Annotated in this window: 107 protein-coding genes, 8 pseudogenes and 1 other annotated feature (1 of these 116 cut by a window edge); of the genes and pseudogenes, 71 read left to right on the plus strand and 44 right to left on the minus strand. The window is 64.6% G+C overall.

All coding sequences use genetic code 11. The features are described from left to right. Together ACSQ4M_RS36765 and ACSQ4M_RS36770 are read left to right on the plus strand one after the other, a co-directional pair. On the plus strand, positions 1–1,053 hold the final stretch of the coding sequence (locus ACSQ4M_RS36765) for a protein-disulfide reductase DsbD family protein (RefSeq protein ID WP_436194438.1). It extends 1,086 nt beyond the left edge of the window; the window shows 1,053 of its 2,139 coding nt (coding positions 1,087–2,139); its start codon lies beyond the left edge, outside the window; its stop codon occupies positions 1,051–1,053. Between the two features lie 111 nt (positions 1,054–1,164). After that, positions 1,165–2,877, plus strand: coding sequence for a phage integrase family protein (locus tag ACSQ4M_RS36770; RefSeq protein WP_436194439.1), 1,713 nt, complete (start codon positions 1,165–1,167; stop codon positions 2,875–2,877). Between the two features lie 84 nt (positions 2,878–2,961). On the opposite strand, the gene ACSQ4M_RS36775 is transcribed toward ACSQ4M_RS36770, so the two are convergent. Then, positions 2,962–3,177, minus strand: a complete 216-nt coding sequence (locus tag ACSQ4M_RS36775; protein ID WP_436194440.1) for a hypothetical protein — start codon at positions 3,175–3,177, stop codon at positions 2,962–2,964. A 54-nt stretch (positions 3,178–3,231) separates the two neighbouring features. Further along, on the minus strand, positions 3,232–3,486 hold the full coding sequence (locus ACSQ4M_RS36780) for an AbrB/MazE/SpoVT family DNA-binding domain-containing protein (protein ID WP_436194441.1): 255 nt from the start codon (positions 3,484–3,486) through the stop codon (positions 3,232–3,234). A gap of 48 nt (positions 3,487–3,534) precedes the next feature. Between ACSQ4M_RS36780 and ACSQ4M_RS36785 the strand changes: the two genes are divergently transcribed. Next, complete coding sequence (locus ACSQ4M_RS36785; protein ID WP_436194442.1) at positions 3,535–3,873, plus strand: helix-turn-helix domain-containing protein; 339 nt, start codon at positions 3,535–3,537, stop codon at positions 3,871–3,873. 424 nt (positions 3,874–4,297) lie between these two features. On the opposite strand, the gene ACSQ4M_RS36790 is transcribed toward ACSQ4M_RS36785, so the two are convergent. The 3 genes from ACSQ4M_RS36790 to ACSQ4M_RS36800 are packed head-to-tail and all read right to left on the minus strand — an operon-like array spanning position 4,298 to position 7,399. Beyond that, complete coding sequence (locus ACSQ4M_RS36790; protein ID WP_436194443.1) at positions 4,298–5,428, minus strand: acyl-CoA dehydrogenase family protein; 1,131 nt, start codon at positions 5,426–5,428, stop codon at positions 4,298–4,300. Then, a complete protein-coding gene (locus tag ACSQ4M_RS36795) occupies positions 5,418–6,617 on the minus strand; it encodes an acetyl-CoA C-acyltransferase (RefSeq protein ID WP_436194444.1) in 1,200 nt (399 codons plus the stop codon). Before ACSQ4M_RS36795 ends, ACSQ4M_RS36790 begins: the two co-directional genes overlap by 11 nt. A gap of 23 nt (positions 6,618–6,640) precedes the next feature. After that, positions 6,641–7,399 carry a 3-hydroxyacyl-CoA dehydrogenase gene (locus ACSQ4M_RS36800; protein WP_436194445.1) on the minus strand — a complete coding sequence of 253 codons (759 nt, stop codon included), beginning with the start codon at positions 7,397–7,399 and terminating at the stop codon, positions 6,641–6,643. Positions 7,400–7,558: 159 nt separating this feature from the next. Here ACSQ4M_RS36800 and ACSQ4M_RS36805 point away from each other — a divergent pair, with 159 nt between their 5' ends. The 9 genes from ACSQ4M_RS36805 to ACSQ4M_RS36845 all read left to right on the plus strand — a co-directional run bounded on the left by ACSQ4M_RS36805 (position 7,559) and on the right by ACSQ4M_RS36845 (position 17,501). Beyond that, on the plus strand, positions 7,559–8,611 hold the full coding sequence (locus ACSQ4M_RS36805; RefSeq protein ID WP_436194446.1) for an AraC family transcriptional regulator ligand-binding domain-containing protein: 1,053 nt from the start codon (positions 7,559–7,561) through the stop codon (positions 8,609–8,611). Between the two features lie 94 nt (positions 8,612–8,705). Beyond that, on the plus strand, positions 8,706–10,853 hold the full coding sequence (gene fadB, locus ACSQ4M_RS36810; RefSeq protein ID WP_436194447.1) for a fatty acid oxidation complex subunit alpha FadB: 2,148 nt from the start codon (positions 8,706–8,708) through the stop codon (positions 10,851–10,853). Between the two features lie 18 nt (positions 10,854–10,871). Next, a complete protein-coding gene (locus ACSQ4M_RS36815) occupies positions 10,872–12,119 on the plus strand; it encodes an acyl-CoA dehydrogenase family protein (protein ID WP_436194448.1) in 1,248 nt (415 codons plus the stop codon). A 9-nt stretch (positions 12,120–12,128) separates the two neighbouring features. Beyond that, entirely contained in the window at positions 12,129–12,929 is an 801-nt protein-coding gene (locus tag ACSQ4M_RS36820; protein WP_436194449.1) for an enoyl-CoA hydratase/isomerase family protein, read from the plus strand. Positions 12,930–12,931: 2 nt separating this feature from the next. Next, positions 12,932–13,903: an NAD(P)H-dependent flavin oxidoreductase gene (locus tag ACSQ4M_RS36825; RefSeq protein ID WP_436194450.1), complete on the plus strand. Its 972-nt coding sequence runs from the start codon at positions 12,932–12,934 to the stop codon at positions 13,901–13,903. A 191-nt stretch (positions 13,904–14,094) separates the two neighbouring features. Continuing rightward, positions 14,095–14,970: a tyrosine-type recombinase/integrase gene (locus ACSQ4M_RS36830; RefSeq protein ID WP_436194451.1), complete on the plus strand. Its 876-nt coding sequence runs from the start codon at positions 14,095–14,097 to the stop codon at positions 14,968–14,970. Between the two features lie 9 nt (positions 14,971–14,979). Beyond that, complete coding sequence (locus tag ACSQ4M_RS36835) at positions 14,980–16,158, plus strand: IS91 family transposase (protein WP_436194452.1); 1,179 nt, start codon at positions 14,980–14,982, stop codon at positions 16,156–16,158. A 498-nt stretch (positions 16,159–16,656) separates the two neighbouring features. Continuing rightward, positions 16,657–16,827, plus strand: coding sequence for a hypothetical protein (locus tag ACSQ4M_RS36840; protein ID WP_436194453.1), 171 nt, complete (start codon positions 16,657–16,659; stop codon positions 16,825–16,827). Between the two features lie 35 nt (positions 16,828–16,862). Next, positions 16,863–17,501, plus strand: a complete 639-nt coding sequence (locus ACSQ4M_RS36845; protein ID WP_436194454.1) for a hypothetical protein — start codon at positions 16,863–16,865, stop codon at positions 17,499–17,501. Positions 17,502–17,748: 247 nt separating this feature from the next. On the opposite strand, the gene ACSQ4M_RS36850 is transcribed toward ACSQ4M_RS36845, so the two are convergent. The 5 genes from ACSQ4M_RS36850 to ACSQ4M_RS36870 form a co-directional block, all read right to left on the minus strand. Then, positions 17,749–18,627 carry a TIR domain-containing protein gene (locus ACSQ4M_RS36850; RefSeq protein WP_436194455.1) on the minus strand — a complete coding sequence of 293 codons (879 nt, stop codon included), beginning with the start codon at positions 18,625–18,627 and terminating at the stop codon, positions 17,749–17,751. Beyond that, the gene (locus ACSQ4M_RS36855) at positions 18,611–18,859 is read right to left on the minus strand and encodes a hypothetical protein (protein WP_436194456.1); all 249 of its coding nucleotides are present in this window, start codon (positions 18,857–18,859) and stop codon (positions 18,611–18,613) included. Before ACSQ4M_RS36855 ends, ACSQ4M_RS36850 begins: the two co-directional genes overlap by 17 nt. Before the next feature lie 399 nt (positions 18,860–19,258). After that, entirely contained in the window at positions 19,259–20,032 is a 774-nt protein-coding gene (locus tag ACSQ4M_RS36860; protein WP_436194457.1) for an ImmA/IrrE family metallo-endopeptidase, read from the minus strand. After that, entirely contained in the window at positions 20,022–20,438 is a 417-nt protein-coding gene (locus ACSQ4M_RS36865; RefSeq protein WP_436194458.1) for a hypothetical protein, read from the minus strand. The genes ACSQ4M_RS36860 and ACSQ4M_RS36865 overlap by 11 nt, the downstream gene beginning before the upstream one ends. Beyond that, on the minus strand, positions 20,435–21,067 hold the full coding sequence (locus ACSQ4M_RS36870) for a hypothetical protein (RefSeq protein ID WP_436194459.1): 633 nt from the start codon (positions 21,065–21,067) through the stop codon (positions 20,435–20,437). The genes ACSQ4M_RS36865 and ACSQ4M_RS36870 overlap by 4 nt, the downstream gene beginning before the upstream one ends. A 136-nt stretch (positions 21,068–21,203) precedes the next feature. On the opposite strand from ACSQ4M_RS36870, the gene ACSQ4M_RS36875 reads away from it, so the two are divergent. From ACSQ4M_RS36875 to ACSQ4M_RS36885, 3 genes are all read left to right on the plus strand, one after another. Beyond that, a complete protein-coding gene (locus ACSQ4M_RS36875) occupies positions 21,204–21,428 on the plus strand; it encodes a DUF2188 domain-containing protein (protein WP_436194460.1) in 225 nt (74 codons plus the stop codon). Positions 21,429–21,677: 249 nt separating this feature from the next. Continuing rightward, the gene (locus ACSQ4M_RS36880; RefSeq protein WP_436194461.1) at positions 21,678–22,121 is read left to right on the plus strand and encodes a toll/interleukin-1 receptor domain-containing protein; all 444 of its coding nucleotides are present in this window, start codon (positions 21,678–21,680) and stop codon (positions 22,119–22,121) included. Between the two features lie 9 nt (positions 22,122–22,130). After that, the gene (locus tag ACSQ4M_RS36885; RefSeq protein ID WP_436194462.1) at positions 22,131–22,526 is read left to right on the plus strand and encodes a hypothetical protein; all 396 of its coding nucleotides are present in this window, start codon (positions 22,131–22,133) and stop codon (positions 22,524–22,526) included. 466 nt (positions 22,527–22,992) lie between these two features. On the opposite strand, the gene ACSQ4M_RS36890 is transcribed toward ACSQ4M_RS36885, so the two are convergent. The 9 genes from ACSQ4M_RS36890 to ACSQ4M_RS36930 form a co-directional block, all read right to left on the minus strand. Beyond that, entirely contained in the window at positions 22,993–24,624 is a 1,632-nt protein-coding gene (locus ACSQ4M_RS36890; protein WP_436194463.1) for a tannase/feruloyl esterase family alpha/beta hydrolase, read from the minus strand. A 148-nt stretch (positions 24,625–24,772) separates the two neighbouring features. Beyond that, the gene (locus tag ACSQ4M_RS36895) at positions 24,773–25,867 is read right to left on the minus strand and encodes a CaiB/BaiF CoA transferase family protein (protein WP_436194464.1); all 1,095 of its coding nucleotides are present in this window, start codon (positions 25,865–25,867) and stop codon (positions 24,773–24,775) included. 12 nt (positions 25,868–25,879) lie between these two features. After that, a complete protein-coding gene (locus ACSQ4M_RS36900) occupies positions 25,880–26,902 on the minus strand; it encodes a phosphotransferase family protein (RefSeq protein WP_436194465.1) in 1,023 nt (340 codons plus the stop codon). Next, positions 26,899–27,897, minus strand: coding sequence for a branched-chain amino acid ABC transporter permease (locus tag ACSQ4M_RS36905; protein ID WP_436194466.1), 999 nt, complete (start codon positions 27,895–27,897; stop codon positions 26,899–26,901). The genes ACSQ4M_RS36900 and ACSQ4M_RS36905 overlap by 4 nt, the downstream gene beginning before the upstream one ends. A 16-nt stretch (positions 27,898–27,913) precedes the next feature. Continuing rightward, positions 27,914–28,786, minus strand: coding sequence for a branched-chain amino acid ABC transporter permease (locus ACSQ4M_RS36910; protein WP_436194467.1), 873 nt, complete (start codon positions 28,784–28,786; stop codon positions 27,914–27,916). Between the two features lie 2 nt (positions 28,787–28,788). Continuing rightward, on the minus strand, positions 28,789–29,505 hold the full coding sequence (locus ACSQ4M_RS36915; protein ID WP_436194468.1) for an ABC transporter ATP-binding protein: 717 nt from the start codon (positions 29,503–29,505) through the stop codon (positions 28,789–28,791). Beyond that, positions 29,502–30,299, minus strand: a complete 798-nt coding sequence (locus ACSQ4M_RS36920) for an ABC transporter ATP-binding protein (RefSeq protein ID WP_436194469.1) — start codon at positions 30,297–30,299, stop codon at positions 29,502–29,504. The genes ACSQ4M_RS36915 and ACSQ4M_RS36920 overlap by 4 nt, the downstream gene beginning before the upstream one ends. Positions 30,300–30,339: 40 nt before the next feature. Then, on the minus strand, positions 30,340–31,518 hold the full coding sequence (locus ACSQ4M_RS36925) for an acetyl-CoA C-acetyltransferase (protein ID WP_436194470.1): 1,179 nt from the start codon (positions 31,516–31,518) through the stop codon (positions 30,340–30,342). A gap of 26 nt (positions 31,519–31,544) precedes the next feature. Then, positions 31,545–32,327, minus strand: coding sequence for an SDR family NAD(P)-dependent oxidoreductase (locus ACSQ4M_RS36930; RefSeq protein WP_436194603.1), 783 nt, complete (start codon positions 32,325–32,327; stop codon positions 31,545–31,547). A gap of 323 nt (positions 32,328–32,650) precedes the next feature. Between ACSQ4M_RS36930 and ACSQ4M_RS36935 the strand changes: the two genes are divergently transcribed. Together ACSQ4M_RS36935 and ACSQ4M_RS36940 are read left to right on the plus strand one after the other, a co-directional pair. Further along, on the plus strand, positions 32,651–35,149 hold the full coding sequence (locus ACSQ4M_RS36935) for a LuxR C-terminal-related transcriptional regulator (RefSeq protein ID WP_436194471.1): 2,499 nt from the start codon (positions 32,651–32,653) through the stop codon (positions 35,147–35,149). Positions 35,150–35,278: 129 nt separating this feature from the next. Further along, entirely contained in the window at positions 35,279–36,817 is a 1,539-nt protein-coding gene (locus ACSQ4M_RS36940) for an acyl-CoA synthetase (RefSeq protein ID WP_436194472.1), read from the plus strand. A 52-nt stretch (positions 36,818–36,869) separates the two neighbouring features. On the opposite strand, the gene ACSQ4M_RS36945 is transcribed toward ACSQ4M_RS36940, so the two are convergent. Both ACSQ4M_RS36945 and ACSQ4M_RS36950 read right to left on the minus strand, forming a co-directional pair. After that, positions 36,870–37,850, minus strand: a complete 981-nt coding sequence (locus tag ACSQ4M_RS36945) for an NADPH:quinone oxidoreductase family protein (RefSeq protein ID WP_436194473.1) — start codon at positions 37,848–37,850, stop codon at positions 36,870–36,872. A gap of 73 nt (positions 37,851–37,923) precedes the next feature. Further along, positions 37,924–39,072, minus strand: a complete 1,149-nt coding sequence (locus tag ACSQ4M_RS36950; protein WP_436194474.1) for an acyl-CoA dehydrogenase family protein — start codon at positions 39,070–39,072, stop codon at positions 37,924–37,926. A gap of 222 nt (positions 39,073–39,294) precedes the next feature. On the opposite strand from ACSQ4M_RS36950, the gene ACSQ4M_RS36955 reads away from it, so the two are divergent. The 4 genes from ACSQ4M_RS36955 (at position 39,295) to ACSQ4M_RS36970 (ending at position 43,531) form a co-directional block, all read left to right on the plus strand. Then, positions 39,295–40,338, plus strand: a complete 1,044-nt coding sequence (locus ACSQ4M_RS36955) for an ABC transporter substrate-binding protein (RefSeq protein ID WP_436194475.1) — start codon at positions 39,295–39,297, stop codon at positions 40,336–40,338. Positions 40,339–40,491: 153 nt separating this feature from the next. Beyond that, complete coding sequence (locus ACSQ4M_RS36960; RefSeq protein ID WP_436194476.1) at positions 40,492–42,126, plus strand: Mu transposase C-terminal domain-containing protein; 1,635 nt, start codon at positions 40,492–40,494, stop codon at positions 42,124–42,126. Beyond that, the gene (locus ACSQ4M_RS36965; RefSeq protein ID WP_436194477.1) at positions 42,110–42,988 is read left to right on the plus strand and encodes a TniB family NTP-binding protein; all 879 of its coding nucleotides are present in this window, start codon (positions 42,110–42,112) and stop codon (positions 42,986–42,988) included. Before ACSQ4M_RS36960 ends, ACSQ4M_RS36965 begins: the two co-directional genes overlap by 17 nt. A 21-nt stretch (positions 42,989–43,009) precedes the next feature. Next, positions 43,010–43,531: a TniQ family protein gene (locus ACSQ4M_RS36970; protein ID WP_436194478.1), complete on the plus strand. Its 522-nt coding sequence runs from the start codon at positions 43,010–43,012 to the stop codon at positions 43,529–43,531. Here the strand turns inward: ACSQ4M_RS36970 and ACSQ4M_RS36975 are convergent. From ACSQ4M_RS36975 to ACSQ4M_RS36985, 3 genes and pseudogenes are all read right to left on the minus strand, one after another. Beyond that, positions 43,470–44,276 carry a type IV secretory system conjugative DNA transfer family protein gene (locus ACSQ4M_RS36975; protein ID WP_436194604.1) on the minus strand — a complete coding sequence of 269 codons (807 nt, stop codon included), beginning with the start codon at positions 44,274–44,276 and terminating at the stop codon, positions 43,470–43,472. The two genes, ACSQ4M_RS36970 and ACSQ4M_RS36975, sit on opposite strands and share 62 nt — an antisense overlap. Positions 44,277–44,379: 103 nt before the next feature. After that, positions 44,380–44,535: pseudogene (locus tag ACSQ4M_RS36980) on the minus strand (IS256 family transposase); the annotation flags it as partial. 178 nt (positions 44,536–44,713) lie between these two features. Next, positions 44,714–44,839, minus strand: a complete 126-nt coding sequence (locus tag ACSQ4M_RS36985; RefSeq protein ID WP_436194605.1) for a transposase — start codon at positions 44,837–44,839, stop codon at positions 44,714–44,716. Positions 44,840–45,004: 165 nt separating this feature from the next. Between ACSQ4M_RS36985 and ACSQ4M_RS36990 the strand changes: the two are divergent. Continuing rightward, positions 45,005–45,124, plus strand: a pseudogene (locus ACSQ4M_RS36990) (IS110 family transposase); the annotation flags it as partial. A gap of 59 nt (positions 45,125–45,183) precedes the next feature. On the opposite strand, the gene ACSQ4M_RS36995 reads toward ACSQ4M_RS36990, so the two are convergent. Both ACSQ4M_RS36995 and ACSQ4M_RS37000 read right to left on the minus strand, forming a co-directional pair. After that, positions 45,184–45,354 (minus strand): diguanylate cyclase domain-containing protein, encoded by a 171-nt coding sequence (locus ACSQ4M_RS36995; protein ID WP_436194479.1) that lies wholly within the window; start codon positions 45,352–45,354, stop codon positions 45,184–45,186. 561 nt (positions 45,355–45,915) lie between these two features. Further along, positions 45,916–47,364, minus strand: a complete 1,449-nt coding sequence (locus ACSQ4M_RS37000) for a methyl-accepting chemotaxis protein (RefSeq protein WP_436194480.1) — start codon at positions 47,362–47,364, stop codon at positions 45,916–45,918. A gap of 775 nt (positions 47,365–48,139) precedes the next feature. Between ACSQ4M_RS37000 and ACSQ4M_RS37005 the strand changes: the two genes are divergently transcribed. The 16 genes from ACSQ4M_RS37005 to ACSQ4M_RS37080 all read left to right on the plus strand — a co-directional run bounded on the left by ACSQ4M_RS37005 (position 48,140) and on the right by ACSQ4M_RS37080 (position 62,504). After that, entirely contained in the window at positions 48,140–48,346 is a 207-nt protein-coding gene (locus ACSQ4M_RS37005) for a hypothetical protein (RefSeq protein ID WP_436194481.1), read from the plus strand. Further along, the gene (locus tag ACSQ4M_RS37010; RefSeq protein WP_436194482.1) at positions 48,343–49,080 is read left to right on the plus strand and encodes a TniQ family protein; all 738 of its coding nucleotides are present in this window, start codon (positions 48,343–48,345) and stop codon (positions 49,078–49,080) included. The genes ACSQ4M_RS37005 and ACSQ4M_RS37010 overlap by 4 nt, the downstream gene beginning before the upstream one ends. Before the next feature lie 621 nt (positions 49,081–49,701). Further along, positions 49,702–50,349, plus strand: a complete 648-nt coding sequence (locus ACSQ4M_RS37015; protein ID WP_436194483.1) for a GntR family transcriptional regulator — start codon at positions 49,702–49,704, stop codon at positions 50,347–50,349. Positions 50,350–50,367: 18 nt separating this feature from the next. After that, positions 50,368–51,417, plus strand: coding sequence for a TauD/TfdA family dioxygenase (locus ACSQ4M_RS37020; protein WP_436194484.1), 1,050 nt, complete (start codon positions 50,368–50,370; stop codon positions 51,415–51,417). Next, positions 51,383–52,444 carry a Bug family tripartite tricarboxylate transporter substrate binding protein gene (locus tag ACSQ4M_RS37025; RefSeq protein ID WP_436194485.1) on the plus strand — a complete coding sequence of 354 codons (1,062 nt, stop codon included), beginning with the start codon at positions 51,383–51,385 and terminating at the stop codon, positions 52,442–52,444. The genes ACSQ4M_RS37020 and ACSQ4M_RS37025 overlap by 35 nt, the downstream gene beginning before the upstream one ends. Before the next feature lie 76 nt (positions 52,445–52,520). Next, positions 52,521–53,600, plus strand: coding sequence for a TauD/TfdA family dioxygenase (locus tag ACSQ4M_RS37030; protein ID WP_436194486.1), 1,080 nt, complete (start codon positions 52,521–52,523; stop codon positions 53,598–53,600). 10 nt (positions 53,601–53,610) lie between these two features. Further along, positions 53,611–54,567 (plus strand): tripartite tricarboxylate transporter substrate binding protein, encoded by a 957-nt coding sequence (locus tag ACSQ4M_RS37035; protein WP_436194487.1) that lies wholly within the window; start codon positions 53,611–53,613, stop codon positions 54,565–54,567. A 496-nt stretch (positions 54,568–55,063) separates the two neighbouring features. After that, entirely contained in the window at positions 55,064–56,839 is a 1,776-nt protein-coding gene (locus ACSQ4M_RS37040; protein ID WP_436194488.1) for an IS1634 family transposase, read from the plus strand. An 85-nt stretch (positions 56,840–56,924) separates the two neighbouring features. Then, on the plus strand, positions 56,925–57,197 hold the full coding sequence (locus ACSQ4M_RS37045) for a hypothetical protein (protein ID WP_436194489.1): 273 nt from the start codon (positions 56,925–56,927) through the stop codon (positions 57,195–57,197). An 8-nt stretch (positions 57,198–57,205) separates the two neighbouring features. Next, positions 57,206–57,493: a hypothetical protein gene (locus ACSQ4M_RS37050; RefSeq protein ID WP_436194490.1), complete on the plus strand. Its 288-nt coding sequence runs from the start codon at positions 57,206–57,208 to the stop codon at positions 57,491–57,493. A gap of 458 nt (positions 57,494–57,951) precedes the next feature. Beyond that, positions 57,952–59,352 (plus strand): YncE family protein, encoded by a 1,401-nt coding sequence (locus tag ACSQ4M_RS37055; RefSeq protein WP_436194491.1) that lies wholly within the window; start codon positions 57,952–57,954, stop codon positions 59,350–59,352. Beyond that, positions 59,349–59,681 carry a DUF305 domain-containing protein gene (locus ACSQ4M_RS37060; protein WP_436194492.1) on the plus strand — a complete coding sequence of 111 codons (333 nt, stop codon included), beginning with the start codon at positions 59,349–59,351 and terminating at the stop codon, positions 59,679–59,681. The genes ACSQ4M_RS37055 and ACSQ4M_RS37060 overlap by 4 nt, the downstream gene beginning before the upstream one ends. A gap of 27 nt (positions 59,682–59,708) precedes the next feature. Then, positions 59,709–60,284, plus strand: a complete 576-nt coding sequence (locus ACSQ4M_RS37065) for an RNA polymerase sigma factor (RefSeq protein ID WP_436194493.1) — start codon at positions 59,709–59,711, stop codon at positions 60,282–60,284. Then, a complete protein-coding gene (locus ACSQ4M_RS37070) occupies positions 60,281–60,901 on the plus strand; it encodes a hypothetical protein (RefSeq protein WP_436194494.1) in 621 nt (206 codons plus the stop codon). Before ACSQ4M_RS37065 ends, ACSQ4M_RS37070 begins: the two co-directional genes overlap by 4 nt. Beyond that, positions 60,898–62,133, plus strand: coding sequence for a sulfite oxidase (locus ACSQ4M_RS37075; RefSeq protein WP_436194495.1), 1,236 nt, complete (start codon positions 60,898–60,900; stop codon positions 62,131–62,133). The genes ACSQ4M_RS37070 and ACSQ4M_RS37075 overlap by 4 nt, the downstream gene beginning before the upstream one ends. 2 nt (positions 62,134–62,135) lie before the next feature. Continuing rightward, positions 62,136–62,504, plus strand: coding sequence for a c-type cytochrome (locus ACSQ4M_RS37080; protein ID WP_436194496.1), 369 nt, complete (start codon positions 62,136–62,138; stop codon positions 62,502–62,504). 124 nt (positions 62,505–62,628) lie between these two features. Here ACSQ4M_RS37080 and ACSQ4M_RS37085 read toward each other — a convergent pair whose 3' ends face one another. Continuing rightward, the gene (locus tag ACSQ4M_RS37085) at positions 62,629–64,158 is read right to left on the minus strand and encodes an IS3 family transposase (protein ID WP_436194497.1); all 1,530 of its coding nucleotides are present in this window, start codon (positions 64,156–64,158) and stop codon (positions 62,629–62,631) included. Between the two features lie 69 nt (positions 64,159–64,227). Here ACSQ4M_RS37085 and ACSQ4M_RS37090 point away from each other — a divergent pair. Continuing rightward, positions 64,228–64,416, plus strand: a pseudogene (locus tag ACSQ4M_RS37090) (hypothetical protein); the annotation flags it as partial. Positions 64,417–64,509: 93 nt separating this feature from the next. On the opposite strand, the gene ACSQ4M_RS37095 reads toward ACSQ4M_RS37090, so the two are convergent. From ACSQ4M_RS37095 to ACSQ4M_RS37105, 3 genes are all read right to left on the minus strand, one after another. Then, a complete protein-coding gene (locus tag ACSQ4M_RS37095; protein WP_436194498.1) occupies positions 64,510–64,692 on the minus strand; it encodes a hypothetical protein in 183 nt (60 codons plus the stop codon). A gap of 159 nt (positions 64,693–64,851) precedes the next feature. Beyond that, entirely contained in the window at positions 64,852–65,817 is a 966-nt protein-coding gene (locus ACSQ4M_RS37100; RefSeq protein WP_436194499.1) for a tripartite tricarboxylate transporter substrate binding protein, read from the minus strand. 10 nt (positions 65,818–65,827) lie between these two features. Beyond that, complete coding sequence (locus ACSQ4M_RS37105) at positions 65,828–66,916, minus strand: TauD/TfdA family dioxygenase (protein WP_436194500.1); 1,089 nt, start codon at positions 66,914–66,916, stop codon at positions 65,828–65,830. Positions 66,917–67,008: 92 nt separating this feature from the next. Between ACSQ4M_RS37105 and ACSQ4M_RS37110 the strand changes: the two genes are divergently transcribed. After that, on the plus strand, positions 67,009–67,938 hold the full coding sequence (locus ACSQ4M_RS37110; RefSeq protein ID WP_436194501.1) for a LysR family transcriptional regulator: 930 nt from the start codon (positions 67,009–67,011) through the stop codon (positions 67,936–67,938). Between the two features lie 80 nt (positions 67,939–68,018). Here the strand turns inward: ACSQ4M_RS37110 and ACSQ4M_RS37115 are convergent, their stop codons facing one another. Beyond that, positions 68,019–68,429: a hypothetical protein gene (locus ACSQ4M_RS37115; protein WP_436194502.1), complete on the minus strand. Its 411-nt coding sequence runs from the start codon at positions 68,427–68,429 to the stop codon at positions 68,019–68,021. A 283-nt stretch (positions 68,430–68,712) separates the two neighbouring features. On the opposite strand from ACSQ4M_RS37115, the pseudogene ACSQ4M_RS37120 reads away from it, so the two are divergent. From ACSQ4M_RS37120 to ACSQ4M_RS37130, 3 genes and pseudogenes are all read left to right on the plus strand, one after another. After that, positions 68,713–68,891 (plus strand): annotated as a pseudogene (locus tag ACSQ4M_RS37120) (IS630 family transposase); the annotation flags it as partial. 99 nt (positions 68,892–68,990) lie between these two features. Next, positions 68,991–69,275: a hypothetical protein gene (locus tag ACSQ4M_RS37125; protein WP_436194503.1), complete on the plus strand. Its 285-nt coding sequence runs from the start codon at positions 68,991–68,993 to the stop codon at positions 69,273–69,275. Positions 69,276–69,530: 255 nt separating this feature from the next. Continuing rightward, a complete protein-coding gene (locus ACSQ4M_RS37130; RefSeq protein ID WP_436194504.1) occupies positions 69,531–69,665 on the plus strand; it encodes a hypothetical protein in 135 nt (44 codons plus the stop codon). Between the two features lie 165 nt (positions 69,666–69,830). On the opposite strand, the gene ACSQ4M_RS37135 is transcribed toward ACSQ4M_RS37130, so the two are convergent. Then, positions 69,831–70,715 (minus strand): LysR substrate-binding domain-containing protein, encoded by an 885-nt coding sequence (locus ACSQ4M_RS37135; protein WP_436194505.1) that lies wholly within the window; start codon positions 70,713–70,715, stop codon positions 69,831–69,833. Between the two features lie 143 nt (positions 70,716–70,858). On the opposite strand from ACSQ4M_RS37135, the gene ACSQ4M_RS37140 reads away from it, so the two are divergent. The 11 genes from ACSQ4M_RS37140 to ACSQ4M_RS37190 all read left to right on the plus strand — a co-directional run bounded on the left by ACSQ4M_RS37140 (position 70,859) and on the right by ACSQ4M_RS37190 (position 84,010). Continuing rightward, positions 70,859–71,731 carry a TauD/TfdA dioxygenase family protein gene (locus tag ACSQ4M_RS37140; protein WP_436194506.1) on the plus strand — a complete coding sequence of 291 codons (873 nt, stop codon included), beginning with the start codon at positions 70,859–70,861 and terminating at the stop codon, positions 71,729–71,731. 132 nt (positions 71,732–71,863) lie between these two features. Next, positions 71,864–73,435 carry an ABC transporter substrate-binding protein gene (locus ACSQ4M_RS37145; RefSeq protein ID WP_436194507.1) on the plus strand — a complete coding sequence of 524 codons (1,572 nt, stop codon included), beginning with the start codon at positions 71,864–71,866 and terminating at the stop codon, positions 73,433–73,435. Positions 73,436–73,444: 9 nt separating this feature from the next. Then, a complete protein-coding gene (locus tag ACSQ4M_RS37150) occupies positions 73,445–74,392 on the plus strand; it encodes an ABC transporter permease (RefSeq protein WP_436194508.1) in 948 nt (315 codons plus the stop codon). After that, positions 74,385–75,275: an ABC transporter permease gene (locus ACSQ4M_RS37155; RefSeq protein ID WP_436194509.1), complete on the plus strand. Its 891-nt coding sequence runs from the start codon at positions 74,385–74,387 to the stop codon at positions 75,273–75,275. Before ACSQ4M_RS37150 ends, ACSQ4M_RS37155 begins: the two co-directional genes overlap by 8 nt. 20 nt (positions 75,276–75,295) lie before the next feature. Then, positions 75,296–76,330, plus strand: coding sequence for an ABC transporter ATP-binding protein (locus tag ACSQ4M_RS37160; protein ID WP_436194606.1), 1,035 nt, complete (start codon positions 75,296–75,298; stop codon positions 76,328–76,330). After that, positions 76,327–77,334: an ABC transporter ATP-binding protein gene (locus tag ACSQ4M_RS37165; RefSeq protein ID WP_436194510.1), complete on the plus strand. Its 1,008-nt coding sequence runs from the start codon at positions 76,327–76,329 to the stop codon at positions 77,332–77,334. Before ACSQ4M_RS37160 ends, ACSQ4M_RS37165 begins: the two co-directional genes overlap by 4 nt. 62 nt (positions 77,335–77,396) lie before the next feature. Then, a complete protein-coding gene (locus tag ACSQ4M_RS37170; RefSeq protein ID WP_436194511.1) occupies positions 77,397–78,488 on the plus strand; it encodes a TauD/TfdA family dioxygenase in 1,092 nt (363 codons plus the stop codon). 277 nt (positions 78,489–78,765) lie between these two features. Next, positions 78,766–79,608, plus strand: coding sequence for a nitroreductase family protein (locus ACSQ4M_RS37175; RefSeq protein ID WP_436194512.1), 843 nt, complete (start codon positions 78,766–78,768; stop codon positions 79,606–79,608). 520 nt (positions 79,609–80,128) lie between these two features. Continuing rightward, positions 80,129–80,803, plus strand: coding sequence for a hypothetical protein (locus ACSQ4M_RS37180; protein ID WP_436194513.1), 675 nt, complete (start codon positions 80,129–80,131; stop codon positions 80,801–80,803). Between the two features lie 299 nt (positions 80,804–81,102). Then, positions 81,103–82,803, plus strand: a complete 1,701-nt coding sequence (locus ACSQ4M_RS37185; RefSeq protein ID WP_436194514.1) for a hypothetical protein — start codon at positions 81,103–81,105, stop codon at positions 82,801–82,803. A 136-nt stretch (positions 82,804–82,939) separates the two neighbouring features. After that, positions 82,940–84,010: an AAA family ATPase gene (locus tag ACSQ4M_RS37190; protein ID WP_436194515.1), complete on the plus strand. Its 1,071-nt coding sequence runs from the start codon at positions 82,940–82,942 to the stop codon at positions 84,008–84,010. 874 nt (positions 84,011–84,884) lie between these two features. Here ACSQ4M_RS37190 and ACSQ4M_RS37195 read toward each other — a convergent pair. The 3 pseudogenes from ACSQ4M_RS37195 to ACSQ4M_RS37205 form a co-directional block, all read right to left on the minus strand. Further along, positions 84,885–85,268, minus strand: a pseudogene (locus ACSQ4M_RS37195) (helix-turn-helix domain-containing protein); the annotation flags it as partial. A 68-nt stretch (positions 85,269–85,336) separates the two neighbouring features. Next, a pseudogene (locus ACSQ4M_RS37200) lies at positions 85,337–86,265 on the minus strand (IS3 family transposase); the annotation flags it as partial. Next, positions 85,871–85,987 (minus strand) — a sequence feature (AL1L pseudoknot). It overlaps the preceding pseudogene by 117 nt. Positions 86,266–86,914: 649 nt before the next feature. Further along, a pseudogene (locus tag ACSQ4M_RS37205) lies at positions 86,915–87,200 on the minus strand (MBL fold metallo-hydrolase); the annotation flags it as partial. A 200-nt stretch (positions 87,201–87,400) separates the two neighbouring features. Between ACSQ4M_RS37205 and ACSQ4M_RS37210 the strand changes: the two are divergent. The 4 genes from ACSQ4M_RS37210 to ACSQ4M_RS37225 all read left to right on the plus strand — a co-directional run bounded on the left by ACSQ4M_RS37210 (position 87,401) and on the right by ACSQ4M_RS37225 (position 90,077). Beyond that, a complete protein-coding gene (locus tag ACSQ4M_RS37210) occupies positions 87,401–87,580 on the plus strand; it encodes an MgtC/SapB family protein (protein ID WP_436194607.1) in 180 nt (59 codons plus the stop codon). Then, a complete protein-coding gene (locus tag ACSQ4M_RS37215) occupies positions 87,544–87,867 on the plus strand; it encodes an MgtC/SapB family protein (RefSeq protein ID WP_436194516.1) in 324 nt (107 codons plus the stop codon). Before ACSQ4M_RS37210 ends, ACSQ4M_RS37215 begins: the two co-directional genes overlap by 37 nt. A gap of 33 nt (positions 87,868–87,900) precedes the next feature. Next, positions 87,901–88,626 carry a DUF4010 domain-containing protein gene (locus ACSQ4M_RS37220; RefSeq protein WP_436194517.1) on the plus strand — a complete coding sequence of 242 codons (726 nt, stop codon included), beginning with the start codon at positions 87,901–87,903 and terminating at the stop codon, positions 88,624–88,626. Positions 88,627–88,718: 92 nt separating this feature from the next. Then, positions 88,719–90,077 (plus strand): MBL fold metallo-hydrolase RNA specificity domain-containing protein, encoded by a 1,359-nt coding sequence (locus tag ACSQ4M_RS37225; RefSeq protein ID WP_153585045.1) that lies wholly within the window; start codon positions 88,719–88,721, stop codon positions 90,075–90,077. 36 nt (positions 90,078–90,113) lie between these two features. Here the strand turns inward: ACSQ4M_RS37225 and norR are convergent, their stop codons facing one another. Continuing rightward, on the minus strand, positions 90,114–91,673 hold the full coding sequence (gene norR, locus ACSQ4M_RS37230) for a nitric oxide reductase transcriptional regulator NorR (RefSeq protein WP_153585046.1): 1,560 nt from the start codon (positions 91,671–91,673) through the stop codon (positions 90,114–90,116). Between the two features lie 148 nt (positions 91,674–91,821). Between norR and nirK the strand changes: the two genes are divergently transcribed. The 4 genes from nirK to azu all read left to right on the plus strand — a co-directional run bounded on the left by nirK (position 91,822) and on the right by azu (position 96,834). Next, positions 91,822–93,303 carry a copper-containing nitrite reductase gene (gene nirK, locus ACSQ4M_RS37235; RefSeq protein ID WP_436194518.1) on the plus strand — a complete coding sequence of 494 codons (1,482 nt, stop codon included), beginning with the start codon at positions 91,822–91,824 and terminating at the stop codon, positions 93,301–93,303. Between the two features lie 24 nt (positions 93,304–93,327). Further along, a complete protein-coding gene (gene ytfE, locus ACSQ4M_RS37240; protein ID WP_153585048.1) occupies positions 93,328–94,005 on the plus strand; it encodes an iron-sulfur cluster repair protein YtfE in 678 nt (225 codons plus the stop codon). A 14-nt stretch (positions 94,006–94,019) separates the two neighbouring features. After that, positions 94,020–96,302, plus strand: a complete 2,283-nt coding sequence (locus ACSQ4M_RS37245; protein ID WP_153585049.1) for a nitric-oxide reductase large subunit — start codon at positions 94,020–94,022, stop codon at positions 96,300–96,302. Between the two features lie 97 nt (positions 96,303–96,399). Beyond that, the gene (gene azu, locus ACSQ4M_RS37250; protein ID WP_228488281.1) at positions 96,400–96,834 is read left to right on the plus strand and encodes an azurin; all 435 of its coding nucleotides are present in this window, start codon (positions 96,400–96,402) and stop codon (positions 96,832–96,834) included. Between the two features lie 9 nt (positions 96,835–96,843). Here the strand turns inward: azu and ACSQ4M_RS37255 are convergent, their stop codons facing one another. The 5 genes from ACSQ4M_RS37255 to ACSQ4M_RS37275 are packed head-to-tail and all read right to left on the minus strand — an operon-like array spanning position 96,844 to position 99,849. Continuing rightward, positions 96,844–97,251, minus strand: coding sequence for a SirB2 family protein (locus tag ACSQ4M_RS37255; protein ID WP_436194519.1), 408 nt, complete (start codon positions 97,249–97,251; stop codon positions 96,844–96,846). A gap of 14 nt (positions 97,252–97,265) precedes the next feature. Then, complete coding sequence (locus tag ACSQ4M_RS37260; protein WP_153585052.1) at positions 97,266–97,706, minus strand: CopD family copper resistance protein; 441 nt, start codon at positions 97,704–97,706, stop codon at positions 97,266–97,268. A gap of 10 nt (positions 97,707–97,716) precedes the next feature. Continuing rightward, positions 97,717–98,184, minus strand: a complete 468-nt coding sequence (locus tag ACSQ4M_RS37265) for an RrF2 family transcriptional regulator (protein ID WP_436194520.1) — start codon at positions 98,182–98,184, stop codon at positions 97,717–97,719. A 13-nt stretch (positions 98,185–98,197) separates the two neighbouring features. Then, positions 98,198–99,439 carry an NnrS family protein gene (locus ACSQ4M_RS37270; RefSeq protein WP_436194521.1) on the minus strand — a complete coding sequence of 414 codons (1,242 nt, stop codon included), beginning with the start codon at positions 99,437–99,439 and terminating at the stop codon, positions 98,198–98,200. A gap of 11 nt (positions 99,440–99,450) precedes the next feature. Then, on the minus strand, positions 99,451–99,849 hold the full coding sequence (locus ACSQ4M_RS37275) for a group III truncated hemoglobin (RefSeq protein ID WP_436194522.1): 399 nt from the start codon (positions 99,847–99,849) through the stop codon (positions 99,451–99,453). Positions 99,850–99,971: 122 nt separating this feature from the next. Here ACSQ4M_RS37275 and ACSQ4M_RS37280 point away from each other — a divergent pair, with 122 nt between their 5' ends. The 3 genes from ACSQ4M_RS37280 (at position 99,972) to ACSQ4M_RS37290 (ending at position 102,188) form a co-directional block, all read left to right on the plus strand. Then, complete coding sequence (locus ACSQ4M_RS37280) at positions 99,972–100,298, plus strand: cupin domain-containing protein (protein ID WP_153585054.1); 327 nt, start codon at positions 99,972–99,974, stop codon at positions 100,296–100,298. A gap of 48 nt (positions 100,299–100,346) precedes the next feature. Then, positions 100,347–101,834 (plus strand): CopM family metallochaperone, encoded by a 1,488-nt coding sequence (gene copM, locus ACSQ4M_RS37285; protein ID WP_153585055.1) that lies wholly within the window; start codon positions 100,347–100,349, stop codon positions 101,832–101,834. Between the two features lie 138 nt (positions 101,835–101,972). Beyond that, complete coding sequence (locus ACSQ4M_RS37290) at positions 101,973–102,188, plus strand: helix-turn-helix transcriptional regulator (protein ID WP_436194523.1); 216 nt, start codon at positions 101,973–101,975, stop codon at positions 102,186–102,188. A gap of 262 nt (positions 102,189–102,450) precedes the next feature. Here the strand turns inward: ACSQ4M_RS37290 and ACSQ4M_RS37295 are convergent, their stop codons facing one another. Both ACSQ4M_RS37295 and ACSQ4M_RS37300 read right to left on the minus strand, forming a co-directional pair. Further along, entirely contained in the window at positions 102,451–102,774 is a 324-nt protein-coding gene (locus ACSQ4M_RS37295; RefSeq protein ID WP_323740886.1) for a helix-turn-helix domain-containing protein, read from the minus strand. A gap of 1 nt (position 102,775) precedes the next feature. Next, the gene (locus tag ACSQ4M_RS37300; RefSeq protein WP_395687108.1) at positions 102,776–103,108 is read right to left on the minus strand and encodes a DNA-binding protein; all 333 of its coding nucleotides are present in this window, start codon (positions 103,106–103,108) and stop codon (positions 102,776–102,778) included. Between the two features lie 282 nt (positions 103,109–103,390). On the opposite strand from ACSQ4M_RS37300, the gene istA reads away from it, so the two are divergent. Continuing rightward, complete coding sequence (gene istA, locus ACSQ4M_RS37305; protein ID WP_436194524.1) at positions 103,391–104,929, plus strand: IS21 family transposase; 1,539 nt, start codon at positions 103,391–103,393, stop codon at positions 104,927–104,929. Continuing rightward, positions 104,919–105,710 (plus strand): IS21-like element helper ATPase IstB, encoded by a 792-nt coding sequence (gene istB, locus ACSQ4M_RS37310; RefSeq protein WP_436194525.1) that lies wholly within the window; start codon positions 104,919–104,921, stop codon positions 105,708–105,710. The genes istA and istB overlap by 11 nt, the downstream gene beginning before the upstream one ends. 75 nt (positions 105,711–105,785) lie before the next feature. Here the strand turns inward: istB and ACSQ4M_RS37315 are convergent. Next, positions 105,786–106,067: pseudogene (locus ACSQ4M_RS37315) on the minus strand (IS3 family transposase); the annotation flags it as partial. Positions 106,068–106,135: 68 nt separating this feature from the next. Between ACSQ4M_RS37315 and ACSQ4M_RS37320 the strand changes: the two are divergent. Genes ACSQ4M_RS37320 through ACSQ4M_RS37335 form a run of 4 tightly spaced genes read left to right on the plus strand, consistent with a single transcriptional unit; the run spans position 106,136 to position 109,801 of the window. Next, on the plus strand, positions 106,136–107,488 hold the full coding sequence (locus ACSQ4M_RS37320) for an IS30 family transposase (RefSeq protein ID WP_436194608.1): 1,353 nt from the start codon (positions 106,136–106,138) through the stop codon (positions 107,486–107,488). Between the two features lie 46 nt (positions 107,489–107,534). Beyond that, on the plus strand, positions 107,535–107,882 hold the full coding sequence (locus ACSQ4M_RS37325; RefSeq protein WP_436194526.1) for a hypothetical protein: 348 nt from the start codon (positions 107,535–107,537) through the stop codon (positions 107,880–107,882). Positions 107,883–107,903: 21 nt separating this feature from the next. Continuing rightward, positions 107,904–108,779, plus strand: coding sequence for a TniB family NTP-binding protein (locus ACSQ4M_RS37330; protein WP_436194527.1), 876 nt, complete (start codon positions 107,904–107,906; stop codon positions 108,777–108,779). After that, entirely contained in the window at positions 108,776–109,801 is a 1,026-nt protein-coding gene (locus ACSQ4M_RS37335) for a TniQ family protein (protein WP_436194528.1), read from the plus strand. The genes ACSQ4M_RS37330 and ACSQ4M_RS37335 overlap by 4 nt, the downstream gene beginning before the upstream one ends. Positions 109,802–109,855 lie beyond the last annotated feature (54 nt).

The following is a 109,855-nucleotide window of genomic DNA, read 5'->3' on the forward strand; positions in this document are numbered from 1 at the left end:
GCTTACACAGCCGGCGTGGTGGTCTCATTCATCGCCTTGGGCGCAGGGGTCTTATCGTTGCGCGCAGCCGGGGCACAGCTTGGCTGGGGGTTCCAGCTGCAGTCGCCTGCGTTCGTCGCGGCCCTGGCGGCATTGTTCACGGTGATCGGATTGAACCTGGCCGGCCTCTTCGAGTTCGGTGCCATCCTTCCCTCCAGCGTCGCCTCGCTCGAGGCAAAGCATCCAGTGGGCAATTCATTCCTCTCGGGCGTCTTGGCTGTGGCGATCGCGTCGCCGTGCACTGCGCCCTTCATGGGCGCATCGCTGGGGCTTGCCATCGGACTTCCAGCGGCGCAGGCGCTGCTGATTTTCGCCGTGCTGGGCATCGGCATGGCCTTGCCTTATCTGGCGGCGAGTTGGATTCCCGCCGTGGCCCGCTTGCTGCCACGGCCAGGACCGTGGATGGCGATCTTTCGCAAAGCAATGGCCTTCCCGATGTTCGCCACGGTCGCTTGGCTCGTGTGGGTGTTGGGGCAGCAGGCGGGCATCGATGGCGCCGGCGCACTGCTGCTCGTTTTGGTGGTGATGACCATGGTGATCTGGGCGTTCACGCTGCGAGGCCGTGCACGGACTGTCGTCGTCGCGATGTCGGCAGCTTCATTCGCGTTGATCGCATGGGTTGGCGGTCAGAACATCGCAAGAACTGCCGGCCAGGATGTGGTGTCGGCCGCAAGCGGTCCGTGGCAGGACTGGGAGCCAGGTCGCGTGGAGCAACTGCTTGCAACGGGTCAGCCAGTCTTCGTGGACTTCACGGCTTCGTGGTGCGTAACCTGCCAGTACAACAAGAAGACGGTGTTGTCCCATCCTGAGGTGTTGGCCGACCTGTCTGCGAGGAACGTGGTGCTGCTGCGTGCCGACTGGACGCGCCGGAATCCGGCGGTGACTGCAGCGCTCGCTCAGCTCGGCCGCAATGGGGTGCCCGTGTATGTGCTTTACAAGGCCGGAGCGACACCGATCGTGCTTTCAGAGATACTCGGTGTGGGTGAAGTGCGCTCGGCCATAGCGCGCCTATAGCTTTGACCGCCGGCGACGTGCACTCGTGCCGCACACACCCGTCTTTGCGTTCATGCTATCGAGATAATCTTTCTTATCACAATAGCATTTTCTTCTGGCTAAACTGCAGTGATGAAAAGTGCGCGAGGCGAGCAACTGCAGGAGGTTTTGGCGCCAAATGGCTTTCCGAGCCCATCGCAACTCGCTGCATTGCGCGCCTGGTACTCGGGCTTGAACGCTCGCGCCGCGGTCATGCAGTACCTGGGCCACGCCAAAGCAGACGGGGAGTCCTCAAGGGCCATGCTCGGTGCGATACGCCGCCAACTGATGGCCTTCGCACGAGCGCGGCAGCGCACAGATCTCTCGGAGCTAATAGGGCACGTGCCGTCAGAGCGCCTGCAGCGTGCTGGCCAGGTGCTGGCCGCCATCGACACCTTGCGCCATCTCCCTATACCGGCACCGCTCGTGACCGATGGCGTGCACTGCTGGCTACCGGCCCGCACGGCCCGTGCGCTGGCCTCACAAGGAATTCGCACTTTGGCCGATCTGACGGTGCGGGTACCGCGCCGGCGGCGCTGGTGGGTGAGCGTTCAGGGACTGGGCGCCACCGGCGCACGGCAGGTAGAAGCCTTCTTCGCGGCGCATCCCGATCTGACCGAGCGCGCCCGAGCGTTGCTGCCGGTGGGAGCGCACCGCGAGGTGGCGCCCTGGGAGCGCCTTTATGTGCCGCAGGATGTAGATGGCTCCCGCGGCACGTTTCGTGCGCCGGCTGAAACCTGCACGCTCAGCGCCGGCAACGACTACGAAGCTGTGCAATCCTGGTTGTCGCTGCACGAGGCGGCCGCGACGCAAAGGGCCTACCGCAAAGAGGCCGAGCGGCTGATCCTGTGGGCGGTCCTGGAGCGTGGCAGGGCGCTTTCATCGCTCACCACGGATGACGCGATCGCCTACCGCACCTTCGTGCGAAGCCCAACGCCGCTCGCCAAGTGGGTGGGCCCGGCACGGCCGCGCTCGGCCAGCGATTGGAAGCCGTTCACGGGCGCTTTGGCTCCGCGCTCGGCCGCCTACGCGCTGTCGGTGATCGGCGCGCTGTTTCGCTGGCTGATCCAGCAGCGATACGTGTTGGCCAACCCATTCGCCGGTGTCAAGGTACGAGGTGCTGCGCGATCGGAAGCCACGGCACCGACCCGCGTGTTCAGCGAAGGGGAATGGGCTCTGATCCAGGCTGTGGCGCAAGGCCTGGAGTGGGGACACGGATGGCAGGCGGCCGCGGCCCAGCGTCTGCGCTTCGTGCTGGATTTTGCGTATTCCACGGGCTTGCGCATCAGTGAATTGGTCGGTGCCACGCTCGGCCAAATCGAAGTGGATGGCCATGGCGACCACTGGCTGCATCTGGTTGGCAAGGGCAGCAAGGCCGCCAAGGTTGCGTTGCCGTCAATGGCGCGCGCGGCGCTCGACCACTATCTGCTGCAGCGCGGCCTGCCCGTGACCCGTGCCAAGTGGAATCCGCACACAGCACTGATCGGCACTGTTGCGCTCGACAGCTCAACGAGCATCTCTGCCGCCCGGCTGTGGAGCGTCCTACGCCGGTTCTTTATGCAGGTGGCCAATACCATCGAAGCCGACAGCCCGTCGACCGCCGAGAAGCTGCGCCGGGCCAGTCCGCACTGGATGCGCCATACGCACGCGACCCATGCCTTGGCAAAGGGGGCCGAGCTGACCACGGTGCGGGACAACCTGCGGCACGCGTCCTTGCAGACCACTTCGATCTACCTGCACACTGATGAAGTAAAGAGGGCTCGTCAGATGGACGCGGCGTTTTCGGCGACGGTCCGGGACGCGTAAGCGTATGGCACCTGGTCGGGCAAAGGCTGGCGTTGTCAGAGCAGGGCAGGGCTTCGTTGCGTCGATCCTAGCTCCGCATGGGGGTCAACATCCCGTTGCGGCATTGCGCAGTGCGCGAAGTTCGATGCGTGCCGATTCTCGGATCTCTGCGCGATCCAACTCGGCGACCGACGGGTCAAACATGTTGGCGAAGAGGCTGTCCAGCCACGGATCTCGCGTATCGAACCGCTCGACAGCGTAGTCGAGCCAGCTGGAGTACCCGGTGGGAGGCGGCAATGGTTTGTCGATCGTGAAGAGCAATCTCCTGGTGAAGCCAACGACTAGGTTGCGTAGCACACCGGCCGTTGAGCAAAATCAAAACTGTATCTCTTGTCCGACCGGACGTAGCGCATCCCAGGCCGCGAGATCTGCTGGCGGCGCTGCATTCGGGTCGCACTGGGCGATCATTTCGGTCAGCACGAATTTGCGCGTTGGGGTCAGTACGATCTTGCCGTCCGCCGTCGCCTCAAGCGTCAGCCTCTGGCCAGCGCCGATCCGCAAGGTTTTGAGGATCGATGGCGGGATCACCAACACTGTCTCGCTGCCTATCATTCTCAGCACGGCGTCCATGGAACCCCCAGTGATGCAGAAGTGTACGAACACATGAAAGGTCGATAGATGCGAAACCAGAGCTTTTCCAGTGTGTGGGATGCCATTGAAGGCTCGCCCGAGGAAGCTGGCCGCATGAAGCTGCGCTCAGCAGGCATGAGGGAACTGAACGATCTTCTGTCCAGCGCGAACCTGACAAGGCAGAAGGTTGCCCAGCTTCTTGGGACGACGCAGGACAGAGTCGATGAACTGCGACGCGGCCGGATCAACTTGTTCGACATTCACGAGCTGGCCACAATGACGGATCTGGCAAGACGCCACCTGAACTCAGCCAACGGAGCTACGGTGGGGCCGAGCGGTGCGAAGAACAAATTCGTGAAAAAACCGCGAACAAATTTTAGAAGTTGATCGAAAGTTGTCATCTAGACAAGGCTGCGCAGCAATTTTATTTACATAACCTTTATCGCTTCAATTGGAGAGTGCAGCACCGCGCGATCAGCGACTCGAACACCATCAATTGAACGACGGCAGCGAACTTGCCCCGCAAAGCGGAAGCAACCCCATTCCACTCTGAGGAGGCCCCTCGTTTCCACCGACATTGGGTCAACTTTCCTCCCAAATCGCCGCCGGCGGCACAACTTTGCTTCCAGGCGGCCGTATCGGCCAAGACACAGCGCCTCCGGCCCCAGCCGCGCTTGCGAGCGCATGTAGTGGCAGCAGGGCATCGGGGGCCTATGCATTCGGCCGCCCAACCCCGCCTCATCGTGGAACGCTACCAGGAAGAAGTTCGGTGCCCCTCTGTGGCGGCCTACGCTGCGCTGCTGAATAGCTCTTAGGTCAGCGTCCTGGTGATCAAGAGCCGCTGGATGTCGGAGGTTCCTTCGTAAATCTGGCACACGCGCACGTCGCGGTAGATGCGCTCCACCGGGAAGTCGTTGACCACGCCGTAGCCGCCCAGGGTCTGGATCGCCGCGCTGCAGACGCGCTCGGCCATCTCGCTGGCGAACAGCTTTGCCATGGCGGCTTCCTTGAGGCAGGGCCGGCCGGCGTCGCGCAGGCTCGCGGCATGCCAGATCAGCTGGCGCGCGGCCTCGATCTGCGTCGCGCAATCGGCCAGCCTAAAGCCCACGGCCTGGTGCTGGAAGATCGGCACGCCGAAGCTCTCGCGTTCCTTGGCATAGGCCAGCGCAGCCTCGAAGGCGCTGCGTGCCATGCCCACGCTCTGCGCGGCGATGCCGATGCGCCCGCCCTCGAGCGCGCCCAGCGCGATCTTGTAGCCCTCGCCCTCGGCGCCGATCAGATGGTCCGCCGGAATGCGGCAGCCCTCGAAGTTGATCTGCGCCGTGTCGCTGCTGTGCTGGCCCAGCTTGTCCTCCAGCCGCGCGACCTGGTAGCCGGGCGTGTCGGTGGGCACGAGGAAAGCGCTCATGCCCTTCTTGCCTGCGCCCTTGTCGGTCACGGCGATGACGATGGCCACGTGGCCGTTCTTGCCGCTCGTGATGAACTGCTTGACGCCATCGATCACGTAGCCGTCGCCATCACGGCGCGCCGTGGTGCGCAGGGCCGAGGCATCGCTGCCCACATGCGGCTCGGTCAGGCAGAAGGCGCCCAGCATCTGGCCTTGTGCCAGGGGTTGGAGCCAGCGCTTCTTCTGCGCAGCGTTGCCGTAGCGCATCAGGATCGCGTTGACCGGGCAGTTGGTCACGCTGATGGCGGTGCTGGTGCCGCCGTCGCCAGCGGCGATCTCTTCCAGCACGAGGGCCAGCGTGAGGTAGTCCAGGCCCGCGCCACCATGCTCCTCGGGTACGCAGATGCCGTAGGCACCGAGCGCGGCCAAGCCCTGGTGGGCGGCCTTGGGAAACAGGTGTTCGCGGTCCCATTGCGCGGCGTGGGGCCAGAGCTCGGCCTGCGCGAATGCCCGCACCGCGTCGCGCACGGCGAGCTGGTCGGCATCAAGCAGCATCGCCGCCCTCCGCCAGCTCGATGGCCAGGGCGGTCGCCTCGCCGCCGCCAATGCACAGCGTGGCGATGCCGCGCTTCTTGCCGCGCGCCTGCAGCGCATGGATCAGCGTGACCATAATGCGCGCGCCGCTGGCGCCGATCGGGTGGCCCAGCGCACAGGCGCCGCCATTGACGTTGACGATGTCGTGCGACAGGCCGAGTTCGGTCATCAGCGCCATGGGCACGACGGCGAAGGCCTCGTTGATCTCCCACAGGTCCACATCGGCCACGCTCCAGCCGGCCTTGGCCAGCAGCTTCTGCGTGGCGCCCACGGGCGCGGTGGCGAACCAGTTGGGCTCCTGCGCGTGCGTGGTGTGGGCCACGATGCGCGCGATGGGCTTGGCGCCCAGGCGCTGTGCGGTGGAGGCGCGCGCCAGCACGAGCGCGGCGGCGCCGTCGTTGATCGACGAACTGGAGGCGGCGGTGATGGTGCCGTCCTTCTTGAACGCGGGCTTGAGCGTGGGGATCTTGTCGAGCTTGATCTTGCCCGGGCCTTCGTCCACGGCGACCAGTACATCACCGGCGCGGGTCTTGACCGTCACCGGCGCGATCTCTGCCTGGAAAGCGCCGGAAGTCGTGGCTTCCTGGGCGCGCCGCACGCTGGCCACGGCGAACTTGTCCTGCTCCTCACGCGTGAAGCCGTACTTGGCCGCGCAGTCCTCGCCGAAGGTTCCCATGGAGCGGCCGGCCTCGTAGGCGTCTTCCAGGCCGTCCAGCATCATGTGGTCCATCACGCGGTCGTGGCCGATGCGGATGCCGCTGCGGCCCTTGGGCAGCAGGTGCGGCGCGTTGGTCATGCTCTCCATGCCGCCGGCCACCATGACCTCGTGCGTGCCGGCCAGCAGCATGTCGTGCGCCAGCATGGCCGCCTTCATGCCCGAGCCGCACATCTTGGACAGCGTGACAGCACCGGCGCCCTTGGGCAGGCCGCCCTTGAACGCGGCCTGGCGCGCGGGCGCCTGGCCCTGGCCGGCCATCAGGCAGTTGCCGAACAGCACCTCGCCGACCGCGTCGGGCGAGATGCCGGCACGCTCGACGGCGGCCTTGATGGCCACGCCGCCGAGGTCATGTGCCGCCAGGCCGGCGAAGTCGCCCTGGAAGCCCCCCATGGGCGTGCGCGCGGCGCCGAGGATGACGATGGATTCAGACATGTTGGCTCCTTGATGAAATGCGCTCACTTCGGCGCCAGGCGAATGGCGCCGTCCAGGCGGATGACTTCGCCGTTGAGCATGTCGTTCTCGATGATGTGTCGGGCCAGCTTGGCGTAGTCCTGCGGCGTTCCAAGGCGCGACGGGAACGGCACGTTGGCGGCCAGCGCGTCCTGCACCTCCTTGGGCATGCCGAACAGCATCGGCGTGCCGAAGATGCCCGGGGCGATGGTCATGTTGCGGATGCCGCTGCGCGCGAGGTCGCGTGCGATCGGCAGCGTCATGCCGACCACGCCGCCCTTGGAGGCGCTGTAAGCGGCCTGGCCGATCTGGCCGTCGTAAGCGGCCACCGAGGCCGTGGAGATCAGCACGCCGCGCTCGCCCGTGGACTCGGGCTCGTTCTTCGCCATCGCATCGGCCACCAGCCGGATCATGTTGAAGCTGCCGATGAGGTTCACAGTCACCGTCTTCGCGAACGCAGCCAGCCCGTGCGGTCCGCTCTTGCCCACGGTCTTCTCGGCCGGCGCGATGCCGGCGCAGTTGACCAGGCCGGCCAGGCGGCCGAGCTGCAGAGCCGCCGCCACTGCGGCAGCACCGTCGGCCTCCTGGCTCACATCGCAGCGCACGAACACGCCACCGATGTCTTTGGCGACAGCCTCGCCGCGCTCGGCCTGCATGTCGGCGATCACGACCTTGCCGCCCTGGGCGGCCAGCATGCGCGCCGTGCCCTCACCCAGCCCGGACGCGCCGCCCGTGACGATGAATACATTGCCTTCGATCTTCATTGGATGCTCCTCATTCGGTGGTGTCAGCCAGCGGCCGGCACAATGTGCGGACGTGCACACCTCTGCAGCAGGCCGAGTCTAGGAAGCAGCCTCCTCCGAGGCGATGCCCAGGGACCCCGGAATGCCTGGTGCGAATGGACACTCCGACGCCAGCGCCGTATGCCACCCACACCCGCTCCCTCCGACCGCACCGCCCTCGCCGCTTCCAGCCCACGCGGCACGATCTCCATCGGGCTCGTGCGCGAGGCCTTGCAGGTTGCACAGGAACAGGCGATCGATGTCGCTGGCGTGCTGGCCCATGCCGGCATCGCCGCCGAACTGCTGGACGCGCCGAAGGCCCGCGTCTCGGCGGCCGCGTACGCGCAGCTGTGGGCGGCCCTGGCAGACGCCATGGACGACGAGTTCTTCGGCATGGACCGCCACCCCATGCGCCGCGGCAGCTTCCAGCTCATGTGCCAGGCCGCGCTGCAGGCCCGCACGCTCGAACGCGCCCTGCACCGCATGTGCGCCTGGCTGCATTGCGTGCTGGACGAGATCGGACTGGAGCTGCGCACCGAAGGTGACCGGGCCATCCTGCGCGTGCGTGAGAGCGGCCCGCCCCGGCGCATGTTCACCTACGCCACCTTGCTGCTGCTTGTGCACGGCCTGTCGTGCTGGCTAGTGCGCCGCCGCATCCCGCTGACGGACGTGCGCTTTCGCTGCCCGATGCCGCCGGAGGCCGAGGACTACCGCACGCGCTTCAGCCCAACCGCAGCCTTCAACGCACCCGTCACCGAGATCAGCTTCGACGCCGCCTTCCTGTCCCACAAGCCGACAGCGAGCGAACTGGGCCTGCAATCCTTCCTGCGCGGGGCGCCCGCCAATCTGCTCGTGAAGTACCGCGACGATGCCAGTCTGGCCGCCCAGATTCGGCGCCGGCTGCGGCGCCAGCTGCCCGCCGAATGGCTGGAGCTCAACGCGCTGGCGCAGGACCTGCACCTCGCACCGACCACGCTGCAGCGCCGCCTGCAAGCCGAAGGCACAAGCTTTCAGGAGGTCAAGGATGCGCTGCGGCGCGACATTGCCATCGACCTGCTGAGCAGCTCGTCCCGCTCGGTCGGCGACGTGGCGGCCGAGGTCGGCTTCCTGGAGACCAGCGCGTTCCACCGTGCTTTCAAGAAGTGGACCGGCGTGAGTCCGGGTGCCTACCGCAACACGGCACGCCCTTCCTGACACCCGCCCCCGATTCGTCCCTTTTGACGATAGCCGCGGGACCGTGGCATTCCTAGACTTCCCCGCTTTGCGGTGGAAGACGAAGGGAGTGCCAGTGTTCCAGGGACAGAGCGTGCGCGTGAGCCGCATGGAGTGTGTTGGGGTGTTCGAGGTCTGCTTCGATCGCCAGGGCGAGTCCATCAACAAGTTCGACGCGCGCACGGTCGATGAACTGCGCCAGGTCGCGCAGCTGCTGCGCGCGCAGTCGCCGCTGCGCGGCATCCTGGTGACCAGCGCCAAGGACGTCTTCATCGTCGGTGCCGACATCACCGAGTTCGGCGCCATGTTCGCCCAGCCGGCCGAGGCCATCGCCGCCGATGTGTGGCAGAGCAACCTGGCCTTCCTCGCGTTCGAGGACCTGCCCGCGCCCTCCGTCGTGGCCATCAATGGCTTCGCGCTCGGCGGTGGCCTGGAGTTCGCGCTGGCGACCTCCATCCGCGTGATGTCCGAGCAGGCCCAGATCGGCGTACCCGAGGTCAAGCTTGGCCTGTTCCCGGGCTTCGGCGGCACCGTGCGCATGATGCGCGTGGCGGGCCCCGCAGTGGCCTGCGGCTGGGTCGCCAGCGGCAAGCCCGCGGGCGCAGCGCAGGCCCTGGAGGCCGGTGTCGTCGACGCGGTCGTGCCAGCCGATCGCCTGCGCGCCGAAGCCCTCGCCTGGCTGGAGCGGGCCATGGCTGGCGAGACCGACTGGGTCGCACGACAGGAACGTAAACGCCGCCCGCAAAGCCAGGGCGGCGCAACACTGGAACAGGCCTTTGAGCAGGCCCGCAGCGCCGCCGCCAAGGCAACGCCACCGCACCAGCCGGCCGCGCTGGCCGCGCTCGACATGATGCGCGAAGGCGCGGCGCTCGATCGCGATGCGGCGATCCGGCTGGAAGGCCAGGCCTTCGGCAGGATCGCGCGCACGCAGGCCGCGGCCTCGATGGTGCAGACCTTCCTCAACGAGCAGGCCGTCAAGAAGGCGGCCCGCGTGGCCGGCAAGCCGGGCGCGCACACGCGCCGCGCCGTGGTGCTGGGCGCCGGCATCATGGGCGGCGGCATCGCCTTCGCCACCGCGCTGCGCGGCATCCCGGTGCGCATGAAGGATGTACAGCAGAAGGCGCTGGATGCCGGCATGGCCGAAGTCGCCAAGCAACTCGAACGGCAGGTACAGTCCGGCCGGCTCACGGTCGCGCGTGCCGCCGAGGTACTGACCTCCATCACCCCGCAGCTCGGCGACGAGGGATTGGGCGAGGCGGATCTGGTCATCGAGGCCATCGTCGAGAAGCTGGAGGTCAAGCGCCAGGTGCTGGCCGCGCTGGAGCCGCTGCTGGCACCCACGGCCATCCTGGCATCGAACACCTCCAGCCTGCGCATCGACGACATTGCCAGCGCGCTGGCCCGGCCCGAGCGCCTGGTCGGCCTGCACTTCTTCAATCCGGTGCCGGTGATGCCGCTGGTCGAGGTGGTGCGCGGCGCGCAGTCCAGCGATGCGGCCGTCGCCGGCGCGGTCGCCTACGTGAACACCATCGGCAAGACCGCCGTGGTGGTGCGCGACTGCCCTGGCTTCCTCGTCAACCGCGTGCTGACGGCCTACATGCGGGCCTTCCTGCAGTTGGTGGCCGACGGCGCCGCCTACACGCGCGTGGACCAGGCCATGGAAGCCTTCGGCTGGCCCATGGGACCGGCCTATCTCGAGGACGTGGTGGGCATGGACACCGGCAGCCACGTCAACGACGTGATCTCGGCCGGCTACCCCGAGCGCATGCCGCGCATCGAACACGACGCGCTGCGCTTGATGGCGCAGGAGCACCGCTATGGCCAGAAGAGCGGCCTGGGCTTCTACCGCTACGAACCCAACAGCCGCGGCAAGCCGGTGCGCAGCGCATCGGGCGACACCCACGCCCTGCTCGAACGCGTGCAACCCCAGGGGCCGCGCGATTTCACGGCCGAGCAGATCGTCGACCGCATGATGCTGCCCATGGTGCTGGAGGCCGCGCGTGCCCTGCACGAGGGCGTGGTCGCCAGCGCGGCCGAGGTCGACCTTGCCATGCATTTGGGCCTGGGCTTCCCGGCCTACGCGGGCGGCCCGCTCAAGTACGCCGACTGGCTCGGCCTGCCCGAACTGCTGGCCCGCTGCGAGCGGCTGCGTGCCCTGGGACCGGCCTACGCACCGACCGACGCCCTGCGCGCCATGGCCGCCGAAGGCCGGCGCTTTTACTGACCGACACGGAAATCCCCCATGCACTTCCAACTTCCCGACGATGTCCAGCAGATGCAGCGCACGCTGCGCCGCTTCATGGACGAGCGCATCCTTCCGCGCAACAACGACTTCGAGCGCATCGCGGCCACCGGCCGGTTCCCGCTGGAAATCGTCGAGCCGCTGAAGGCCGAGGCCCGCGCGGCCGGCCTGTGGAACATGTTCCTGCCGGGCCTGCGCGAGGATGAACCCGGCACCCGCATGAGCAACATGCAGTACGCCCCACTGGCCGAGATCATCGGACGGCTGCATTGGGCGTCCGAGGTGTTCAACAGCAACGCGCCCGACACCGGCAACATGGAGCTGCTGCACCTATGGGCCTCGCCCGAGCAGAAGCAGCGCTGGCTGGTGCCGCTGCTGGACGGCACGATCCGCTCGTGCTTCGCGATGACCGAACCGGACGTGGCCTCGTCCGACGCCACGAACATCGCCACCACCATCCGGCGCGACGGCGGCGACTACGTCATCAACGGGCGCAAGTGGTTCACCACCGGCGCTCTGCATCCCAACTGCAAGCTCTGCATCGTGATGGGCGTGACCGACGACGATCCTTCGGCCGCCAAGCACCGCCGCCATTCAATGGTGCTGGTGCCCATGGACGCGCCGGGCCTGAAGATCGTGCGCAACGTGCCCATCATGCACCACCATGCACCAGAGGGCCATTGCGAGGTCACGTTCACCGATGTGCGCGTGCCGGTCGAGAACCTGCTGGGCGAGGAGAACGCCGGCTTCGCCCTGGCCCAGGCCCGCCTGGGCCCGGGCCGGGTGCACCACTGCATGCGCACCATCGGCCAGTGCGAGCTGGCCATGGAGCTGATGTGCGACCGCGCGCTGACGCGCCGCGCCTTCGGCAAGAACCTGTCGGACTTCGCCAACGTGCAGGACTGGATCGCCTACTCGCGCGTGGAGATCGACCAGGCCCGCCTCTACGTGCTGCAGGCGGCCTGGAAGATGGACACCTACGGCAACAAGTCCTCGCACATCGATGTGTCGGCCATCAAGCTGGTCGCCGCGCAGCTGCAGACGCGCGTGCTCGACCGCGCCATGCAGGTCTTCGGCGCCATGGGCGTGACGCCGGACACGCCGCTGTCCTTCCTGTGGTCCTGGGGCCGTGCCATGCGCTTCTTCGACGGCCCGGACGAGGTGCACCTGCGCACCATCGCGCGCACCGAGCTCGCCGCCGCCAAGGAGAAGCTCGGCTCGACCGCGGCCTACTACCGCACCGCTTAAGGAGGCACCATGCCCTACCCCGACAAGCCCGCCGAGGGCCCGCTGCTGCACTGGCGCGAAGGCGCCATCGCACACCTGCGCTTCAACCGACCGCAGGCGCTCAACGCCATCGACGCACCGCTTGCCAGCGCCTTCCTGCGCGCCTGCCAGGACATCGCCGCCGATCCCGCGGTGCGCGTGGTCTGGATGTCGGCCGAAGGCCGCGCCTTCATGGCCGGCGGCGACATCGCGTCCATGGCCCAGAACCCTGCGGCCGTGGCCGACGAGCTGATCCCCGGCATGCACGGCGGCCTGCGCGTGCTGGCCGGCCTGGATGCGCCCGTCGTGGCCAGCGTGCAGGGGGCGGTGGCCGGCGGCGGGCTGGGCCTGCTGCTGGGCGGTGCCGACCTGGTTGTGGCGGCCGAGGGCACGCGCTTCGGCGTGGCCTACCCGCTGATCGGCGCCAGTTGCGACTGCTCCACTTCCTGGTCTCTGGCGCGCGTCGTGGGACTGCACCGCGCACTCGAGCTTGCGCTGCTCGCCGACAACGTGGACGCCATCGAGGCCCTGCATTTGGGCCTGTGCAACAAGGTGGTCCCGGCCGCTGAACTGGAAGCCGAATCGCGCAGGATCGTGGAGCGTCTGGCGGTCGGACCGACCAAAGCCTACGGCCGCCTGCGCCGGTTGATCCGCCAGTCGGTGGATACCGACTTCGCCACGCAGCTGGACGCCGAGGCCGAAGGCTTCCGGCATACCTCTGGCACCCAGGACTTCAGCGAAGGCGTGGCCGCCTTCCTGGCCAAACGCAAACCCCAATTCCAGGGAAAGTGATCATGAAAACGCGCATCACCGAGATGTTCGGCATCCGCTACCCCATCGTGCAGGGTGGCATGCAATGGGTCGGCACGGCCGAGATGGCCTCGGCCGTCTCCAATGCCGGCGGACTGGGCATCCTCACGGCGCTGACGCAGCCGACCCCGGACGCGCTGGCGGCCGAGATCGACCGCTGCCGCAGCATGACCGACAAGCCCTTCGGCGTGAACCTCACGATCCTGCCCACCGTCAAGCCGCCGCCGTACGCCGAATACATCGACGCGCTGATCGGCCGCGGCGTGCGCATCGTGGAGACCGCCGGCAACAGCCCCAAGGAGCTGATCGGCCGCATGAAGGATGCCGGCGTGCGCATCGTCCACAAGTGCACCAGCGTGCGGCATGCCCTGTCCGCCGAGCGCAATGGCGTGGACGTGATCAGCATCGACGGCTTCGAGTGCGCCGGCCACCCGGGCGAGGACGATGTCGGTGGCCTGGTGTTGATCCCGCTGGCGGCCAAGGCCCTGCGCATTCCGGTGATCGCCTCCGGCGGCGTGGCCGACGGCCGTGGCATGGCCGCTGCCATGGTGCTGGGCGCCGAGGGCGTGAACATGGGCACGCGCTTCTGCGCCACGGTGGAAGCCCCGATCCACCACGAAATCAAGCAGGCCCTGGTGCGTGCCGGCGAGCGCGACACCAACCTGATCTTCCGCACGCTGCACAACACCGGCCGGGTGCTCAAGAATGCCATCTCCGACGAGGTGATGGCCACCGAACGGCGCCCCGGCGGCTGCGAGTTCAAGGACATCCAGCCGCTCGTGGCAGGCCAGCGCGGCCGCGCCACGCTGCACAGCGGCGAGGTCGATGGCGGCCTGGTCTGGGCTGGCCAGGCGGTCGGGCTGGTGGACGACATCCCTACTTGCGCAGAACTGCTGGATCGCATGGTGGCTGATTGCAGAGCCGCATTGGGACGCGCAGGCGGACTGGCCGCCTGACGGTGCAGGTGGCGCCAAAACGGTCACTGTGCAGTACGTCGCTTGGCTGCCCTGGATGGCGGCTGTGCAGCGCAGGACTAAACCGCTCGCGCGGTAGGCGCTCCGCGCGACGCGTGGCCGCGTGATTCCCGTGTTGCTGCCACCGTTGACGGCGAGGCAATCCCGCCTCGTTCATCGACGGAGCAGCAACCATGGACACGATCAACCCGGCGGTCACGCCACTGCGTCAACGCATGCTCGAAGACATGCGCTTACGCAAACTGGATCCACGCACGCAGGTGGCCTACATCCGGGCCGTGCGCAAGCTGGCCGCCTACCTGCACCGCTCGCCCGACACAGCCAGCGTGGAGGACCTGCGGAACTTCCAGCTCCACCTGGTGGATACGGGCACCTCGCCCATGACGCTGAACGCCACGCAGACCGGCCTGCGCTTCTTCTTCGACGTCACGCTGCAGCGGGTGGACCTGATGGCCCGCATGCATCCGGTCAAGCTGCCGCACAAGGTGCCCGTGGTGCTCAGCGTGCAGGAGACCACGCGCCTGATCGCCGCTGCCACCAACGTCAAACACCAGGCCGCGCTGTCAGTGGCCTACGGCGCCGGCTTGCGCGCCAGCGAGGTCATCGGCCTGAAGGTGACCGACGTGGACAGCCAGCGCATGACGCTGCGGGTGGAGCAAGGCAAGGGCCGCAAGGACCGCTACGCCATGCTCAGCCCGGTGTTGCTGCAGCGCCTGCGCACCTGGTGGCGCATTGCCAACGCCCAGGGCCGCATGCGGCCCGGTGGCTGGTTGTTCCCGGGCTTGGACCCTGCTGACCCGCTGACGCCGCGCCAGCTCAACCGCGCCATACACGCGGCTGCCGATGCTGCCGGTATCGACAAGCGCGTTTCCACGCACACGCTGCGCCACGGATTCGCAACCCACTTGCTGGAGCGCAAGGTGGACATCCGCGTGATCCAGGTGCTGCTGGGCCACAAGCGCTTGGAGACGACGGCGATCTACACCCACGTGGCCACCGATCTGCTGCGCGAGGTGATCGGCCCGCTGGAGCCGCTGCCGCCGTCCTGAGGTGCCGCCGTGGGACGGCCCACCCTGGAAGTGGCCGACGTCTTCCTCCAGCACGGTCCGGCCTGGCGTGCCGCCCAGCGCGGCCACCTGAGCCTGGGCCAGCTCAAGGTCATGTCGGCCATCGCGCAGTGCCGCAGCGCGGCGCTGGGAGGACACGTGCTGCGCTGCGAAGGCTGCGGTACCGACCAGGTCTCCTACAACTCCTGCAGGAACAGGCACTGCCCCAAGTGCCAGAGCGCGGCGGCTCAGCGCTGGCTGGACGCGCGCCAGGCCGATCTGCTGCCGGTGGAGTATTACCACGTGGTGTTCACGCTGCCGGCACCCGTGGCGGACATCGCGTACCAGAACAAGGCGGTCCTCTATGGCCTGCTGTTCGACCTGGCCGCCGAGGCACTGCTGACCATCGCGGCCGACCCGAAGCACCTGGGCGCCAGGATCGGCGCGACGCTGGTGCTGCACACCTGGGGTTCGGCGCTGACCCACCATCCGCACGTGCACGGCATCGTGCCCGGCGGCGGGCTGGCTTCGGACGGCAAGACCTGGGTGGCATGTCGCCCGGGCTTCTTCCTGCCGGTGCGGGTGCTGTCGCGCCTGTTCCGAAGGCGCTTCCTTGAAGAGCTGTGGCGGCTGCACGCGGGCGGCAAGCTGCAGTTCTTCGGCGAGCAGGCCGCCTTGGCCGACGCACGGGCATTCAAGCGTTGGCTGGCACCGCTGCGCCGAGTCGAATGGGTGGTCTATGCCAAGCGTCCCTTCGCCGGGCCGCAGGCTGTGCTGGCCTATCTGTCGCGCTACACCCACCGGGTGGCGATCTCCAACAGCCGGTTGCTCACGATGGACGAGCGCGGCGTGACGTTCCGCTGGAAGGACTACCGCGCCAAGGGCCGCACGCGTCACAAGGCCATGACGCTGGAGCCAGCGGAGTTCATGCGCCGCTTCTTGCTGCACGTGCTGCCCACCGGCTTGCATCGCATCCGGCACTACGGCCTGCTGGCCAACGGCTGCCGCAAAGCCAGCCTGGCGTTGGCGCGCGCGCTGCTGCAGGTCGTGCCAGAGCTGGTCGCGCCGAACAGCGACGCTACCGCATCGGCCCAGCCAGCGGCTACCTTCATCTGCCGGCACTGCGGCCAACCGATGGGCATCGTGCAGGTCTTCATGCGCGGCATTGCCATCCGCGCACCGCCGCCATGATCAGCAGCAGTATGCGCGGATCCCGCAACGCGCTGATCGGCCTGTGGCCTGCATCGGCTGGGCACTTGCGCGCGTGGTGGATGTATCGCCATCGTAGGCCGCCGTTCACGTGCTGCCGCTCTGGCATCCGACCAGGCGGGGGAGTCGTGACCAGCTCTACCGGACTCGCGCCCAGCCGCTGGGTGGCCACCACAACCCACGCTGCCTCCCTCAAATCCCCATAGCCTGTTGCGGCAAACCGCCGCAGCGTCGCAATCCGCGGTTTCCTCCCTCGAGGCTTGTGCGACACCTGCCCTCAAGTTGTGGCCGATCAACGCTCGGCTGCGTGCCGGGCAGGTATCTCACAACCCTAAACAATTGCCGCCGTTACAAGGTGCAAAGCGAGTGATTGGTCTCAGCCAGTAGGCGGTCGCTGAGAACTTTGTCGAGTGCGTAGCTCGAACGACCGGACTGGGGGCAGAGGCGTTGGCATCGCGCCATGCTGGTATACATCGCTCCATGACCCTGGATCTTTTATGGCAGATCGTCGGTGGCGGCGTTGGCGGTGCGGCTGTGAGTGCGTTGCTGCGGAACTGGCTTTCGCTTCGACTGAAAGGCTCCATCGAGCATGAGTACGCCGTCAAGTTGGATGAGCTCAGGAATGACTTCAAGACTCAGATCCTCGCATAGAGCACCAAAACGAAGTCGAGAGGCTTCGGACATCGATGTTCTTCGAGCACCAGCGTGCGGCCTTCACTGACATCCTTACGCAGATCGACCGAATTCAGGTGAGCTGGATGCGAGAGGGGTGGGATGTCGATAGCAGAAGCTTGGTCATGCCCGTTCCTCCGCTGTTGTATGAGGAGCTGAAGCGGCTATGTGCTGTTCACCAACTTTTCTTGAGCGTCGATTCGACGATGGCACTCGATTTGCTGCAGTCGATTTACGAGGATTCGCGGGGAGAGCCAGACGAAGATGGGACTTGGATTGGGGAGCGTTGTGATGAGGCTTACGCCAACGCGAGGTACGTAGAACATCGCGTTGTCGGCCTCCTGCAGGGGCAGCTCGGGGTGCGCGACGCCGCTACTTGCGCGCGTGAAATCGCCTTGCTTGGAGGCATGCGCATCGTCAACATGTTCGGATACTCGGGCACCGGTATCGCTGACCGGGGAGCCCTACAGGTCCAGGCGATAGCGGCTCCCGCGGCAGTGGTTGACGTGGCCAATCGGCACCGTGCTCTCCTTGTTGAGAAGCTCACAGCTTTCCGGAAGAGCGAGGAGATGGGTTGGCGATATGGGGCGCTCGCTGTCGAAGTTGGCGTGTACCTGGATGTTCTGAAGCGCGAAGGTCCGCAAGGGCGGTAACTGTTCTTCGGGAGTACGTCCAGGGGTTCATCGGTAGCCCTGTGCCCTTTTGCCGCTCTTGCGAGGGGCTGGACTGAAATGGTTGCCCACGCCGGCCGCTTCTAAATATCCGTCCGGCCAAATCACCTAGACGGATTTGCAATCCGTTGATTTCGAGCGCTGCTATTCGGATGCTTCAGACTTCCAGCGATGCGGCACCAACTTTCTGGCGCCTACAGAGGTAGGGAATTCGGAAAACTGAGAATAGCTACTGGTACATATGTCGCAGTTCTCGGTCTAGCACACCAAAAGTTGCATGAATCATTCCTTTCGGATAAGGGATGTAGACAATTCCAGCCAGATTGGTGGGCACGGACACGCCCTCCTCGTGAAGCAGGACGATGCGGTCTCTTCCATAGCGACCGTGGAAGAATCCGATTTCGTGCATAACATTCTCTCTGACTCTCGGGTTGCCTAAGGAATCTAAGTCATCGCCACTCATGATGATGACTGCGCTATCGCATGAATTTGCTCCGGCCTCGAGTTTTTCAATCACCGTGCGCCCTTGATTGGCTTCTTGAGCCAGCTCCATACTGTGGAGGTTCATGTCCTTTTCGATGTGAGCCTGAACCTCCAACCAGTCTTTAGAACGGCCATGTGAAACAAAAACACGTCGCAACATCGGCCGCTCCTCCGCACCTAGAGATTGATCTGCATCCATTATTTTCACGTGCTCTTGGAAATCCCGAACAAACGGAATAATAAGGTTGCTTGTCATGCTCCTCAGTCCTGTTATAACTTTAGGTCCATTGCCGAAATATTCGTGACTAAAATTCAAGGCAAATCGAGGGTCCTTGCCAAGTTTCTCGACTATGGCCAGTGACAAGCCCAGGGCCTGATTCGGGTCGGTCGGCCACTGCAAGATTGGACCGCCCATGCCGGTTTTATTCTTGCTACTCTCTAGAAATTCTTCTAGGTTGACATTACTTTTGAGAGCGTCGGATATTTCTCTTAGGCTTTCATCCTGAAGTAAGTGGGAGATCGTTCCGAGAGGGCGCTCGTAGTTTTTGACGTCGGCAGATTGCAAGTCAAATACAGCATTGGTGAGCCTCTTGAACAAGTCTTTTCGACTAATCATTGCTGCCATTCTCCAGTCGCGTTTCGGCAGCCTTTTCCAGTATGGCGAATCTGTATTTTTCTTTCATTTTTTCAACAAGCGGGCCAATCACCGGATTATGCGAATGGCGGGAAAGCTTTGTTTCAATCATGTCGTTCATGCTCTGAATGGCTGCTTCAACGCTGCCAGGGTCATGGGCATCAAAAGTGACCGTCCCTAGTTGTCCATCCAGCTCTTTGAGGGCTTCAGAAGCCTCGGACATCTGGCGGCTCAGTCGGTCGAGGCCTTTTATTTTCAACATAGTTTCTCCAAAATTCTGAAGTTTTCTACAGGCGCAGCAGAAATGTCTTTCAAGAAATTTTACGACCGCGAGAGCATTTAGAGAATTCTTTGTGAAGTCGACGCCACGCTGCCAGCGAACTGAAACTGGAGCTAGCCGAACTCGACTGGGGATGCGTGGACAGGCTGTGATTCGCGACCCAAGTGGCTACGTGCCGTGCTGTAGAGAAGCGCATTGCTCAAAGGCTTTCTGCTGAAAGATTGCTAGCGACAGTCCATTGACTCCTTGCGGGAGTTCCAGAATGCGGCTCGGCGGGCAAAGGTGGCCGATATCCACGCTGCGGATCAGGCCAAGGAGCGGGGGCACCCTTCGTCGACGCGATCATGATTTCGCTGGCAGCAAAGTGATCATGGTCAAAACAGTGTCGTCCTGCACTTTGAGCGACTGCGTTTCCACTGTGCGGCGGTAGGCCTCGGGGCCCTGCAACCATCGATCGGCCGCTTCTTTCACAGGCCTGGAGAGCCCACTTGTCTTCCCGAACGCAATGGAGAACGCGGCGGTGTCGTGGTGCAGCTCCTGCTTGACGTAGAAGTCATGGGGGAACGCGAGATTCTTTTGTTGCCAGATCCGTTTGGTCTGGCTGTGGCAAACGACGCAGGTTTGGGATTGGGCGCGCTTGGCGACTTTGATGGCCGACGCGGTCAAGCTGGCGTCGAAGTCGTTGCCAAGCGCTTTCGCAGTGTCTAGGTTGATGCGCTTGCCTTCGAGCCACGGGTCGACCAAGTAGCTCGGCAAGATCAGCTGGCTCGCGTAGGCATTCGCGTATGCCTCGATGTTCTTTGCTTCGGCGTTCTGCGGACCAATGTCCTCGTTCGCGCACCGAAACGAACCCTGGCCCTTGTCGCAGATCCAGTGGGCCAGCTCGTGGGCCAGCGAAAAGCGTTGGCGACCAGGATATGAGCCGAGGCCGACGCTGATCACCGCCTTGTCGCCAGCTGCGACGAGGCGTGCCGCGCATCCGCACAAGCGGCGGTAGACGACCTCTGCCCCTCGGTAGTTCGCAATGGCTTCTAGATCGACGTGGGAGGGGTCGCGGACGCCGTATTGCCAGAGCAGCTTCTCGGCGGGGCTCAGACGCGCGTACTCAACGCCCATGGTGTTCCGGCTTGACCACTCCCATCCTCACCAGGTCGTCGTAGACCGTGGCAAGGTCTTCATCGGTCTGCTTCTTGCCGTCTCGAAACGCCATGGCGATCTTGGGCTCGCGTTGGAACGCTTCGGCCACCAGCTGCTTGAGCCGCTCCATGGCCGGCCGAACCGGGTTGACAGGCTGGCTTGCGGCCGACGCCTTGCTGGCTGCCTTGGCCGAGGCAAGCTTCGCTCGCATGCTGGCTGCAACCACTTCGCGCAGCTTGTTTTGCGTTTGCTTCGCGACCGCTGCCAAATCCTGACCCGCTTCCCGGTATTCGTTCCTGATCTCGTCGTCGCTGGTGTTTGCGAGGTCTTCCAGCGCCCTGGCGCGGATCAAACCGATTTCCAGGCTTTCCTTGGACTGCTTCATGATTTCCTCCGGCCTGGCATCAAGGTGTTGAGGCCTCGTCGAAACCTTCGTCGGGCTGTGTCGTATTCGGTTTGGGTCATGCCAGAGATGGCGCGGATGTCCGCTGCTTTCATGCCGTCCTTGTCGCCCATGATGAGGAACTGGATCTCATCGTCGTTGGCGAAATGCGCTTCGATCAGGGCGGCGTCGGCAGCAGCGCGGCTCTGCCGCTCCGCCGTTTCCTCCACCTCCAACGCCTGTTCGACAACATCCGGGGAGGAAAAGCCTTCTTGCGCGAGGGCCAGCTCGGCATTTCCGTCGCCGCCCGCCATCGCCTCAAGGGACGCGGTGGTCGTCTGAACAACGGAATTGCTCGATCCATCGGCGATCGATTTCATGGTCATGATGATGTAGGCCACGAAGGGCACATCCTTGGGCCAGTGCCTGCCGCCGTTGACGCCGACACCTTCCAGGGTGCGCTGCACTGCCTCTCCCAGAAGTTCGCCGGGATCCGTGTACTCGGTACCGAACAAGGCGTACTGGGCGGCACGGTGGATACGCCCGAAATCCGCCTCCGTCAGGCTTTCGATCGCCTCGCTGATTTCCTCGTCCGTTGCGTAGACGCGATCTGGTGGTCTTCCCGCTGTCACGTAGCCCCCTTGTTCCCGTTATCGGTATGTGCGGCGGTTCGCGCCGCCGCGGACATCGCCGGCATTTTGTCCGCGTTTGCGGATGCCGCCGCACATACAGGTGAGCAGCAATTCCGCTGTGACAAGGGTGATCTAAATGACCAAACGCAATCAACATGTCGTGCCGCGCGAGGACGGCTGGGCTGTCCAGGGCGCAGGCGCCACGCGCGCTACCGAACTCTTCGACCGCAAGGCGGACGCTGTCGATCGTGCGCGTGAAATCTCGCGCAACCAGGGCACTGAACTGCTGATCCACGGCCGCAACGGCCAGATCCAGTCCAAGGACAGCCACGGCAACGACAGCTTCCCGCCGAAGGGCTGAACCATGTCCAGATGCACCGCCCCCGTCGAAGGCCATCGTTCCGCAAGCGCTGCGGCCGCATGTCCGTCATGCCGTGGCCGCTACGGCCGCTACAGCGGCTACAGCAGCAGCTATGGGTCCTACTCGCCGTCCTACTCATCGACGGCGGGTAGCGGCGGCGGTGGATACCGGAGCAGCGCAAGGCCAAGCTGGTCGCGCGCCGGCTCGTCCGTGTCGTACACGGTCGCAGATGTTCGAGCGCTCACACCCGTGCGGCGCACCGTCGAGAGTCGGGCAGCGCTGCCCGACCTTCGGGACGTCTTTCTGTGCCATGCATGGGACGACCGCCAGGGTGCCGCCAAGGAGCTGCACGACCAGCTGGAGTCACGCGGCGTGTCGGTCTGGTTCAGCGAGAAGGATGTCGCGCTCGGTACCTCGCTGCTCCGCGAGATCGACAAGGGGCTGGCCAAGTCACGCGTCGGCATCGTGTTGGTGACGCCGGCACTGCTGCGCCGCGTGCGGGGGGAGGGCATCGCCGAGAAAGAGCTCTCTGCACTTCTCGCGCGCGACCTGCTCGTGCCCATCGTGCACGACACGACGTATGAAGCCCTGCGCGACGTAAGTCCATTGCTTGGCTCGCGTAGCGGCCTGAGCACCACGGAGGAATCGATGGCAGCCGTGGCCGCCAAGTTGGCCGAACTGGTCGCCGTCTAGGAAATAGCGATGGATTGGAACCAGCTCATGGGTGCAGCAGCCTTGGCAGTATCGGCGGTTGCTATGACGATCAACTACGCGGCGCTCGATGACGCGAAGCGGGCACGGGTTGGCGCATTCTGGGCGAGAGCGGTCAACGTCGGCGCGGTCGTTCTCGCGCTTGGCATCTCGCTGATCACGATCTTGGTGTTCTGGCTTTCAGATGGGCCGATCAGCAGATCGGCCGTTGTGAACTTGGGGATCCATTTCTTCAACTTGGGCATCTGGGCGACGCTTTGGTTCTTGTCCATTGCGGCTAAAAGCATGGCCAACGCGAAGACGGAGCGCAAAGCGTTGCAGGAGCGCGTCGTGGCGTTGGAAGTCCAGCTGTTGGCGAACAGGCTTGTTGTCACCGACCCCGTTTGAGCCAGATGCCGATCGACACCTGAGGCGCCACTGACCGCGTCTTCATTGCCCGCGGCAATGCCTTCGGATCACCTGAAATTCAGGGCTGCGGGGCGAGAGGCTGCAACGGACGCACAGCGCCAATCTATCCCTGCTATGAACGATCGCTCGTCAGGGTTTGGGCGATAGGCGGCTCTGACCGACCGGTGTCGGCAGTACAGCGGACCAACGCACATGTCGATCGTGAATGGCGGGTTTCGCGCGCGGCGGTCGCTCACCGATGAAAGTTCAACGTCAGCAGACAGTCTGGAGCAGCTGTTCGATCCTTCTCGGTGGACGGCTGCTCATGGCCGGGACCAAACGCGACACCCGTGTGCGCTCCACGCAACCCGGCTGATCGGCACAGACGATCTGCCTAGCCGATGCACGCATATCAAGCCGCTCCGCCGTCCCGGAGCGGCCCATTTCGCAGTGACCTATTTACGCCTCAGTTCACCGCGCATGTGAAGCTTGACGCGCTGTTGACATCGCCAGTCCCGCTGTACTTGGGATACGCCGGGTACTCGCACAGTGGGCGCGTCCTGCCGCGGGTGGCGGCAGCATTGTCGAAGGTGACCTGATTGCTGGGCGCGTATCCCCGCTCCGCCCAGTCTTCCAGCGCCGACAGTGCATCCCAGTTCGACGTGAAGTCGCCGAAGCCGTGGCCAAAGCCAGGCACGACGTAATAGCGCGTGAAGCCAGCCAGCTGGCTGCCGTAGCGCTTGTCCAGCTGGCCATAGTAGGCGTTGGTCAACGTCGGCGAGATCAGCATGTCGGTCGTGCCCTGCACCATCAGCAGCTTGCCACCGCGGGCCTTGAACGTGTCGAGGTTCGGGTCGTTGGCGTCGAGCAGGTTGGACAGGTACAGCACGCGCGACTGGTACTTCGTGTAGTCGAAGTTGTCGATCGTGGCGCTCGTGTCTTGCAAGTCCCACTGCGTGATCACAGGCTTGATCTGCGAGTAAAACAGGTTGGCCTGGCCTGCCGCACCGACCGTGTCGATCAGGATGCCGTTCACGTCGCCGCCCTGGAACACCGGGTAGCCGCCGATCGAGGTCACGTTGTTGGCGAACGGGAACGCGAGTTCAGTCGCCGAACCAGCCACCCGCAGGGCTGCGATCTGCGGATCGGACAGGCAGGTGTCGCCGGTGTCGGCACCACCCGGGCAACGCAGAACGGCGACGTCGTAGGTCGTCTGGCAGGCCGCCGTGTTGGAGACGATCCCGTCAGCTACTCCGTCCAGCGCATCGCAGGCCTGCAGGACGCTGGCCTTGACAGCTGCCGCCTTGGCCAGGTTCACGTAGGCCCCCGTGGTGCGGTACATCGCGGCCCATGCCCGGTACCACGAGAAAACGATGCCTTGGTTCTGGTTGGCGGGGTAATAGGCTATGGCGCCATCGAAGTCGGCACCGTAGCGCTGCACGGCGGCCAGAGCCTCGTGGCCACCTTTGGAGCCGCCCTGGAAGTAGCTCTTGTACGGCGCGCGGCCGTAATACTGCTTCTGCAGTGCGACGGCCACATCGTGCATGCGCTTGACGGACTGACCACCGTAGTTGGCAAGCGCCTGGTCGTTGTCCCCGAAGCTGCCGTTGGGCTTCTGGTTGCCGCTGTCGCTGCCATAGGTGGCGTAGCCCAGCGCCAGGGGAACAGGCGTCGCGGCCGGCGCATTGCTCACGCCGCCCAGGCCCGTCACCACGGTGCCGTTGAAGCCGCCGCCGCCGAACTGCAGCGTTTTCACGTTCCACTGCGTGGGAAGGTTGATCTGGAAGTTGATGGGTGGGTCGCTGGGGCTGGTTGCCGTGACCTTGCCGAGCAGCTTGCAATGCTCAGGCAAGGTGGCTGTGGCTGCCTGCAAGGTGGCGCTGGACACGGTGGCGCCAGAGGTCGGCAGGCCAATGTCACCGGCCGACACGGTCGCCGTTGCAAGTCGCGCGCAGGCGGCGGACGCAGAAGCCACCGTCAGCGGCGCAGGCGGTGCCTCCAGCGTCTGGTTGTCGTCGTCGCCGCCGCCGCAGCCGATCAGGAGCACGGTCGTCGCGCCGATCGTTGCCGCCGCCACGGCCATGGATCGCATCTGCATGGGTGGTCTGCACCAGTTCTTCATAGGTCTCCTCACTTTGGTTTCCCTGCAAAAAGGCAGGAGCACCGATGCTAGGAAAACGAACGCGGAATGCAGATCGGCAGAACTGACGATTCAACGCTTTGCAGTGCCGGTGGGCGGACGCAACTCAGGCTTGCGCAGCAGCCGGACAGCCCCAGGCCTCCAGCGCTTGATCGAGAGACAGCGCGCTCGCCGGCTTGGGCACTGCGTTACCGGTGCGTGAGAACCGGGGCGCAGGTGCAGGCTGCATCACACCATCGACCTGCACGTACGAGCCGCGCTCGGCATTGTGCGGGTGCGCCGGCGCCTCATCCCAGTCCAGCACCGGCGCAAAGCAGGCGTCCGTGCCTTCCAGCACCTTGCACCACTCGTCCCGGGTGCGGGTCCGGAACACGTCAGCCAAACGCAGCTTCAGCAGAGGCCAACGCGTCGCATCCATTTGGCCGTCGAACAACGGATCACCAATGCCGCAGCGCTCACGCAGTTCAGCATAAAACTGCGGTTCGATCGCGCCAATGGCAATGAACTTGCCGTCGGCGCAAGCATAGGTGTCGTAGAAGTGGGCCCCTCCGTCCAGCAGGTTCTCGCCGCGCTGGTTGCTCCACGATCCCATCGCCTTCATGCCGTACATGAACGCGGACAGCAGCGCCGTGCCATCGGTCATTGCTGCGTCGACCACCTGGCCGCGACCGGAGCGGGCAGCTTCGTGCAGGCCCGCCAGCAGGCCAACCGTCAGCAGCATGCCGCCACCACCGAAGTCACCGACGTAGTTCAGCGGCGGCGGTGGCGTCTCATCTGCACGGCCGATCGCATGCAAGGCGCCTGTGATCGCGATGTAGTTGATGTCGTGCCCCGCTGCATGAGCGAGAGGCCCATGCTGGCCCCAGCCAGTCATGCGCCCGTACACCAGGCGCGGATTCACGGCATGGCAGGGTTGCGGGCCCAGTCCGAGCTTTTCCATCACGCCTGGGCGGAAGCCCTCGATCAGGCAGTCCGACGCCGCGACCAATTGCATGACCTGCTCGGCCGCACCCTCCGCACGAAGATCCATCGCAAGGGTGCGGCGGTTGCGGGTGGTCACATCGCGTGCATCGGGCTTGGTACCCGGGCGCGCGATGCGCAGCACGTCGGCACCGAGATCCCCCAGGACCATGGCGCAGAACGGGCCGGGGCCGATGCCGGCAAACTCGATGACCTTCAATCCTTCTAGCGGTCCAGCCATGGCATGGCACTCCTATGCGTCGGAAGCGATGAGTTCGGCGGCGTAGCGCGCAAACCGTGCGGACAGGCCGCCCACGGCCTCGGCGTCCTGGCCGACAGCGTTGCCTGCCCGCGCACGCGCCGTGATGCCTTCCAGGATCACGGCGAAGCGGAACAGCGAGAAGGCATGGTGAAACGGGCGCACTTCTTCGGCACGGCCGCTTGCCGCGCGGTAGGCGGCCAGGAACTCGGACTGCGTGGGCAGGCCGAGTTGCGCCAAGTCGAGCCCGCGCAGACCTTCGAACACATCGGGATCGGTGTGCCACGGCAGGCTGCTGTAGGCGGCATCGGCCAGCGGATGGCCCAGCGTGGACAGCTCCCAATCGAGTACCGCCACGATGCGCGGCTCGGTCGGGTGGAACATCACGTTGCCGAGCCTGTAGTCACCGTGCGCGATGCAGCATTCCTCGCTTGGCGGAATGTGCTCAGGCAACCACGTGATCAGGCGATCGATGTCGGCATTCTCGGCCGTCTTGGATGCGTCCCACTGCCGCGTCCAACGTGCGATCTGCCGCGCGAAGAAGTTGCCGGGCTTGCCGAAGTCGCTCAGGCCGACAGAGGCCCAGTCCACCGCATGCAGGCGAGCCAGCGTCTCTGCCAACGCGAACAGGTAGCGGCGGCGCTCGGCCGGCGCGACGCCGGCCAACGCATAGTTGCTCATGACGCGCCCCTGCAGGCGCTCCATCACGTAGAACGGCGTGCCGATCACCTCCCGCTCATCGCAGAACAGCACGACCTCGGGCACCGGCACGTCCGTGCCTTTCAGCGCACGCATGATCCTGGCCTCGCGGTCGATCGCGTGGGCCGACTTGAGCAGCTCGCCCGGCGGCTGCTTGCGCAGCACCAAGGCAGGGCCGCGGTCGAAGCTGACGAAGAAGGTGGGGTTGGACTGGCCACCGCCGATGCGCTCCAGCCGCATCTCGCCATGCAGGCCCGAAATCTGCTGCCGCAGGTAGGAACCCAGGGCTTCGGGATCGAATTCCGGTACGGCGGTCACGGCTGGACCTTTCCGCCCATGCGTGCGCGCAACCGTTCGATCCAGCCCATGACGCCGCCCGGCATGACGAACATGAACAGGATCAACACGACACCGTAGACACCCCAAGCAGCGTCCTTGGAGATCTTCTCCGCGACGCTGGGCACAAACATGATGAAGAGCGCACCGAAGAGCGCGCCCCACAGGGTGCCGACGCCACCGACCACCACGCCGACCAGCAGCGAGATGGACAGGAACATGGTGAACGAATCGGGTGAGACGAACTGCACGGCCACCGCCGACAGTGCGCCGCCGATGCCGGTGAACGCGGCGGAGACGCCGAAGGTCATCGACTTGTAGTGGCTGTTGTCCACGCCCATCGACTCCGCCGCCAAGTGGTGGTCGCGGATGGCCCGGATCGCCCGGCCGGTCCCGCTGTCGATCAGGTGGCGCGCCAGCACGAACAGCACTGCGGCCATCGCCAGCGTGTACAGATAGAACCACTGATCGGAGTCGAGCGGCAGGCCGAACGGCGCATCCGGCTTGAGCAGCACGATGCCGCCCACCCCACCGGTCCAGGCCTCCAGGTGCTTGTACTTGAGCAGCTGCGGGGTGACCACGCCAAGCGAGAACGTGGCGAGGGCCAGGTACAGCCCCTGCAGCTTCAGCGCCGGACGCCCGAACAGGTAGCCGATCACGAACGAGGTCACGCCGCCCACCGGAATGCTGATCCAGTAAGGCACGCCGAGGCGGTCCATCAGGATCGCCGAGGTGTAGGCGCCGATCGCGAAGAACGCGCCGTGGCCCAGCGAGATCTGGCCGTTGTAGCCGGTCAGCAGGTTCAAGCCGATCAGTGCGATCGCGTACGACAGCACCATCGTGGCCTGGAACAGCATGTAGCCCTTGGCGACGAAGGCCAGCGCTGCTGCCAGGACCAGGACGATGAGTGCCCAGGGAATGCCGCCGCTGCGCGGCACGCTCGTGGCTAGGGGGTAGCGGTTGGAAATGGAAGTCATGGCCAGCATGGCGTGCTCACACGCGTTGGACGATGGTGCGGCCCATCAGGCCTGCAGGACGGACCACCAGCACGCCCACAATGAGCACCAGTGCCACGGACAACTTGAGCTCGGTGCCGACCACATAGGTGCCGATCACGTTCTCGAGCACACCCACCAGGAAGCCACCGATGACGGCACCGACCGGGTTGTCGATGCCTCCGATCAAGGCACCGGCGAACGCGTAGATGAGCACGCCGGTCATCATGCTGGGATCGAGGAACACCACTGGTGCCACCATCAGGCCGGCGACCGCACCGATCGCGGCCGCCAGGCCCCAGCCCAGCATCAGCATGCGGCCGACGTGGATGCCCAGCATGCGCGAGGAGCCGGGGTTCTGCGCAGCTGCCCGCATGGTGAGGCCCAGGGTGCTGAAGCGGAAGAACGAGAACAGCAGCGCGACGATGCACAGCGCCACGAAGATGGTGCCCACCTGATGGGCGGACATCATCGAGCCGCTGTACCAGGCGCCCTTCTCGAACGGCGTCGGGAACTCCTTGATCTGCGTCCCGAAGATCCAGCCCGTGATGCTGTGGAACACCACCAGCAGGCCGATGAACACGACCACCACGCTCAGTTCAGGTGCCTTGTGCAGAGGACGGATCACCGCGAACTCCACGACTGCGCCGATCACGAACGACAGCACGATCGTCGACAGAAAGGCGGCCCAGTAGGGAAACCCGGCCTGGATCAGCGCCCACGCCAGGAAGGTCGAGAACGTCGCCATCTCTCCCTGCGCGAAGTTCACGTGGTGCGTGGCCTGGTAGATCATCACCAGCGCGAGTGCCACGATGGCGTAGATGCCACCAGTGGACAGTCCCGCCACGACCTGTTGGAAGAAGCTCTCCATCATCACTCCCCGAGGTAGGCGCGGCGCACCGCATCGTCGTTGCGCATCTCCGCGCTGGTGCCGCTCTTGACCACGCGCCCGGTCTCCAGCAGGTAGGCGTGGTCAGCCAGATCCAGTGCGATCCGCGCGTTCTGCTCCACCAGCAGGATCGAGACCTTCTGCTCGTCCCGGATGCGCCGCATGATTCCGAAAATGTCCTTGACGACCAGTGGCGCCAGTCCAAAGGAAGGCTCATCGAGCAGAAGCAAAGTGGGCCGGGCCATCAGTGCCCGCGCGATGGCCAGCATCTGCTGCTCGCCGCCCGACAGCGTGCCGGCCTGCTGTGCACGGCGCTCCTTGAGCCGGGGGAAGTAGCTGAACATCCGCTCCAGGTCCTCAGCCACGGCCTTGCGGTCACGGCGCGCGTGGCAACCCAGCATCAGGTTCTCTTCGGTGCTCAGCCCCAGGAAGGTGCCGCGCCCATCCGGCACATGCCCCACGCCCAGCGCAGCGATCTGCTCGGTTGTCTTGCCGTCGATGCGCCCGTCGCGAAAGCTCACGCTGCCGCTGGTGCGAACCATGTACTGGCAGATGGCGCGCAGCGTGGTGGTCTTGCCTGCGCCGTTCGCACCGAGAAGCGCGGTGACCTGGCCCTCGGCAACGTCCAGGTCGACGCCGCGCAGCACCTCGGTGGCGCCATAGGCTGCACGCAAGCCTTTGATCTGCAGCAGGTGCTTCATGCGGTTGCTCCCTCTTCATCGCCAAGGTATGCGCGGATCACCTCCGGGTGATTGCGCACGTGCTCGGGACTGCCGTCTGCGATCTTGCGACCGAAGTTCAGTGCCACGATGCGATCGCAGACCCCCATCACGAGCGCCATGTGGTGCTCGACGAGCAGAATCGTCAGGTTCAGCCGCTTGCGAATGTCCAGGATGAGAGCGCCGAGTCCGTGCAACTCCTCGTGGTTCAAGCCGCAGGCCGGTTCGTCCAGCAGCAGCAGCGAAGGCTCGCTCGCCAGCGCGCGCGCCAGTTCGACCCGCTTCTGCGTGCCGAAGGGCAGATCGGCCACGATGCGGTCCGTGAAGCTCTGGAGCTCCAGCAGCTCGATGGCCTGATCGGCACGCTCCCGGGCCTCACGCTCGGCCTTCACCGCTCTGGGCAGGCGCAGCGCATCGGCGACGAAACCGACGTGGTGGTGCGCGTGGGCGCCGACCAGCACGTTCTCACCCACCGTCATCGTGCGGTACAGGGCCAGGTTCTGGAAGGTGCGTCCCACGCCGAGCCCGGCGATGCGGTGCCGCGGCTCGGACGACAGCACATGGCCATTGAAATGGATCGTGCCCGCATTGCAGCGGTACAGCCGCGACAGGCAGTTGAACAGCGTGCTCTTGCCTGCACCGTTGGGTCCGATCAGCCCGCGGATCTCGCCGCGGCGTACGTCAAAGCTGACGCCGTCCAGGGCGACGATGCCGCCGAAGCGCACCGTCACGTTGTCCACTTGCAGGAGTGGAGTGTCTCCGTTGTTCTGGTTCATCGCGTTCTAGGCAGTCTTCTGGCGCGCGCGGGCCAGCGAACTACAGTCGCTCCACGATGGTCACGTTGGCCATGCCGCCGCCTTCGCACATCGTCTGCAGGCCGTACCGGCCGCCGCGCTGGTGCAGCACGTTGATGAGCGTCGTCATGAGCTTGGTACCCGAGGCCCCCAGCGGATGGCCGAGCGCGATCGCCCCGCCGTTGACGTTGAGGCGGGAAGGATCGGCGCCCAAGGCCTGGAGCCAGGCCAGCGGCACCGGCGCGAAGGCCTCGTTGACTTCGTAGGCATCGATGTCCCGGATGTCGAGGCCAGCCTTCTGCAAGGCACGCTGCGTTGCCGGAATCGGCGCGTCCAGCATCACGACCGGGTCGTGGCCCAGCACCGAGATGTGGTGGATCCGGGCCAACGGCTTCAAGCCGAAGGTCTTCAGCGCGCGCTCGTTCACGACCATGACCGCGCTCGCGCCGTCGCAGATCTGGCTTGCGCTGGCCGCCGAGACCATGCCGCCTTCCTGGATCAGCTTGACCGATGAGATGCCTTCCAGCGTCGCATCGAAGCGGATGCCTTCGTCCTGGGCATGGACCTCGTCGGACACGCTGCCGTCGTTGCGGCGCGTGGCCAGCGGCAGGATTTCCTTGGCGAAGCGCCCTTCCCGCGTCGCAGCCGCCGCGCGGCGGTGGCTCTCCAGCGCAAAGGCGTCCAGCTGCGGTTTGGTCATGCCGAACTTGCGCGCGATCATTTCAGCACCGGCGAACTGGCTGAATTGCACGTGCGGATAGCGCGCGCGCATGCCATCGTTCAGGTAGTCGCCTAAGCCGGCCTTGCGGAACACGTCGGTCGGCGAGAACATGGGTACGCGGCTCATGCTCTCTACGCCCGCGGCGATCACGCAGTCCATCGTCCCCGACATCACCGCCTGCGCGGCGAAGTGCAAGGCCTGCTGCGACGAGCCGCACTGGCGGTCCACCGCCGTGGCAGGCACCGACTCCGGCAGCTTGGACGCCAGCACCGCATTGCGCGCGATGTTCATGGCCTGCTCGCCGGCCTGGCTCACACAGCCGAGGATGACGTCGTCGACGGCCTTCGGATCGATGCCGGTGTCGGCCACCACAGCGTTGAGCACGCTGGCGGCGAGGTCACCGGGTTGCCAGCCCGACAGGCGCCCATTACGGCGGCCACCGGCCGTGCGTCGCGCCGCGACGATGAATGCTTCAGCCATTGAATACTCCAGATGCAAAGGAAGGGTCAGCGCGGTGCCATGCGGATGGCGCCGTCCAGGCGAATGCTCTCGCCGTTGAGGTAGCCGTTCACCGCCATGAACTCGACCAGTTGGGCAAACTCTTCGGGCTCTCCGAGGCGCTTGGGAAACGGCACCGAGGCGGCCAGCGCGGCCTTGACGTTGTCTGGTGCGGCTTGCAGCAGCGGCGTGTTGAAGATGCCGGGCAGGATGGTGTTGACGCGGATGCCCTCGTCCATGAGGTCGCGCGCGATCGGCAGCGTCATGCCGACGATCCCGGCCTTCGAGGCCGTGTACGCAGCCTGGCCCATCTGGCCGTCCTGCGCCGCCACGGATGCCGTGTTGACGATCACGCCCCGCTCGCCGGCTGTCGTCCGTTCCAGTTCGAGCATGCCGGCGGCCGACTTGGCAATGCAGCGGAAGGTGCCGATCAGGTTGATCTGCACGATCTTCTCGAACTGGAGCAGCGGAAAGTGCCGCACGGCACCCGTCGCCTTGTCGCGGCCGGCCGTCTTGGCGACATGCCCGGTGCCCGCGCAGTTGACGAGGATGCGCTCCTGCCCGTGGGCGGCGCGGGCGCGTGCGAAAGCCTGCTCGACGTCCTGCTCGGACGTCACGTCGACGCGGCAGAACACCCCACCGATCTCGGAGGCCAGCGACTCTCCAAGCTCGGCATTCAGGTCGAAGAGCGCAACCTTCACGCCATGGGCGGCGAGGCGGCGCGCGGACGCGGCGCCGAGGCCTGAAGCGCCTCCGGTCACGACCGCGGAAATGGTGGAATCAAGCAGCATGGTCAACACGTCAAAGGGGCTCTTGCCCGGTGTGACGAGTCTAGGGAGAGCACTCTCAACGCACCATCGTCGGATTTGACGAACGTGGACGACGGAGTGCTGTGCGATCATCCGCGGGCCCGCTTCCACAACCGTTGCACATGGCCTCCTCCACCCCTGGTTCGGGCGCAAACACGCCCCCCATTTCTCCGGCCAAGCTGGCTCCACACGTCCAACACGCAGCCGAAGTTCCACGCCTGCGTTTTGCCGAGAGCCTGGCGCGCGCAGGTGCATCCAAACTCGTTTTGGTGCGGGCCCCAGCGGGCTTTGGCAAGACGACTGCGATGGCACAGATGCGCGAGTCGCTGCAGCAGCGCGGCGTGTCGACCGCGTGGCTGACGCTGGACAGCGCAGACAACGACGTGACCCGCTTTCTGTCGGGACTGGAAGCCGCTGCAGCCCAGCTCGGCCTGGAGCGTTCGCGCGAGCAACCACGCGACGTGCTGGCCTTGCTTGCCGCCGAGCAGGCGCCGTTCGCCTTGTTCCTGGACGACTTCGAAGTGCTGCGCGAAGGTGTCGTGATGGGCGTGGTGCGCGACCTCATCGAGCACCTGCCCCGCAACGGGCAACTGGTCATCGGTTCGCGCAGCCTGCCCGAGCTCGGCCTGGGCCGCCTGCGCGCGCGTGGCCAGTTGCTGGAACTCAGCACCGAGCTGTTGCGCTTCACGCCAGAGGAAACGGCCGAGTTCTTCAAGCTGCGCGGAGCCGAGCTGTCACTGGACGCGCTCGACCGCGCGCACGGCAAGACAGAAGGCTGGGTGGCCGCACTGTGGCTGCTCGCTCTGGCCTTGCAACGACATGGCACACCGAGCGAGGTCGTCGCACGCCTCTCTGCGTCCGATCGCGACGTTGCAGACTACCTGACCGAGGAGGTGCTCGGACAACAGGATCTGGACGTGCGCGACTTCTTGATGCGCACCAGCGTGCTGCGGCATCTGAGCCCGCCCATCTGCCAGGCGCTGCTGCCCCACACGGACTGCGAGGCGATGCTGCGCCGCCTGGAGCGCGGCAACGTGTTCCTGATCCCGGTGGAGGCCGCACCCGATCTCTACCGGTACCACAGCCTGTTCGCCGACTTCCTGCGCAAATGGCTTGCACGCGAGCGGCCCGACGAGGTCGCCCGGCTGCACCTCGCCGCGTCCGGCTGGTATGAGGAGCAAGGGCGCCACGTCCCGGCCATCGACCATGCACTGGAGGGTGGCGATCACCCGCATGCACTGCACCTGTTGGAGCTTCATGCGCACGCTCTGCTGGAGCAGGGACGCATGCGCTTGCTGGACAAGTGGTTCACTTCGATTCCGGCCGAACTCCTGGGCGCCCGCCCTCTCATGCAGGTGATCGCCCTGTGGGCGAGTTGCCTGAGTCAAGGCCCCTGGACTGCCATGCAGGCACTCGAGTCCTCCGCGTGTGCAAGCTCGCAGAACCCTTTGGTGCAGGCGCACGTGCGCGCGCTGCGGCCCGTGCTGCTTGCGATGATGGACCACTACGAGGAGGCCCACGAGGCAGGCAGGCAAAGCCTCGCCCAGCTTCCTTCGGGCAACGCCTTCATCGACAGCGTGTCCCTGAACGCGATGGCGCACATCGTCTCGGTCTCCGGCGAGCGGCAAGAGGCATTGCGTTTCCTCGAGGACGCCCGCAATTCCCAAGGCGGCAGCGCGTTCAACCGGATGTACACCGAGACCGTCGAAGGCATGCTGGACATCCGCGAGGGTCGACTGCAGCAGGCGGCTGCCCGCTTCCGGATGGCGATCGCCTCTTCGTCGACAGCGGCCACCTACAACTACGCGCACGGAAACGCATGGGCCGGTGTGCCCTATGCCGCCGTGCTCTACGAGACCAACGACCTCGCCGCTGCAGAGCGCTTGCTGAACGTCTACCTGCCGCTGGCGCGCGATGTCGGCCTGCCGGACCACATGATCTCCAGCCACCGGATGCGTTCGCGGATCGCTTTCGAGCGTGGCGATGTCGATGCGGCCATCCAGACGCTGATCGAGCTCGACTACCTGGGCCGGCAGCGCAAGCTCCCGCGCGTGACCGCCAGTGCCAAGCTCGAGCGCGCGCGACTGCTCGCACTGCAAGGCCATGCCGCCGCCGCGCGTGAGGAACTGCAGCGCGCGAACGACCCCACTGCTTGGGGCACCAGCCCGCTGCAGCCGCGCCCGGCCCACGATGTGGACGACCTCTTCATCGCCAGGGTGCGCGTGGAGCTGCACGTCGGCAACGCAGCCGATTTGGTCGCTCCGCTGGAGGAGCAGATTGGCTTGGCTCAAAAGGCCGAGCACCGCCACAGAGCGCTGAAACTCCGCCTGCTCCTGGCGTTGACGCTGTTCCAGAGTGGCGCCACGGGGGCCGCCCTGGATCTGGCTGTTCCCGTGCTCCAGGAGGCCAGCCGAGAAGGCTACGTGCGTTTGCTGCTCGACGAGGGCAACATCGCCAGCCTGATGCTGCGTCGTCTGCAAGGCTCGACCACGATCGAGGCAACCCAGGATCCGATCTTCCGCGACTACCTGCAACGCCTGATCGATCTTCTGGGGCCGGGCCCCACAGAGGACGTGCCGCCGGCCGGCGCAAGCAGCGACGCGACGGCGGAGTTGCTCACGCGCAAGGAGATCCGCGTGCTCCAGCTCATCGCCGAGGGCTACTCGAACACCGCCATGGCAGAGAAGCTGTTCGTGTCGGACAGCACGGTCCGCACCCATCTGCGCAACATCAACACCAAGCTCAATTGCCACAGCCGGACGCAAGCCATGGCGATCGCCCGGCGGCTCGGCATCATCCATTGAGCTGGTCGGTGTGCGGGGCATGCATCGGGTCCCGCGCACCGAGGGATGACCCTCCGCAAAAACGTCGGATATGACGATGCATGCCGCGCCGGACCCGGGAAGAATTTCCTCTTTTTCAAGAGCCGCAGCATGTACCCCGGAACGCACGCCCAGCACCAGCCCGACAAGCCCGCTCTGATCATGGCGGCGACGGGCCAAACGATCACCTATGCCGACCTGGAGCGCCGCTCGCTGCGCCTGGCCAACTGGCTGCGCGCCGTGGGCTTGCAGCACGGCGACACCGTGGCGCTGGTCTCCGACAACGATCCCCGGATCTTCGACGTGTACTGGGCGGCCCAGCGCTGCGGCCTCTACCTGACCAGCATCAACTACCGCTTGAAGGGCGAGGAGCTGGGCTACATCATCGAGAACTCCGGTGCCAAGGCGATCTTCGTCGGCGGCGCCGCGGCAGCGCAAGCGCAGGCCTGGGAGGCCCTGCCCGGCCTGGTGCACCGCGTCGCGTTCGATGGTGGTCTGCCGGGCTATGCGGCGCTTGAGGAAATCATCGAAAGCGCCTCACCGCTCAAGCCCGCGCGCGAGCCGCGTGGTGGCGACATGCTGTACTCCTCCGGCACGACCGGCCGCCCGAAAGGGGTGCGCCCGCCCCTGCCCGAGCGCGACATCGCCGATCCCGGCGATGCCATGGTCGCGATGTTCGGTGGCTCGTTTGGCTTCTCGTCCGAGACCGTGTACCTGTCACCGGCGCCGCTCTACCACGCGGCACCTCTGCGAACCTGCGCCTCGGTCCAGGCGCTCGGCGGCACCGCGGTCATCATGGACAAGTTCGAGGCCGAAGACGCACTGGCTTTGATCGAGAAGTACCGCGTGACGGCCAGCCAATGGGTGCCGACCATGTTCGTGCGCATGCTCAAGCTCGACCCGGCCGTGCGCGCGCGCTACGACATCGGCTCCATGGAAGTCGCGATCCATGCGGCCGCCCCCTGCCCCCCGGAAGTCAAGCGCCAGATGATGGACTGGTGGGGGCCGATCCTGCACGAGTACTACGCCAGCACCGAGGTGAACGGCATCACGGTGATCGGCCCGCAGGACTGGTTGCGCAAGCCCGGCTCGGTCGGACGGCCCATCCTCGGCACCCTGCGCATCTGCGATGACGGCGGCGCCGAGCTGCCCAGCGGCCAGGACGGGCTGATCTACTTCGAGCGCGATGTGCTGCCCTTCCAGTACCACCTGGACGCCGAGAAGACGCGCTCCGCGCAGCACCCCGACCACCCGACATGGACCGCCGTGGGCGACATCGGCCATGTGGACGCGGATGGATTTCTGTACCTGACCGACCGCAAGTCGTTCATGATCATTTCGGGCGGCGTCAACATCTATCCGCAGGAAACCGAGAACGCGTTGACGCTGCACCCGGCGGTATCGGACGTCGCCGTGATCGGCGTGCCCGACGAGGAGATGGGGGAGCAGGTCAAGGCCGTCATCGTCACGGCCCCCGGCTACGCCGCCGGTCCGGTGCTGGAGGCAGAGCTGATCGCCTTCGTGAAGTCGCAAGTGGCCTCCTTCAAAGCGCCGCGCAGCGTGGACTTCGTGGATGCTCTGCCGCGCACACCCACCGGCAAGATGGTCAAGGGCGAGCTGCGCGCGCGCTACTGGCCCAAGCGCGCCTGATCGACGGCTTGCGCCGATCCGATGCCCGCCTTGCGCGGGCATTTGTTTGGAATCAGCGTTGTGGCCAGGACAGCACAACCCGGCCCACCGTTTCGGGATTGCTGGCGTGCTCGATGGCCTTGGCCCAGTCCTGGATGGCGTAGGTGCTGGCCAGGCGCGGCCGCAGGGCGCCGGACGCATACATCGCCACCGTCTCGGCCAGGTTCGAACGCGAGGCCTCGGGCTCGAACTCACGGAACTGGCGAATGTCCACGCCGACCAGCGACGAGCCTTTGAGCAGGGTGAGGTTGGAGCGGATGGCGGGAATGTCCCCGCCGGCAAAGCCGATCACCAGATGACGCCCACCCCAGCGCAATGTGCGGAACGCGGTCTCGGTGTAGACGTCGCCCAGCGTGTCGACAATGACGTCCACGCCCGCCGGCGCTGCCGCCTTCACGGCCGCACGCCAGTCTTGCTGGCTGAGGTCGATTGCCACATCCGCGCCCTCCTCGATCGCAATCTGCCGCTTCGCTTCGCTGGCCGCACCGGCCAGCACTCTGGCACCCAGGGCCTTGGCCACCTGCACGCTGGCCAGCCCAACGCCACCGGCGGCGCCAAGCACCAGCACGGTCTCGCCGGCGCGCACGGCGCCGCGATCCTTCACGGCGTAGAGCGCGGTCGAATAGGTCACGGCCAGGGGCGAAGCGCCGATCGGGTCGACGCCGTCGGGCAAGGCCTGCACCGAGGCGGCAGGTGCGCAGGCCAGTTCGGCCCACGCACCGCCGACGGTCATGCCCGTCACCATCTGCCCGACACGCAGTTGGTCCACACCCTTGCCCAACGCGGTGACGACACCGCTGAACTCGGTGCCGGGTGTCGTGGGCACGGGCGGCTTGATCTGGTAGCCACCGCGCGCGAACAGCAGGTCCACGAACGAAATGGCGTTCGCAACGATGCGAACCTGCACCTGCCCCTCTCCTGGTTCCGGCACCGGGGCATCTTCCAACGCCCATTGGTGCAGACCATCGAATCCATGAACACGCAATGCCAACATCATCTACTCCTGGTTATCTCGGTCAGTCTTCTTCGATCAAGGCGGCGCAGCACACCGGCCGTCCGCGCAGCCATCACAACGCACGCGAAATCACTTCCTTCATGATCTCGCTGGTGCCGCCGTAGATGCGCTGTACACGCGCATCCGCGTACAGGCGGGCGATCAGGTACTCGTTCATATAGCCGTAGCCGCCGAACAGCTGCAGGCAGGCATCGACAACGCGGCCCTGGGTCTCCGAACCCCACAGCTTGGCCATGGACGCCGTGGTTGTGTCCAGGCGGCCTGCCACGAGGTCTTCGACGCACCGGTCGATGAAGGCCCGGCCGACCTGGATCTCGGTGGCGATCTCGGCCAGCTTGAAGCGGGTGTTCTGGAAGCGTTCGATCGGCTCACCGAAGGCATGCCGCTCACGCACGTACTCGCGCGTGGCTTCGTAGGCACCCTCCATGGCGGCCACCGCCATGACCCCGATGACCAGGCGTTCGTACGGCAGATCGGACATCAGCTGCCGCAGACCCTGGCCGGGGACGCCACCGAGCAGATCCTCCTCGCCGACGTTCACGTCGTCGAAGAATAGCTCGGCGGTGTCCTGGGCCTTGAGCCCGACCTTGTCCAGCAGCCGGCCCACCCGGTAGCCGCTCCGCCCTGCGGTCTCCACGAGGAAGATCGACTTCAAGGGCTTGCCGCCTTCGTCCGGCGTCGTCGCGACGACCAGCACCAGGCCCGCAAGAAAACCATTGGAGATGAAAGTCTTGGCACCGTTCAGACGCCAGCCGCCCTCACTTCGAACGGCTTTCGTGCCAATCCCGCGCAGGTCCGAGCCGGCGCCCGGCTCGGTCATGGCGATGGCACCGACCAGCTCGCCACGCACAAGCCGCGGCAGGAACCGGCTCTTCTGGTCTTCCGTGCCGTGGTTGAGCAGATAGTGCGCGACGATGTTGTGCACGGAGTTGTTCATCCCCGTGAGGCTGCGACGGGACATCTCCTCGTAGAACACCGCCTCGTGGCGGAAGTCGCCGCCCGCGCCATCGTAGGCATCCGGGATGTCCGAGCACAGCAAGCCGAGCTGGCCGGCCTGGCGCCAGAGCTCGTGGCCCACGTGGCCGCGCTTGCGGGCCTCTTCGTCGGCGGGCGCTACATGCTGGTCGATGAAGCGGACAACGGTGTCGCGGTATTGTTCAAGGTCGGGATCGCTCCAAGAGCGTCGGAACTGGATAGGCATGGCCGAAGCTTGGGCCCTGCCCGTTCCGGGGTCCATCGGCAGAAGTGACGAATGTCCATGCGGCACGCCAAATCGTCATTTCTGCCGATTGGTGCGCTGGCCCCGATGCAGGACAGTGACGCCGTGAGGAGCCTGCGCCCAGGATGACCGAAGCGCAGTCCAGCGATCCTCATTCACCAGACCTTGAACGGACTTGCCGGTCGTCCCGGCCTAGGAGACAACATGATGGTTCCATCGACACGCCGAGCGGCCGCCCTGCGGCTGATGAGCATTGCGCTCGCCGCATCCCTTGGATGCTCCGCCTATGCACAGAAGCGCTACGACACTGGCGCCTCGGACACGCAGATCAAGATCGGCAACATCCTGCCCTACTCGGGCCCGGTCTCGGCCTACAGCACCATCGGCAAGGCCGCCGGCGCCTACATCGCCAAGGTCAACGCAGAGGGCGGCGTCAACGGCCGCAAGATCGACTTCATCTCGGTGGACGACGCCTACACGCCTTCCAAGACCGTCGAGCAGACGCGCAAGCTCGTTGAGCAGGACGAAGTCTTCGCGATCTTCCTGCCGATCGGCACGGCACACAACCAGGCGATCCAGAAGTACCTGAACGCGAAAAAGGTACCGCAGCTGTTCGTGGGCTCGGGCGCGACCCGCTTCGGCAACATCAAGCAGAACCCCTGGACCATGGGCTGGCAGCCCACCAACCATGCAGAGGCCGTGGCCTACGCGCAGCACATCCTGAAGACCAAGCCGGACGCCAAGATCGCGATCCTGATGCAGAACGACGACTTCGGGAAGGACTATCTCGAAGGCGTGATGGACGGCCTGGGCGCCAAGGCCAAGTCCATGATCGTGTCGCAGCAGACCTACGAGACGACCGACCCGACGGCGGACAGCCAGATCGTGACCATGAAGGCCTCCGGCGCCGACACGCTGCTGCTGCTGACCACGCCCAAGTTCTCGGCCATGGCGATCCGCAAGACGGCCGACATCGGCTGGAAGCCGACGCGCTATGTCGTGAGCTCGGCCAGCTCCGTCGGCTCGGTGCTCAAGCCGGCCGGCTTCGAGGCGTCCACCGGTGTGATCAGCGCGACCTACCTGCGCGACCCGACCGATCCGGGTACGCAGGCGACGAAGGAGTATCAGGACTACGTCGCCTTCATGAAGCAGTATTACCCGGGCGGCGACGCGAACTGTTGTGGATCTCGGATCCTGAGAATGGCGCTCAAGGATGATGAGAATGGAAAAGCTCCTCTAGGCCGTTGAGTTCGCTGGAGATTTACTGCAAACAGAGGTCCAACGAGCCCGTTGCCACCACCCAACAGATTCACTCCGTTCGGCTCGCCGATCTTGCAAGTGTCCGCGGCCGGCTCAAAGATCGCGCGAATGCAGGGTTTCTCCAGCGAAGAGGGGTGATCCGTGGTCAAAAAAAATGAGGACTTGACCGAGCGCGAAGCTCGAATTGCCAAGGTGTTCCGCACGCTCGGCCGCGACCCGCTCAGCTTGAGCCTGGCGAAGACCGCCGCCAAGCTACTTGGCCTCTCTACGTCGTCGGTCTATCGCCTGCGCAGGCGCTATCTCGCGAATCCCGTTGCATCGTCCATACGGCCGAAGGCGCCCGGGCCTGCGTCGGGTGCTCGCCTGTTGCCGGTCAGCGCGGAGCGCATCGTGGATGCCGTCCTAACGCATTGGCTTCCGCGCCAACGCCGACTCGCCCACCCCATGCGCGATGTCACCATGGAGGTCCGGCGACGATGCGCGCGCGCCGGCATCGATGCGATTTCGCGCGCGACTGTTGCGCGGCGCTGGAAGGAATTGAAAGAACTGCAAGCGCTCGCGTTCGCAAGCGAGCCGGGTGCCGTGATACCGCCAGGGCACCTCATCGCAACCAGGCCGCTGGAACTGGTGCAGATCGACCATACGCAGGCCGATGTCTTCGTACTCGACGAAGCGACCCGGCGCGTGATCGGTCGCCCCTGGCTGTCTGTTGCGATTGACGTGGCCAGCCGCACAATACTCGGCATCTACCTGGCCATGGAACGGCCCAACGCTGCCGCGGTGGCTCTACTGCTCACGCGCGTGGCGCTTCCCAAAGCCGCATGGCTGGCTTCATTGGGTCTGGCGGATGTCGAATGGCCCATGCACGGCGTGCCACGCACACTGCATCTCGACAACGCCGCCGAGTTCAAGAGCCGCGCGCTTCGCTCTGGCTGTCGAGAGTACAGCATCGAGCTGACCTATCGGCCGGTGCGCCGCCCGCAGTTCGGAGGCCATGTGGAACGGATGAACCGAACCTTGATGGATCGACTGCGCGGCCTACCAGGTGCTACCGTCTCGATTGCTGCCCGGCGCGCCAAGAAAGTGCGGCCGCCCGAGCAGACCGCTCAGCTGACCTTGCGCGAGTTCGAGCAGTGGCTAGTGCTTGAGATCGCACAGCGCTACCACCACAGCGAGCACAGAGGATTGATGGGAGCCACGCCAGCCAGCGCGTGGCAGGCGCTGGTCACTACACATCCGCCCTCCATGCTGCCCAGCGATCCGTCCAAGCAGCTCGACTTTCTGATCCGGTTCCTGCCGATGGGCACCCGCACCATCCAGCAAGACGGGCTGACCATCTTCTATCTTCGCTATTGGCACCCGATCTTCGCCGCTTGGCGGGAGTTCCGTCGCAGCGTGATCGTGCGCTATCACCCGGAGGATCTCTCCCGTGTGTTCGTCAGTGCCGACGGCAAGACGTATGTGGAGGCACGGTTCGCGGACCTGCGGCGCCAACGCATCTCCCTGTGGGAGCACCGCATGGCGCGTAGAGCGCTCAAGGCGTCCGGTTCGCCCGATGTCAGCGAGGCGCTGATCTTCAAGACCATCGAACGGCAGCGCCGCATCGTGGCCGAAGCGGCCTTGAGCACCCGACGCGCGGCCACTGCCGCTCTCTCCAGACGCCCGTCTCGCTTGGACGCATCGCCGTGGCCCAACCCTGCGCAAAGCGACGGCGGGCCTGCGGTCGCACTCGACTACAGCAAGGACCCGGAGGAATCACATGCCGAAGTCTGGTGATACCGCGACGGCCCATCTCGCTCCCGACGTGCGCGAGTTGCTCGTTCTGGATGACGAGGCGCGCGTCCAGTCAATGCAACGCGACCGGTGGATCGACTATGGCCGGGCCAGTGCTGTCCTCGATCGACTCGATCATTTGCTGACAACACCGCAACGCGACCGGATGCCATGTCTGCTGTTGCATGGGGACTCCAATATCGGCAAGACGCAGATCGTGCGCAAGTTCATTCGCGACCATCCATCGACGTTCGATGAAGAGCGCGGCGTGGAGCTGCGCCAGGTCATCTGCATGCAGATGCCTCCCCTGCCCGATCAGAAGCGCTTCTACAGCGCCCTGCTCTTTGAGATCGGCGCACCCCACAGCCCGAAGGCCAGCGTGACCGACCTGGAGGGAATCGCACGTACGCTGCTGCGGGGAATGAAGCCGCGGCTGCTGGTAGTGGACGAGGTGCATCATTTGCTCGCGGGAAACTACCGCGAGCAACGTGCTGCAATGAATCTTCTCAAGTATCTGGCGAATGACCAGAAGATGTGCGTAGTGCTCGTCGGCACCGCCGATGCCGTGGTGGCCTTGCAAACCGATGCGCAGATGAGCAGCCGCTTCACGCCGATGGAGTTGCCACGATGGAGCGAGACCGAGGAATTCCGGCGCTTCCTGCATGCGTTTGAGAAGCTGCTGCCACTGAAACGTCCATCATCGCTGGCGCAGCGTGACTCGGTGCAGTTCGTGCTCGCTGCCACGGGTGGGCTGACCGGTGCGGTCGCCAACATGCTGACGCGTGCGGCGGTGTTCGCCATCCGCGACCGCAGCGAGAGCATCAGTCTTGCGCACCTGGAAAAGGTGGCGCAAGCAGCGGCATAAGACCATCTCGGTGCTGACTCCATGGCGCCGGACACGCTGCCGCTTCCTTTGGCGCCTCGCCCCTTCCTGGATGAGGCTTTGGGCAGCTGGATTGGCCGACTGGCCGGGCTGTACCGCATCAGCGTCCATCAACTTGATGCCACATATCGACTTCGCTTGCACCTGACCGGGCCGTTGACTTGGTTGTGCCCGGTCCCTGTCTCGCAGGAATCGGCAGACCGGCTTGGCGCATTGACGCATCTGCCGTCCACGGCCGCCGTTCACCTGGTCGATCTGGATTGCGCCGTGCTGGGAGCTCACGCAGCGTACTACTGCCGCCGATGCGTCTTCGTGAACCCGGTGGAAGTCGAGTCTCCGTACTGGAAGCGGGACTGGCTCGCGCCACGGGCGGCGCCCTGCCCTATTCATGATTTGCCGCTGATCAGACTGCCTGCAGGAGAGGTGCGCGGTGCCGCAAACATGCCATCGCTCATCCGCGCGGTCAGCAGGTTTGAAAGGCGCCGCTGTAGCAACGCCAGCAGGCGGTATTCGCATGATCTATGAGCCTATTCTCGTCAACCGAGATCCGCAACAGCTGTGGTGCGACGCCCTTGCGGGCTTCAAGCGCAGGTTCGCGCCACGTGCGCACCTTGTCCGCGTAGATCGGTGGCACGCCGCTGACGAGGATGACTTGCTTCGTCATCGGCATGCGCAGGACTTCCTGCGGCAGCAGCAACGCGCGCCGCTGGTCGCTGATGCTCTGCGTGTCGTGCTTCGTGTCGAAACCGCTCTTGCGCTTGGACTCCGATGTGCCCTTGACCGTCTGGTTGCCGAGCAGCTCCGACACCAGTTTGGCGGTCTCGTGATCGCGGGCCGCTGGCGTGTAGAACACCGAGCAGTCGAACGATTGTTCGAAGGTTTTGGCACCTTCGATCGAGTAGTTCGTGCGGTTTTGCGATGGGCTCTGCAGCAGCACCAACAGGCGCAGCCCGAAGCTGCGGAAGAACGTGACGCCCTCGAAGATTGCATCCAACCGGCCGAGCTGGGCGAACTCGTCCATCGCCAACAGCACTTCGTGCTGATGCTCCGGGTCCTTGCCGTACTCGACCAACGAGTTCAGATCCACCAGCTGCTGGAAGAACAGGTTCACGATTGGCCGCAGTGCCGGCAGGTCGGGCCGCGCGACGGTCAGGTAGATCGACATGGGATCGCACCGCAGGCGCCGCAGGTCGAAGGAGTTGCTACTGGTCGCGTACCGGACCAGCGGGTTTTTCAGGGCGGCCAGCGCACTCGTCAGCTGATCCTTGATGCCGCCATAGCAACGGCTCCAACCGCTGCATTGCGGCCGCTGAGGTCCTAAAGGCGACTCAGAGCCACGGTCCCCGACCGCCCAACAAAGCGGTTTCGGCTATGCGGACGCAACTCTTCTCGTCGTAAGCCGCGCCGCAGCGGCCCTCCACATCCAGCTCCATGAGGCGCTGGGCCATGAACTGCACCATCTGGCGCAGCACGTCGATGTCGGCTCCCTTCTCGGCCAGTTCGGACAGTGCGATAGTGGCGTTGGTCATCGTGCTTTCCTTCGTAAGGATCAAGGTTGGTATTCGCACCTCAACCCTATCCGGAATCACGATGGCCACCCCCACAAAGGAGCGGCCGCCGCGCGGCAGGCCGCTACGGGTTACGCCCTACGGGCTCCACCCTCCGCGGCCTGCCGCGCGATCAAGACTTACACCACTTCCCGGGACATCAACCGCGCGAGCAACGAGCGCTTGTGCTTTTGGGGTGTTCACGCAGCCACCGCGAGACCTGATTGGCGTTGATTCCGCACTCTCGTGCCAAGCGCGACACCGAGGCGCCTGGCTGCCGGCACATCTCGACCAACTCGGACAGCGCCCGCCGCGTTTGTGACCTACTACGATGCGCCGTTTGAGGTCTTCCAGATCACTTGTCAATACGTTCCCACTTCGATGTACGTGGGAACGTAGGCTCTCAGCTCAGGCTTGGTCGATCAAGGGCGTGGTTTATTGACCGCTTACGGTCAAGACGCCCGACCAGCAAGGCCAGCTCGCCGTGCACCGGCTGCGCGAGGGTTTCAAGGAAGAGCGCACGGCGCTGATCAACCGCATCCGCGGCCTCACGAGGGAATGTTCGCTACTAGCCGACCACGCATGATCGAGATGCGCTCACTTTGTGGGCTTCAGCAGCCGCGCCGCTACTCATGCCGTTGCGGCATCAACCCCAAATCGAAAGACGTTGCGCCCCGCTGCATTCGCATCATCCAACGCCGCATCTGCCTTTGACAGCAGCTCATCAGAGGTGACAGTGGCCCCGGGCTCATGGTACGCAATGCCGATGCTGGTCGTGACGTCGCGGCTGCTGTCCTGCACCAGACGAGCCCAGCGACCTGGTCAATCACCACGGCGTGCCCGTCCACCACCGCACCGTGCTTCTCAAATCCCCATAAACCCCTGCGGCTCACAACCGCTGCGCCTTGGTCCGCGGTTTCCTCCTTCGAGGCTTGGGCGACACCGGCCCTCAGGTCGCGGTCGATCCACGCCCGGCGGCTTGCCGGGCCGGTATCCCGCAACCCTAAACAGTTGCTGACGTTACCCACGAATTTGGACGGCGGCTATGCGCAGCGATTGCCGTCAGTGACAAGCAGAATCAACATGCGCATGTTTATCCGCTTTGCACACTTCAGGCTGACCTTGTTGTTGTGCACGCATCCTCGACTCTGCAGTGCAGTGCAGTGCAGTGCAGTGCGGCTGTTCGATGCTGCCGTCATCCGCAACACGAACTGCAGCGGCTGTTTTCTTGGGATCACCAAACGCTGGATTTCAAGGGTGAAGCCGCCGATGATCTCAAGTTACCACCGGACATGCCACCTTTCGGGCCCTGTGCGTGGTGGGTGTGGGATTCACGGCAAGACGGAGCCGTGCAGGGATGCGTCACACGACCGCTTTTTGGGCTACGTTCAAAACAAATATCTTGACGAGTTCAGTTAGCTGACCTGCTTGGTCCCGCAAGCTCTCGGCAGCCGCCGCACTTTCCTCAACAAGCGCGGCGTTCTGCTGCGTCATCTGGTCGAGCTGCGTCACCGCCAAGTTGACCTGCCCAATGCCGTCGCTTTGCTCACCGGCGGCCGCCGTGATCTCGCCAATGATGTCGGAGACGCGCTGCACCGAGCCCACGATCTCGCTCATGGTCTGGCCGGCGTCGGCCACCAGCCGGGATCCGGTTTCCACGCGGTCCACGCTGGCACCGATCAGGTTCTTGATTTCCTTGGCGGCCTCGGCGCTGCGCCGCGCGAGGTTGCGCACTTCACCAGCCACCACCGCAAAGCCGCGGCCTTGTTCACCGGCGCGGGCAGCTTCCACTGCAGCATTCAGCGCCAAGATGTTGGTCTGGAAAGCGATGCCGTCAATGACTCCGATGATGTCGCTGATCTTCTTACTGCTGTGGTTGATCTCATCCATGGTCGTGACGACTTGGCCCACCACCTGACCACCGCGCACGGCGATCTCGGCCGCGCTAGTGGCCAGCTGACTTGCCTGGCGCGCGGCATCTGCACTCTGGCGCACGGTACTGGTGAGTTGCTCCATCGAGGCGGCGGTTTCTTCCAGGTTGCTCGCCGTTTGTTCGGTGCGTGCGCTCAGGTCCTGGTTGCCGCTGGCAATTTCACGGCTGGCGGATTCAATGGAGTCTGCCGACGACTGGACCGAAGCCACGGTCACATGCATTTTGTGCAATGCGGCCTGCAAAGCGAGTGCTCCGGTGCTGCTTACAGCCATGCCACTCACATCGAGTGAGATGCCACTGTCCTGGTCGATCGCCTTCACCATGCGGCCGAGTTCGGCACCCTCGCGCGCCGTGCGCCCCATGCTGACGGCCAGCACAACCTCCAGGCCGGTCTGGACGATCACATAGCCCGCATGCAACATGACGCGCCAGAAGTTCGCCTCGGTGGTGCAGTAAAAGCCCAAGCCCACGGCCTGCAGACGATCGAACAAAACGTGGTGGATGGCGAACAGGCCGGCTCCGAACACGATCGGGCGCCAGTCGAGATAGACCAGCAGCAAGGCGAGGGTGACGAAGATGCCAAAGTGCAACTCGGATTCCCCGTGCGCCAGCTGAATGTGCAACATCACCAGTGATGCCTGCGCCAGGGTAAGCACCAGACGCGAAGTCAGTGAACCTCGCCCCAACAGGTACGCGGCCAGTCCGAGCCCCGACAAAAGCAAGGATCCCGCCATCGCGAGAACCGGCTCGTAAAAGGTGAAGCCAATCACCACGGCACCCATTGCGCTCAGCAGGATGGCCGCAAGCATCACCTGGTCACCGAGCACCGCCTGAGAATCTTGAGGAGCCAGGCTGGGATTTGAATAATGGGTGTACACGCTGAGCTTCGTTGTAATTCGAGTGCCGTATGTCGAAACTTGCTAGGTTTAGTTTTCGGCAATTTGCCGCGCTACTTGAGGTCTCCAGACCAACACCCCTCCCTGATATGCCGAGGAAATTGTGAGGTCGGCAAAGTAGGGTACGGGCCTGTGCGTCTAATCCGCTGGTGGTGCGTCGCCCATCTTGCGGCCTGGCCGGGCGCTGGTGCTGCGCATCGAGCCCCTGGCGGGTCTCGCCCGGCCGCGACCGGCTGACGATCCCTGACGCTTACGCGCCGGCCTGGCGGCCGTCGCTGCGCGCTGTGCTTGCCACTGGGGGGACAACCTGTGGTCCTCCCCCGCCGCCTTCGTTGGCACCCCTCGATACCGCCGAACAGGCTGCACCTGATCGGCCTTCACACCTGGCGGTGCTGCGCGCTGCGCTTGTCCTGGCCAGGCGCGCCTGAGGCACGCGTAGGCGCTCGCCGCGCAGCGTGTTGACGTCGCGTGAGCCGGTGCCCGATGCAGTGTTCCTCAGTCCTTCACCTTGACCGCGAGCGTGGTGACCGGCACCAGGTCGTCAAGGCGTTCGGGGCCGTGTCCTCGCTGCGCTGTGGGCCGCACCCACCCCTCTCTTCTCCCTTGACCACCTGGCCCCGGCGACCCCTGTTGTCGCGGGCGATGAACTCAGGAAGCACGGCGGCAGCGATCGGCCCGATCAACGCCGGCAACACCAAGTTGCAGGGCTCCGAATCTTGGAATCCGGTCAGCTTGGACAACCTCAAGGAGAGAAGGCATGCGAATCGAGAATACCAACACAGCACGCATCGAAGCGCGCTACGTCCCGGCCGGTGCCGTCGAGCAGCGCGACAACCAGGCTCGGACAGTGGTTTACCTGTTCAAGCTGCTGTCTCGCGCGGCGGAGGCGGCGATACGCTCGAAGAAGGAATGCATCACGCACGAGCTGCTGCAGTCTGTGATCGGCGCGCGCACGTTCGCATGAAAGCCACTGCCGCGCGGCACACCGGCCTGCCCTTCGTTCCGCAGCCGGGACCGAATGAGCTTCTTGGCTCGTGGCTGCTGCGCCTCGCGCAGTTCTACGGCCTGGGCCTGGCGACGTTGTTGGGCCGACTGGGCGCCCTGCAGATTGGCGTTGCTCACCTTCCTCAATGGTTCTCCATCGACGCCAGCACAGTCAGCATGGATGCCCTGTCCGCGGCGACGCACTTGCTGCGATCCGATTTCGCGACGATGACTTCTTCTGCTTGCAGGCCCGGTTGGCCTGAGGAACTCGGAGCCTGCGAGAGGTGCCTGACGGACGCGACGGACGCCGGCGAACCGCTCATGTGGAATCGGAAGTGGATGAGCCCCTTGGCCACCGTGTGCAGCAACCACACCATTTGGCTGACGCCAGTGGCGACACGCACACTGGCATGCGTCCGTCACGCTGCGGACTTCGGCGGCATCGTTCAGCAGGTCGCGGCGGCGCAGGCTCAGCTCGCCAACGAGTTTGCTTGCGCCGGTGATGCCCAGTGGTTACAGCGCCGCTGCACTGCGCGAACAGCCGTGCGTGTGCCCTGGGGATGGGGCCCGGCTGCAAGACTTGCTTCGGCTCGTGGACGCGGTGGTTCACGAGGTGATCGCGGCATCGGACTCGGGTACCGGCACTCTTGGCCTGCCGGCCGATCGGCGGCAGGGGGCCAGCAAGAGCTTCGCACTCGACCTCGGCAACGCTGAGCGGGTTGGCATGTCGCTGCCAACACAGCTTCGACAACGCCAGTGGGTCTTGGCCAGAGTGGCCCACGTGTTGCAATGGTCGTCTGAGGAACGGGCGCGCTGCGCGTCTTGGTCAGCTGTTTCCGTCCAGCGGCTGGCATCGACGCGCAATTGGCCCGTCGGCGCGCTCGCATGGGTCTGCCCCCGAGCGGCCGAGCTTGTTCAGCAGCAAGATGCGTTGCGACAGGAGTTCAGCATCTCGCCCAGGTACTTCAAGGCACGCGCGGCCCTGTTCGCGTCGATCCAGTGACTCTGCCAGCCGACTCGGCTCCGATGCCAGCAACAAGGCATCGTTCGCAGACTATCTCGTTCAGCGTCGCAGATTATTCGTTCAAAGTCGCAGTTATTTCGTTCTTCGACACTGGCCAGCACGGCCAAGATCCACACGCGCGTGTTCGATGGACGACCGATCATGCAGAAGGAACTCCACATTGCTCGCTCGATCGCACGCCCTCCCCATTCGCAAGAACCCGAGGGTTTTGCCTAATGTCGACATTCGTCATTCGTAGGAAAGTTCTGTTGATGTCATCACGTCTAGCTGATCCTCCCGAACGGCCACTTTGCCAATCGCTGCATCGCACCATGCCGTTGCAGATTGCCGACGCCCTGGCCCACGCCATCATCGAGGAACGCTACGCTCCCGGTGAACGACTGAACGAGATCCAAATCGCTGCGAAATGGGGCGTAAGCCGCTCCCCTCTTAGGGAAGCGTTGCGCATTCTCGACAAGCGTGGGCTGGTAGTGATCACGCCACAGCGCGGCGCGCGGGTGACGGCGCTTTCGCTTGAAGAGGTCGAACAGTTGTTCGAGATTCGCGCCGTGTTGGTCGGCTTGGCGGCCAAGGGAGCAGCCAATCGTGTTGATGGCAATGCAGCACAGCAACTCGATGTGCTGCTTCTGCAGTTGGAAGAGTCTCTGCATGACGGTGAGCGATATGAACGGGCGAGCGCCACAACCACGATCGAGATCGCAGTCATGGGTCGAAGCCCGCCTCTCACTGAAATGATCGTCTCTTTCGCACATCGTATAGGCCGCTATGCGCGCCTAGGTCTCGCCACGCAGGACCGCCGCACGACATCGATCGCCCATTGGCGGTCGCTGGTCGAGGCGATCCAAGCCAGCGATGGCGAGCTTGCGGAGACGATCCACAGGCGGCTCGCGCTCGAAAACCGCGACGAAGCGGTCAAGGTGCTGCGTCAACGAATGAACAACCCCCAGATCACCCCCTAACTGTCAATGGAACCGACTATGAATCCCAAGCCCTACCTGCATCCGAGCGCGTGGAAGAGTGAAGATGTCTCCAGCAACGAACATTGGATCGTGACTCTGGACGCGCAGGATATCAACGAAATTGACAAGGCCCTGGCTGCGGTCAGATCGAGAAGTCTGGAAATTCCTCAACTTTCGAAAGATGACTTCGTCGTGCCTGGCGTCGCGCTCAAGATGCGCGAGGTCCTCCGCCAACTCGAGGAGGGTCATGGTTTCGCATTGATTCGTGGCCTGCCCATCGAACGTTATTCAAAGGTCGATGCCGCCCGCATCTATTGGGGTCTTGGTGCGCACCTGGGTACGGCCTTCGCGCAGAACGCGCAGGGCGACATGTTGGGCCACGTGCGAGACCTGGGGGCCGATTGGAAGACAGAGATGAAGGCACGCGGCTACCAGACGAGACTGCATTTGCCTTTCCACAACGATTCCACTGACGTCGTCGGGTTGCTGTGCCTGCAGAAGGCTAAGTCTGGTGGCGCATCACGCATCGTGAGTTCCGCTTCCTTGCACAACGAGTTCGTCACGAAGCGCCCGGATCTCTGGGAGGTCATGTGTCAACCGTTCTGCGTGGACCGCCGCGGGGAGGAAAGCCAAGGGCAGAAGCCGTACTACGTCACGCCTTGCTTTAATTACCTCGATGAGCGGCTGTTCGTTCGGTACAACCGAACATTCATTGAATCCGCCCAGAGGTTTCCGGAAGTTGCGCCATTGACTGCTGCACAGTTGGAAGCGATGGACCTCATGGATGCCCTCTGCAACGATCCGGTGTACTACCTCGACATGAGTTTCGAACTCGGTGACATGCAGTGGCTTAACAATTATGTCGTTCTGCATTCTCGCGGCGACTATGAAGATTGGCCAGAGCCCGAGCGCAAGCGGCACCTGTTGAGATTGTGGCTGCGCACGCCCGGCTTTGGTCGCCTGCCAGCGCCCTTCGCGGATCGCAACTCCGACATGACGGCTTGGCAGCAACGACCCCGCCCGCCTGTCTTCGATGCCTCTGAAATTGCTGCCGAACTGGCGCACTGAGCTTCTGCAACCTTACTCGCCAAAGGCCTTCATGCTGCTCCCGAACCGGTGCTCGTCTCTGCGGGTATTCGACCTAATCTTCGCGGCTGCCTTGGCCCTGGTCATGCCAGGAATCGGCTCAGCGCAGACGGCCTATCCCAATCGACCCATTACGCTGGTGATTCCGTTCGGACCGGGCGGCGAGACCGATATCTTTGCTCGCGCGTTGTCCAACGACCTTGGAGAAGTGCTCGGACAGCCGATCATCGTTGTGAACCGTGCCGGCGCGACCGGCGTGGTCGCGAGCGAGTTCGTTGCACGCAGCAACCCGGACGGCTACACCCTCATCTTCGGCACCGCGGCCACCCATGCGCTGAACTTGTCGACCTTCAAGAGTCTGCCGTACGACCCTCAAAAGGACTTCGAGCCGATCGCATTCGTGGGCTCGGTCCCGCTCGTCTTGTTTGCGAATCCATCGATGCCCGCAAACGCCCGTGACTTCATTGCGCGGTTGAAAGGCAGTCCGGACAAGTATTTTTATGGCTCCGCCGGGATCAGCACAAGCTATCTCGGCATCGAACTATTCAAGAACGTGGCAGGAGTATCTGCCGCGAATGTACCCTACAAAGGTACCGGCGAAGCGGTCCAAGGCGTGGTCGGAGGTCAAGTTCAGTTCATGGGAGGGTCGCTGGGGGCGGGTCAGGCCTTGGTGAATGCTGGCAAGCTCCGTGCGATCGCGGTTATGAGCAACAAGAGGCTGACCGCCGCGCCGGAAATTCCGACGCTGGCGGAAGCCGCCGCGTTGTCGCTCGAGGTGGGCACCTGGAACGTCGTGATGGCGCCGGCCAAAACGCCAAAACCAGTCGTTGACCAATTGAACGCCGCGCTCAACGAGGTGCTGCAGCGGCCCGCAGTTCTGGATCGGCTCTCCCGGTCCGGAATCAGCGCGGTTGCGGATTCAACTCCTGCGAGCACGCGCCAGATGATCGCAAGCGAGATTATGAAGTGGCGAACCGCCTTCAAGCTGTCAGGCGTACAGCCGGAGTAAGGCGCACCAACCGGACCATGGCCTCGTTGCAGTACGACGGCGAGCACAACCAATATTTTTATAGAAAGAAACCGGAATGCATACTTCGAAGGAATCCGAGGTGGTTGGCAATGAAGATCTGCCGATATTCGAGAACGCGCAATCATGGCGTGGTCCGGAGATGGCCCATCGCAACGACTGGATCCATGAGTTCTCAGCTGACGAGATCAGCGAGATCGATGCGGCAGTCTCGCATCTGGATGCAACAGGTGTCGACATCCTGACGATCGATCGCGCAATGTTTCCGCTGCCGCGTCTGAGTGCCGTTTTGAGCAGTGCGAAGCACGACATCTTGCATGGCAGAGGCTTTCAGCTGTTCCGCGGCGTGCCCGTCGAGCGCTATACGCCAAGGCAGTCTGCAATCGCGTACTGGGGCTTGGGCCAGCACCTCGGGGAGGCGCTTTCGCAGAATGGCAAGGGCCACGTACTTGGACACGTGGCGAACCTTGGCTTGAACTATGCAGATCCCGAAGTGCGCGGCTACCAGACCAACGCGCGCCTGCCCTACCACTCGGACTTGGCAGATATGGTTGGCTTGCTGTGCTTGCGCGCTTCAAAAGCGGGCGGATTGTCTTCGATTGTCAGCTCGACCACGTTGTGGAACGTGATGGTCCGCCGCCGCCCCGACCATGCGCGCACGTTGCTCGAACCGTTTTACTACACCCGCTGGGGAGAGATCCCTGAAGGGAAGCTGGCGTTCGAGGCCATACCCGTCTTCGCCCCCTGGCACGGGAGCATGATCGTCAACTATGTGCGCAGCGCCATCATGAAGGCGCAATCATTGCTCGGCGTGCCGCCTCTCACGCTTGCGCAAGTCGAAGCCATGGATTTTCTGGACAGCCTTTGCGTCGATCCGGAACTCCATCTCGACATGGCCTTCAAGCCGGGAGACGTGCAGCTGCTGTCCAACCATTTCATTTTGCATTCCCGCACCGCGTACGAGGACTGGGCTGAGGTGGAGAAGCGCCGTCACCTACTGAGGCTCTGGCTGGCGTGCGCCGACGGCCCCCCACTGCCATATTTCATGTACGAGCGCTTTGGAACCACCTCGAGCGGCCGGCCCGATGGCATCCGTGTACCGGGGGTCGAGTTAGTCGCTCCCGTAGAAATTGTCTAAGGGCAGCGCCATGACGCTGATTCGGAGACTTGTCGCAGGGTTGCTGTCGCTGCTTGGCGCTTCCCTGGCCTCTGCACAGCCGGGATCCTCCCAACCGGTGCGCATCATCGTTCCTTATGCGGCCGGGGGGTTGGTGGATGTAATGAACCGCATCATGGCACTTCGGATGGCGCAGACGCTCGGCCAATCCGTCATAGTTGAGAATCGCCCCGGCGCCAACGCGAACATCGGCCCTGCTTATGTCATGCAAGCACCTCCGGACGGGCGAACCATCCTCGCCACCGCCTCGTACTTCAGCACGAATCCGCTACTCGAAAGCAATCTGCAGTGGGCCCCCGAGAAACTGATGCCGGTCGCACGGTTTGCCGTCTCTCCGAATGTGTTTGTCGTGTCCGGCAAGTCAACCAGTGGGACGCTGAAGGACTATCTCGCTGATGCCAAGGTAAGTCCGGGGAAGCCCATCGCGGACGCTGGCCGCGGTGCCACGCAGACCATGGTGCAACAGATCCTGGCCGACGCAGCAGGAGTGAAATTTACCTCGGTGCAGTACAAAGGCGGTGTCTCATACGTGCCGGATCTGATCAGCGGCATTTTGAGTGGCGGCGTCGCGCCCTTCAATGTTGCCCTTCCCCTGGTGAAGGGCGGTCAGTTGCACGGACTGGCGATCACGAGCTCAAAACGTTCGGCATTGCTGCCGCAAGTTCCCACGATGGCCGAGCTCGGGTTTCCCGAAGCAGCAATCGATAGCTGGCTGGGCTATCACGTCCCCGCAGGAACTCCCCCCGATGTGGTGGCGCGGCTCGTCGCGGCTGTGCAGGACGCCACATCCAATGACGAGACTCGCGCGAAGCTCGCAGCGCTCGGGGCCGAGAGTTCCTATCTGGATACTTCAGCGTTCAAGGCGTTCTTGCAGAACGATCTGACCCGCGCGCAACGCGCAGTCAAATTGAGCGCGGACGCACGATAGAAGAGGTACTAGCCCCAACAATCGGCAGCACTCTGACAGGCGCCCTCGAGCGCCGGTCTATTTCAGGCCACCATGCACTGTCCACACTCCAAGTGCGTATTTCATCCCATCGTGGACGGCATTTCAGTCTGATCGTGGAAGCTGTTTCAGCGTGATCGTGGACGATGGGGGTGCCACGCAAGTGATTTTTTGACCAGGCCTATTAGGCTGGCTGCTTTTTGCATCAGCCGATGCCCACCAACAGAATCACCATGCGTCGAATCCGAGAGACATTGCGCCTGCACCTCTGCACCTGCACGCCGGCCTGACCTACAACGAGGTGGGCCGCGCGCTGAAGATCTCCTAGCCCGTCTTTCTCAACCCACCGTTGCTTTCAGCGGAATTGCCCGGTCTCGCCGCTGCAAGTGATTGATCGGTAAAGGCGGCATGCACGCTAAGGTCTGTAGTGAAGACCTTGGTCGTTGCGAGGCGCTGGGCGGCTCCGTACAGTGCCTCCATGTTCCTGCGCTGCCAACGACGCAAGAAGGACGGCAAGACCCACGAGTACTGGAGCATCGTGGAGTCGCGCCGCGTGGGCGACGGACGCGTCGTGCAACGCCAGGTGCTGTACCTGGGCGAGATCAACTCTAGCCAGCGCGAGGCTTGGCGCAAGAGCATCGAAGTGCTCGACGAAGGACGGCGCCGGCAGGTGGCGCTGTTCCCAGCCGGCACCATGCCCTGCGACGACGTCGATGCCATCGGTGTGCACCTGAGTGGCCTGCAGTTGCTGCGCCCGCGCCAGTGGGGCGCGTGCTGGCTGGCGCTGCAGCTGTGGGAGCAGCTCGATCTGGACGCATTCTGGGGCCCGCGCCTGCGCGCCTCGCGCGAAGGCACGCCGTGGCTTGACGTGCTCAAGGTGCTGACGGCCTACCGGCTGATCGACCCGGGCTCCGAATGGCGGCTGCACCGCCAGTGGTTCGACACCAGCGCGATGGCCGATCTGCTGGAGGGGGAATTCGCGCTGGCCGAGAAGAACACGCTGTACCGCTGCCTGGACAAGCTGGCCGAGCACAAGGACGCGCTGTTCAAGTTCCTCGTGCAGCGCTGGGGCGAGCTGTTCGGCGCCAAGTTCGAAGTGCTGCTGTACGACCTGACCAGCACCTACTTCGAGACCGACCAGGAGCGCGGTGCCGATGACCTGCGCCAGTACGGCTACAGCCGCGACAAGCGTGGCGACTGCCGCCAGGTGGTGATCGCGCTGATCGTCACGCCCGAGGGCTTCCCGCTGAGCTACGAGGTCATGGCGGGCAACACGGCTGACTCCAGCACGCTCAAGGACTTCCTCCAGCGCATCGAGCAGCGCTACGGGCATGCGGATCGCATCTGGGTGATGGACCGGGGCATCCCCACCGAGGACAGCCTGGCCACCATGCGCGCCATGGGCGCCAGCTACCTCGTAGGCACGCCCAAGGGCCGGCTGACGAAGCTGGAGCAGGCCCTCCTGGCGCAGCCCTGGGAGCAGGTACGCGAAGGCGTCAACGTCAAGCGCCTGGGCGTGGAGGAGGAGGTCTACATCCTGGCGCAAAGCGACAGCCGCATCGACAAAGAGCGCGGCATGCGGCGCAAGCGGCTGCGCCGCTACATCGCGCGGCTCAAGGCCTTGCAGGGCCAGGTGATCACGCGCGACCAATTGCTGATGAAGCTCGGCGCGGCCAAGCACGAGGCCGGCCGCGCAGCACATCTGGTCAAAGTGACGCTGCCCGCCCAGGCCATGACCACGGCCACGCTGGAGTTCGCGCTGGACCGCGCCAAGCTGCGCCAGGTGCGCAGGCGAGAGGGCCGCTACCTGCTGCGCACCAACCTGCGCACGGGCCAGCCCTCGGAGTTGTGGCGCTTCTACATCCAGCTCACCGAGGTGGAGCAGGCGTTCAAGGAACTCAAGCACGACCTGGCCGTGCGGCCGATCTACCACCAGACCGAAGAGCGCATCGAGGCGCACATCTTCGTGGCCTTCCTGGCCTACTGCCTGCAGGTCACGCTCAAGGCCAGGCTGCGCCGCGTGGCCGGGGGCACCACGCCGCGCGAGGTGATCGAGACCTTCAAGAGCATGCAGATGGTGGACGTGCAACTGCCCACCACCGATGGGCGCGCGTTGACGCTGACGCGCTACACGCAACCAGAGCCGCAGCACCGCATGCTGCTGGACCGCCTACGGCTGCAACTGCCTGCGCAGCCGCCGCCACGCATCACCACCGCGCAGATCAAAGCACGCGCTGCAGCACCAGCGATGTAGTGAAGACCTTTGGCGGCTGACTCAACGAAATCAACGGCTTGGATGTGTTCGGCCTATCGAGTTGAGAAAGACGGGCTAGAGCGCGGTGGGCAAGTACGTGTCGCTGGCCCGCGTGCACAACGTGGACTGGGCGTTGGCCCAGACCCTGACCGACGAGGAACTTGAGGCTCGGCTGTACCGGCCGGCACTACCGCGCTCAAGCTACCAGCTCACGCCCGACTTCGCCGCCGTCCACCAGGAGCTCAAGCGTCCGGGCGTCACCCTGCAACTGCTGTGGGAGGAGTACGCCGCAGCCAACGATCTGGCCTACAAGTACACCAGCTTCTGCGTGAAGTACCAGCTTGGGCGCAGGGCCTGAAGCGTTCGATGCGCCAGACTCACCTGGCCGGCGAGAAGCCGTTCGTGGTCTACGCCGGCCAGACCCTGCCGCTTGTAAATGCTGCCACCGGCGAGATCACCGTCGCGGAGATCTTCGTAGCCACGCTCGGGGCGTCGAACTACACCTACGCCTGCGCCACCCGGCGCCAGACCACCGCCGACTGGATCGGTGCGCAGATCCAGGCCCTGGAGTTCTTCGGTGGCGTGCCCCGCTTGATCGTGCCCAACCAGGCTCGGGCCCTGATCAAGCGGCCTGACTGGGACGTTCGACCCTAACCAGCCCGCGCCCTCATACCTCGTCAGACCAACCAGGGGCACCCTGACCGACATCCTATATGCAATGAAGACCCGGCGCTTCATGTCCGAGGTGGCAGGTGCGCGCAGGTATCACCGCGATCCAGCACGAGCGGCGGCGGCTGCACGCGGTGGAGGCTTGTGGGTCGGGGTGTGCGAGGGCTGGAGCTGCAACCCGGACCACGTGGCCAACTTCATCGCCATCGTCAGCGGACAAGGACGCGTGTTGTGATCGAGGACGGGTTGTCTGGCCGCACACGCCAGGGAATGAAACGGCCCGCGCCGCGCTCTTGATCTGAACCACGTGCTGGGCGGCGGTTCACCGGCGCTGCCGGCCCGCGTGCAGGCACGGGAAGCCCAGCGAACAGACGTGGTGGGTCGATGCGGAAAGGCTGGCACACGACCCGAGCGATCACCCCCATCCGACTTTGAAAGCACCCATGACCACCCAACGCCGCGACATCCTCAAGTACACCCTGGCCGCCGCCGCTGCCGCTAGCACGCTGCCGACAGCGCAGGGCCAGGCGCCGTCCGGCGCCGCAGCGGCCACCGCAGCCGCCATCGGCATCGACCCGCGCGACCGCGTCTTCATCACCAACGAAGACTCCAACACCATCGTCGTCATCGACCCCAAAACCAACACTGTCGAAAGCACGATCAACCTGACCAGCTTCGACGAGGACCCGCGGCCGCCCTTCCGTTACGTCTCTGCCGGCGTCGCGCCCACGCACGCGGCGATGATACACAAGCCGCTGTACCACGGCTGCATCGACGCCCACGGCGCCGTGCCTTCGCCCGATGGCCGGCTGCTGGCCACCAGCGGGCGCGGCTCCAGCAACATCTACCTCATCGAAACCGAGCAGCGTCGGGTCATCGGCAACACGCCTAACCCGGCCGCCGGCCTGACGACCAACCCAGAACGCCTGAGCAGTGGCCTGCTGCTGGGCCGCGAGCCGCACGAGCCCACCTTCACGCGCAACGGCAAGGAACTGTGGGTGACGCTGCGCGGTGAAGACCGCATCGCCATCGTCAACGTCGAAGGCGCCGTGCGTCAGTTGAAGGGCGCCGACAGCCCGGGCTCGACCGCCATCCACCAGTTCCTGCCCACGCTGAACGGCCCGGCCCAGGTGTGGTTCAACCGCGAAGGCACGCTGGCTTTCGTGGTCAGCCAGAAGGTGTCGCAGGTCGATGTGTTCCGCGTCAACCCGGGCGCCGACGGCCAAAGCCAGCCCCAGCGCCTGACAACGCTCGACATCAGCGCGCAGGACAAGCACGGCTTCACGCCCTTCATGAAGACCACGCCCGATGGCGCCGAGTTGTGGTTCTCGCACAAGCTGGCCGACGCGCTGTCTTGCCGCTCGACACGGGGCGGCTTCGACCTGATCGACAGCGTGCCGCTGGGCAGGGGCGCGCGGCCCAACCACGTCGAATTCGTCAGCAACGCCCGCGGCAGCGTGGTCTACGCCAGCTTGGGGCGCATCGACGACGGTGGCCCCGGCGGAGTGGCGTCGAGCCCCATCGCCATCATCGACCGCAGAGCGCCAGCCGGCCAGCGCAAGGTGGTGGGCACTTTCTTCAGCTACGGCCGCGAGTCGCATGGGCTGTGGACCAACCCCGAGAACACGCTGCTCTACATCGCCCACGAGCAGGACGAACTGCCCGGCACGCCCAACGCCGGGCAGACGGTGTGCAGCGCTTTCGACGTCAGAGATCCACTGAAGCCGGCCTTCATCGCGCAGATTCCGCTGGGCAACCTGGCCCTGCCTTCGGGCGGTTTGCGCAACAAGAAGAGCATCAACCTCGTCTACGTGCGCGTGGGCGCGAAGGAGCAGACCGCATGAACGCCAGAGGCGCCAGCGCCTTCGAGCGCGAGATGGACGAATCCATGGCGCGCATGATGCAGAACATGCACGGCCCGGGCTATGTCGGCCACGCCGACATCGACTTCCTGGCGATGATGATTCCGCATCACGCCGGCGCCGTCGACATGGCGCAGCTGGTGCTGCAGCACGGCCGCGACCCGGCCACGCGGCAGCTGGCCGAGGAGATCATTGCCGGCCAGACCATCGAGATCGACAGCATGACGCGGCGGCTGGCGGTCTTGCGCAAGCAGTCCGGCGCGGGTCCGGCGGCCGAATTCCCGCCGCTCGGCGGCACGCGCGGGCCCTGAGCGCAAGCTCCGGGTAAGCACCAAGTAATGCGATGGAATGAACCGCGGCGGCTGCCGCTCTTCATCACCATGCTCTTCCAGTCTGCCGAGTCCCGCTACAACACCTGGGTGCGGGACCATTACCGCTTCCTGCTACGCAGCGCCTGGGCGCTGACCGGCTCGCGCGCTATTGCCGAAGACGTGGTGCAGGACTGCTTTGCTAACGCCTGGAAACACCGCGAGCAATTGCGCGATGGGGCGTTGGCGCGGGCCTGGCTGTTCCAGATCATGCGCCGCGCTGCCTTTCGCCAGGCTGTGACGGGAATACAGTCGCTGGACGACGAAGAGCAGCCCGAGCACGCTGCCCCTGATGCCGGCTTGGACGACAAGCTCGATGTCGTCAAGGCATTGGCGCGTCTGGCGCCCATCCACCGCGAAGTGCTGGTGCTGTTTTATTTCGATGACATGCCCACCGCCCAGATGGCCGAGGCGCTGGAGATCGCGCCGGGCACCGTGCTGTCGCGCCTAGCCCGCGCGCGCGACGCGCTGAAGCTGGTGATGGGCGTGCCGGTGCGTGCGCCCAGCGGCGCCCAGGTCACGCCGTTGCGGAAGAACCAGAGATGACACCCGAACTCCGACCGCGCGAGTTCCCGGATAGCGACTTCGACCTGCGCGCACGCGCCGAGCTCTCGTTGGCCTACCCCGCTGACGACGCCCCACCGCAGCTGTTGCGCAAGACGCCGCCGCTGCTGTCGCGCCGCGGCTTCCAGCGGTCTGTGCTGGTGCTGTTGCTGGCCGGCAGCGGTGCCGGCGCCGTGCTGGCCATGCGCCCGCCCGAACTGGTGCGCGGTGCCCTCGAGCACGAATACTTCGAGCGCACGCTGCGCGGCACCTTCATGGCCAGCGCGCCCCTGCTGCAGCATCTGGGGCTGGGCGGCAAACAGGTCGTGCCCGGCTTCCCGCAGCTGATGCGGCCTTGCGACATCGACGGCCACCTCGTCTACCACCTCACAACCTTTTTCGAGAAGGGCGGCATGGTCACGGTGTTCGCCTTCGACAAGGTAGTGGCGCTGCAAGAAGGCAGCGGCTGGTGGGGCAATGTCCACTGGAAAGTCATCACCTCGCGCGACGGCAAGCCGCTGGTGCTGGTGGCGCATAAGAAACAGGCCCTGGCCGTGGCGCAAAGTCAGTTCGGCCCACCTATCGACACCCCCACACCGACCCCCAAGGAGACACGATGAACAAGACCTTGAACTCGCTGCCGCGGCGCCAGCTGCTGGCCGGCAGCGCCAGCGCCCTGGCCGCGGCCGGACTGGCAACCTTCACGCGCGGCGCCGCTGCCGCGGGCGAGACCCCGGTGGCGACGGCGGCAGCTGCCACCCCGAAGCCGCTTCCCGCCTACGTGAACTGGAAAGACCCGGCCAGTGTCATCGTGCACAGCAGCAGCACCATCGAAACCCGGCGTGCGGCCTTCGGCAGCGGCGTCATCACGCCGGCAGAACAGCTCTACATCCGCAACAACCTGCCGGCGCCCGACGCCTCCATCGTTGCCGACCGCGACGCCTGGCAGGTGGCCATCGAAGGCGTGAAGGTCCCGCGGACGCTGACGCTGCGCGAGCTGAAGACGATGGGGGTGGAGACCACGGCGATGGTGTTGCAGTGCTCGGGCAACGGCCGCGGCTACTTCCCCAGCAAGCCCAGCGGCACGCCTTGGCAGGTTGGTGCGGCGGGTTGCGTGATTTGGACCGGCGTGCCGGTGCGCGTGGTGGCTGAGGCACTGGGCGGCGTGGTGCCGGGCGCAGGCTTCCTGACCGGCACCGGTGGCGAGAAGCTGCCCGAGGGCCTGGACCCGCTGAGCATCATCGTCGAGCGCTCGGTGCCGGCCGCGGCCATAGCCGATGCTCTGCTGGCCTGGGAAATGAACGGCGTGCCGATCTCGCTGGCCCACGGCGGCCCGCTGCGCCTGATCGTGCCCGGCTACACCGGCGTGAACAACATCAAGTACGTCAAGCGCCTGGCCTTCACGGCCAAGGAGACCGAAGCGAAGATCATGTCGCACGGCTACCGCATCTCACCGCCGGGCGGCAAGGGCGACCCCAGGCAGCCGTCGGTGCAGGAGATGACGGTCAAGTCGTGGATTAACTCGCCCGCACCCGATGCAGCCGGCGTGAATGCCGGCCTGGTGCAGGTGCAAGGCGTGGCCTTCGGCGGGCTGAACGGCGTCAAGCGCGTCGAGGTGTCGCTGGACGGCGGCAAGACCTGGAGCGACGCACGGCTCACCGGGCCGGACCTCGGCCGCTATGCATGGCGCCAGTTCGTGCTGCCTGCCAGGCTGCCGGCCGGCAGCCACACGCTGGCCAGCCGCGCCACCGACTCCGCAGGCAACGTGCAGCCCGAGCAGCGCATGGAAAACGCCGGTGGCTACAACAACACGAGCTGGGCCGACCACGCCGTGAAAGTGACGGTGGCCTGAGCATGCGCAGCACCCCCCAGCATCCCCTTGTATGGCATGCGTTGCGGATCGCGTCGGTGCTAGTCGCCGGCCTGGCGTTACCCGTTCTGCCCGCGCTGGCGGCCGACGACAGCGCGCAGTTCGCCCTGGGGAAGAAGTTGTTCCTGCATGGTGTTATCCCTTCGTGCGCGGTTTGCCACACCCTGCAGGCCGCGGGTGCCGAAGGCGCCGTCGGCCCGGTGCTAGACGAGTTGAAGCCCGACGCTGCGCGCGTGGCGAAGGCGCTACGCGACGGGCTGGGCCAGATGCCCTCGTACAAGGACAAGCTCACCGACGCAGAAATCGCGGCCCTGGCGCTTTACGTGTCTAAGGCTAGCGGGGGTACCAGGTGAGACTTTGGGCGGGTGGAATCTGCGGGGCAGCCCCCACCGCTGAAGGTTCATCCGCGCGGGCCGTAAGCTGTTCGTGCCGACCCAACACTGACCATCGGGGGGTGCGGCAGAAAACTTGGACGGGTTATGTGGCGAGCCCAAGGTTGCGCCGGTACTCGATGGGGCTACGGGCTCCCAGCGAGATCTTGATCCGGTCCGCGTTGTACCAAAGGATGTAGGAGTGCAGCGCCGCGATGAAGTCCTCGATGGTCGTGGACAGCCAGCTGCGGGCGTAAAACAGCTCGGTCTTCAGGCGGCCGAAGAAGCCTTCACACGCAGCGTTGTCCGGTGAGCATGCCTTGCGAGACATGGAGCGCGCAAGCCTCGCATCAGCGATCCGAGACAGCCATCCAGGCCACCGGTAGTGGGCGCCGCGATCGGAATGCACAACCGGCCGTTCGTTGCTGGCTGAGACGGTCCCGATGGCCGCGTCCAGCATCGTGTTGACGAGCTCGGCGTCCGGGCGCGTTCCGATCGTCCAGCTGACGACCATGCCATCGAAGCAGTCGATCATGGGCGACAGATACACCTTGCCCGCTGGGATCTGGAATTCCGTGATGTCGGTGAGCCACTTCTCGTTCGGTGCGGCTGCGCTGAAGTCGCGCTGCAGGAGGTTGTCCGGCGCAGGGCTGATCTCGCCCATGTAGGAGCCGTATCGTCGGCGCTTGGGCGTGGCGGCAACCAAGCATTCCTGCTTCATCAGCCGCTGCACGACCTTTTCCGAGATGTTCACGCATTGCCTGCTCAATGAGGCCTGCATCCGACGGTAGCCATAGCAGCGGTAGTTTCGCTCGAAGATGTCAGCCATCACGCGACGCACGTCGACGTACTTGTCGGCAACATCGAGCCGCGCACGATGGTAGAAGTAGGAGCTGCGGGGCAGGCCCGCCTCGCGCAGCAGTTCATCCAGTCCGTAGGTCGGTCTCAGGGCATCAACCAGCTGCGTCTTCTCCCGATTCGTCAGGAGATGCCGGTTGATGCCCAGGTCTTTTTTTAGGAGTTCGTTCGCCTTCTTCAGCAGGTCTTGCTCGAGGCGCAGGCGTCGGACTTCTTGCCGCAGTGCCGCGGCTTGTTGTTCCAGCTCGGCCAACTCAGGACTTGGCTGAAGATCTTGCTTGCGCTTCATGGATGCAGGTGCGTCGTGGCCGAGCAGCTGATTCTTCCAGGTGTACAGCGATGGCCGAGATACGCCCAACTCCTTGGCGACCGATCGCGCGCTGCCCTCCCGCATGCACAGCTCGATCACCGCGGCCTGCTTCATTGCGGGCGTCAGCGCCGCCGACCGCCCAACAACGCGCTTGTGAGTCTGCGGATGCAGCTCCTGGACCCAGAATGGAAGCAACGTCCGCGATGGGTAGCCCAGTGCCTTGATGGTCGCCGCGAAGCAGCGCCCGTGCTCCAGATAGTGCGCGACCGCGAACTCCTTCTGGGCCTGCGAATACCTCGGCGCGCGCGTGTACCCGGTCGCCAAACCAAGGCCTTGCTCGTACTCCTGGTACCAGTGCTTGAGCGTGTTCTTGGTTGGAAAACCAAGCTGTCGAATCGTCAGTCCGACCCGTTTGCCGAGCTTGATGTAGAGCTGGACCGCTCGAAGCCGATCCTCGTATGAAAACATGAACTACCCCTTCAGGTAGTCCAAGTTTTCCGCCGCAGCCCCATCGGGTCAAGATTGGATCGGCGCCGACAGCGCGGGCCCTGGAAGACCCGTGAGGCGGTCGAACTGACCACGCTGGAGTGGGTCTCGTGGTTCAACCACCATCGCCTGCTGGAGCCCATCGGTTACATCCCGCCGGCCGAGGTCGAGGCCAACTACTGGAGGCACCAAGCGCCGGCCTCATCCACAACCAAGCCTGCCCGAGCGGCAGCGCAGTAGGAGGGTTGAACCATGAGTACATGGCCCAACCGGGGGCCTCCGGCGGCCCCTGCGGGGGGCTGGAATAATGAAAACGCAAACAGCCAAAAGAAGTCAGACCATGCCGGTTTGACTGAAGCCAACAGGCCTCCTTGAAAGCCGGTGCGGTTCAGCGGCGCCCTGAGCACGACCGGTGCACATGGTGACCACCACGTACTTGAACTGGTGGTGCTTGCCCTCGCGTAGCGCGTGGTCCACCCAGATGCGGGCAGGAGAGAGGATGCCAGCTTCGCTCATTGAGTAATCCTTCGGCGCACCCCGCTTGATGTCTTGCCTGCTTAGACAAGGTCTACCTCGAGCGAGCGGCTGCCAACTTGAATCGGAGCGGTTCGCATCGGCCGCATCGCAGAACGCCAGCACAACCTGACTTAAAGTGCGCTGTCGCGGTCCAAGTGACTACTGTGTGCGTCCGTTGGCCTTGAGCAACTTCACGAACAGCTCTGCCCTGGCGTTGTCCTGCTTCAGAAACTCGGTGAACGCTGGGGTATCCAGGTAAGCGCTCGTGGCCCCGAGATTCTGAAGTTTCGTGCGGACCTCGTCGTCGGATGCCGCGGCTCTCACGGCAGCAGAGAGCCTATCAATCACCTGAGAAGGCGTTCCTACGCGGACATGGAGGCCCAGCCAGCTGTCAATGGCAGCATCTCGGTATCCGCTCTCAGCCATGGTTGGCACGTCTGGAAGCAAAGGGGAACGCGACGAACTGGTAATCGCCAGTGCTCGCAGCTGCCCGCTCTTCACCAAGGGGAACACGACGTTAAATGGGGTAACGGCCATGACATGCGTGCCATTTAGCAAGTCAGGCAGGTACGCGGACCCGCCTTTGTATCCTACGGCTGTGAATTTGACCTTGGCCTGGTGCTGCAGCATCTCCTTCACCATCGTCTGAGAGGCGCCGAGCCCGGACTCGGGTATGTTCAAGTCAGGCTTCGCAAGCGCCATTGTGATCAGATCACGCAGGGTCTGCGCGGAGGAAGAGCTCGGTACGACCAACAAACTCGGCGACAGTGCAAAGCGCGCGACAGGCACAAGTTGGTCAGGTCGCCACTGCAAATCCTTTTCCACTGCAGGATTGATCGTGAGGTACGAGGCACTGGCTAGTAGGGTCAGTCCGTCGGCGGGCGCCTGCAGGACGGCGACTGGCCCCAAATTCGCATTGGCACCTGCGCGATTTTCGATGATCACCGGCTGCTGCAGTTCGGTAGACAGGCGCGGCACAATGATCCGGTTCATCACATCGATCAGGCCGCCGGGAGCGTAGGAGACTACGATCTTCAAGGCTTTACTGCTGCCCCCTTGGGCATAGCTGCTCGATGCGGCGAACGCGAGCGTAGCCGCGATGGCGTGGCGACGTTTCAGGTTCATAAATAGTCTCTCAGACGGCTTCCAGCGGGGCGACCAGCGGCACGCCAGGTACTCGGATGCCAGCGGGACGGCCGGATGCGGTTTCACCGTTCCTTTGCCGGATGACGAGGGGCAGGTCGGGGCCGTCTTCGCAAGCTACCCATAGGCGCAACAGGTGCCTGCGTTGGTGCTGTTCCGGCCAGTCCTCGTACGAGGTCCGGGAGTGGAAGACCGAGTGATTTCCTGCGAGCTGAATGTCGCCGGGCCGAAATTCCATATCAAGGTGAAGCTCGGGATCCGCTGCCAATGTGTCCACAAAGTCGAGTGCCTCCACCTGTTTGGGCGTTAGGGGCGGCACGCCTGGAATGGCTTGCGCTTTCATGATGGCGCTGCGCACATACGTTGCGAGCATACGGCCGTTGTGCGGCACGAAGAGGGGCACCGGCTCGAACGCCTTCTTGCCTGCCGGAATCTCACCCCAGCGGGTGTAGTAGAGCGGGTCCATGAGAGTCTCCGCCAGATCGGGGCGGCGCCGAAGCAGTTCGTTCCAAATCGTGGTGGAACTAACCATCGAGGACAGTCCCCCCGCCTTCGCGGTCCGCAGACACAGCAAGGCGACGATGTCCGACGAGTCTGTGTGATATGGCAGACGCGCGTTGGTTTGGTAGCCCCGCGTTTCCGGGTCGGTGTAGTTCAACCCCAGGTTTGCGACATGCCCCAGCACGTGGCCCTTACCGTTTTGCGACACCGGTTCGCCGAAGTGCAGTCCGATGCCCCAAAAGGCAATGGCCGCCTGGCGCATCGAGTACCGGTCCACCGGGATGCCCCGAAATAAGTGGAAACCTTTGCCATGTAGTGATTCTTGCCGTGCCCGCGCCAGCAGGGGGCCGACGGTCGGCAGAACGAAGTCCGCACGCTTGACGTTAAGGATCTCCAGTCCGGAGCGTTCGGTGCTTTGCACTGCGGCATCAATTTCGGCGATTTCGGAAGGCTTGAATTCATGGATCCAGTCGCTCCGGCGCCCCATCTCGGGACCGAACCAAAACTGCGAGTTGGTGTACGTAACGAGTCGAGGAGGCTGGTCGGCTGCCCCGGTGTGCATGACGGAGGTGGTGTGCATGAGAGTGGTCGCAGAGTTCGGTGGTCCAAGTATGCGGAGCGAGCACCCTGCGGTCCAATGAAATTCTTGGCCCGTGTCATATCCGAAATGTTATGCTTCGACAGGTGATCGGTCTAAATCTCAGCCATCTGGAGACGTTCTGCGAAGTCGCTAAATCGTTGAACCTGACGCACGCGGCCGAGCGACTTCATAGAACACAGCCCGCACTCTCTCGGCAGCTGAGCGACTTGGAGCACCGCATTTGCTTGAAGCTGTTTACGCGCCAAGGGCGCGGCATGAAGCTTACAGCTGCTGGTGAAGAGCTGTACGCTCGATCCCTGGCCATCGTCTCAGCAACTGAAGATCTTGCCGCCCGGGCGCGGGCGCTGGCAAGTGGCCACGTCGGTCTCCTGCGAGCAGGCGCCATGACGATCTCGCTGGACGTCATCATGCCGGCGGTGCTTGCCGAATTTCGGAGCCGCCACCCCAACGTCGAGGTAAAGCTGGTGGAGGCCGACACGCGGGAACTGGTGGCAATGGTTGAGTCAGGCGAGTTGGATGTGGCTCTGACCCGCGACGTGCAGAATGACTCGATTGCCTCCACTCGGCTGTTTCCAATGCATGTGGTTGCCGTGTTCCCCGCGCAACATCCTCTGGGAGGGCAGGCAACCGTAGAAGTTCGGGATCTGCAAGAGGAGCCCCTGCTCCTGACACCTCCTGACACAGGTAGCCGCGTTCTGTTGTCTCAAGTGTGCCGCGCTGCCAGTCTCAATCTGCGACACGTCCGCATTGAAAGCCGCTCCTATGGAGGACTCGTGGCGATGGCGCAGTCGGGATATGGCGTTGCGGTAGTACTGTCGACCGTAGGTTTGGCAAGGCCAGGCATCCTGATGACTCCGGTCGTGCACGAAGGGAAGGGGTTAGATATTTGGTTTTCGGCAGTATGGCACCGTCGTAGCGATCTGCCGGATCACGCGCAGGCATTTATCGCGGTGGCAGAGGAGATCACGCGTTTCATACCAGCAGCGTCACGGATCTGCTGAGCACCCTAGTGGTGCTCTGCCACTGCGCTCAATCTCCACGCTATGCTCGCCGCCGAGCGGATCGCGCTCGAGAAGCACCTTCAGGCGCAGATCGAGCTTGTGCGCGTCGAACTCGACCGCATCGAAGGCGTCCAACACTGCCCGGGTGGACTGGCGCAGTCCGAGATGGGCTTGATGCGGGTGCCGGACGCACGCGCGGCCAACGCGAAGTTGTCATCGATCCATGCCCGCAGCGTCCTGCCCAGGGCGCGTACCGCCTTGTCCTGCTGATTGAGCGGGTAGTCCCCGCCGGTCAGGCCGAGATCGCGGCACGACTTGTGGAAGCGGCCGGTGGCCGCCTTGAGCCCGGAGAGTCGGCCGCGCTCACCGCCAGGTTGCAGAGTGACTTTGCCTTCGGTGACCTCGGCGCGCAGTTGTCTGGCCAAGGCAGGGTGGCGCATCAGCAACTGTGCGAACGCTCCGGCGTTGCCGGCCTTGACGTCAACCAGCACCCGAGGCGTGACTGTCGTAGGCGCGGACGTGTGTTTGGGGCACCAAGGCCCGGAATCCACAGAGCCGGCCATCGGGATGTGCACGCGATTGCCCGGGAGATCAGGCGCAGCATCGTGGCCCGGTGCACGCCGGTGTCGGCCTCAATGCCCGCAAGAGGTTGGCCGCGGGCGTACGCGGTGACGGCAGCGGCGCGCGCTTTGAATACCGCGGACTTAGCATTAGGGAGAGGGCGGGAATAGACTTTGGGCCAGTGGGTAAGCCGCAGGGCCCGTTGTTCAGTTCACCGACAAGGCCATCCGCCGCGGCTCGTTCACCAGCGTCAAGCAAATGGTGCAGCGCATCGACCACTTCGTCGCCGCGCACAACGCCAATTGCAAGCCCTTCAAATGACTGCAACCGCTGACTCGATCCTGGAGAAGCTGCATCGACTTTGTTCACGTATCAGTGGGACAGGACACTAGTGAGCCTGCCGCAATGGGGCGCTGGCCAAGCTTCGCGCGCACAAGCGAGCGGCGCTGCTGGCGGCCACCAAAGAGCGACTGGCGCAGATCCAACTGCGCGTGCAGGCAAGCAAGCTCAGTGGGCAGGATGTGATCGGCGTGCGGGTAGGCAAGATCATCAACAGGTTCAAGTTGGTCAAGCACTTTGATCTGCAGATCACGCAGAGCGCTGTGCCCTGGGCGCGCACGGCGGACAGCATCACCAGCGAGGCTGCGCTCGATGGTCTGTACATCATTCGCACCTCGGTGCCTGCGGCGCAGATGGTGCGCCGCAGTGCGTGCGCAGCTACAAGTCCCGGCCAGCGTGGAGCGGGCCTGTCGCTCGATGAAGACCATCGAATCTGAAGGTGCGCCCGACCCACCACCGGCTGGCCGACCGGGTGCGTGCGCACATCCTGCTGTGCATGCTGGCCTACTAAGTGGCGTGGCATCTGCGCGAGGCCTGGCGCGCGCTGATGTACGCCGACACCTAGCAGCAGGCCAAGGCCACACGTGACCCCGTGGCGCCCGCTGTGCGCTCCGAATTGGCGCAGGACAAGGCATCCTCAACCTGCTGCCGATGGCACGCCGGCGCACAGCTTTGCCACTTTGACGCCCGACATGGCCACCCTCGTGCGCAACACCTGCCGCATGCCCGGCGTCGGCGAAGCGGACGCACCGAGCTTCGAGGTGATCACCACCGTCACCGCCTGGCAGCAACGCGCCATGGCGTTGGTCAACGACTTCAAGCCGTAGACAGAAACCGGAACCAATGAATCAAGCCAAGTGCTTGATGGGAAAGGGAAACTTGGGCATCTGTTCGGAGAACTTCAGACTAGCAGCAATACTGGGCGTCGCAGCAGAAACTGTGGACTTCAACATCCGCGCCACCATGGGGCCAGGACGCGCTTGATTGCCGGTTCACATGCCCTCGCTGGCGGCAATCGCATCGAACGCATGCGCGGCCGGGCTCATCGGGCGGTCCCGTAGTCGTGCGCGGTACAGCTTGCGTCTGGGCCGGAAACCCTCGATCGCGACTGTCATCACCCGACCAAGTCCGATCTGGTCGCGAGCGACCTCGAGGCTGATCATCGTCACGCCGAGGCCGGCGGCGACGAACTGCACGACCGCTCCATTGCTGCTGACTTCGAGAATCCGGTGCACTTCGATGCCGATCTCGTGAAGCAGATTCTGTGCAACCTCGCGCGTACCGGAACCGGCTTCGCGCATGATCCAGCGCATCGTGCCGAGCTGTGCAGGGTCGATCGGATCGCGCGCGGTGAACAGGTGCCTGGCACTCGCAAGGATCACCATTTCGTCTTCGCGCCAGTCGAGCAGCTCGATACGCGGATCGTGAGTCGGCGCCTCGACCAGTGCGACGTCGATTTCGCAGGCGAGCAGTTTCTCCTCGATCGTAATGGTGTTGTCACTGACGATGCGAACGTCGATATCCGCAAATCTCTCGAGAAAGCGGGCGATCAGTTTCGGCAGGATGTAGGTCGCGATCGAGTGGCCGGCACCGATGACCAGGTTGCCGGCTTCTAGGCCGCGCAGTCCGCGCAGATCCGACTCGGCCGCATGCTCGAGCGCGAAGATTCCCTTCGCGTGTCGGTACAACGCGGTGCCCGCCTCAGTGCAGCGCAGCGTTCCGCCCGCGCGTTCGAGCAGTGCAATCCCGAGCTGTTCTTCGAGCTCGCGGACCGCGCGAGAGACCGCCGGCTGGCTGACATGGATCGCCCTGGCGGCGCGGGTGAAACCGCCCTGCTCGACGACAGATGCAAAGGTTCGCAGCAGATGCAGGTTCATCGATGGGCATAACGATATGTTATGGAACCCGAATGATAATGTCTTTGCAACATCGCGGCCCGGCACGCATGATTAACCGCGGACCACAACCGCACATGCACAACCCGATAGGACCTGGGCCACGGTCCGCACTAGGAGACGACATGAGCTACCAGAAACTGAAGGTTCGGAAGTTGACGCCGCGGATCGGCGCCGAACTCTTCGGCGTCGACTTGGCGCAGCCGCTCGACAACGAGACCTTTCGCGAGATCCGGGTCGCATTGCTGGAAAACCAGGTGATCTTCTTCCGCGACCAGAACATCACGATAGACCAGCACAAGGACTTTGGTCGCCGCTTCGGCGAGTTGCACATCCACCCGGCCGCGCCGTCGCCCGAAGGACACCCAGAGATCCTGCGGATTCACGGCGATGCGAATTCGAAGCGGGTCGCAGGAGAGGGCTGGCACACTGATGTCTCCTGCGACGCGGAGCCCCCGATGGGCAGCATCCTGCGGCTGCACACCGTGCCCGATACCGGCGGCGACACCCTGTTCGCGAGCATGTACGCGGCTTACGATGCGCTTTCTCAACAAATGAAGGACTTCCTCGCAGGGCTGACTGCGATCCATTCCGGCGAACAGGTCTATCGCGGTCGCTATGAGTATGACGGCGGTCAGCGCGACGACACCCGCAAGTCCTTCCCCGTCAACGAGCATCCGGTGATCCGCACCCACCCGGAAACCGGCCGGCAGAGCATCTACGTCAATGCGAGCTTCACCAGCCACATTCCGCAGCTCTCAAGGCGCGAGAGCGACGCGGTGTTGGGCTACCTTTACGCCCACTGTGCGCGTCCCGAGTTCCAATGCCGGTTCCGCTGGGAAGTCGGCTCTATCGCCTTCTGGGACAACCGCTGTGCGCAGCACCACGCGCTGTGGGACTACTTCCCGAACGTACGCAGCGGCAACCGGGTCACGATCAAGGGCGATCGTCCGTTCTACCGGGCCCAAACGCCCGAGCGCACTGCGATCGCCGCCTGATCCACGGCGACCGCGCCGAGACTTTAATTGAGCACCGCCGCCCTTCGGGGGCGGTGAAGTGCCGGAAGCAGACCGGGACTGGGCTCGCCCGCAGAGCGCCCGCCTGCAAAAGAAAAATGTGGAGACATCCGGATGCGCACTGAACTTTCCATCTGCCTTCGCGGCTACGTGGGCCGCGCCGCACGCCTCGGCCGCGACACGGCCCTCATGCTGCTGACCGTCGGACTGCTCGGCGCGTCAGCGACGGCCGCCGCGCCTCGGCACGGCGGCACCCTGAACGTAGGTCTCGAAGCCGACTTCCCAGGCTTCGATCCCTTGATCATGGGAGCCCTCGTCGAACGCATGGTTGCAATGTCTTTCTACGAGACGCTAATGGACATGAACGCGCAGGGCGAGATCGTCCCGCATCTGGCCGAGTCGCTGAAGGTCTCTGACGACGGCACCAGCTACACACTGAAGCTGCGTACCGGTATCAAGTTCCACGATGGCACTCCACTCGACGCCGCGGCGGTGGTATTCAACTTCCGGCGCCTGATGGATCCGGCCAACGGCTGCCGCTGCCAGGCGAACGTCGTCGGGATCAAGAGCGTCGACGCGACCGGCCCACATACGGTCGTGTTCACACTGAAGACGCCGGACGCCGCTTTCCCGGCGGTGCTGGCCGACGTGCCTGGCATGGCGACCTCGCCGACCGCGATTCGCAAGGCGCAGGAAGCGGGCCTCAAGTACGCAGACACTCCGGTGGGAACCGGGCCGTTCCGGCTGGTCGAATGGAAGCGCGGTGTATCTCTGAAGGTCGAGCGCAATCCTGATTACTGGCAGAAAGGCTTGCCCTACCTCGACGGCGTCGTCTACCGACCGATCCCGGACCAGCAGACGCGGATGGCCAGCCTGACCGCCGGTGATATCCAGCTCTCGGCGGTGCCGTCAGCGCAGGACGTCGCGGCAGCCAAGTCGGGCACGACGCGGGTCCAACTGGTTGAGTCGCCGGGGCTCGGCTCCGCTTTCGCGATGTTCAACGCGAAGCGCGAGCCGACGAATGATCCGCGCGTGCGCCAGGCGCTGTTCCATGCGACCGACCGGGCGCTGATCCTGAAGACACTCTTCCGTGGGATTTACCCCCTCGCGAACCAGCCTTTTGGTCCAGGGCTGGCAGCCGGGCGCCAGGACGTGAAATTCCCAGCCTACGATCCCGCGAAAGCGCGTGCGCTGCTCAAGGAATACGGCAAACCGGTGAAGTTCACGTTCTCGGTGACGGCAACTCCCGATAGTGTGCAGATGGCGCAGGTGCTGCAGCAAATGTGGCAAAAGGTAGGCATCGAGGTGAAGATCGAACAATTGGAGCAGCTACAACTGATCGGCAAGGCAATCAAACACGACTTCAACGGCATGTACTTCCGTTGGCCAGGGCGCGGCGATCCGGACATGAACGTCTATCCGTTCTTTCACTCGAAGAGTACCCGCAACTACACACAGTACGCGAACCCCGAAATGGATCGGTTGCTTGAAGTCGGGCGTGGCACATTCGATCCGAAGACGCGGCTCGCGATCTACACGCAAGTTTCGCAGTTGCTGGCGTCTGACGGGAGCTACCTGTTCCTGTTCCCGAGCACGAACTTCTTCCTGACCAGCCGGAAGCTCCAAGGCCTGCCGAAGATTCCTGACGGACTGCCCAGAGTCGGCCAAGTCTGGCTCGCGAAGTAGAGGGCGGGCATGACCACCCGCTGGTTGAGCAGCCGCTTTGTCTCGCTGTTGCTCGTCGTCTGGGGCGTGACGGTCGCAACCTTCGTGCTCGCGAACCTGCTGCCGGGCGACCCGGTGCTGGCGCTTCTCGGCGAGGATGCCACGCCGGCCAACATCGCGCTGTGGCGCCAGAAGCTCGGGCTCGACCGGCCGATGGCGGTGCGCTATTTCGAATGGCTCGCGAACGCGGCACAGGGCGATTTCGGCGCCTCGTACCGGACCGATGAGTCGGTGTTGGACATGATCTTGCAGCGCCTGCCCGTCACGATCGAGATCCTCGTGTTGACGCAGATCATCGCGCTGGCGGTGGCCGTGCCCTGCGGGATCGTCAGTGCCTGGCGGTCCGGCCGCAGTGTCGATCGGGTGACGATGGTGGGTGCGCTCGGACTGTTGTCGACGCCACCGTTCCTCATCGGGATCTTGCTGATCTATCTGTTCTCGATCCAGCTGGGATGGCTGCCGGCAACTGGCTTTGTGTCGCTCGACGAGGACGTGTTCGAGAACTTGCAATCGGTCGCGCTGCCGGTCTTGGCCCTTGCGCTGGCCGAGATCCCGGTCTACCTGCGCCTGTTGCGCGAGGACATGATCCGGACGCTGCAGCAGGACTTCATCGCAGTCGCCCGCGCCAAGGGCATGCCGACGCGGCGGATTCTGCTGTCGCACGCGCTGCGGCCCTCGTCCTTTTCGTTGATCACGGTCATTGGAGTCAACATCGGCCGGCTCATCGGGGGCACGATCATCGTTGAGGTGCTGTTCGCGCTGCCCGGCATCGGCCAGTTGCTGATCCAGTCGGTGTACCAGCAGGACTACATGGTTCTGCAGGGCATTGTCCTGTTCGTCGCGGTGGCCTTCGTGTTGATCAATGCCGCGGTTGACGGCATCTACAGAATGCTCGATCCGAGGACTAGTCATGGCTGAAGATACGTTCGACCTGTCGGTCGCTGCGGCCGCCCCGAGCGGCCGGGCGCCGCGCCGCGCGATCCTGCCGCCCCTTCGGGACTTGCCGGTCGTGCTGGCGCTGTTTTGGCTGGGCCTGGTGGTGTTGCTTGCGGCCTTCGCGCCACTGCTGCCGATCCCTGATCCCGGCGCGCAGGACCTGATCAGCATGCTCGCGCCACCAGGCGCCGAGCATTGGCTGGGCGCCGACTCGATCGGCCGGGACCTGCTGTCCCGCGTCGTCTACGGTGCCCGGATCTCCATATCCGTGGGCCTCGGATCGGTCGCGATCGGGCTGCTGGTGGGTGGCGGGCTTGGGTTGGTCGCCGGCTATTACCGCGGACTTGCCGAGGGGCTGATCATGGGCTTCATGAACGTGCTGCTCGCGTTTCCAGCGCTGGTGCTCGCGATCACGATCGTCGCGAACCTTGGCGGCTCGTTTGCCAACGTTACGCTGGCGATCGGTATCCTGTTCGTGCCGGCCTTTGCGCGGATCGCCCGTGCGAGTACGCTGGTGTTCCGTGGCCGCGAGTTCGTTCTGGTCGCCAGGGCGCTCGGCGCAGGCGATGCGCGGATCCTGCTCCGCGAGATCCTGCCTAACCTGGTCGGCCCGTTGCTGTCTTACAGCCTGGTCATGTTCGCGATCGCGGTGCTTGCCGAAGCCTCTCTCGGCTTCCTAGGCCTGAGCGTGCCACCGCCGGCGCCGAGTTGGGGCAGCATCATCAGCAGCGAGCGCGCGAACCTGGCGATTGCCTCGCACGTGATCTTTGTGCCCGCAGCTGCGATGTTCCTTACCGTGATCTCACTGAACGTGCTGGGCGAGCGCGCGCAGCGCGCCTATGACATCAGGACGACCGAATCATGAGAACGAACTTGGCCGAGCCGATGGCGCCCCGCGTACTGCCGCAGGACCCAAGCACGGTGGTCGCCGAGCCGCTGCTCGCGATCGATGACTTGAAGACCCATATCCGCACGCGGGGGGGCCTGGCGCGGGTGGTCGACGGCGTCACCCTGTCGGTCAGACGCGGGCAAACGCTCGCGGTCGTTGGCGAGTCCGGGTCGGGCAAGTCGATGCTAGCGCGCTCGATCATGGGGATCGTGCCTGAGCCGCCGGGTATCCGCGCTGGTGGACGGGTGTTGTTCGACGGTCGCGACCTGCGATCGCTGTCCGAGCGCGAGATGAGCGCGATCCGCGGCCGCGACATCGCGATGGTGTTCCAGGACCCGATGACCTCGCTGAACCCGGTGCTGCGCATCGGCGAGCAGATCGCCGAAGTGGTGCGTCATCACCTGGGGATGGATCGCGCCGCGGCTCGCACGCGGGCGCACGAGCTGCTCGTCGACGTCGGCATCCCGCTGCCCGAGCGGCGACTCGACGAGTACCCGCACCAACTTTCAGGCGGGCTGCGCCAGCGGGTGCTCATCGCAATCGCGCTCGCGTGCAGGCCCCGGCTGCTGATCGCCGACGAGCCGACGACCGCGCTGGACGTCAGCATCCAGGCGCAGATCCTGCGCCTGCTCAAGCAGTACCAGCGCGACAACCACATGGCGATGATCTTTGTCAGTCACGATCTCGGCACCGTCGCCGGCCTCGCCGACGAGATTGCGGTGATGTACGCGGGACGTATAGTCGAACGCGGCCCGGCCGCCGAAGTTCTCGCAGCGCCGCGGATGCCGTACACCGAGGGCCTGCTGCGCTCGATCCCGCGCCTGGACGCGCCTAGCCACGGCCGACTCGAGGCGATTCGCGGTCGACCCCCCGTTCCAACCGCACTGCCGAGCGGCTGCGCGTTTCGCGCGCGCTGCCCGTACGCACGGGAGCGCTGTGCCGAAGAGACGCCTCTGCCGGGAACGGGCGCACACGTTTACGCCTGCTGGTATCCACGTCCGGTGCTGCATCGCACTGAGGAGGCACGATGATCGATGAATCCGCGGTGGCCGCCCGGACAGCGCCGGCTGCCGACGTGCTGCTGCAGGTCAACGGGCTGGTGTGCAGCTATCCAACCGCAGGCAATCGCAGCTTCAACGCGGTCGATGGCGTGAGCTTCGCCGTCCGTCGCGGCGAGACCCTCGGACTGGTCGGCGAATCCGGCTGCGGCAAGTCGACCACCGGGCGGGCGATCATCCAGTTGCCCCGTCCCGCATCGGGCAGCGTATGGCTCGACGGCGACGAAATCTCGGCGATGCAGGGCGACGTGCTGAGACGCCAGCGGCGCCGGCTGCAGATGGTGTTCCAGGATCCGATCTCGTCGCTGAACCCGCGGCGGGTCTGCGGCGAGATCGTCGCCGAGCCGCTGCGGATCGCTGGTGGCTTCGGCGAGGCGGAGATCCTTGCCCGGGTCGAGCGAGCGCTCGAGACGGTCGGCTTCGACCCGCACGCGGTCTGGTCGCGGCGACCCCATGAGTTCTCTGGGGGGCAGTGCCAACGGATCAGCCTCGCGCGCGCGATCGTCGCGGACCCGCAGTTCCTGATCTGCGACGAACCGGTGTCCTCTCTCGACGTTTCGGTGCAGGCGCAGATCCTGAACCTGCTCGAGGACATGAAGGCGCGCTACGGCCTGACGATGATCTTCATCTCGCACGATCTTGCGGTGATTAAGCAGGTCAGCGACCGGGTCGCGGTGATGTACCTCGGCAGACTCTGTGAGCTCGCGCCTGCCGACGCAATGTACGCGCGGCCCCGCCATCCCTACACCGCCGCGCTGCTCGCCTGCGTGCCGCGCGTCGACCGCCCGACGCGTTACGACGCGTCCGACAGGCCGATCCTCGAGGGCGAGCTGCCGTCACCGATAGATCCGCCCAGCGGCTGTCGCTTCCGCACCCGGTGCCCGCGGGCGCAGACGCGGTGCGCAAACGAGGTGCCCGAGATGCGCGAACTCGCGCAAGAGCATCGGGTGGCCTGCCATTTCCCGCTGGATGCCTGAAAACACGCCCGCGCGGGGAACCCCACAACACGAATTTCCACTTGAATGAGGGAGTGCGATCGATGGACAGTCAGATGATGGAGAGCGGCATCCACGATGCGTCGCCGGCACTGCCGCGTTACGACGGGCCCGAAGCCTGGCGTGGCGAGGACATGGCCCTTCGCCGGGACGAATGGATTCGTCCTTGGCACAGCTCCGAGATCGCCGAGATCGAGGCCGCGGTCGCTGAGGTGAGCGCGCAGGGTCTGGAGATCCTGCAGGTTGGGCGCGACGAATTCCCGTTGCCGAATCTGGCGCCGGTGCTTGAGGCGATTCGCCGTGAGGTGCTCCATGGCCGCGGCTTCATGCTGCTTCGGGGGCTGCCGGTCGACCGTTGGACGCTGCGCGAGGCCGCCATCGCCTACTGGGGGCTAGGTACCCATCTGGGCGAAGCCTGCTCGCAGAATGCGCTGGGCCATGTGCTCGGCCACGTCAAGGACCTCGGCCGAGACTATTACGACCCGCTCGCACGGGGCTACCAGACCAGCGCCCGGTTGCCGTACCACACCGACTCCGGCGATATCGTCGGTTTGCTGTGTTGGCGCGCCGGCCGCACAGGCGGACTGTCGTCGATCGTCAGTTCGACCTCGGTGTTCAACGAGTTCGCAGCTCTGCGCCCGGACATGGCGCGCGAACTGATGAAGCCGTTCTGCCGCACCCGCTGGGGCGAAACCGACAAGAGCCGCCGGCCGTGGATAGAGCTGCCGGTCTTCATGCCGATGAAGGGGCGGATGATCGCCAACTACGTGCGCAGCGCGATCAACAAGGGCCAGTTGCTCGACGGAGTGCCGAGACTGACCGCAACCCAGATCGAGGCACTCGACCTGATGGATCGGGTGACGCAGAATCCGGCGCTGTGCCTGGACATGGAATTCCGCCCCGGCGACATCCAACTGCTGTGCAACCACAGCGTCTTCCACGGTCGCAGCGCCTACGAGGACTGGCCGGAGCCCGAGCGTCGGCGCCATCTGCTGCGACTCTGGCTGGCCTGCGCCGACGGCCCCGAGTTGCCGCCGGTCTTTGCTGACAACTACCAGGAAGTGTCAACCAATGGCCGTCCCAACGGCATCCACATCCCAGGTGTATCGCTGGTCGCGCCCTTGGAGGCCGCGTAGCGATGAACGCGATGCGCGCGCATGCGTCGCTGATGCGGGGACAAGGGCGCGTGAGCGCTGGTGACGTCGCGACCGATGCGAGCACCGCACCCGCACACAGCGTGACCAGGTGTGATGGTTCTAAGAGATCGTGCTGTACGTCTGATGCACCAGAGCTGTTGCGTAGCATGTCGGAAGCCAAGCTGGTGGCGGTCACGTTTCCCGCGCCGGTAGCCGGCGGTACGCAGTCGCGGTCACGGATCGCGAGAGAGCTGCGCAAGAGCAAGGACATTGCGTCGTGAACAAGTTCACTGACTCCGTCGATGAAGCCACTGCACTTCGCGGCGTGCTGGCCGCCCGCTTCGGTCATGCAGTCGACCTGCCCGAGGGCATGAGCGGTGTGGCCCAGTTGCTGCGCATCGCGAGTCACGTATCGCATCGGGTATGGTCGACAGCTCCAGTACCGCCCGCGCTCGTGAAGCTGCTCGCGGCTTGCGCACTCTCGGCACCATCCAAGAGTTTCTTGCAACAGGCCGATCTCATTGACGTTCGCGACCCAGCACGGCGCGCAGCGATCCACGCACTGGTCCCTAACATGCCCTGGATGGCCGATGCCCCAGCGTTGCTGATCTTTTGCGCCAATGGCAGGCGCTTCAAGCGCCTGTTTGAACGCCGCGCACAGGCCTTCGCTAACGATCACCTTGATAGCTTTTTCAACCCAACGGTCGACGCCGCACTGGTGATGATGAACTTCATCCATGCCGCCAGCGCTGCTGGCTTGGTGAGTTGCCCGATCAGCATGATCCGCAACAAACCAGATTTGCTGGCTCTGGTCCTGGAATTGCCCGAGCGTGTGGTGCCTGTGGCCGGCCTATGCATTGGCTATCCGTCCCAGCAGCGACACGTCAACCCACGGCTGGCACTGCACGCGACATTCCACGTTGACCGCATAGGTAAGCCTGAAGACGATGCCGCGGTGGACGATTTCGACCGCCGCTACGTCGCCGCGCGCGCAGCGGTGCTGCCACCGGGGGCCGCGACACCGCGCCGTTGGTCCGAAGAGCGCACCGAGCAATATGCAAGTCCACAGCGCGCCGACTGGGGCAGCTTCGTACGATCGACGAACTTCGATCTGTCCTGATCCCACCATCGCGCACCCTGGGAGCGGCCATTTCCGGGCGCGAAGAGCTTGCCGGTGGATGCGACCATTCGGGGCGCTTGACAAACACAGTACGACTGGGTGGGCAGGGGTTGCGTCCATGGTTTTGCCGGCCTCAACTATTTGCCGCCGAGTTGCCTCACGAAGGAATGTTATCCGGCGACTTGTTGTCGTTCACGCTCCTTCCCTACCCTTTAAATTGTCGAAGGCTGTGGGCATGTGGACGAAGGCGGCGGCGGTGGTTAACGCAATCGCGCCAGAGGAGCGCTATCCACGGTCGCCGCCGGTGCGCCGCCAGGATATGCGTGGTCTCAAGGCCCGTCAACTGTAGTAATAGTGTGGCCCCTTGCCGCGGCATCTCGACGCCTGCTTTCGAAGAGGCTCGCCATCGCCAGTAGCAGACTTACTACGAAATTCTGAGTAGTAATCTTGCAATGCGGCATCAAAGAGTAGTAATGTTGCAACCTGGCGTTCTTGGTCCGGTCGCTCGACCATCCTGCACGTGTCCACTCCTAACGAAGCCTCGGTTGCCAGCGCGACCTACACGCGCGCGTTGCCGCTTGCTCGGCGAGCTTCCGATCGCAGGATCGAGGTCTTCAGTCCCAAGCTTGGTCGTCGCCTGAGCCTGTCCAGCTACGCAGCGTGGCAGCTGTGGCTTGCGCTGGAGGCCAACCCTGCCGTGGCAGCGTTCTGCGAACGACCCGCGGTACTCGATGGCAGTCCACGGCGCACGCTCGACTTTTGGGTTCGATTTAACCGCGTCAACAGCGCTCACGAGTTCTGGCTGCTCGTCGACGAGACCAACGACGACGCCACGTCAGACGAGGCCGGGCTACCAGCCTCCTCCACCTCCTTGCCGAAATGGTTTCGTGGCACCGCCTTGCGTTTGATCCCCCGCAGCACGCTGCGTGCTTGGTCCATCCCTGTGGCCAACTGGGCACAGATGGTGCCGCACTTGGTCACATGGCGCCGCTTCGCCGATCCCCTGCTGGCGCAGTCCATCGCTGTGTATCTCGGCCAGTACCGATCGCTCGACGACGTTCTGGAGCGCTTTGCCGACAACGACTCGGCGATGGCCGAAGCTGCGCTGTACAGCCTCGTCGCCAATGGCCGCGTCCTGAGCACCGATCTGTCGACATCGCCGCTGAGCGGCTCGACACGATTCCGGCGCGCCTGAGCTGGCGTCCAACCTTCTTGGGATCCATCATGGCCACACCCCACAGGACTGAGCAACGGGCTGTGCGGCTTGCGGACTGGCCCACAGTTGATTCCCGCGCTCTTCCGCATGCCAAGGCTGCCGTATTCAGGGCGCGCGCAGCTGCTGCCACCGCATACTCCCGCGGCCAGCCGCTGGTCGGCATAGAGAGCGAGACCGGTGTGCACCGCGCTACGTTGTTGCGCCTGATCGCGCGCGCCTTGCGTCCACATCCTGACGGTCGACTTTGGGGATTCCGAGCCCTGGTGCCGCAGACACACGTGCGCGCCTACGAACGCTCTGCCATGCCTCGGGTGCTGGTTGACGCCAAAGCCGGCAACGCCGGCGCGTTCTCGCAGTTGCTGATGCGCCATCCAGCCTTGGCCAAGCAACTGCGCACCGAGGTCACCGAAGGCAAAGTCACGCTGCAACCTGGCGGGGAGCGCGGCCGACTTTCCGGGCTCCAGGGGGCCATAGGTCGCTTCCAAAAGTCATGCCGCGAGCTTGGCCTCACCGGGGCAGACTACCCGCTCAACCAGCAGGACAAAGCGGTACGCTCCCTCGCCAGGACGTTGCGGGCATGGATCGACGACAACTTCGCCCTCGCCGCACGCGCGTCGGGCAACCGTATCAAGCCCACCTCGGCGCTGCGCCAATCCACCCGGGCAGTGCTTGACGCCTACGATACGGTCGAGTTCGACGCGCATAAGCTGGATCTGCGGCTGAAGGTGATCCTCGAGCGCGATCCCCTCGGCGGCGAGCACAGTGTGGAGATCGAGCGTGTGTGGCTGCTCGTCGTCATCGATGTGGCCACCCGCTGCGTGATCGGCTGGTCGCTGGGCCTGGGCCGTGAGTGCGACCGCTTCAACGCGATCGAGACCCTCAAGCGCGCGGTCGTTCCGGCGAGTGTCCCCGACCTCACACTGCCGGGCCTGCGGCTACTTCCGAGCGGAGGATTTGTGTCTGTGGCCATCCCGCAGACAGCGTTTGCGTGCTGGCGGCAGATTCGCCTGGACAACGCCCGTGCGCACCTGGCAGCGACGAGCTTGGACGTCCTGTGCGACACGCTCGGCTGCACCGCGGACTTCGGGCCCGCGTACGAGCCCGATGACAGGCCTTTCGTCGAGCGCTTCTTTGGCACCCTCACCGCGACACTTTCGCGTCGCCTTCCCGGCGCCATACCCACCCGCGGGCGACAAGCACAGGAACTCGCCATCGCTCGACGCCGGCAGAAGGAAGCCTCCCTGCATATGGTGGTGACGTCCCGGGAGCTCAAGGAGCTGCTCGAGCACACCATCTGGAACTACCACGGCACCCCGCATGCCGGCCTCGGAGGGCTCACGCCGCTGGAGATGATGCGCCGGCATGTCCTGGGCATCGACCGGCCGCCGGTCCGCCTTCGGATCCTTCCCGGATTGCTCCGCGAGCAGCCCCAGCTTCTGCACGACCCGGTGTTGTGCCGGGTTCGCGGGCAGCTCGCGCGCGGTGAGAGACCGTACATCACGTACATGCACGTTCGCTACACGAGCGCGCAGCTGTCCAAGCGCCCGGGCTTAGTTGGACAGCTGTTGCGCGCGCATGCCGATCCACAGGACCTGCGCCAGTTGGTCGTGACCACGCCTGCAGGCGAGATCATGGAGCCGTTGCTGGCAAGCGGACCTTGGCGCGATCACGCGCATTCGCTTTGGCTGCGCCGAGCATTCTTCAAGGCAAAACGCCAACGTCAGCTGGACTTTGCCGCAGGCGACGATCCGATTGAGGCGTTTCTCGAACATCGGCGCAAGGAGGCTCGCCGAAGCAAGCGAGCCGCCAGCGACGTTTCGCGGGTCCAGCACGAGCGCGCAAGAACCAGCCCATCGCCCTGCGGCGAGCCGGTGCCGGAGGCGATACCGACCGCTGCGTCGCCTACATCCGTCCCAGGCCTGGTCAGCGGGCCGGTCAAAGCCAGCTCGCTTCGCATCGAGTCCGGTTTTTCTCAGTAGGTTGAGCGACGGGGCTCACAGCGCCCGTCGCGCCCGAGCTCGGTCCAGCAGGCACCGACGGGTGACGGCCGGGCCCGCTCTCCTCCGGTCGGCTTGGGCGGCCGCGCGTCGAGTGCGGTTGTCCATAGGAGTGCCCATGTCCAATCAATCCTCGCCGACAGCCGCAAGCCAGCCCGACGCCGCGCCGCCGTCGGCACGTAAGCGCCGCGCCCGCAACACACGTGCTGTACCACCGTTGACGTCCGCGGCAACGCCGTTCCTATCTCTGCCGACCGTGCATCCGCTCGTGAGGCGGCACTACCGGGTCGCGACCTCGGCAATCGAGGAACTGGTTGACCTCGTCGAACACTGCGTGCGCCTTTTGATCCCCGGCGCGCTGGTGCACGCCCGGCCCCGCATGGGGAAGACGCATGCCATCGACTACGCGGCATTGCACCTCAACCGGCAACGTCCGGAACTGCTCGTGCTGCGCATGTCGTGCGAGCATCACAGAACCCAGTTCGAAGGGCCCTTCTTCAACGCCCTGCTCGCAGCCGCTGGCGTGCGCGACACCCAGCCAGCAAGCATCTCGCAGAAGCGCTTTGCGCTCGTGCGCAGGCTCAGCGAGCAGCTCCAACTACGCCAAGGCCACATCGTCGTGATGTTCTGCGACGAAGCGCAGCGTTTGTCGACGCATGCCCTTGAATGGCTGCGCGACGTGCATGACCAGCTTGCCCAGCAAGGCGTGCGGCTCATTACGTTCCTGGTCGGCCAGCCGCAGCTGATGGAACACAAAGCACAGTATCAGCTTGCAGGCGACGAGCAGATCGTCGCGCGCTTCATGATCGAGCAGCTTCATTTCCGTGGCATCGCCACCGCGGAGGCTGCCGCCACCTGTTTGGCAAGCTACGACTTGACGCGGTTCCCTGAGAAGTCAGGTCCGACCTTCACCCAGTTCTTCTGCCCGCTGGCCTGGCGAGCTGGATTGCGACTGGAGCACTCCGCCGCCGATCTGTGGAACGCGTTCGTTCAGGCGCATGCCTCCGCCCAGTTGCAAGGCGCCATCGAGATCCAGATGGACTACTTCACGCGGGCTGTCGAGGCGGTACTCACTAGCGCACCCGACTGGGACAGTCTGGATCTGAAACTCGGGCCTGCACATTGGGAGCGCGCGGTACGGGAGTCGGGTTACGTGGCCGCGCAGCAGACGGTCCGAAACGCATCTTGACGTGGGAATGCCATGGCACTGCCCATCCTTGTTCCGCAACACCACGAAATGGCGCTGCTCGGCGTCCGATTCAGGTCTGCTCAGACGCAACGCCTGCCTCGGTGGCGCGCATGCCATCGAACTCGCTCCCGACCGCTCCAGCAGCCAAGCCGGCAAGGCCGATTCGCCACGCCGGACCCCGAGACGATACGAAGCGCCCTGCTCGTCCGTTGGCAGCGGCAACTCGAGGTCTGGGCTCGCCCTCCTGAGCCGACGCCCATCACGTGGCAACCCGGTACGGCAAGCAGCTTTCGCACGCTGCTGCAGGAAGCAGAGTCAGTGCTGCACCTGCTGTTGCGCCGCAGACGTTGTGCCCTGGATGTTCATCCTCGGGACCTGACTGCCCTCGCGACTTCCTTCGACATTCAACGCTGGCGAGTGCAGTTGGAACCGCGACAGCATCACGCCTTCGCCCTACTCCTTTGCGCCATGTACTGGCGCGGGTGCCGGATCCCCTTGGCTATCAACTCAGCGCCCCTTCATCCATCCACCGCCCTCATTCGATGGCTGTCCCACTTCACCGCCCAGCAACAGACAGATCACGGACGGCAGATCTTGCATGCACTTGCCGCGGAGGAGAAACGGCTTCACGACATCGCCTTCGAGCTTGTTCGTAGATTGCTCCCTTCGGAAGGAAAGCCACCTCGGTGGGTCGTCGTCCTGCCGGAGCTGATCGATCTCGAAAACGGGAAACACGACCGATCGAAACACTGTTACTACTGTACCCAATGAGGCACGGCCGTGATCGCCACGGGCATGTCGGCGGATGAGGGTCATCAACCGCCTGAGTCACACTTTTACTACTTGTTTGGAGCACTCTTACTACAGTCCACGACTGTGCGACCGATGCCCGGTAGTCGAGTTTGCCACTGCGTGTTGCAGCGTTGCGCGTCAGCTCTCGCGAGACGGTCGAGGGGCTTCGTCCCAAACGACGGGCTACCTCCCTCACACCAAAATCCTGGGCCCGCAGCAAGGCAATCTCTTCTCGTTCTGCAAAGGACAGGTACCGCTCGGAAACAGGTGTCGACATGAACAATGGCATGCCGCCACGATGCCGGAACCAGCGCGAGCCCACCGGCTGTGATACGCCGACGGCTTCAGCGGCCTTCTCGCTCGTGATTCCGGTGGCAATTTGCTGCCAGAACTGTCGTTCCACTTCCCGTCGCAGCGACGGCGCTCCAGGCGAGCGCATCGCACCACGCCCCGTCAACTTCTGCATCCAACCCGCAGGTCGGCCCATCGACACCTCCTTGATTGAAGGTGTTGCGACGACCGGTTGAATCCACCCTGCGACCCGCGGTCGGAGTGACACACGAGGCCATCTTCGCGTTGGGGCCGACGGTCATAAAGCGCCTGCTCCAGCGCGTCCAGCACGAAGTCCGTTCGCATGGAGCTGCTAGTGCGCCAGCCCACGATGCGCCGGGCGAACACGTCGACGACGAAGGCCACGTACAGCCAGCCTTGCCAGGTGGACACGTACGTGAAGTCCGACACCCATAGCTGGTTGGGCCGCTGCGCGTTGAACTGGCGGTTGACCCGGTCCAGCGGGCACGGCGCTTTGGCGTCGCTGATCGTGGTGTGCACGGTCTTGCCACGCACGACGCCGCGCAACCCCATGCGGCGCATCAGCCGCTCCACGGTGCAACGCGCCACCGTGACGCCCTCGCGCCGCAACTGGTACCAGACCTTGTCGGCGCCGTAGACCCGCAGGTTCGATTGCCACACGCGCTCGATCTGCGGCATCAGTACCGCATCGCGCTTGGCACGGGTGCACAGCAGCTCAGGGTGGCGCTGGCGGGCCGCATGGCGCCGGTACGCCGACGGGGCGACCTGCAGTGCCTTGCAGATCGGCTCGACCCCGTGCACGGCGCGATGCGCGTCGATGAACGCCTTCACGACTTCAGACGGCGGTCGAGCTCCGCCTGGGCGAAAAACGCGCTGGCCAGCTTCAAGATCTCGTTGGCCTTGCGCAGCTCGCGGTTCTCCCGTTCGAGCTCCTTCATCCGCTGCGTCTGCGTCGTCGTCACACCCTCGCGCTGGCCCGTATCGCGCTCGTGCTGACGCACCCAGTTCAGCAGCGTCTGCGGCGTGCTGCCGATCTTGCCGGCGATCGACACCACTGCCGCCCACTGCGATTCGTACTCACCGCGGTGCTCGAACACCATGCGCACCGCGCGCTCGCGCACCTCGGGCGAAAACTTCACTGACTTCCTCATGGCTCCATCCTCTCAAAAGTTGGAGCCTCCTCAAAATACGGAGCGGTTCAGCTGCGCATGTGCCGCCTCACGGCATCGCGCAGATCTCCGGTGTTGAACAACGTTCGAAGGCGGTTTCTCTGCTACCAGCAACGTAGATGAGGCTGTCGTAGCAGCTTTCAAGGGCGCAAAGAGCCACCGAGGCCATGGCTCGACGTCGAAACAGGAATGCGATCGCCCCGGTGAGAAAAGCTTCTCTGACCGATGCACCAGACGTTCCTTGCCCATTTTTCCGCCGGGCACGATGTCATCGCCCAAGCACTATCATGTTCCTGATGGAGATCAGCGAAATACATGATGACGAACTGATGGAAAAGGCGCGGCAATGGCGTCTAAAGGCGTTGCGCGGCGATAAGGATGCAAGAGGCATTGCTCATGAGCTGGAGTGCGAAGTGCGCCGGCGTTGGGGACGGCAAAACACTAGCGGGGCCGATGTGCCCTTGGACACTCGTCCTCTGCAGGCGCGTGAACGAGGATCGCGACGTGCCTGGAGCGTCTGGCGGCCAATGGCCTGAACCGCTCCTGCAGTTCGTGCGTCCTGAGGCTTAGCGTGCTTCAGTGAGCAAGATCTACGTTGGCTTTCTCGCCTGCGCGGACGCAATGCGTTGGCTCATGTCGCCAGACGAATCGGCACCTTCAGGTAGCGCACGCCACTGGATTCGGCTGCAGGCAGCCGCCCCGCTCGGATGTTGACTTGAATGGACGGCAGCAGCAGGTTGGGTGCTGACAATGCGGTGTCCCGTCTTTCGCACATGGCCACGAACTCTTCGGCGCTCACCCCCTGGCACGTGCACGTTCCGCAAGCGCTCGTCCTCCACGGTGGTCTCCCAAGCATAGTGATCCCTTTCCGTTGCCTTGTAATCGTGGCACACAAATAGTCGCGTCTGCGAGGGCAAGTCGTCAGACCAGTAGTCGACACCCTGACAGGTGTCGGTGAAGGGCATGGGAATTTGGAGTGCCGTCGAAAGACGCTCCCGAAAGGCCTTAACCGTCCTGCCCGCTGAACCCGCGCCGCGCGCCCAGGTTGGCCGCACGACAATACAGGCATGCTCGACCTCCTGCGTACCGCACCGTTCTCGAATTGGCCGCGGCCCTGATGCTGGGTTCGGTCATCGGCCTCGAACGCGGCTGGCGCGAGCGCGAGCGCGCCGAAGGCAGCAGAGTGGCGGGGTTGCGCACGTTCGCTCTACTCGGTTTGTTCGGAGGCGTACTGGGGGTCCTGACGCAGGCGTGGGACCATTGCCCGCCGCGATGGGCCTGGCAGGTTTGTCGCTGACCGCCGCAGCCGCCTACCGTGAGAATGTGCGGGCGCATGGCAGCCTGAGCGCCACGACGGCTGTGACGATGCTGCTCACCTGCGCGCTCGGCGTGCTGGCGGGAGCCGGTCAGCCCCTTCTGGCGATCGCGACGGCCGTCATCGCCGCTGTACTCCTTGACCTCAAGCCCACTCTTCACCGGTGGCTGCGCCTGGTGGAACAGCGCGAATTGAGTGCCGCGTTGCAAATGCTCGTACTCACCGCGGTCATCCTCCCGATGCTGCCGGACCGCGGCTTTGGCCCGTAGGAGGCACTCAATCCGTACCGCCTCTGGTGGGCAGTGGTTTTGATCGCCGGTCTTTCGCTGTGTGGCCACCTGGCTATTCGATGGACGGGACCCAGCCGCGGCATCTTTTGGACCGGTTTGCTTGGCGGACTGGCTTCTTCGACGGCGGCGACCTTGGCGCTGGCACGCCGCTGCCGCAAGGACCCTGCCATCCTGCGGGCGGCCAGTTCCGGAATTCTGGCCGCCTCGGCAATGATGTTTCTGCGGATGACCGCGCTGGTTCTGCTTCTGCAACCTGCGCTCTGGAGCTCCATGGGCGCTGCGATGGTCGTTGGCGCGGCAACGCTTCTCGGCGCATCGTTCTTGCGGTTGCCGTCCGAGGCGCAATCCGAAGCGACAACACCAGCCACCGATGCGGGGGATGTCTTCGATCTGAGCACCGCGCTGGGCTTCGGCCTTCTTCTCGGCGTGCTGGCGCTGCTGACGCGGGCCGCGCAGCAATGGATGGGCGATGCGGGCTTGTATGCCCTGTCGCTGTTGTCCGGCCTGCTCGACGTCGATGCCATCCTGCTGACTGTGATGCACATGAACGGCCAGGGAGCCTTGCCCACCCAAGCCGCTACGATCGCTGCCGGATTAGCGGTGGTGGCCAACATGACCATGAAAACCCTTCTTTCCTGGCTCATCGGCGGAACGGCATTGGGATGGCGCGTGACCTTTAGCTTTACGGCAGCGATGACCGCGGCCGCCCTCACTGCGTTCATGGTGTCCAAGGCCTGAAGCAGCACGCGAAAATCTGAAGATCGGATGCGCCAAGCGACCTCTTCTGCCGCGCATCGACGCATCATGACCATCCACACAAAAGGCTTCCCATGCTTACCTTGACCAGTCTGGGCGGAGCCGGCACCGTCACCGGCTCCAAGCACCTGCTCTCCCATGGTGACACCCACCTGCTGATCGACTGCGGCTTATTCCAGGGTTTGAAGAACTTGCGCGAGCTCAATTGGGAGCGACTCACCATCGACCCCCGCGACATCGATGCGGTTGTGCTCACCCATGCGCACCTTGACCATTCGGGCTACCTGCCCAAGCTGGTGCACGATGGCTTTTCCGGGAAGATCTATGCGACCCCGGCCACGCGCGACGTCGCTGAGCTGATCCTGCGCGACAGCGCGCACCTGCAGGAAAAGGATGCGGACTTCGCGAATCGGCATGGTTTCTCCAGGCACGCACCCGCACGGCCACTGTACGGGGTGCGCGAAGTCGAGCGTGCCATCGCGGCCTTTGCGCCTGTGCGACTGCACCACAGCGTCGCCATTCCCGGTGGCGCCACATTGCTCCTGCGCCGCGCTGGCCACATCCTGGGCGCAGCGACAGCACAGATCGACATCGGGGGCCAGCGCATCGTCTTCTCTGGCGATCTGGGACGCTACAACGATGCGGTGATGCACGACCCTGAGCCGGTGCCGCAGGCTGACTATGTCGTCATCGAATCGACCTATGGCAACCGCAGTCACGATGTCGCGGACCCGGTGGAGGCACTCGGACGCGTGATCGAATGCACCGTGCAGCGCGGTGGCACTGTGGTGATTCCGGCCTTCGCGGTCGGCCGGGCGCAGTCCCTGATCCACCACCTGTGGCTGCTGCGCCAGGCCGGCAGGCTGGCCAACGTGCCGTTGTACCTCGACAGTCCGATGGCGGGCAGCGCCACGCAGCTCCTGCATGAGCACGCGGGCGAGCACAAGCTCACCGCGCGCGACTACGAAGCTGCCTGCGCTGCGGTCACCTACGTCAAGGAGGTGGAGGAATCCAAGGCCTTGTCCGCCAATCGCTTCCCCAAGGTCATCATCTCGGCCAGCGGCATGGCCACCGGGGGGCGTGTGTTGCACCACATCGCCGCCTTCGCGGGCGACCACCGCAACACGCTGCTGTTTTCAGGCTTCCAGGCCGCCGGCACGCGCGGGCGCAAGCTATTGGAAGGCGCGCGGGAGGTAAAGATTCACGGCGAATGGATCAACGTGCGCGCCGATGTGGCGGAACTGCCCATGCTGTCCGCACATGCCGATGCTGGCGAGTTGCTGCGCTGGCTATCCGGTTTCCAGCGTGCTCCCAAGCGGGTGTTCATCGTCCACGGTGAGCCTGAGGCCTCGGAGGCCTTGCGAGAACGCATCCAGCGCGAACTGGGTTGGGATGCAACCGTGCCATTGCAGAACAGGAAGTACACACTGTGATGGGTCTGGAGAGCCGCAGGCCCGCCGTGCCGCCGGCTACTTCTTGAGTCCGAGCCGTCGCGCCAGCTTGTGCAGGTTGCTGGCATCCAATCCCAATGTGCGCGCTGCCGCAGCCCAGTTGTCCTGATGCAATGCCAGTGCCTCCCGGATCGCCTTACGCTGGCTGGCTTCCACGACTTCGTGCAGGGGGGCTACGGATCGCGACACACCGGGTGCACCGACAGCTTGGTCGACACCGGCCGCTACTGCGCCTTCGGCCATCTCCAGTGCATCGAGATCCAGCATGTCCGCCTCCAGCGTCACGATATCCTTGCGGTTGGCGCCCCGGCTCACCGCCTTCAGCGCCGCGCGACTGATCACATGCTCCAACTCGCGCACATTGCCCGGCCAGCGGTAGCGGCGCAAGGCCTCTTCGGCCGCAGCCGAAAGCCGCAGGCTGCGCAGACCCAGCCGTGCCCGGTTGAGTTCCAGAAAGCGCCCGGCCAACAGCAGCACGTCGTTGCCCCGCTCGCGCAGCGGCGGGATCGGAATCGGATACACCGACAGCCGGTGGTACAGGTCCGCACGAAACGATCCGTCGCGCACATGCTCGCGCAGACTTCGGTTGGTGGCCGCGATCACGCGCACGTTCACCCGCCGCGGCCGGTCGGCCCCAAGGCGCTGGATCTCGCCGTTCTGCAGCGTGCGCAGCAGCTTGGCCTGGATGGACAGTGGCAGCTCACCCACTTCGTCCAGGAACAGCGTGCCGCCCTCTGCCGCCTCGAAACGACCGGGCCGGTCGTTCACCGCGCCGGAAAATGCTCCGCGCGCATGGCCGAACAGTTCGCTCTCCGCCAATGATTCCGGCAAGGCAGCGCAGTTCACGTGCACCAGCGGCTTGGACGCACGCCGCGACAGCCGGTGCAGCCGGTGCGCGAACAGTTCCTTGCCCACACCCGTCTCCCCCAGCAACAGCACCGGCAGCTCGGAATCGGCCACCACCTGCAACTCGTGCAGCAAATGCGTGATGGCTTCACTCTGGCCCAGTATCTCGCTGTCTTCGCGTTGCTCCGGCGCACCCGCAGGCAAGGCGCCGGCGGACAATCGCAGGCCGCGAATCTCCGATTCAAGACGGGTCACCCGCACCGCAGCCTCGACCGCGCAGGCAAGCTCGGCCATGTCACTCTGGGCCTGCGCGCCGAAGGCCCCGACCTCCAGCGCATCCAGCGTGATCACTCCCCAGCGCTCGCCCTCCACGTCCAGCGCCATGCCCATGCAGTCGTGCACCGCCATCGGCTCTCCCGCACGTTCGGCGATCAGACCATCGTAGGGATCGGGCAGCACGCTATCGTGGTGGAAACAGGTGACGCCGCGCCGTTGCAGGATGGCCGCCAGGCGCGGATGGTCCTTGACCGCGAAGCGCCGTCCCAGTGCGTCACTGGAAAGCCCGTCCACCGCCACCGGCCGTAGGTGCTCCTGCTCCAGCTTGAGCAAGGCGACAGCTCCGCATCCGAAATGCACGCGCAGGCTGCCCACCAGCCGCTGCAGACGTACCGCCACCGGCAGGTCAGCCACGAGGTCGGCCACGAGAAGGAGTTGGATGGCGGAAATGGTCATGGACACCCTGGATGGTAAATGAAACCCTGATAAAGCATGGTTTATAGCACCATTGTGTTATCAACCTATTGATTTTTATGGTATTTCCTGTGGCATGCGACTCGCATTGGTGATAGCGCCGAACCGGCATCCGACCAAGGAAAGCAACATGAAACGCACCCTCAGCTCTAGCGCCATTGCCACTGCCATCTGCCTCCTGGGCGTTACCCTGTCCGTGCAGGCACAGCCTGCAGGTCACTCGATGCACAACGCAGCGGCATCCTCCGGAACCGCGACCGCGGCAGCCCAGCCTGCAGCGACCAAGCGCTACGACCTGCACACCAACATCGTCGACGGCAAGATGGTCTTTGTCGACGACAAGGGTCAAGTGAACCCCACGCTCTCGGCCAACGCGGGCGACACGATCGAGATCGTGCTGGAAAGCGGCGAAGGCGCCGAGCACGACCTGGTGATTCCCGAACTGAACGTCGTCTCGGCCAAGTTCAGCGCCGGCACCGGCAAGACCACATTGCGCTTCAAGGTGCCGCGCTCGGGCGCCTTCACCTACTACTGCTCGATTCCCGGCCACCGGCAGATCGGCATGGAGGGAAAACTCCAGGTGAGCGGGACTGCGGTTGCCGACGCGGGGACCGTGCCCGCCGCGAACACCGATTCGAGCCAGGCGGCACTCGCGCTCTACACCCCCGCCCCTGTGCCGCAGCGCGCTGCGGACCCGTCTGCCGTCAGCGTGGCGGCCAACCCAGCCGGGGTGCCGGCGGCCATCGGTACGCGGGCACCGAAGACGCTGAAGTACCGCATGGAGACGGTCGAGTTGCCCGGCAAGCTCGATGACGGCACCAGCTTCACCTACTGGACCTTCGACCGCCAGGTGCCAGGCCCGATGCTGCGCGCCCGCGTGGGCGACACGGTGGAGTTGACCCTGGCCAACGCCCGCGACAGCAAGATGATCCACTCGATCGACCTGCATGCCGTGACCGGCGGCCACGGCGGCGGCGAGCACACCCAGGTCGCCCCCGGCCAGGAGAAGGCCATCACGTTCAAGGCGCTCAACCCGGGTCTGTACGTGTACCACTGCGCGACGCCGCTGGTCCCGCAGCACATCGCGGCGGGCATGTACGGAATGATCCTGGTGGAGCCCGAAGGGGGCCTGGCCAAGGTAGACCGCGAGTACTACGTGATGCAGGGCGAGATGTACACGGGCCGGCCGCACGGCGCCAAGGTGCACCAGGAGGCCGATCTCGAGAAGATGGCCAACGAACTCCCCGACTACTACGTGTTCAATGGCGAGGTCGGCGCCTTGAGCAAGACCCACAAGCTGCAGGCGAAGGTGGGCGAGACGGTGCGCATCTACTTCGGCGTCGGAGGCCCCAACAAGATCTCGTCGTTCCACGTCATCGGCGAAATCTTCGACACCGTGTACAGCGAAGGCTCGTTCAGCGGCATCAAGCACGACGTGCAGACCACGCTCGTCGCCCCGGGCGGCGCGACCATCGTCGAAATCAAGGTCCAGCACCCGGGCAGCTATCTGCTGGTGGACCACGCGCTGTCGCGCGCCGGCAAAGGTGCGGTCGGTGTGCTCGAAGTCACCGGCGTGCCGGTACCCGGCGTCTACAAGGCCGGCCCCCTTTAACCCCCTGACGAAAAGGAGCCCACGATGGAACTCATTGACCAATCCCTGGGGCAGCTCGCGCGACGCATCTCCGGTGCCACGCGCGTGTTCGACGCCCATCACTTCGACTTCTGCTGCGGCGGCAACCAGTCGCTGCGCTCGGCCGCGGCGGCGGCTGGAGTGGATCCCGCTCCGATCGTGCTGGAGTTGCAGTCCCTGCAATGCCGCAGCGCGCAGGATGGCGAGCGCGACTGGGACCAGGCGACGCCCACCGAGTTGGTGGACCACATCCTGACCCGCTTCCACGCGGTACACCGCGAGCAGTTGCCCGAACTCATCCGCCTGGCGCGCAAGGTCGAGCAGGTGCATGGCGAGCGCACTGATTGTCCGGCTGGTCTGGCCGAACATCTCTCGGCCATGGCGCAGGAGCTGGAGAGCCACATGCGCAAGGAGGAAGACGTGCTGTTCCCCATGATCGCGCGCGGCCATGGCGCGATGGCCGGCGCCCCGATCACCGTCATGCGCATGGAACACGACGACCACGGCGTCGCGCTGCGCAGGATGGAAGAACTGACCGATGGCATCACCGCGCCGCGCGCGGCCTGCACCACCTGGCGTGCGCTCTACGCCGGCCTGCGGACCTTCCGCCAGGACCTGATGGCGCACATCCACACCGAAAACAACATCCTGTTCGAGCGCTTCGCGCCGGCAGCCGTGCATTGACCAAGGAGAAACCCATGGGCTCGTACAAGAAACTCTGGTTCACGCTGATCGGCGTGCTGATCGTCACCTTCTCGCTGCTGGGCTACTACGGCAGCGAGGTCTATCGGCAGGCGCCACCGATCCCGGCGCAGGTCACCACCCCGGATGGCAAGGTGCTGTTCGACCGCGAGGGCATCCTCGACGGCCAGACGGCCTGGCAGTCGGTGGGCGGCATGCAGCTCGGTTCGATCTGGGGCCACGGCGCCTACCAGGCGCCCGACTGGACGGCCGACTGGCTGCATCGCGAGCTGACCGCCTGGCTCGACCTGGCCGCGCAGCAGGTACACGGCAAGGCCTATGCGGCGCTCGATGGCCCCGCGCAGGCCGCGTTGCGCGAGCAGCTCAAGGCTGAATACCGCTCCAACCGCGTCGATGACGCGCAGGTGCTGAAACTCTCGGCGCACCGTGTCCAGGCCATCGCACAAACCGCTGCCTATTACGACCAGTTGTTCTCCGACGCGCCCGCGCTTCAGAAAAGCCGGGAGCACTTCGCCATGAAGGAGAACACGCTGCCCAGTGCCGAGCGGCGCCAGCAGATGACGCAGTTCTTCTTCTGGACCGCCTGGGCTGCAGCCACCGAGCGACCGGGGCAAAAGGTCACCTACACCAACAACTGGCCGCACGAGCCCCTGATCGGCAACCAGCCGAGCAGCGAGAACATCGTCTGGTCCATCGCCAGCATCGTGGTGCTGCTGGCCGGCGTGGGCTTTCTCGTCTGGGCGTGGGCGTTCCTGCGTAACCACGAAGAACCACTGCCGGCACCCGCTGCGCGCGACCCTTTGACCACCTTTGCGCTCACGCCATCGCAACGAGGCTTGGGCAAATACCTCTTCCTGGTGGTGGCGCTCTTCGTCTTCCAGGTCTTCATCGGCGGTTTCACCGCGCACTACACGGTCGAGGGACAGCAGTTCTATGGCATCGACGTCTCGCGGTGGTTCCCTTATTCGCTGACCCGCACCTGGCACATCCAGGCCGCGCTGTTCTGGATCGCCACCGGCTTCCTGGCCGCGGGCCTGTTCCTGGCACCGCTGATCAACGGCGGCAAGGATCCGAAGTTCCAGAAGCTCGGCGTGGATGTGCTGTTCTGGGCGCTGGTCGCCGTGGTCGTGGGCTCCTTCACCGGCAACTACCTGGCGATCGCGCAGGTGATGCCGCCCGAGTGGAACTTCTGGCTCGGCCATCAGGGCTATGAGTACGTCGACCTGGGGCGCCTGTGGCAGATCGGCAAGTACGTGGGCATCCTGCTGTGGCTGGTGCTGATGCTGCGCGGCGTGGTGCCGGCGCTCCTGAAGCCCGGGGGCGACAAGAACCTGCTGGCGTTGCTCACGGCCTCGGTGGGTGCCATCGGCCTGTTCTATGGCGCGGGCCTCTTCTACGGGGAGCGCACCCACCTCTCGGTGATGGAATACTGGCGCTGGTGGGTGGTGCACCTCTGGGTGGAAGGCTTCTTCGAGGTGTTCGCCACCACGGCGCTGGCCTTCATCTTTGCCACGCTCGGCCTGGTGTCTGCGCGTATGGCGACGGCAGCCAGCCTGGCCTCGGCCTCGCTCTTCATGCTGGGCGGCATTCCCGGCACCTTCCACCACATGTATTTCGCTGGCACCACCACCCCGGTGATGGCCGTCGGCGCCAGCTTCAGTGCGCTGGAGGTGGTGCCGCTGATCGTGCTGGGCCATGAGGCCTGGGAGAACTGGCGCCTGAAGGCACGCGCGCCCTGGATGGAAAACCTCAAGTGGCCGCTGATGTGCTTCGTCGCCGTGGCGTTCTGGAACATGCTGGGCGCCGGTGTCTTCGGCTTCATGATCAACCCGCCGATCTCGCTGTACTACATCCAGGGCCTGAACACCACGCCAGTGCACGCGCACGCCGCGCTCTTCGGGGTGTACGGCTTCCTGGCGCTGGGCTTCACGCTGCTGGTGCTGCGCTACCTGCGTCCGGACTACCAGTTCAGCGCACCGCTGATGAAGACCGCCTTCTGGGGTCTGAATGTCGGCCTGGTGCTGATGATTTTCACCAGCCTGCTGCCGATCGGGATCATCCAGTTTCACGCCAGCGTCAGCGAAGGCCTGTGGTACGCACGCAGCGAGGAATTCATGCAGCAGCCACTGCTGCAGAACCTGCGCTGGGTGCGCACCTTCGGCGACGTGGTATTCATCGGCGGCGCCATCGCGATGGCGCTGCAGGTGGTGTTGGGTCTGTGGGCCAAGGACGCCCCGCAGCAACAGCCTGGACAGCGCCTGGGTCAGGCACGGGTTTGAGGGTCCGGGCTGCGGTCGATCTGTGCCGCAGCCCGGCAAAAGAGTTCAATTCAACTGAAAGAGAACAATGAAGATGAGATACACCGTAGGAGCATTAATGGCCGCAATGCTGACCACACTGGCGGCCGGCCCCGTGCTGGCCGCCACGTGCGATGTGGAAATCGAAAGCAACGACGCCATGCAGTTCAACAAGAGCAGCATCGCGGTGCCAGCGAGTTGCAAGCAGTTCAACGTCAAGCTCAAGCACGTGGGCAAGCTTCCCAAGGTCGCCATGGGCCACAACTGGGTATTGAGCAAGGCGTCCGATGCACAGGGCGTGGCGGCCGACGGCATTCCCGCCGGGCTGGACAAGGCCTATGTGAAGCCCGGGGATGCACGGGTCATCGCGCACACCAAGGTCATCGGCGGCGGTGAAACCGACTCGGTCAGCTTCGACGTCTCCAAGCTCAAGGCTGGAGATAGCTATGCCTGGTTCTGCTCTTTCCCGGGCCACGCGTCCATCATGAAGGGCACGCTCACGCTGTCGAAGTAATCACGTTCATCACAGGCCCACGAGCCGCAGGAATCCCAGCGGGTCGTGGGTCCTGGCGATGGCGAACATCATCAGGAAGCACGTGAGGGCTGCGGCAAACGCCAGTGCCTTGCCCCTCAGGGTCCGCGCTCGCCGCAGCGCCATCGTGCCCAACACGATGTAGGCCACCAGCAGCATGAGCTTGGTCAGCAGCCACGGTGTGGCGAAGGGGTTGAGCTGCAAGGTCGCCAGCAGCAGCAAAGCGGCCGCGAGCAAGGCGGTATCGATCACCTGGCTCAGCCGACGGACGGGAGTCAACATGGTCATCTCAGCGCCCAACAGCACGCCCACGCCCCGGCCGGCAAAGAGGCCTCCGCTGAGCATCGCGAGCCCGACGTGCGCGGCCTTGATCAGGAGATAGTGATCGGCCAGTGCCATCCCCCTATTCCTCCTCACCACTGCAGGTAGAACATGGCCTTGGCCAGCAGCACGATGGCCAGCACATGGCAGAAGACACTCAGGTGCAGCCGGCGTGAACGCTGATCTCCCAGCACGCCCCGGCGGCGCCAGACCATGGCCGTGGCGAAATGCCCAAACACGCTCAGGGCCAACGCGATCTTGAGCGTGAGCAGCAGCCCGAAGCTGCTGGCCAGCGGCTGCGTCAGCGCTGCGCGGTGTTGCCAGGCCAGGCCGAGGCCAGCCGCATACAGTGTCAGCAGCACCCAGGGCATCACGGCGGTGGCGCGGTCGCCGATGGCGCGCTCGACCGCGCGCATCGTCTCCTGGGGCAAGTGCTTGCGCACACCCTCCAACATCACCACCTCGAAGAACACCGTGCCCACAAAGGCGATGGCAGCGAGCAGGTGTAGCACCAGCAGAACGCCGTAGCTCATGGGCAATTCCTCATGCCACCTGCCGGCGCTGTGGCTTCATCCGCTGGCCCGCTTTGGGCAGCAGGTTGATCAGCAGGTCGGTGCCGGGCAGCAAGTCGGCCAGCGAGAACCCATCCAGGTGCGCCATGAACTCCTGCAGCGCACCTCCGAGCACGCCAGCGAGCCGGCACTGGCCGGTCAGCACGCACTGATTGTCAGTGGAGAAGCACTCGCCCAGGGCGAAGTCGGGCTCGATGCCGCGCACCACGGCGCCCAGGTTGATATCGCGCGGCGCATGGGCCAGGCGCATGCCACCACCCTTGCCACGCACGGTCTCGATCCAGCCCTGCAGACCGAGCTGGTGCGTCACCTTCATCAGGTGTGCTTCCGATATGGCGTAGGCTTGCGCCACCTCGGAGATGGTGCACAGGCGATCAGGCTGCTGCGCCACGTACATCAGCAGGCGCAGCGCGTAGTCGGTCATCGTGGTCAGGCGCATGGCGATGCCTTGTTCATTGGGGTGGGTTCGAGCGAACCGCGATCTTGTCGGGTCTGAGCACCGGCGCCGCATCGATGCGCGTGCGAATCAACATCGGAAAGAACCGCCACAGGTACAGTGCGAAGGCCAGCACCCAGGCGCTGGCGGAGGCGTGCAGTGCGGCCAGAGCAAGGCCGGTGGGCAGCAGCGCCAGCAGGCGCAGCGCCGCCGCCGCGATCACCAGCCCATAGCAGCACACGATCAGGCGGTCCGTGCGCAGCGGCCGCCCCAGGTGTCCCAGCGCCGTGCGCGTCACCATGCCGATGATCAGCACGGAAAACCCCGCCACGCCGATCACGTGCGCCGGCCAGGCAGCGCGCAGCACGGCGCCTGCGGCGTGCGCAGCCGCCACCAGCAACCCCGCGCCAAGCGCGGCGTAACCGACATAGAGAATCCACAGCAGCGGCACGCGCCGTACGGCACCGGGTTTCCAGGCCAATACCTGGACCACGGCGATGACTCCCGCGACGGTCAGGAAAAGGGCTGTCGCCTCCGACCAGCCGAGCAGCCCGCTGCCGATGGCCAGGCCGCTCGCCGCCAGTTGCCAATGGCCGCTGTGCGTGTGCATCGGAATGCTCAAACCCGGCACCGCACGCATGGCAAAGAATGGGATCACCCGCCTGGCCACCAGCAGCGCGATCACTCCCATGCACAGCAGGCCTGTGTTGAAGTGCTGCATGAGCCGCACGTAGTCGCCCTGCCAGGCGGCGAGCAGGAACAAGGCATCGGCAACGCCCAAGGCGAGGACCAGCAGCGGCACACCGTAGTTGCGCTGGCTGCGCGTACCGTAGATGGCACGGCCCAACGCGATGGCGGCGCCCATGAAGAACACCAGTTCGCTCGCCACGGCCACCCAGAAGGAGGTAGTACCGGGTATGAGATAGGCGGCACGGGCCGTCACCCACAGTACGCTGAGCACGCCCAGCGCCTTTCCTTTGAGAGGATTGATGCCGGTCCAGTTCGCCCCTGCGGTGAGCAGGAAGCCCACCGCGATGGTGGCGATGAAGCCCCAGAGCATCTCGTGCGCATGCCAGATGACACCGGCCAACTGCCCGCGCAGCATGACGGGGGCGAACACCCACAGCGCCACCGACACGGCCGCCCAGAAGCAGCCGGCCAAGTACAACGGCCGGAAGCCCAGTTCCAGAAATGCCGCCCATTGCGGCGCTGGGAGTTTCACCCTCCCCGGCTCCTGGATCTGCAGCAGCTCAGTCATGGCACGCAGTCTCAAGCCAGCGCCGTGGGCACGGCGTCCGGATCGCGGCTGATCTGGTAGCCCAGCCACAGGCTTTGCGCGATGCGCTCGGCCATGGCGCAAGCCTGCCCGGCCATCGCCCGATTGGCCTGGGCGGCCGCGTTCTCCCTGAAGAGCTTCAGCCAGCGCTGGAACAGCTCTGCTGAAAGGCCGGGCAACACCGCATGCTTGGGCATGGGTGCGCCCGCGAACCGGCCGGTGCGCCTGAGGATGGCTGACCAGAAGTCCACCAATTTGGCCAGGTGGTGGTCCCAGTCGCCGATGTGTGCGTCGAAGATCGGGCCCAGCACCCCGTCCTGGCGGACCCGCGCATAGAACGTGTGCACGAGGGCAGCGACCTCGGCCTCGGTGCAAAGTTCGCTGCCGGGCATCCGGTCCTGCGCGGTTTGGGACGTCGTATCGCTCATAAGATTTACTAGCAATATATCTTATGATGCCTTCAAGCGGCCACCTCACCGCGCCCCTCTCTGATCTATATCAAACGCAAAGCGCCATGGCACTCAAACACGCTCAGCCCCTGGAGGTCATCGACTTGCACGCCACCGACGAGACGCGTGGTACGGCGGTCAGCAGCAGCTTGCTCAAGACCCCGCATCTGCAACTGATGCGGGTCGTGCTGGCAGCAGGGCATGCACTGCCGGAACACCACGTGCCTGGCGAGATCACGATTCAGTGCCTTTCGGGGGAGGCGGATGTCGTGACGCCCTCGCGCACGTGCCGACTGGCTTCAGGCACCTTGGTGATGCTGCCCGCCGCAGAGCCCCACCGCGTGCAGGCGCACCTCGACACCCTGCTGTTGGTGACGGTGCTTCATCCCTGATGGGGTCCGCACGGGCCATTCGAATAAACGATCCGGAAGGAAGTGAATATGAAGAAGAATGCAAGCAAGCGAATTGAAGGCACGAGTCCCGGGCGGCTGCGACCGTTGCTGCGAATCGCCGCCTTGGGATGCGCTGCGACGGCCTTGGCCGCTGAGGCCCATGTGAAATGGTTTGCGCCCTATATTGTGGGCGCGCCACCGCAACCCTTGAGCGCGACGCTCACGAACCAGTGGTTCTGGATTGGCATCGCACTGGTGCTGGTGTTCTTTCTGGCCACCCGGGCCATCGAGAAGATGTCCATCGGACAAAGCATCCTCGCCGGCATGGACAAGGTGATGAACCCACTGTGGCTGCGCCTGGACGATTTCGTTCGGGTGGTCATCGCGGCCTTCTTCGTCGCGATCTTCGCGGTCGGCGGGGTCTATCTGACGCCAGACTTGAAGACGCCGAACGAATGGGTGTCGTGGATGCAATTGCTGATCGCCGCCTTCGTCTTCTCGCGCCGGACGATGCCGCTGGCGGCCGCCGGCATCATTCTGCTGTGGGTGCTGGCGCTCACCGAGTACGACCTGTTCCACCTGCTGGACTACCTGGCGCTCGGGGTGTCGGTTGCGGGTTACCTGGTGCTTGAATCGTCGAACAAGCCTGAATGGCGAAAGTACCGGTTTGAAGTGCTGCGCTGGGGCGTGGCCATCGCGCTGATGTGGTCGAGCCTTGAGAAGTTCGCCTATCCGGACTGGTTCTACCCCCTCGTTGAAGAAAAACCGTTCCTCACATTCGGCATGCCGCGCGACGTGTTCATCCCGATGGCGGGCGTGGCCGAGTTCACGATGGGTTTCGGCCTGCTATGGACGGCACTGGTGCGGCGCCTGTCGGCGATCACGCTCTTCGTGATCTTCAACGCGGCCGTGTATCCGTTCGGGCGCATCGACCTGGTCGGACACGCCTTGATCATGGCGATCATCGTGGCCATTGCCGCTGACCCGACGCCCCAGGTGCGCTTCGCCATCCGGCGCTCGGCCTGGACCATTCCGGCCGCTCTCAGCGCTGCTCTGGTGGTTTTTGCGAGCGGCTACTGGGGCCTGCATCTCGCGTTGTACGGCCCGAACGGTGAAGCAAACCCGACCACCGCAGAGATGGCGACCCACACGTACAGTGCCGAACACCCGCATGGGCCGCAGGCCATCGGCAAAGCGACCGCGCCACCCGCCCCTGCGGGCGCTCATGGGCTTGGGCATGCAGCGCCGCCTGCAAGCGCATCAGGTGGCTCAGCGCGCGGCGCCTATGAAGCCAGCATGGCAAAGATGCACGGGCCGATGCAGGTGGGCATTCAGCACCCCGATCCGGACGTGGCATTCGTACTGGGAATGATCCCGCACCATCAGGGTGCCATCGACATGGCGCAAATTCAACTCCAGTACGGCAAGGATCCTGCGAACAGGAAGTTGGCACGCGAAATCATCGCCGCCCAGCAGCATGAGATCGAGGAGATGAAGAGTTGGTTGGCAGCAAGAGGCGTCAAGCACTCCGAGTAGAGGGAAACAATCCTTCAAGGACTCGCTGTCCGGCGTGCGCCGTGCGCCATTCCCCCGACGGTACGACCCACTGCGCGTGATTTCGCCGTAGTGGGTTTCGCATCTCGGCGGGATGTAGCAACCTCGTGGCTGTCAGGAATGTTCAAGAAGGTGCAGCCCATGCCACATGCGCAGGAAACTACAGCTTTTTCTTCCAGCCCCGAGCCGGCGTTCTACCGCCTCGCCGACGTCATCCGCATCACCGCCTTGAGCCGGTCCAGCATCTACCGGCGTATCGCCGCTGGCGAGTTTCCACTTCAGGTGTCACTTGGCGGTCGGGCAACGGGATGGCGCAGGGAAGCGCTGCAGGCGTAGATTGGCGATCCTGCGGGCTTTCGCCCCTTGACGACCTGCGAGGTGAAGCGAAGCTTGTCAGGCGCCCGTGTCCGGCAGGTGTCTGCAACCGCACCTGGCTCTCCGCCCAATCCCGGGTGAGCATCCGGCGCCTAACCAACTCGCATTCACCAAGCAATCTGCCAACGCGTAAGCGTGAGCCAGTGATCACGGCCACGGGTGGTGTCGACAGGAGAAGAGGTCAACCAGTCGGCGGTGAGCACTCGGAACGATTTGTCCTCACTCAAGCGACCGCCAATTCCGCGGACAGTTCGGGGTGCATCACGATGAGTTGCAACAACTTTAATGCCGCCCCCGGCGGCGAGAACCGGCCTTGTTCCCAGTCGCGCAAAGTCGCCACGGGTGTTCCGATGCGCTCGGCAAAATCGGCCTGCGTCAGTCCGCTCTTTTGTCGAGCTTGGCGCACCAGGATTTGTTCAGGCGTGTTCACGCGTCCCACGCCCTCCTTGGCTTCCGTCAACGCCTGACGCAGGTCAGGCAGCACCTCGCCCGCATCGGCCTCGATGGCCCTTGCCACGGCTTCGATGTCGATCTTCCTGATGCCCACGTCACACCGCCTTTCTGATCTCGGAGGGAGCCATATTCCCGCGCTCCGCCTTGGCGTACACCGCCACCAACAACACGATCTCTTCCTCGGTCAGGTTGAAGTAGATCACCCTTGCACCGCTCGACTTGCCCGCCCCGGCACGCGCCCAGCGCACTTTGCGCGCACCATCTGCACCCGGAACAACATCCCCCGCCAGCGGGTTGGCTGCGATCCAGTCGATGAAAGCCAATCGCTCATCTTCCGACCAGACTCTTTCGGCCTGCTTCTGGAAGGTTGGCGTCTCGACAACGATGCGCAGCGCTCCGTTGGAATTATACGGGAATCCCGTAGTCATGTGGTATCTCCTCTTGAAGTCCGGACGTCACGGTCTGCCCGCATCAGCAAAGGCACTGCAAACACGATGCATCAGGCACGCCGGGCTGGATGGCTTGGTGCCCTCACGAACTGCAGCACGTTGTCCCCGTCCTGCACAGGCATCCTTCCGGCCTCCAGCTCGTCCAGGAAGTCGGCCTGTTGATTTCCACGCAGAACTGACCCACCGCCACGGGTAATTTCCGTCCAAATCTGACCCACGTAAGAACCCTAACCTGCTGCTTTTAGTGGCAGGAGCACAGGAGTGATTGACGTGGCGACATTGAGTGTCATCAGGCGTTGGGCACTGCGTGAGCATCTGTCCCTGCGCGAGATAGCCCGGCGCACCGGCCTGTCTCGCAACACCATCAAGAAGTACCTGCGGGCCGGTGAGGCTGAGCCGCGTTATGCCAAGCGCGTGGGCATCAGCAAGCTGGACCCCTTTGCTGAGAAGCTGTCCGGCTGGCTCAAGACCGAGACCGGCAAGTCGCGCAAGCAGCGGCGCACGGTCAAGCAGATGCATGCCGACCTGGCCGCGCTGGGCTACGACGGCTCGTACAACCGCGTGGCGGCCTTCGCGCGTGTCTGGCTGGCCAAGCGGCAGGAGGCCGAGCGAACCACCGGCCGTGGCACCTTCGTGCCCCTGACCTTCGGCGTCGGCGAGGCGTTCCAGTTCGACTGGAGCGAGGACTGGGCTGTGATTGGCGGTGAGCGGACCAAGCTGCAGGTCGCGCACACCAAGCTCAGCCACAGCCGCGCCTTCATCGTGCGAGCCTACCTGCTGCAGACCCACGAGATGCTGTTCGACGCCCACAACCACGCGTTCCGCGTGCTGGGCGGCGTGCCTCGGCGCGGCATCTACGACAACATGAAGACCGCCGTCGACAAGGTGCGTCGCGGCAAGGAGCGCGACGTCAATGCGCGCTTCGGCGCCATGGTCAGCCACTTCCTGTTCGAGGCGGAGTTCTGCAACCCGGCCTCTGGCTGGGAGAAGGGCCAGGTCGAGAAGAACGTGCGCGATGCGCGCCACCGGCTCTGGCAGCCCGTGCCGGCCTTCGCCACGCTGGCGGCATTGAACGACTGGTTGGAAGCCCGTTGCACGGCCCTGTGGCGCGAGATTGAGCACGGCAAGCTGCCAGGCACCGTCGCCGACGTCTGGGCCCAGGAGCGGGCACTGCTGATGCCGTTGCCGCGCCCGTTCGATGGCTTCGTGGAGCACACCAAGCGCGTCTCGCCCACCTGCCTGGTGACCTTCGAGCGGGTGCGCTACAGCGTGCCGGCCTCGTACGCGAACCGCCCGGTGAGCCTGCGCGTCTATGCCGAGCGGATTGTGGTCGCGGCCGAGGGCCAGCTGCTGTGCGAGCACCGGCGCGTCATCGAGCGGCGCCACGACAGCGCTGGCCACACCGTCTACGACTGGCGGCACTACCTGGCGGTGCTGCAGCGCAAGCCGGGTGCGCTGCGCAACGGCGCACCCTTCGTTGAACTGCCAGCGGCGTTCCGCCAGCTGCAGGCCGCTCTGCTCAAGCAACCCGGCGGCGACCGCGAGATGGTCGAGGTGCTGGCCTTGGTGCTGCACCACGACGAGCAGGCCGTGCTGACCGCCGTCGAGCTGGCCCTGGAGGCCGGCGTGCCGACCAAGATGCACGTGCTCAATGTGCTGCACCGGCTGCTGGACAGCAAGGCCGCGCCACCGCCGGTGACTGCACCTCAGGCGCTGCGCCTGGTCCGCGAACCGCTTGCCAACGTGAACCGCTATGACGACCTGCGGGCGTCGGAAAGGAAGGTGCGCCATGCGCCATGACCCCGCCAGCGCTGCCATCGTCATCATGCTGCGCGAACTGAAGATGTTCGGCATGGCGCAGGCCGTCTCTGAACTGGCCGAGCAAGGGGCACCGGCCTTCGAGGCCGCGCAGCCAATGCTCGCGCAGCTGCTTAAGGCCGAGACTGCTGAGCGCGAAGTACGGGCTGTGGCCTACCAGCTCAAGCAGGCCAAGCTGCCGGCGTACCGGGACCTGGCCGGCTTCGACTTCAGCAACAGCGAAGTGAACGAAGCCCTGGTGCGCCAGCTGCACCGCTGCGAGTTCATGGAGAACGCGGAGAACGTGGTGCTGGTCGGCGGTCCAGGCACGGGCAAGACGCACTTGGCCAGCGCCATCGGGGTGCAGGCCGTCGAGCACCATCGGCGCCGGGTTCGCTTCTTCTCCACGGTCGAGCTGGTCAACCTGCTCGAGCAGGAGAAGGTCTGCAACAAGAGCGGGCAGATGGCCCATCGCCTGGCTCACATGGACATGGTGGTGCTCGACGAGCTGGGCTACTTGCCCTTCAGCGCATCGGGCGGGGCCTTGCTGTTCCACCTGCTCAGCAAGCTCTACGAGCGCACCAGCGTGGTCATCACGACCAACCTGAGCTTCAGCGAATGGGCCAGCGTGTTCGGCGATGCCAAGATGACCACGGCGCTGCTGGACCGCCTCACGCACCACTGCCATATCCTTGAGACCGGCAACGACAGCTACCGGTTCAAGAACAGCTCCGCGCAACCCACCAAGAAGGAGTCCAAACCGAAGAAGTTATCCACACCGTGAGCCCTGCTGGGCTCTATCCAGGGTGGGTCAAAGTTCGATGGAAATGGTGGGGGTGCGGCAGAAAACTTGGACGGTTTAAGCCGCGAGCCCAAGGTTGCGCCGGTACTCGATGGGGCTGCGGGCTCCCAGCGAGATCTTGATCCGGTCCGCGTTGTACCAAAGGATGTAGGAGTGCAGCACCGCGATGAAGTCCTCAATGGTCGTGGACAGCCAGCTGCGCGCGTAGAACAGCTCGGTCTTCAGGCGGCCGAAGAAGCCCTCACACGCAGCGTTGTCCGGCGAGCATGCCTTGCGGGACATCGAGCGCGCAAGCCTTGCATCGGCGATCCGAGACAGCCATCCAGGCCACCGATAGTGGGTGGATTCAACCGGTCGTCGCAACACCTTCAATCAAGGAGGTGTTTATGGGCCGACCTGCGGGTTGGATGCAGGAGCTGACAGGGCGTGGTGCGATGCGCTCACCTGGAGCGCCGTCGCTTCGACGTGAAGTGGAGCGGCAGTTCTGGCAGCAGATTGCTACTGGAATCACGAGCGAGAAGGCCGCAGAAGCCGTGGGCGTATCGCAGCCGGTAGGCTCGCGCTGGTTCCGGCATCGTGGCGGGATGCCATTGTTCATGTCGACGCCTGTTTCCGAGCGGTACCTGTCCTTTGCAGAGCGAGAAGAGATTGCCGTGCTACGCGCCCAGGACATCGGTGTGAGGGAGATAGCTCGCCGTCTGGGACGAAGCCCCTCGACCGTGTCCCGAGAGCTGACACGTAATGCTGCAACACGTAGCGGCAAGCTCGACTATCGGGCATCGGTCGCGCAGTGGAAAGCCGAGCTTGTGGCCAGGAGGCCAAAGCCGGCCAAGCTGGTCACCAACTCGCAGCTGCGTCGCTATGTCCAGGATCGCTTAGAAGGTAAGCTGCATGACGCTCGAGGCAAAGAAGTCACTGGTCCTCGGCAGGCACCATTCATTGGGCGCAACAAGCCCCACCGCGGAGACCGCAAGTGGGTGAAAGGGTGGTCACCGGAGCAGATTGCACATCGCTTGCGGGTCGACTTCCCCGATGATCCATCGATGCGCATCTCCCATGAAGCCATCTACCAGTCCCTGTACATCCAGGGCCGAGGGGCTCTCAAGCGCGAGCTGGTGAGCTATCTGCGCACGGGTCGTGCCTTGCGTACGCCGCGGGCTAGGGCACAGGCCAAGGCATGGGCACACGTCAGCGAGGAGGTGATGATCTCCGGCCGACCGTCCGAGGCCGATGATCGGGCCGTTCCTGGCCACTGGGAGGGAGACCTGATCATCGGGCTGAACCGGTCTGCCATCGGCACGCTGGTGGAGCGATCGACCCGCTTCACCGTGCTTGTGCACTTGCCGCGAGAGACCGGATATGGACTGACTCCCCGAACGAAGAACGGACCTGCACTGGCGGGCTATGGTGCCATCACCATGGCCAATGCCCTCAAGCAAACAGTGACCACGCTGCCTGCGCAACTGTGGCAGTCACTGACCTGGGACCGCGGCAAGGAACTGTCCGACCATGCTCGGTTCACCATTGAATCCGGCGTGAAAGTCTTCTTCGCCGATCCTCACAGCCCCTGGCAGCGCGGTACGAATGAAAACACCAACGGCCTGCTACGCCAGTACTTCCCCAAGGGCACTGACTTGTCCCGATGGGACGCGCGCGAGCTCCAATCTGTGGCCAACACCTTGAACAGCAGGCCACGCAAAACGTTGGACTGGAGGACTCCCGCGGAGGCGCTTAACGACTACCTAAAATCCGCCGCGTAACCCGGTGTTGCGACGACCGGTTGAATCCACCCTATCCAAGCTGTACGTGCCCCATGGAGATGACTACCTGGAGGTCTCGTTCGCGGACCTTCGCATGCCCGCGGTGAGCCTGTGGGAGGTCCAGGCGGCCACGCGCCATTTGCGCCTGGCCGGTCAGAAGTCCATCAACCCCGCGCTGCTGGTCGAAGCCATCGACAAGCAGCGTGCGATCGTGCGGGCCGCGCAGGCCAAGACCCGCAAGATGCGCCGCAAGCAACAGGTCGCCTACCGTCCGGCCACAGTAGGTATCGATCCGCTGAACGATCCCGCTGCAGCGGAGTCGCCGTCCGACATCGACTGGAGCAAGCCGGCCGTGCCCTTTGAGGGAGAAGTTTGGCCCAGCCGCCGCCGCTGACCGAAGACCTGGAGGACTGCCATGCTCGTTCATACACACCTCACTGCCGAGGCACGTGTCATCACTGACCTCGACGACGCGAAGCGGATCGCCCACCTGGCCGAGGATCGCTGGATCGACTACCCGCGAGCGCGCCAAGCTTTGCAGGAGTTGGAACGCTTGTTGGGCTGCCCTGAACGGACCCGCATGCCAGGGCTCTTGCTGCACGGAGAGTCCAACATCGGGAAGTCCATGGTCATCCAAAAGTTCCTGCGCGCACACCCAGCACGTGAGTTCAACACTGCCACGGGTCTACTGCAGGGCGATGTCCTGGCCGTCGAGATGCCTTCTGCACCGCAGGAGCGGCGCCTGTATGGGCAGCTGCTCATGGCCCTGAATGCGCCCTATCGTCCAGGAGACCGTCTGGCCGCCGTGGAATACACCGCCTTGACGCTGCTGCGCAAGGTAGCGCCGCGCATGATCGTCGTCGACGAGGTGCACAACCTGCTGGCCGGCACCGCTCACGAGCAGCGCGCATCGCTCAACCTGCTGAAGTTCCTGTCCAACCAGCTCAAGTGCGCGATCGTCGTGCTCGGCACACGTGACGCGCTCGCTGCGATACAGACCGACGCCCAGATCGCCAGTCGTTTCCCAGGCTTTGAACTTCCGCGGTGGCAGGAGAACGAAGATTTCCGTGGTTTCCTGGCCGGATTTGAGCGGCAGCTGCCGCTGCGGCAGGCATCTCGGATCTCAGGGAGCCGCGCCATGGTCAGCGCGATCATGAGCGCTACCAGCGGCATCACGGGGCACATCAGCGAGTTGTTGTCTCGCGCGGCGGAGGCGGCGATACGCTCGAAGAAGGAGTGCATCACGCCCGAGCTTCTGCAGTCTGTGATCGGCGCACGCTCGTTCGCATGAGCATCGCTGTCGCGCGGCATACCGGCCTGCCCTTCGTCCCTCAACCGGGACCGGATGAGCTTCTCGGCTCGTGGCTTCTGCGCGTCGCGCAGCTCTACGGCCTGAGCTTGGCGACGCTGCTGGGCCGGCTGGGTGCCCTGCCGACCGACGTTGCTCACCTTCCTCATTGGTTCTCCATCGACGCCAACGCCGTCCGCTTGGATGCCCTCTCCGCGGCGACGCACTTGTCACGATCCGATCTCGCAAAGCTGACTCCGTCAGCTTGCAGGCCCCGCTGGCCAGAAGAACTCGGGGCGTGCGAGCAATGCCTGATGGACAAGACAGACGCCGGCGAACCGCTCATGTGGAACAGGAATTGGATGGGTCCCTTGGCCACCGTGTGCAACATCCACGGCACATGGCTGACGCCGGTGGCGACGCGCAGGCTGACGGGCGTGCGACATACGGGGGCGGTCGGCGATGCAGTTCAGCCTGTGGCCGCGGCGCCCACACTTCTCGATGAAGAGCCCGCTCGTGTGGGCGACGCCTTGTGGTTGCAGGCTCTACTCTTGGCGAGGACAGCAGTACGGCTGTCCTGGGGGATGACCCAGCCGAGCGATCTGATTCGGATCGTGAACGCTGTGGCTCATGAGTTGATCACCGTGCCAACCTCCGCCCTGAGCGCACACTGTCCTCCAGCAAATTGCAGAGCACCGGCAGTCAGGAGCTTCGGGTTCAAGTCCGCGGCTGGTCAGCGGGTTGTGACGTGGCTGCCAACCCGCCTACGTCAACGCCAATGGCTCTTGGCCAGAGTCGCGCACGTCTTGCGTTGGGCACCTGCGGCGCGTACGTTTCAAGTCTGCTGGTCATCGGCTTCAGTCTCGCGCTTGGCGTCGACGGTCGGATGGCCCGATGGGGCACTCGCCTGGGTGTGCCCCAACGCAGCTGACTTGGCCCTGCGACAAGACAACTTGCGAAGGGAGTACGGCATCTCGCCCAGCTACTTCAAAGCACGCTCGGCCCTGCTTGCTTCGATCCGATAAACAGACCAGCCGGCGCAGCCCTACAACCGCCGCCGAGATGCGTTTGCAAATTAC

Origin of the sequence: Pseudorhodoferax sp. LjRoot39 (assembly GCF_964253035.1) — a bacterium.
Taxonomy (GTDB): Bacteria; Pseudomonadota; Gammaproteobacteria; order Burkholderiales; family Burkholderiaceae_C; genus Pseudorhodoferax.

What these genes read in the sequence shown, in the direction of transcription:
- ACSQ4M_RS36770 (WP_436194439.1), top strand. Translation starts at nt 1,165, where the DNA reads ATGAAAAGTGCGCGAGGCGAGCAACTGCAGGAGGTTTTGGCGCCAAAT.
- ACSQ4M_RS36780 (WP_436194441.1), bottom strand. Translation starts at nt 3,486, where the DNA reads ATGGACGCCGTGCTGAGAATGATAGGCAGCGAGACAGTGTTGGTGATC.
- ACSQ4M_RS36785 (WP_436194442.1), top strand. Translation starts at nt 3,535, where the DNA reads ATGCGAAACCAGAGCTTTTCCAGTGTGTGGGATGCCATTGAAGGCTCG.
- ACSQ4M_RS36790 (WP_436194443.1), bottom strand. Translation starts at nt 5,428, where the DNA reads ATGCTGCTTGATGCCGACCAGCTCGCCGTGCGCGACGCGGTGCGGGCA.
- ACSQ4M_RS36795 (WP_436194444.1), bottom strand. Translation starts at nt 6,617, where the DNA reads ATGTCTGAATCCATCGTCATCCTCGGCGCCGCGCGCACGCCCATGGGG.
- ACSQ4M_RS36800 (WP_436194445.1), bottom strand. Translation starts at nt 7,399, where the DNA reads ATGAAGATCGAAGGCAATGTATTCATCGTCACGGGCGGCGCGTCCGGG.
- ACSQ4M_RS36805 (WP_436194446.1), top strand. Translation starts at nt 7,559, where the DNA reads ATGCCACCCACACCCGCTCCCTCCGACCGCACCGCCCTCGCCGCTTCC.
- ACSQ4M_RS36815 (WP_436194448.1), top strand. Translation starts at nt 10,872, where the DNA reads ATGCACTTCCAACTTCCCGACGATGTCCAGCAGATGCAGCGCACGCTG.
- ACSQ4M_RS36820 (WP_436194449.1), top strand. Translation starts at nt 12,129, where the DNA reads ATGCCCTACCCCGACAAGCCCGCCGAGGGCCCGCTGCTGCACTGGCGC.
- ACSQ4M_RS36825 (WP_436194450.1), top strand. Translation starts at nt 12,932, where the DNA reads ATGAAAACGCGCATCACCGAGATGTTCGGCATCCGCTACCCCATCGTG.
- ACSQ4M_RS36830 (WP_436194451.1), top strand. Translation starts at nt 14,095, where the DNA reads ATGGACACGATCAACCCGGCGGTCACGCCACTGCGTCAACGCATGCTC.
- ACSQ4M_RS36840 (WP_436194453.1), top strand. Translation starts at nt 16,657, where the DNA reads ATGACCCTGGATCTTTTATGGCAGATCGTCGGTGGCGGCGTTGGCGGT.
- ACSQ4M_RS36845 (WP_436194454.1), top strand. Translation starts at nt 16,863, where the DNA reads ATGTTCTTCGAGCACCAGCGTGCGGCCTTCACTGACATCCTTACGCAG.
- ACSQ4M_RS36850 (WP_436194455.1), bottom strand. Translation starts at nt 18,627, where the DNA reads ATGGCAGCAATGATTAGTCGAAAAGACTTGTTCAAGAGGCTCACCAAT.
- ACSQ4M_RS36855 (WP_436194456.1), bottom strand. Translation starts at nt 18,859, where the DNA reads ATGTCCGAGGCTTCTGAAGCCCTCAAAGAGCTGGATGGACAACTAGGG.
- ACSQ4M_RS36860 (WP_436194457.1), bottom strand. Translation starts at nt 20,032, where the DNA reads ATGGGCGTTGAGTACGCGCGTCTGAGCCCCGCCGAGAAGCTGCTCTGG.
- ACSQ4M_RS36865 (WP_436194458.1), bottom strand. Translation starts at nt 20,438, where the DNA reads ATGAAGCAGTCCAAGGAAAGCCTGGAAATCGGTTTGATCCGCGCCAGG.
- ACSQ4M_RS36875 (WP_436194460.1), top strand. Translation starts at nt 21,204, where the DNA reads ATGACCAAACGCAATCAACATGTCGTGCCGCGCGAGGACGGCTGGGCT.
- ACSQ4M_RS36885 (WP_436194462.1), top strand. Translation starts at nt 22,131, where the DNA reads ATGGATTGGAACCAGCTCATGGGTGCAGCAGCCTTGGCAGTATCGGCG.
- ACSQ4M_RS36890 (WP_436194463.1), bottom strand. Translation starts at nt 24,624, where the DNA reads ATGCAGATGCGATCCATGGCCGTGGCGGCGGCAACGATCGGCGCGACG.
- ACSQ4M_RS36895 (WP_436194464.1), bottom strand. Translation starts at nt 25,867, where the DNA reads ATGGCTGGACCGCTAGAAGGATTGAAGGTCATCGAGTTTGCCGGCATC.
- ACSQ4M_RS36905 (WP_436194466.1), bottom strand. Translation starts at nt 27,897, where the DNA reads ATGACTTCCATTTCCAACCGCTACCCCCTAGCCACGAGCGTGCCGCGC.
- ACSQ4M_RS36910 (WP_436194467.1), bottom strand. Translation starts at nt 28,786, where the DNA reads ATGGAGAGCTTCTTCCAACAGGTCGTGGCGGGACTGTCCACTGGTGGC.
- ACSQ4M_RS36915 (WP_436194468.1), bottom strand. Translation starts at nt 29,505, where the DNA reads ATGAAGCACCTGCTGCAGATCAAAGGCTTGCGTGCAGCCTATGGCGCC.
- ACSQ4M_RS36920 (WP_436194469.1), bottom strand. Translation starts at nt 30,299, where the DNA reads ATGAACCAGAACAACGGAGACACTCCACTCCTGCAAGTGGACAACGTG.
- ACSQ4M_RS36925 (WP_436194470.1), bottom strand. Translation starts at nt 31,518, where the DNA reads ATGGCTGAAGCATTCATCGTCGCGGCGCGACGCACGGCCGGTGGCCGC.
- ACSQ4M_RS36930 (WP_436194603.1), bottom strand. Translation starts at nt 32,327, where the DNA reads ATGCTGCTTGATTCCACCATTTCCGCGGTCGTGACCGGAGGCGCTTCA.
- ACSQ4M_RS36935 (WP_436194471.1), top strand. Translation starts at nt 32,651, where the DNA reads ATGGCACAGATGCGCGAGTCGCTGCAGCAGCGCGGCGTGTCGACCGCG.
- ACSQ4M_RS36940 (WP_436194472.1), top strand. Translation starts at nt 35,279, where the DNA reads ATGTACCCCGGAACGCACGCCCAGCACCAGCCCGACAAGCCCGCTCTG.
- ACSQ4M_RS36945 (WP_436194473.1), bottom strand. Translation starts at nt 37,850, where the DNA reads ATGTTGGCATTGCGTGTTCATGGATTCGATGGTCTGCACCAATGGGCG.
- ACSQ4M_RS36950 (WP_436194474.1), bottom strand. Translation starts at nt 39,072, where the DNA reads ATGCCTATCCAGTTCCGACGCTCTTGGAGCGATCCCGACCTTGAACAA.
- ACSQ4M_RS36955 (WP_436194475.1), top strand. Translation starts at nt 39,295, where the DNA reads ATGATGGTTCCATCGACACGCCGAGCGGCCGCCCTGCGGCTGATGAGC.
- ACSQ4M_RS36965 (WP_436194477.1), top strand. Translation starts at nt 42,110, where the DNA reads ATGCCGAAGTCTGGTGATACCGCGACGGCCCATCTCGCTCCCGACGTG.
- ACSQ4M_RS36970 (WP_436194478.1), top strand. Translation starts at nt 43,010, where the DNA reads ATGGCGCCGGACACGCTGCCGCTTCCTTTGGCGCCTCGCCCCTTCCTG.
- ACSQ4M_RS36985 (WP_436194605.1), bottom strand. Translation starts at nt 44,839, where the DNA reads ATGTGCCGGCAGCCAGGCGCCTCGGTGTCGCGCTTGGCACGAGAGTGC.
- ACSQ4M_RS37005 (WP_436194481.1), top strand. Translation starts at nt 48,140, where the DNA reads ATGCGAATCGAGAATACCAACACAGCACGCATCGAAGCGCGCTACGTC.
- ACSQ4M_RS37010 (WP_436194482.1), top strand. Translation starts at nt 48,343, where the DNA reads ATGAAAGCCACTGCCGCGCGGCACACCGGCCTGCCCTTCGTTCCGCAG.
- ACSQ4M_RS37015 (WP_436194483.1), top strand. Translation starts at nt 49,702, where the DNA reads ATGCCGTTGCAGATTGCCGACGCCCTGGCCCACGCCATCATCGAGGAA.
- ACSQ4M_RS37020 (WP_436194484.1), top strand. Translation starts at nt 50,368, where the DNA reads ATGAATCCCAAGCCCTACCTGCATCCGAGCGCGTGGAAGAGTGAAGAT.
- ACSQ4M_RS37025 (WP_436194485.1), top strand. Translation starts at nt 51,383, where the DNA reads ATGCCTCTGAAATTGCTGCCGAACTGGCGCACTGAGCTTCTGCAACCT.
- ACSQ4M_RS37030 (WP_436194486.1), top strand. Translation starts at nt 52,521, where the DNA reads ATGCATACTTCGAAGGAATCCGAGGTGGTTGGCAATGAAGATCTGCCG.
- ACSQ4M_RS37035 (WP_436194487.1), top strand. Translation starts at nt 53,611, where the DNA reads ATGACGCTGATTCGGAGACTTGTCGCAGGGTTGCTGTCGCTGCTTGGC.
- ACSQ4M_RS37040 (WP_436194488.1), top strand. Translation starts at nt 55,064, where the DNA reads ATGTTCCTGCGCTGCCAACGACGCAAGAAGGACGGCAAGACCCACGAG.
- ACSQ4M_RS37050 (WP_436194490.1), top strand. Translation starts at nt 57,206, where the DNA reads ATGCGCCAGACTCACCTGGCCGGCGAGAAGCCGTTCGTGGTCTACGCC.
- ACSQ4M_RS37055 (WP_436194491.1), top strand. Translation starts at nt 57,952, where the DNA reads ATGACCACCCAACGCCGCGACATCCTCAAGTACACCCTGGCCGCCGCC.
- ACSQ4M_RS37060 (WP_436194492.1), top strand. Translation starts at nt 59,349, where the DNA reads ATGAACGCCAGAGGCGCCAGCGCCTTCGAGCGCGAGATGGACGAATCC.
- ACSQ4M_RS37065 (WP_436194493.1), top strand. Translation starts at nt 59,709, where the DNA reads ATGCGATGGAATGAACCGCGGCGGCTGCCGCTCTTCATCACCATGCTC.
- ACSQ4M_RS37070 (WP_436194494.1), top strand. Translation starts at nt 60,281, where the DNA reads ATGACACCCGAACTCCGACCGCGCGAGTTCCCGGATAGCGACTTCGAC.
- ACSQ4M_RS37075 (WP_436194495.1), top strand. Translation starts at nt 60,898, where the DNA reads ATGAACAAGACCTTGAACTCGCTGCCGCGGCGCCAGCTGCTGGCCGGC.
- ACSQ4M_RS37080 (WP_436194496.1), top strand. Translation starts at nt 62,136, where the DNA reads ATGCGCAGCACCCCCCAGCATCCCCTTGTATGGCATGCGTTGCGGATC.
- ACSQ4M_RS37085 (WP_436194497.1), bottom strand. Translation starts at nt 64,158, where the DNA reads ATGTTTTCATACGAGGATCGGCTTCGAGCGGTCCAGCTCTACATCAAG.
- ACSQ4M_RS37095 (WP_436194498.1), bottom strand. Translation starts at nt 64,692, where the DNA reads ATGAGCGAAGCTGGCATCCTCTCTCCTGCCCGCATCTGGGTGGACCAC.
- ACSQ4M_RS37100 (WP_436194499.1), bottom strand. Translation starts at nt 65,817, where the DNA reads ATGAACCTGAAACGTCGCCACGCCATCGCGGCTACGCTCGCGTTCGCC.
- ACSQ4M_RS37105 (WP_436194500.1), bottom strand. Translation starts at nt 66,916, where the DNA reads ATGCACACCACCTCCGTCATGCACACCGGGGCAGCCGACCAGCCTCCT.
- ACSQ4M_RS37110 (WP_436194501.1), top strand. Translation starts at nt 67,009, where the DNA reads ATGCTTCGACAGGTGATCGGTCTAAATCTCAGCCATCTGGAGACGTTC.
- ACSQ4M_RS37130 (WP_436194504.1), top strand. Translation starts at nt 69,531, where the DNA reads ATGGCCACCCTCGTGCGCAACACCTGCCGCATGCCCGGCGTCGGCGAA.
- ACSQ4M_RS37135 (WP_436194505.1), bottom strand. Translation starts at nt 70,715, where the DNA reads ATGAACCTGCATCTGCTGCGAACCTTTGCATCTGTCGTCGAGCAGGGC.
- ACSQ4M_RS37140 (WP_436194506.1), top strand. Translation starts at nt 70,859, where the DNA reads ATGAGCTACCAGAAACTGAAGGTTCGGAAGTTGACGCCGCGGATCGGC.
- ACSQ4M_RS37145 (WP_436194507.1), top strand. Translation starts at nt 71,864, where the DNA reads ATGCGCACTGAACTTTCCATCTGCCTTCGCGGCTACGTGGGCCGCGCC.
- ACSQ4M_RS37150 (WP_436194508.1), top strand. Translation starts at nt 73,445, where the DNA reads ATGACCACCCGCTGGTTGAGCAGCCGCTTTGTCTCGCTGTTGCTCGTC.
- ACSQ4M_RS37155 (WP_436194509.1), top strand. Translation starts at nt 74,385, where the DNA reads ATGGCTGAAGATACGTTCGACCTGTCGGTCGCTGCGGCCGCCCCGAGC.
- ACSQ4M_RS37160 (WP_436194606.1), top strand. Translation starts at nt 75,296, where the DNA reads ATGGCGCCCCGCGTACTGCCGCAGGACCCAAGCACGGTGGTCGCCGAG.
- ACSQ4M_RS37165 (WP_436194510.1), top strand. Translation starts at nt 76,327, where the DNA reads ATGATCGATGAATCCGCGGTGGCCGCCCGGACAGCGCCGGCTGCCGAC.
- ACSQ4M_RS37170 (WP_436194511.1), top strand. Translation starts at nt 77,397, where the DNA reads ATGGACAGTCAGATGATGGAGAGCGGCATCCACGATGCGTCGCCGGCA.
- ACSQ4M_RS37190 (WP_436194515.1), top strand. Translation starts at nt 82,940, where the DNA reads ATGTCCAATCAATCCTCGCCGACAGCCGCAAGCCAGCCCGACGCCGCG.
- ACSQ4M_RS37210 (WP_436194607.1), top strand. Translation starts at nt 87,401, where the DNA reads ATGCTGGGTTCGGTCATCGGCCTCGAACGCGGCTGGCGCGAGCGCGAG.
- ACSQ4M_RS37225 (WP_153585045.1), top strand. Translation starts at nt 88,719, where the DNA reads ATGCTTACCTTGACCAGTCTGGGCGGAGCCGGCACCGTCACCGGCTCC.
- norR (WP_153585046.1), bottom strand. Translation starts at nt 91,673, where the DNA reads ATGACCATTTCCGCCATCCAACTCCTTCTCGTGGCCGACCTCGTGGCT.
- nirK (WP_436194518.1), top strand. Translation starts at nt 91,822, where the DNA reads ATGAAACGCACCCTCAGCTCTAGCGCCATTGCCACTGCCATCTGCCTC.
- ytfE (WP_153585048.1), top strand. Translation starts at nt 93,328, where the DNA reads ATGGAACTCATTGACCAATCCCTGGGGCAGCTCGCGCGACGCATCTCC.
- ACSQ4M_RS37245 (WP_153585049.1), top strand. Translation starts at nt 94,020, where the DNA reads ATGGGCTCGTACAAGAAACTCTGGTTCACGCTGATCGGCGTGCTGATC.
- azu (WP_228488281.1), top strand. Translation starts at nt 96,400, where the DNA reads ATGGCCGCAATGCTGACCACACTGGCGGCCGGCCCCGTGCTGGCCGCC.
- ACSQ4M_RS37255 (WP_436194519.1), bottom strand. Translation starts at nt 97,251, where the DNA reads ATGGCACTGGCCGATCACTATCTCCTGATCAAGGCCGCGCACGTCGGG.
- ACSQ4M_RS37260 (WP_153585052.1), bottom strand. Translation starts at nt 97,706, where the DNA reads ATGAGCTACGGCGTTCTGCTGGTGCTACACCTGCTCGCTGCCATCGCC.
- ACSQ4M_RS37265 (WP_436194520.1), bottom strand. Translation starts at nt 98,184, where the DNA reads ATGCGCCTGACCACGATGACCGACTACGCGCTGCGCCTGCTGATGTAC.
- ACSQ4M_RS37270 (WP_436194521.1), bottom strand. Translation starts at nt 99,439, where the DNA reads ATGACTGAGCTGCTGCAGATCCAGGAGCCGGGGAGGGTGAAACTCCCA.
- ACSQ4M_RS37275 (WP_436194522.1), bottom strand. Translation starts at nt 99,849, where the DNA reads ATGCCCGGCAGCGAACTTTGCACCGAGGCCGAGGTCGCTGCCCTCGTG.
- ACSQ4M_RS37280 (WP_153585054.1), top strand. Translation starts at nt 99,972, where the DNA reads ATGGCACTCAAACACGCTCAGCCCCTGGAGGTCATCGACTTGCACGCC.
- copM (WP_153585055.1), top strand. Translation starts at nt 100,347, where the DNA reads ATGAAGAAGAATGCAAGCAAGCGAATTGAAGGCACGAGTCCCGGGCGG.
- ACSQ4M_RS37290 (WP_436194523.1), top strand. Translation starts at nt 101,973, where the DNA reads ATGTTCAAGAAGGTGCAGCCCATGCCACATGCGCAGGAAACTACAGCT.
- ACSQ4M_RS37300 (WP_395687108.1), bottom strand. Translation starts at nt 103,108, where the DNA reads ATGACTACGGGATTCCCGTATAATTCCAACGGAGCGCTGCGCATCGTT.
- istB (WP_436194525.1), top strand. Translation starts at nt 104,919, where the DNA reads ATGCGCCATGACCCCGCCAGCGCTGCCATCGTCATCATGCTGCGCGAA.
- ACSQ4M_RS37320 (WP_436194608.1), top strand. Translation starts at nt 106,136, where the DNA reads ATGCAGGAGCTGACAGGGCGTGGTGCGATGCGCTCACCTGGAGCGCCG.
- ACSQ4M_RS37330 (WP_436194527.1), top strand. Translation starts at nt 107,904, where the DNA reads ATGCTCGTTCATACACACCTCACTGCCGAGGCACGTGTCATCACTGAC.
- ACSQ4M_RS37335 (WP_436194528.1), top strand. Translation starts at nt 108,776, where the DNA reads ATGAGCATCGCTGTCGCGCGGCATACCGGCCTGCCCTTCGTCCCTCAA.